General features: G+C 46.8%; 114 protein-coding genes and 8 tRNA genes (2 of these 122 running past the window's edge). 69 read left to right on the forward strand and 53 right to left on the reverse strand.

Features of this window, described 5'->3' with window-relative positions; translation table 11 throughout:
- The 5 genes in view from H6797_01060 to H6797_01080 are tightly spaced (at most 57 nt apart) and all read left to right on the forward strand, a layout consistent with a single transcriptional unit that may run on beyond the window.
- Positions 1-1,016, forward strand: partial view of an APC family permease gene (locus H6797_01060; protein USN96776.1) — the final stretch only. It extends 1,654 nt beyond the left edge of the window; 1,016 of the gene's 2,670 nt are visible here — the last part of the coding sequence; its start codon lies beyond the left edge, outside the window; the stop codon is at positions 1,014-1,016.
- A gap of 30 nt (positions 1,017-1,046) precedes the next feature.
- Positions 1,047-1,508, forward strand: coding sequence for an ATP-dependent zinc protease (locus H6797_01065; GenBank protein USN96777.1), 462 nt, complete (start codon positions 1,047-1,049; stop codon positions 1,506-1,508).
- A complete protein-coding gene (gene rimK, locus H6797_01070; GenBank protein USN96778.1) occupies positions 1,505-2,416 on the forward strand; it encodes a 30S ribosomal protein S6--L-glutamate ligase in 912 nt (303 codons plus the stop codon). Before H6797_01065 ends, rimK begins: the two co-directional genes overlap by 4 nt.
- 6 nt (positions 2,417-2,422) lie before the next feature.
- Positions 2,423-2,875 (forward strand): DUF192 domain-containing protein, encoded by a 453-nt coding sequence (locus tag H6797_01075; protein ID USN96779.1) that lies wholly within the window; start codon positions 2,423-2,425, stop codon positions 2,873-2,875.
- A 57-nt stretch (positions 2,876-2,932) separates the two neighbouring features.
- Positions 2,933-3,406 carry a hypothetical protein gene (locus H6797_01080; protein ID USN96780.1) on the forward strand — a complete coding sequence of 158 codons (474 nt, stop codon included), beginning with the start codon at positions 2,933-2,935 and terminating at the stop codon, positions 3,404-3,406.
- On the opposite strand, the gene pyrB is transcribed toward H6797_01080, so the two are convergent.
- The 4 genes from pyrB to pgl all read right to left on the reverse strand — a co-directional run bounded on the left by pyrB (position 3,403) and on the right by pgl (position 6,635).
- Positions 3,403-4,368, reverse strand: a complete 966-nt coding sequence (gene pyrB, locus H6797_01085) for an aspartate carbamoyltransferase (protein USN96781.1) — start codon at positions 4,366-4,368, stop codon at positions 3,403-3,405. The two genes, H6797_01080 and pyrB, sit on opposite strands and share 4 nt — an antisense overlap.
- A gap of 79 nt (positions 4,369-4,447) precedes the next feature.
- Positions 4,448-5,416 carry a serine hydrolase gene (locus H6797_01090; protein ID USN96782.1) on the reverse strand — a complete coding sequence of 323 codons (969 nt, stop codon included), beginning with the start codon at positions 5,414-5,416 and terminating at the stop codon, positions 4,448-4,450.
- Positions 5,417-5,670: 254 nt separating this feature from the next.
- A tRNA-Lys gene (locus H6797_01095) sits at positions 5,671-5,747 on the reverse strand.
- A gap of 174 nt (positions 5,748-5,921) precedes the next feature.
- On the reverse strand, positions 5,922-6,635 hold the full coding sequence (gene pgl, locus H6797_01100; protein USN96783.1) for a 6-phosphogluconolactonase: 714 nt from the start codon (positions 6,633-6,635) through the stop codon (positions 5,922-5,924).
- Between the two features lie 37 nt (positions 6,636-6,672).
- On the opposite strand from pgl, the gene H6797_01105 reads away from it, so the two are divergent.
- The 5 genes from H6797_01105 to H6797_01125 all read left to right on the forward strand — a co-directional run bounded on the left by H6797_01105 (position 6,673) and on the right by H6797_01125 (position 13,671).
- On the forward strand, positions 6,673-8,130 hold the full coding sequence (locus H6797_01105) for a ComEC/Rec2 family competence protein (protein USN96784.1): 1,458 nt from the start codon (positions 6,673-6,675) through the stop codon (positions 8,128-8,130).
- 60 nt (positions 8,131-8,190) lie between these two features.
- Positions 8,191-8,913: a YebC/PmpR family DNA-binding transcriptional regulator gene (locus H6797_01110; GenBank protein USN96785.1), complete on the forward strand. Its 723-nt coding sequence runs from the start codon at positions 8,191-8,193 to the stop codon at positions 8,911-8,913.
- A 107-nt stretch (positions 8,914-9,020) separates the two neighbouring features.
- Entirely contained in the window at positions 9,021-10,658 is a 1,638-nt protein-coding gene (locus tag H6797_01115) for a lamin tail domain-containing protein (protein ID USN96786.1), read from the forward strand.
- Between the two features lie 23 nt (positions 10,659-10,681).
- Entirely contained in the window at positions 10,682-11,158 is a 477-nt protein-coding gene (ruvC, locus tag H6797_01120; GenBank protein USN96787.1) for a crossover junction endodeoxyribonuclease RuvC, read from the forward strand.
- A 68-nt stretch (positions 11,159-11,226) separates the two neighbouring features.
- The gene (locus H6797_01125) at positions 11,227-13,671 is read left to right on the forward strand and encodes a transglycosylase domain-containing protein (protein ID USN96788.1); all 2,445 of its coding nucleotides are present in this window, start codon (positions 11,227-11,229) and stop codon (positions 13,669-13,671) included.
- 13 nt (positions 13,672-13,684) lie between these two features.
- On the opposite strand, the gene H6797_01130 is transcribed toward H6797_01125, so the two are convergent.
- A complete protein-coding gene (locus H6797_01130) occupies positions 13,685-14,011 on the reverse strand; it encodes a DUF4190 domain-containing protein (protein ID USN96789.1) in 327 nt (108 codons plus the stop codon).
- 75 nt (positions 14,012-14,086) lie between these two features.
- Between H6797_01130 and ruvA the strand changes: the two genes are divergently transcribed.
- Positions 14,087-14,665: a Holliday junction branch migration protein RuvA gene (gene ruvA / locus H6797_01135; protein ID USN96790.1), complete on the forward strand. Its 579-nt coding sequence runs from the start codon at positions 14,087-14,089 to the stop codon at positions 14,663-14,665.
- Between the two features lie 16 nt (positions 14,666-14,681).
- Complete coding sequence (gene ruvB, locus H6797_01140; GenBank protein USN96791.1) at positions 14,682-15,686, forward strand: Holliday junction branch migration DNA helicase RuvB; 1,005 nt, start codon at positions 14,682-14,684, stop codon at positions 15,684-15,686.
- Between the two features lie 11 nt (positions 15,687-15,697).
- Here ruvB and H6797_01145 read toward each other — a convergent pair whose 3' ends face one another.
- Positions 15,698-16,201 (reverse strand): type II secretion system protein, encoded by a 504-nt coding sequence (locus tag H6797_01145; protein USN96792.1) that lies wholly within the window; start codon positions 16,199-16,201, stop codon positions 15,698-15,700.
- A 153-nt stretch (positions 16,202-16,354) separates the two neighbouring features.
- On the opposite strand from H6797_01145, the gene recA reads away from it, so the two are divergent.
- The 3 genes from recA to H6797_01160 all read left to right on the forward strand — a co-directional run bounded on the left by recA (position 16,355) and on the right by H6797_01160 (position 18,381).
- A complete protein-coding gene (gene recA / locus H6797_01150; GenBank protein ID USN96793.1) occupies positions 16,355-17,395 on the forward strand; it encodes a recombinase RecA in 1,041 nt (346 codons plus the stop codon).
- Between the two features lie 123 nt (positions 17,396-17,518).
- Positions 17,519-17,728 (forward strand): hypothetical protein, encoded by a 210-nt coding sequence (locus H6797_01155; GenBank protein USN96794.1) that lies wholly within the window; start codon positions 17,519-17,521, stop codon positions 17,726-17,728.
- A gap of 2 nt (positions 17,729-17,730) precedes the next feature.
- Entirely contained in the window at positions 17,731-18,381 is a 651-nt protein-coding gene (locus H6797_01160) for a RecX family transcriptional regulator (GenBank protein ID USN96795.1), read from the forward strand.
- 3 nt (positions 18,382-18,384) lie between these two features.
- On the opposite strand, the gene H6797_01165 is transcribed toward H6797_01160, so the two are convergent.
- From H6797_01165 to H6797_01195, 7 genes are all read right to left on the reverse strand, one after another.
- The gene (locus H6797_01165) at positions 18,385-18,960 is read right to left on the reverse strand and encodes a PRC-barrel domain-containing protein (protein USN96796.1); all 576 of its coding nucleotides are present in this window, start codon (positions 18,958-18,960) and stop codon (positions 18,385-18,387) included.
- A 52-nt stretch (positions 18,961-19,012) separates the two neighbouring features.
- A complete protein-coding gene (locus H6797_01170; GenBank protein ID USN96797.1) occupies positions 19,013-19,294 on the reverse strand; it encodes a hypothetical protein in 282 nt (93 codons plus the stop codon).
- The gene (locus H6797_01175; protein ID USN96798.1) at positions 19,291-19,887 is read right to left on the reverse strand and encodes a hypothetical protein; all 597 of its coding nucleotides are present in this window, start codon (positions 19,885-19,887) and stop codon (positions 19,291-19,293) included. The genes H6797_01170 and H6797_01175 overlap by 4 nt, the downstream gene beginning before the upstream one ends.
- Positions 19,887-20,444, reverse strand: coding sequence for a PilN domain-containing protein (locus H6797_01180; protein ID USN96799.1), 558 nt, complete (start codon positions 20,442-20,444; stop codon positions 19,887-19,889). Before H6797_01180 ends, H6797_01175 begins: the two co-directional genes overlap by 1 nt.
- A complete protein-coding gene (gene pilM, locus H6797_01185) occupies positions 20,441-21,493 on the reverse strand; it encodes a pilus assembly protein PilM (GenBank protein ID USN96800.1) in 1,053 nt (350 codons plus the stop codon). Before pilM ends, H6797_01180 begins: the two co-directional genes overlap by 4 nt.
- Before the next feature lie 72 nt (positions 21,494-21,565).
- Positions 21,566-22,789: a type II secretion system F family protein gene (locus tag H6797_01190; protein ID USN96801.1), complete on the reverse strand. Its 1,224-nt coding sequence runs from the start codon at positions 22,787-22,789 to the stop codon at positions 21,566-21,568.
- Between the two features lie 2 nt (positions 22,790-22,791).
- On the reverse strand, positions 22,792-24,576 hold the full coding sequence (locus H6797_01195; protein ID USN96802.1) for a type II/IV secretion system protein: 1,785 nt from the start codon (positions 24,574-24,576) through the stop codon (positions 22,792-22,794).
- 95 nt (positions 24,577-24,671) lie between these two features.
- Here H6797_01195 and tsaE point away from each other — a divergent pair, with 95 nt between their 5' ends.
- From tsaE to rny, 3 genes are all read left to right on the forward strand, one after another.
- Positions 24,672-25,136, forward strand: a complete 465-nt coding sequence (tsaE, locus tag H6797_01200) for a tRNA (adenosine(37)-N6)-threonylcarbamoyltransferase complex ATPase subunit type 1 TsaE (protein ID USN96803.1) — start codon at positions 24,672-24,674, stop codon at positions 25,134-25,136.
- Positions 25,120-25,506 carry a tRNA (adenosine(37)-N6)-threonylcarbamoyltransferase complex dimerization subunit type 1 TsaB gene (gene tsaB, locus H6797_01205; protein ID USN96804.1) on the forward strand — a complete coding sequence of 129 codons (387 nt, stop codon included), beginning with the start codon at positions 25,120-25,122 and terminating at the stop codon, positions 25,504-25,506. The genes tsaE and tsaB overlap by 17 nt, the downstream gene beginning before the upstream one ends.
- Positions 25,507-25,659: 153 nt before the next feature.
- Positions 25,660-27,150, forward strand: coding sequence for a ribonuclease Y (gene rny, locus H6797_01210; GenBank protein USN96805.1), 1,491 nt, complete (start codon positions 25,660-25,662; stop codon positions 27,148-27,150).
- A gap of 56 nt (positions 27,151-27,206) precedes the next feature.
- On the opposite strand, the gene H6797_01215 is transcribed toward rny, so the two are convergent.
- Positions 27,207-28,196, reverse strand: a complete 990-nt coding sequence (locus tag H6797_01215) for a hypothetical protein (GenBank protein ID USN96806.1) — start codon at positions 28,194-28,196, stop codon at positions 27,207-27,209.
- A gap of 137 nt (positions 28,197-28,333) precedes the next feature.
- Between H6797_01215 and H6797_01220 the strand changes: the two genes are divergently transcribed.
- Positions 28,334-28,771, forward strand: a complete 438-nt coding sequence (locus tag H6797_01220) for a hypothetical protein (protein USN96807.1) — start codon at positions 28,334-28,336, stop codon at positions 28,769-28,771.
- A 33-nt stretch (positions 28,772-28,804) separates the two neighbouring features.
- Here the strand turns inward: H6797_01220 and H6797_01225 are convergent, their stop codons facing one another.
- A complete protein-coding gene (locus H6797_01225) occupies positions 28,805-29,776 on the reverse strand; it encodes a DUF3445 domain-containing protein (protein ID USN96808.1) in 972 nt (323 codons plus the stop codon).
- A 420-nt stretch (positions 29,777-30,196) separates the two neighbouring features.
- Here H6797_01225 and H6797_01230 point away from each other — a divergent pair, with 420 nt between their 5' ends.
- A complete protein-coding gene (locus tag H6797_01230; GenBank protein USN96809.1) occupies positions 30,197-30,367 on the forward strand; it encodes a hypothetical protein in 171 nt (56 codons plus the stop codon).
- A 235-nt stretch (positions 30,368-30,602) separates the two neighbouring features.
- A complete protein-coding gene (locus H6797_01235; protein USN96810.1) occupies positions 30,603-32,537 on the forward strand; it encodes an AAA family ATPase in 1,935 nt (644 codons plus the stop codon).
- A gap of 33 nt (positions 32,538-32,570) precedes the next feature.
- Here H6797_01235 and H6797_01240 read toward each other — a convergent pair whose 3' ends face one another.
- Entirely contained in the window at positions 32,571-32,798 is a 228-nt protein-coding gene (locus H6797_01240) for a hypothetical protein (protein ID USN96811.1), read from the reverse strand.
- A 295-nt stretch (positions 32,799-33,093) separates the two neighbouring features.
- Between H6797_01240 and H6797_01245 the strand changes: the two genes are divergently transcribed.
- From H6797_01245 to H6797_01255, 3 genes are all read left to right on the forward strand, one after another.
- The gene (locus tag H6797_01245) at positions 33,094-33,678 is read left to right on the forward strand and encodes a TIR domain-containing protein (protein ID USN96812.1); all 585 of its coding nucleotides are present in this window, start codon (positions 33,094-33,096) and stop codon (positions 33,676-33,678) included.
- Between the two features lie 9 nt (positions 33,679-33,687).
- Entirely contained in the window at positions 33,688-34,317 is a 630-nt protein-coding gene (locus tag H6797_01250) for a hypothetical protein (protein ID USN96813.1), read from the forward strand.
- A gap of 70 nt (positions 34,318-34,387) precedes the next feature.
- Positions 34,388-36,199, forward strand: coding sequence for a recombinase family protein (locus tag H6797_01255; protein USN96814.1), 1,812 nt, complete (start codon positions 34,388-34,390; stop codon positions 36,197-36,199).
- Here H6797_01255 and H6797_01260 read toward each other — a convergent pair.
- Positions 36,188-36,263, reverse strand: a tRNA-Pro gene (locus H6797_01260). The two genes, H6797_01255 and H6797_01260, sit on opposite strands and share 12 nt — an antisense overlap.
- A gap of 71 nt (positions 36,264-36,334) precedes the next feature.
- Here H6797_01260 and H6797_01265 point away from each other — a divergent pair.
- Positions 36,335-36,784: a GtrA family protein gene (locus H6797_01265; protein ID USN96815.1), complete on the forward strand. Its 450-nt coding sequence runs from the start codon at positions 36,335-36,337 to the stop codon at positions 36,782-36,784.
- A gap of 3 nt (positions 36,785-36,787) precedes the next feature.
- Here H6797_01265 and H6797_01270 read toward each other — a convergent pair whose 3' ends face one another.
- Positions 36,788-38,290: a hypothetical protein gene (locus H6797_01270; GenBank protein ID USN96816.1), complete on the reverse strand. Its 1,503-nt coding sequence runs from the start codon at positions 38,288-38,290 to the stop codon at positions 36,788-36,790.
- 153 nt (positions 38,291-38,443) lie between these two features.
- Between H6797_01270 and H6797_01275 the strand changes: the two genes are divergently transcribed.
- Positions 38,444-38,917: a peroxiredoxin gene (locus H6797_01275; GenBank protein ID USN96817.1), complete on the forward strand. Its 474-nt coding sequence runs from the start codon at positions 38,444-38,446 to the stop codon at positions 38,915-38,917.
- On the opposite strand, the gene nhaA is transcribed toward H6797_01275, so the two are convergent.
- From nhaA to H6797_01290, 3 genes are read right to left on the reverse strand one after another with little or no spacing between them, the layout of a single operon-like run.
- The gene (nhaA, locus tag H6797_01280) at positions 38,914-40,116 is read right to left on the reverse strand and encodes a Na+/H+ antiporter NhaA (GenBank protein USN96818.1); all 1,203 of its coding nucleotides are present in this window, start codon (positions 40,114-40,116) and stop codon (positions 38,914-38,916) included. The two genes, H6797_01275 and nhaA, sit on opposite strands and share 4 nt — an antisense overlap.
- A 2-nt stretch (positions 40,117-40,118) precedes the next feature.
- Positions 40,119-40,838, reverse strand: a complete 720-nt coding sequence (locus H6797_01285) for a glutamine amidotransferase (GenBank protein USN96819.1) — start codon at positions 40,836-40,838, stop codon at positions 40,119-40,121.
- On the reverse strand, positions 40,835-42,100 hold the full coding sequence (locus H6797_01290) for a DUF1727 domain-containing protein (GenBank protein USN96820.1): 1,266 nt from the start codon (positions 42,098-42,100) through the stop codon (positions 40,835-40,837). Before H6797_01290 ends, H6797_01285 begins: the two co-directional genes overlap by 4 nt.
- A 43-nt stretch (positions 42,101-42,143) precedes the next feature.
- Between H6797_01290 and H6797_01295 the strand changes: the two genes are divergently transcribed.
- The 3 genes from H6797_01295 (at position 42,144) to H6797_01305 (ending at position 45,426) form a co-directional block, all read left to right on the forward strand.
- Positions 42,144-42,521 carry a hypothetical protein gene (locus H6797_01295; GenBank protein USN96821.1) on the forward strand — a complete coding sequence of 126 codons (378 nt, stop codon included), beginning with the start codon at positions 42,144-42,146 and terminating at the stop codon, positions 42,519-42,521.
- Positions 42,521-44,911, forward strand: a complete 2,391-nt coding sequence (locus tag H6797_01300) for an ATP-dependent Clp protease ATP-binding subunit (protein USN96822.1) — start codon at positions 42,521-42,523, stop codon at positions 44,909-44,911. The genes H6797_01295 and H6797_01300 overlap by 1 nt, the downstream gene beginning before the upstream one ends.
- Before the next feature lie 137 nt (positions 44,912-45,048).
- Positions 45,049-45,426 carry a response regulator gene (locus H6797_01305; GenBank protein USN96823.1) on the forward strand — a complete coding sequence of 126 codons (378 nt, stop codon included), beginning with the start codon at positions 45,049-45,051 and terminating at the stop codon, positions 45,424-45,426.
- Between the two features lie 5 nt (positions 45,427-45,431).
- Here H6797_01305 and H6797_01310 read toward each other — a convergent pair whose 3' ends face one another.
- From H6797_01310 to H6797_01340, 7 genes are all read right to left on the reverse strand, one after another.
- Positions 45,432-46,574: a PAS domain-containing sensor histidine kinase gene (locus tag H6797_01310; protein ID USN96824.1), complete on the reverse strand. Its 1,143-nt coding sequence runs from the start codon at positions 46,572-46,574 to the stop codon at positions 45,432-45,434.
- 118 nt (positions 46,575-46,692) lie between these two features.
- Positions 46,693-47,286, reverse strand: coding sequence for a hypothetical protein (locus H6797_01315; GenBank protein ID USN96825.1), 594 nt, complete (start codon positions 47,284-47,286; stop codon positions 46,693-46,695).
- Between the two features lie 137 nt (positions 47,287-47,423).
- Entirely contained in the window at positions 47,424-47,675 is a 252-nt protein-coding gene (locus tag H6797_01320; protein ID USN96826.1) for a DUF2164 family protein, read from the reverse strand.
- Positions 47,676-47,890: 215 nt separating this feature from the next.
- Positions 47,891-47,967 (reverse strand) — tRNA-Arg (locus H6797_01325).
- Positions 47,968-48,025: 58 nt separating this feature from the next.
- Positions 48,026-48,487 (reverse strand): phosphoglycerate mutase family protein, encoded by a 462-nt coding sequence (locus H6797_01330; GenBank protein ID USN96827.1) that lies wholly within the window; start codon positions 48,485-48,487, stop codon positions 48,026-48,028.
- A gap of 30 nt (positions 48,488-48,517) precedes the next feature.
- A complete protein-coding gene (locus H6797_01335; GenBank protein USN97094.1) occupies positions 48,518-48,886 on the reverse strand; it encodes a DUF4260 domain-containing protein in 369 nt (122 codons plus the stop codon).
- Between the two features lie 248 nt (positions 48,887-49,134).
- A tRNA-Gly gene (locus H6797_01340) sits at positions 49,135-49,209 on the reverse strand.
- A 56-nt stretch (positions 49,210-49,265) separates the two neighbouring features.
- Here H6797_01340 and H6797_01345 point away from each other — a divergent pair.
- The 3 genes from H6797_01345 (at position 49,266) to H6797_01355 (ending at position 50,844) form a co-directional block, all read left to right on the forward strand.
- Positions 49,266-49,652, forward strand: coding sequence for a hypothetical protein (locus H6797_01345; protein USN96828.1), 387 nt, complete (start codon positions 49,266-49,268; stop codon positions 49,650-49,652).
- A gap of 139 nt (positions 49,653-49,791) precedes the next feature.
- On the forward strand, positions 49,792-50,163 hold the full coding sequence (locus H6797_01350; GenBank protein ID USN96829.1) for a hypothetical protein: 372 nt from the start codon (positions 49,792-49,794) through the stop codon (positions 50,161-50,163).
- Between the two features lie 159 nt (positions 50,164-50,322).
- Positions 50,323-50,844 carry a hypothetical protein gene (locus H6797_01355; protein ID USN96830.1) on the forward strand — a complete coding sequence of 174 codons (522 nt, stop codon included), beginning with the start codon at positions 50,323-50,325 and terminating at the stop codon, positions 50,842-50,844.
- A gap of 53 nt (positions 50,845-50,897) precedes the next feature.
- On the opposite strand, the gene H6797_01360 is transcribed toward H6797_01355, so the two are convergent.
- A tRNA-His gene (locus tag H6797_01360) sits at positions 50,898-50,974 on the reverse strand.
- A 66-nt stretch (positions 50,975-51,040) separates the two neighbouring features.
- Positions 51,041-52,570, reverse strand: coding sequence for a UDP-N-acetylglucosamine 1-carboxyvinyltransferase (locus tag H6797_01365; protein ID USN96831.1), 1,530 nt, complete (start codon positions 52,568-52,570; stop codon positions 51,041-51,043).
- A 208-nt stretch (positions 52,571-52,778) separates the two neighbouring features.
- Between H6797_01365 and H6797_01370 the strand changes: the two genes are divergently transcribed.
- Positions 52,779-54,056, forward strand: coding sequence for a serine hydroxymethyltransferase (locus H6797_01370; GenBank protein ID USN96832.1), 1,278 nt, complete (start codon positions 52,779-52,781; stop codon positions 54,054-54,056).
- 72 nt (positions 54,057-54,128) lie between these two features.
- Here the strand turns inward: H6797_01370 and H6797_01375 are convergent, their stop codons facing one another.
- Positions 54,129-54,614, reverse strand: coding sequence for a type II secretion system protein (locus H6797_01375; GenBank protein ID USN96833.1), 486 nt, complete (start codon positions 54,612-54,614; stop codon positions 54,129-54,131).
- Positions 54,615-54,699: 85 nt separating this feature from the next.
- Positions 54,700-55,770 carry a UDP-N-acetylmuramate dehydrogenase gene (gene murB / locus H6797_01380; GenBank protein USN96834.1) on the reverse strand — a complete coding sequence of 357 codons (1,071 nt, stop codon included), beginning with the start codon at positions 55,768-55,770 and terminating at the stop codon, positions 54,700-54,702.
- Between the two features lie 73 nt (positions 55,771-55,843).
- On the opposite strand from murB, the gene H6797_01385 reads away from it, so the two are divergent.
- Positions 55,844-55,920: transfer RNA gene (locus tag H6797_01385), tRNA-Arg, on the forward strand.
- Positions 55,921-56,125: 205 nt separating this feature from the next.
- On the opposite strand, the gene H6797_01390 is transcribed toward H6797_01385, so the two are convergent.
- From H6797_01390 to H6797_01405, 4 genes are all read right to left on the reverse strand, one after another.
- Positions 56,126-56,995, reverse strand: a complete 870-nt coding sequence (locus H6797_01390; protein USN96835.1) for a prepilin-type N-terminal cleavage/methylation domain-containing protein — start codon at positions 56,993-56,995, stop codon at positions 56,126-56,128.
- On the reverse strand, positions 56,976-57,479 hold the full coding sequence (locus tag H6797_01395) for a prepilin-type N-terminal cleavage/methylation domain-containing protein (GenBank protein ID USN96836.1): 504 nt from the start codon (positions 57,477-57,479) through the stop codon (positions 56,976-56,978). Before H6797_01395 ends, H6797_01390 begins: the two co-directional genes overlap by 20 nt.
- 8 nt (positions 57,480-57,487) lie before the next feature.
- On the reverse strand, positions 57,488-59,563 hold the full coding sequence (locus H6797_01400) for a hypothetical protein (protein ID USN96837.1): 2,076 nt from the start codon (positions 59,561-59,563) through the stop codon (positions 57,488-57,490).
- A 76-nt stretch (positions 59,564-59,639) separates the two neighbouring features.
- Entirely contained in the window at positions 59,640-60,008 is a 369-nt protein-coding gene (locus H6797_01405; protein USN96838.1) for a DUF2267 domain-containing protein, read from the reverse strand.
- Positions 60,009-60,140: 132 nt separating this feature from the next.
- Here H6797_01405 and H6797_01410 point away from each other — a divergent pair, with 132 nt between their 5' ends.
- The 3 genes from H6797_01410 (at position 60,141) to H6797_01420 (ending at position 62,769) form a co-directional block, all read left to right on the forward strand.
- A complete protein-coding gene (locus H6797_01410) occupies positions 60,141-61,331 on the forward strand; it encodes a permease (GenBank protein ID USN96839.1) in 1,191 nt (396 codons plus the stop codon).
- A gap of 125 nt (positions 61,332-61,456) precedes the next feature.
- Positions 61,457-61,533: transfer RNA gene (locus tag H6797_01415), tRNA-Lys, on the forward strand.
- A gap of 147 nt (positions 61,534-61,680) precedes the next feature.
- Positions 61,681-62,769, forward strand: a complete 1,089-nt coding sequence (locus tag H6797_01420) for a YHYH protein (protein ID USN96840.1) — start codon at positions 61,681-61,683, stop codon at positions 62,767-62,769.
- Between the two features lie 34 nt (positions 62,770-62,803).
- On the opposite strand, the gene H6797_01425 is transcribed toward H6797_01420, so the two are convergent.
- A complete protein-coding gene (locus tag H6797_01425; protein ID USN96841.1) occupies positions 62,804-63,685 on the reverse strand; it encodes a hypothetical protein in 882 nt (293 codons plus the stop codon).
- 144 nt (positions 63,686-63,829) lie between these two features.
- On the opposite strand from H6797_01425, the gene H6797_01430 reads away from it, so the two are divergent.
- Complete coding sequence (locus H6797_01430; GenBank protein ID USN97095.1) at positions 63,830-64,354, forward strand: prepilin-type N-terminal cleavage/methylation domain-containing protein; 525 nt, start codon at positions 63,830-63,832, stop codon at positions 64,352-64,354.
- Here the strand turns inward: H6797_01430 and H6797_01435 are convergent.
- The 4 genes from H6797_01435 to H6797_01450 form a co-directional block, all read right to left on the reverse strand.
- Positions 64,351-65,766 carry a hypothetical protein gene (locus H6797_01435; GenBank protein USN96842.1) on the reverse strand — a complete coding sequence of 472 codons (1,416 nt, stop codon included), beginning with the start codon at positions 65,764-65,766 and terminating at the stop codon, positions 64,351-64,353. The genes H6797_01430 and H6797_01435 overlap by 4 nt on opposite strands.
- Before the next feature lies 1 nt (position 65,767).
- Positions 65,768-66,430, reverse strand: a complete 663-nt coding sequence (locus tag H6797_01440) for a type II secretion system protein (GenBank protein USN96843.1) — start codon at positions 66,428-66,430, stop codon at positions 65,768-65,770.
- The gene (locus H6797_01445; protein ID USN96844.1) at positions 66,427-66,822 is read right to left on the reverse strand and encodes a prepilin-type N-terminal cleavage/methylation domain-containing protein; all 396 of its coding nucleotides are present in this window, start codon (positions 66,820-66,822) and stop codon (positions 66,427-66,429) included. The genes H6797_01440 and H6797_01445 overlap by 4 nt, the downstream gene beginning before the upstream one ends.
- A 71-nt stretch (positions 66,823-66,893) precedes the next feature.
- Positions 66,894-67,310, reverse strand: a complete 417-nt coding sequence (locus tag H6797_01450) for a hypothetical protein (GenBank protein ID USN96845.1) — start codon at positions 67,308-67,310, stop codon at positions 66,894-66,896.
- 68 nt (positions 67,311-67,378) lie between these two features.
- Between H6797_01450 and H6797_01455 the strand changes: the two genes are divergently transcribed.
- Positions 67,379-68,191 carry a bifunctional 5,10-methylenetetrahydrofolate dehydrogenase/5,10-methenyltetrahydrofolate cyclohydrolase gene (locus H6797_01455; GenBank protein ID USN96846.1) on the forward strand — a complete coding sequence of 271 codons (813 nt, stop codon included), beginning with the start codon at positions 67,379-67,381 and terminating at the stop codon, positions 68,189-68,191.
- 20 nt (positions 68,192-68,211) lie between these two features.
- On the opposite strand, the gene H6797_01460 is transcribed toward H6797_01455, so the two are convergent.
- From H6797_01460 to H6797_01470, 3 genes are read right to left on the reverse strand one after another with little or no spacing between them, the layout of a single operon-like run.
- Positions 68,212-68,580 carry a response regulator transcription factor gene (locus H6797_01460; protein ID USN96847.1) on the reverse strand — a complete coding sequence of 123 codons (369 nt, stop codon included), beginning with the start codon at positions 68,578-68,580 and terminating at the stop codon, positions 68,212-68,214.
- A 40-nt stretch (positions 68,581-68,620) separates the two neighbouring features.
- A complete protein-coding gene (locus tag H6797_01465) occupies positions 68,621-69,463 on the reverse strand; it encodes an ATP-binding cassette domain-containing protein (protein ID USN96848.1) in 843 nt (280 codons plus the stop codon).
- Positions 69,460-70,920 (reverse strand): hypothetical protein, encoded by a 1,461-nt coding sequence (locus H6797_01470; GenBank protein USN96849.1) that lies wholly within the window; start codon positions 70,918-70,920, stop codon positions 69,460-69,462. Before H6797_01470 ends, H6797_01465 begins: the two co-directional genes overlap by 4 nt.
- Before the next feature lie 175 nt (positions 70,921-71,095).
- Between H6797_01470 and H6797_01475 the strand changes: the two genes are divergently transcribed.
- The 4 genes from H6797_01475 (at position 71,096) to H6797_01490 (ending at position 75,300) form a co-directional block, all read left to right on the forward strand.
- On the forward strand, positions 71,096-71,263 hold the full coding sequence (locus tag H6797_01475) for a hypothetical protein (protein ID USN96850.1): 168 nt from the start codon (positions 71,096-71,098) through the stop codon (positions 71,261-71,263).
- Positions 71,260-71,412 (forward strand): hypothetical protein, encoded by a 153-nt coding sequence (locus H6797_01480; protein ID USN96851.1) that lies wholly within the window; start codon positions 71,260-71,262, stop codon positions 71,410-71,412. The genes H6797_01475 and H6797_01480 overlap by 4 nt, the downstream gene beginning before the upstream one ends.
- A gap of 168 nt (positions 71,413-71,580) precedes the next feature.
- Positions 71,581-73,020, forward strand: coding sequence for a hypothetical protein (locus H6797_01485; protein ID USN96852.1), 1,440 nt, complete (start codon positions 71,581-71,583; stop codon positions 73,018-73,020).
- Positions 73,021-73,062: 42 nt separating this feature from the next.
- Entirely contained in the window at positions 73,063-75,300 is a 2,238-nt protein-coding gene (locus tag H6797_01490) for a hypothetical protein (protein USN96853.1), read from the forward strand.
- Here the strand turns inward: H6797_01490 and H6797_01495 are convergent.
- The 3 genes from H6797_01495 to H6797_01505 form a co-directional block, all read right to left on the reverse strand.
- A complete protein-coding gene (locus H6797_01495) occupies positions 75,284-75,499 on the reverse strand; it encodes a hypothetical protein (protein ID USN96854.1) in 216 nt (71 codons plus the stop codon). The two genes, H6797_01490 and H6797_01495, sit on opposite strands and share 17 nt — an antisense overlap.
- Before the next feature lie 121 nt (positions 75,500-75,620).
- Complete coding sequence (locus H6797_01500; GenBank protein USN96855.1) at positions 75,621-76,835, reverse strand: DUF11 domain-containing protein; 1,215 nt, start codon at positions 76,833-76,835, stop codon at positions 75,621-75,623.
- A gap of 417 nt (positions 76,836-77,252) precedes the next feature.
- The gene (locus tag H6797_01505) at positions 77,253-78,446 is read right to left on the reverse strand and encodes a hypothetical protein (protein ID USN96856.1); all 1,194 of its coding nucleotides are present in this window, start codon (positions 78,444-78,446) and stop codon (positions 77,253-77,255) included.
- Between the two features lie 633 nt (positions 78,447-79,079).
- Between H6797_01505 and H6797_01510 the strand changes: the two genes are divergently transcribed.
- The 17 genes from H6797_01510 (at position 79,080) to mnmA (ending at position 95,354) form a co-directional block, all read left to right on the forward strand.
- Positions 79,080-79,154, forward strand: a tRNA-Glu gene (locus H6797_01510).
- Positions 79,155-79,508: 354 nt separating this feature from the next.
- Positions 79,509-80,231, forward strand: coding sequence for a hypothetical protein (locus H6797_01515; GenBank protein ID USN96857.1), 723 nt, complete (start codon positions 79,509-79,511; stop codon positions 80,229-80,231).
- Positions 80,232-80,333: 102 nt separating this feature from the next.
- On the forward strand, positions 80,334-81,755 hold the full coding sequence (pyk, locus tag H6797_01520; GenBank protein ID USN96858.1) for a pyruvate kinase: 1,422 nt from the start codon (positions 80,334-80,336) through the stop codon (positions 81,753-81,755).
- 27 nt (positions 81,756-81,782) lie between these two features.
- On the forward strand, positions 81,783-82,997 hold the full coding sequence (locus H6797_01525; GenBank protein ID USN96859.1) for a phosphoglycerate kinase: 1,215 nt from the start codon (positions 81,783-81,785) through the stop codon (positions 82,995-82,997).
- A gap of 40 nt (positions 82,998-83,037) precedes the next feature.
- Positions 83,038-83,814, forward strand: coding sequence for a triose-phosphate isomerase (locus H6797_01530; protein USN96860.1), 777 nt, complete (start codon positions 83,038-83,040; stop codon positions 83,812-83,814).
- Positions 83,811-84,809, forward strand: a complete 999-nt coding sequence (locus H6797_01535) for a hypothetical protein (GenBank protein USN96861.1) — start codon at positions 83,811-83,813, stop codon at positions 84,807-84,809. The genes H6797_01530 and H6797_01535 overlap by 4 nt, the downstream gene beginning before the upstream one ends.
- A gap of 24 nt (positions 84,810-84,833) precedes the next feature.
- Complete coding sequence (locus H6797_01540) at positions 84,834-86,957, forward strand: UvrD-helicase domain-containing protein (protein ID USN96862.1); 2,124 nt, start codon at positions 84,834-84,836, stop codon at positions 86,955-86,957.
- 23 nt (positions 86,958-86,980) lie between these two features.
- Positions 86,981-87,436 (forward strand): NUDIX hydrolase, encoded by a 456-nt coding sequence (locus H6797_01545; protein USN96863.1) that lies wholly within the window; start codon positions 86,981-86,983, stop codon positions 87,434-87,436.
- Between the two features lie 72 nt (positions 87,437-87,508).
- The gene (locus H6797_01550; protein USN96864.1) at positions 87,509-88,714 is read left to right on the forward strand and encodes a DUF348 domain-containing protein; all 1,206 of its coding nucleotides are present in this window, start codon (positions 87,509-87,511) and stop codon (positions 88,712-88,714) included.
- A gap of 10 nt (positions 88,715-88,724) precedes the next feature.
- Complete coding sequence (gene rsmA, locus H6797_01555) at positions 88,725-89,486, forward strand: ribosomal RNA small subunit methyltransferase A (protein ID USN96865.1); 762 nt, start codon at positions 88,725-88,727, stop codon at positions 89,484-89,486.
- A 23-nt stretch (positions 89,487-89,509) separates the two neighbouring features.
- On the forward strand, positions 89,510-90,997 hold the full coding sequence (locus tag H6797_01560; protein ID USN96866.1) for a methionine--tRNA ligase: 1,488 nt from the start codon (positions 89,510-89,512) through the stop codon (positions 90,995-90,997).
- A complete protein-coding gene (locus tag H6797_01565) occupies positions 90,998-91,741 on the forward strand; it encodes a TatD family hydrolase (protein ID USN96867.1) in 744 nt (247 codons plus the stop codon).
- Between the two features lie 57 nt (positions 91,742-91,798).
- Entirely contained in the window at positions 91,799-92,131 is a 333-nt protein-coding gene (locus tag H6797_01570) for a hypothetical protein (GenBank protein ID USN96868.1), read from the forward strand.
- The gene (locus H6797_01575; protein ID USN96869.1) at positions 92,115-92,540 is read left to right on the forward strand and encodes a hypothetical protein; all 426 of its coding nucleotides are present in this window, start codon (positions 92,115-92,117) and stop codon (positions 92,538-92,540) included. Before H6797_01570 ends, H6797_01575 begins: the two co-directional genes overlap by 17 nt.
- A 21-nt stretch (positions 92,541-92,561) precedes the next feature.
- Positions 92,562-93,719 carry a cysteine desulfurase gene (locus H6797_01580; protein ID USN96870.1) on the forward strand — a complete coding sequence of 386 codons (1,158 nt, stop codon included), beginning with the start codon at positions 92,562-92,564 and terminating at the stop codon, positions 93,717-93,719.
- 31 nt (positions 93,720-93,750) lie between these two features.
- A complete protein-coding gene (locus H6797_01585; protein USN97096.1) occupies positions 93,751-94,329 on the forward strand; it encodes a YdcF family protein in 579 nt (192 codons plus the stop codon).
- Positions 94,329-95,354 (forward strand): tRNA 2-thiouridine(34) synthase MnmA, encoded by a 1,026-nt coding sequence (gene mnmA, locus H6797_01590; GenBank protein USN96871.1) that lies wholly within the window; start codon positions 94,329-94,331, stop codon positions 95,352-95,354. The genes H6797_01585 and mnmA overlap by 1 nt, the downstream gene beginning before the upstream one ends.
- 5 nt (positions 95,355-95,359) lie before the next feature.
- Here the strand turns inward: mnmA and H6797_01595 are convergent, their stop codons facing one another.
- Positions 95,360-96,655, reverse strand: a complete 1,296-nt coding sequence (locus tag H6797_01595; protein USN96872.1) for a hypothetical protein — start codon at positions 96,653-96,655, stop codon at positions 95,360-95,362.
- An 82-nt stretch (positions 96,656-96,737) separates the two neighbouring features.
- Between H6797_01595 and H6797_01600 the strand changes: the two genes are divergently transcribed.
- The gene (locus tag H6797_01600) at positions 96,738-98,618 is read left to right on the forward strand and encodes an alanine--tRNA ligase (protein USN96873.1); all 1,881 of its coding nucleotides are present in this window, start codon (positions 96,738-96,740) and stop codon (positions 98,616-98,618) included.
- Here H6797_01600 and H6797_01605 read toward each other — a convergent pair.
- On the reverse strand, positions 98,615-99,598 hold the full coding sequence (locus H6797_01605) for a hypothetical protein (protein USN96874.1): 984 nt from the start codon (positions 99,596-99,598) through the stop codon (positions 98,615-98,617). The genes H6797_01600 and H6797_01605 overlap by 4 nt on opposite strands.
- A gap of 96 nt (positions 99,599-99,694) precedes the next feature.
- On the opposite strand from H6797_01605, the gene H6797_01610 reads away from it, so the two are divergent.
- The 7 genes from H6797_01610 (at position 99,695) to sbcB (ending at position 109,589) form a co-directional block, all read left to right on the forward strand.
- On the forward strand, positions 99,695-100,963 hold the full coding sequence (locus H6797_01610; GenBank protein ID USN96875.1) for a rod shape-determining protein: 1,269 nt from the start codon (positions 99,695-99,697) through the stop codon (positions 100,961-100,963).
- Between the two features lie 3 nt (positions 100,964-100,966).
- Positions 100,967-102,634 carry a hypothetical protein gene (locus H6797_01615; GenBank protein ID USN96876.1) on the forward strand — a complete coding sequence of 556 codons (1,668 nt, stop codon included), beginning with the start codon at positions 100,967-100,969 and terminating at the stop codon, positions 102,632-102,634.
- The gene (gene ruvX / locus H6797_01620) at positions 102,627-103,028 is read left to right on the forward strand and encodes a Holliday junction resolvase RuvX (GenBank protein USN96877.1); all 402 of its coding nucleotides are present in this window, start codon (positions 102,627-102,629) and stop codon (positions 103,026-103,028) included. Before H6797_01615 ends, ruvX begins: the two co-directional genes overlap by 8 nt.
- A complete protein-coding gene (gene mltG / locus H6797_01625; protein ID USN96878.1) occupies positions 103,018-104,223 on the forward strand; it encodes an endolytic transglycosylase MltG in 1,206 nt (401 codons plus the stop codon). Before ruvX ends, mltG begins: the two co-directional genes overlap by 11 nt.
- 393 nt (positions 104,224-104,616) lie before the next feature.
- Entirely contained in the window at positions 104,617-105,717 is a 1,101-nt protein-coding gene (locus H6797_01630; GenBank protein ID USN96879.1) for a LysM peptidoglycan-binding domain-containing protein, read from the forward strand.
- A gap of 67 nt (positions 105,718-105,784) precedes the next feature.
- Positions 105,785-107,083 carry a GTPase ObgE gene (gene obgE, locus H6797_01635; protein USN96880.1) on the forward strand — a complete coding sequence of 433 codons (1,299 nt, stop codon included), beginning with the start codon at positions 105,785-105,787 and terminating at the stop codon, positions 107,081-107,083.
- Between the two features lie 1,069 nt (positions 107,084-108,152).
- A complete protein-coding gene (gene sbcB / locus H6797_01640; protein USN96881.1) occupies positions 108,153-109,589 on the forward strand; it encodes an exodeoxyribonuclease I in 1,437 nt (478 codons plus the stop codon).
- Here the strand turns inward: sbcB and H6797_01645 are convergent.
- Positions 109,586-109,876 carry a hypothetical protein gene (locus H6797_01645; protein ID USN96882.1) on the reverse strand — a complete coding sequence of 97 codons (291 nt, stop codon included), beginning with the start codon at positions 109,874-109,876 and terminating at the stop codon, positions 109,586-109,588. The genes sbcB and H6797_01645 overlap by 4 nt on opposite strands.
- 145 nt (positions 109,877-110,021) lie before the next feature.
- Between H6797_01645 and H6797_01650 the strand changes: the two genes are divergently transcribed.
- Positions 110,022-110,234, forward strand: a complete 213-nt coding sequence (locus tag H6797_01650; protein ID USN96883.1) for a hypothetical protein — start codon at positions 110,022-110,024, stop codon at positions 110,232-110,234.
- A gap of 102 nt (positions 110,235-110,336) precedes the next feature.
- Here H6797_01650 and H6797_01655 read toward each other — a convergent pair whose 3' ends face one another.
- The 3 genes in view from H6797_01655 to H6797_01665 are tightly spaced (at most 46 nt apart) and all read right to left on the reverse strand, a layout consistent with a single transcriptional unit that may run on beyond the window.
- A complete protein-coding gene (locus tag H6797_01655; protein ID USN96884.1) occupies positions 110,337-112,499 on the reverse strand; it encodes a hypothetical protein in 2,163 nt (720 codons plus the stop codon).
- Between the two features lie 46 nt (positions 112,500-112,545).
- A complete protein-coding gene (locus H6797_01660; protein ID USN96885.1) occupies positions 112,546-115,170 on the reverse strand; it encodes a hypothetical protein in 2,625 nt (874 codons plus the stop codon).
- Between the two features lie 22 nt (positions 115,171-115,192).
- Positions 115,193-115,343, reverse strand: the 3' portion of a protein-coding gene (locus tag H6797_01665) for a hypothetical protein (GenBank protein USN96886.1). The gene runs 107 nt beyond the window's last position; 151 of the gene's 258 nt are visible here — the last part of the coding sequence; its start codon lies off the right edge, out of view — the gene reads right to left on this strand; its stop codon occupies positions 115,193-115,195.

Raw genomic sequence — 115,343 nt, forward strand, 5'->3', positions numbered from 1 at the left:
AACATGAGAAGGCGCACGATAGGCGACTACAGAAGTTTTCGGGAGTTAAGCGTTTGGAAGATTCTCGCGTTAAGCAATTGCAGGCTGCCGACAATGCTCGCTGGGAAGAAGCCGTTACTGGCAAAGTGAATCCGAACGATGCTTCTCAGCCATATGCAGCTTACTCTCAAGCAGCGCATACGGTATTTAGAGAACAGCGTATTGCCGACAGTAACGCCGCCCGAGCACAGGCCGTACAGCAGCGTGAGTACGCTAACGAACTAACTTCAAACGTTGCATTGCAGCAATTAGCCGGCGGCAGTATAGACAAACTTGGTGCAGTTAAGGTCAAGGCGCAAGCAATGAGTGAAGTAATTCAAGCCAGTCAGCAAAATGTCGAGTCCATCAAAACCGCGTCTCATGTGAAAGCTGGTGACATCAATGAAATGCGTAAAGAATTCGACAAGGCGGTTAGAAGGCAGGACGTCGACTCGCTACGTGCCTACGCCGACATGCTGGGTAATTCCAAGGATCCGGGTATTAGAGAGTTACGTAAAGCGCTTAATGATCATCATGCCGATATCAAATCATCAGATATGCACGAGACATTTATGCACTTCCTTAGCAATAACGGAAATATTAATAACTCCGCCAAGGATATCGGCGATTATAGCCGTGACGTTGCAGCGGGCTACCGCAAACTGAGCGAAGTCAGTTCTAGCGCGAAGACGTGGAAAAACATGGATGCCAATCAGTTTGCCGCCCAGAAGGCATCTTCACAGGTGGAGGCGCTTAAAGCGAGGGACGACAATGGTAACTGGGCAATTTCGCGCAGTACGGCTGTCGACCTGATGAAGTCTGTATCTTGGGAAAACATTAAGACAGACATGAAGCCGTTGATACGGGCGCGTGCCGAGGGGCGCTTGGCCGTTAATGTTCGTACGGGTGATCTTGATCCGCGTAGAATGGAACAGCGAGACGACACCATGAATCCGCCAGATCAACAAATTCCAGACTCTATGGTGCCACCAGAGTAGAGTTATAAGAAGAATTGACTTAGTAAAGCTATGAATATACACTCTGATGGTATGAAAAACGGTAGTCAGCAACTTGTGTTTGGCTCGTTTGAACCGGTGGTGCTACCGGGATTTTCGCCAGACACATTTATTGCCAAGATCGACACTGGTGCGTTCTCTGGCGCAATCCACTGCTCGCTACTTCGTGAAGTTAAAGTTGGTAGCCACACAGTTTTGCACTACCGTCCGTTAACATGCAAAAAGACATTAAAAACCGAAAACTACACTCGCAAATACGTACGTAGTTCGACTGGTCATCGAGTTAGCCGCTATCTGATAGAGACTGACATTGTGGTTCAGGGCAAGACATATAAAGTAAAAATCGGGTTATCGAATCGGGCCGACATGCAGTACGAAATACTTATAGGCCGACGCTTCTTGCGAGAAAACGGGATTATAGTAGACGTGCGTGAAAACAGAGAACTTGATAAAGAGGAACAGTCACAATTATGAAAATCGCAATTTTATCTAACGGAAACGGCAATTATTCGACCAAACGATTGGTTGAGGTTGCTCGCGCCCGTGGTCACGAAGTTAAAGTAATTAAATATCGTGATTGTTATGCTTCTATAGAAAAAAATAATCCTACTGTTAGTTATCGAGGTAATGACTTGGGTGGATTTGATGCAGTGATTCCACGGATTTCTGCCAGCATGACACGGTACGGCTCGGCAATTGTTCGTCAGCTCGAAATGCAGGGCGTATACAGCGTGTCGAGTTCAATCGCGATTGTTCGTGCGCGCGACAAATTACGTAGTTTGCAACTACTCGCCAAGGCCGGAGTGGGTATTCCGAAAACTGTCGTCTCACGAAACTCAACTGACATAGACGACTTGCTCGACAAACTTGGCGGTACGCCGGTAATCATCAAGCTTGCTCGTGGTACTCATGGCAACGGCGTGGTCTTAGCAGAAAGCAAGAAGGCAGCTAAGTCAGTATTGCAGGCATTTTATCTGACTAACGAAGACGGTACGAATATTTTGTTGCAAGAGTTTATCAAAGAATCGGCCGGTACGGACATTCGTGCTTTTGTAGTGGGTGGACGTGTCGTTGCAAGTATGCAGCGTCGCAGTTTGGACGATGATTTTCGTTCGAATCTTCACAAGGGCGGTGAGGGTACTCCGGTAAAATTGACGGATGAAGAACGCAAGACTGCTATAAAGGCGGCGAGAGCGCTCGGATTAAACGTTGCCGGTGTCGATTTAATGCGTAGTGAACGAGGACCGCTTGTACTTGAAGTAAATGCGAGCCCAGGCTTTGGCGTCGAAAAGGTAACTAGTCGCGACGTCGCGACGGCAATTATTGAATATGTAGAAATGAACGCCAAGCGCCGCAACAAAAAGGACAAAGTAGGGGCATAGATAGTTATGCGACGGTGGGTGAAGCCAGGTTTAATCACACTTGCCGTAATTGCTGGCGTGACTGCTCTTTGGTGGCAGATGTCAGTTGATCAGTCGACGTTACGACTAGACGGCGTCCTGTATCACATCAGTATTATGCGAACTAAGGCGGAGCTTGAAAAGGGATTGTCGGGTACGGACAGCCTAGCTCAGGGCGAAGCAATGTTGTTTGTTTTTCCGGAAAACACAGTGCCAAGGATGTGGATGAAAGACATGAAATATCCAATCGATATGGTGTGGTTGAACGATGCAACGCAAGTTGTCCATGCAGTAGAGAACGCCCAGCCTTCGAGTTATCCAAAGACTATTTTTGTGTCGCCCGTACCTGCACGTTACGTGATTGAGTTTCCGGCGGGTACTGTTGAAAAAGTCGGCATCAAAAATGGTGACCCCGTCGGTTTGCCTTCGGGCGTTAGATAAATTGCGAAACTTTGACTTGCATGCAACGACTTTGTCTCCTTGGAGTATAATGTAAGCATGAGCATCGTCTTAGTTCTCATTATAATCATCGCGATACTTTTTGCTTTTACATATGTGACACGTCGACGATTTGGCGTACTTGGTCTGGCGCTTTGTGCTGGCTATCTGCTTTCGACCATGTGGACGTCGCAGGTGACACCGTGGGTCGAAGGAGCTGGTTTTGATTTATTAACCCCTCCACTTTCAAGTGTAGTCGCCGCCACCCTTGTATTGCTGCCACCGGTAGTTTTGCTTTTGTTTGGCGGGCCTACATATAATGGTCCGTTTCTTCGGCTTATCGGCGCCGTGGCATTTTCTTTACTGGCAACGTCTTTCTTGCTCGGACCGCTCGGTAGCAGTTTGACGCTCGACGACACTGGCATGAAAATTTACATGTTTCTGGTTAGTAACAAGTCGATTATTATCACGGCAACAATTGGGTATGCGCTGTACGACATCGCAATTATGCGAACACCAAAGAAAAAGGGTTAGTTTGCCGGGTTGGCGTCGTTCATTAGTCGGTCAAGCATAGCCATGCGTATATAAAGACCATTGCCGGCTTGACGGAAATATTTTGCTCGTGGGTCATCGTCGACTTCGGTTGAGATTTCGTCAACACGGGGAAGTGGGTGCATGATTATGGCGTGTTCGGGCAATACGTCAAGCGCGGCTGCCCCTATGCGGAATTGCGCCTGCTTGAGACTAAGTTCTTGTTGGCTTAACTCGATGCCGCTACTCTTAAGGCGTTCTAGTTGCAAACGAGTCCAGTATACAACGTCAGCGTCTCTGAACGCGTCATACATTTCTGCTGTTTCTTGGTGCGCGACGCCAGCTTCGTCAAGCCTTGCCTTGATGTCTTTGCCTATCTGAAGTTCGGGTGTGGAAACGAATGTTATACGGTTTCCGTGATATTTCGAAAGTAAAACGGCAAGTGATCGTGCGGTTCGTCCTTGAAGTAAATCGCCGCCTATGACCACGTTGAGATTGTCCAGCTTGCCAAGTTCAGAGTTGATCGTGTACATGTCGAGTACTGCTTGGGTCGGGTGTTCACCTTTGCCGTCGCCACCGTTCAAGATGGGGACGTTGCTTACACTGGCAGCACGGTCGGCATGACCTTCTTCTTTGGTGCGCAGACTAATGGCATCTATGCCGTATTCGTTGAAAACACGTACCGTGTCTTCAATAGTTTCACCTTTTGCCGCCGAAGAAAACTCAGCTGCGTTTTCGGTTCCGATGACTTCCATGCCTAGTTTTTTGGCGGCGATTTCAAAACTAAATCGTGTACGAGTGGACGGTTCATAAAACATAGACAACATCATGCGGCCAAAATGACGGCGCATTGTATCTCGCTTTGTTTCGATACTGTTATCGTTTTGTCTGAAGTAGTCGGCTCCTTCAAACAGCTCGGATAACTGGGCCGTGTCAAATTGCTCGGCGCGTAAAATGTGTCGCATGTTTCCTCCGTGATTTTTGTCTATTTTAGTGGGTCAGAGGGCTGGGCGCAAGCTGCAAATACAAAAGCGTTACGCGCACTTAGCGGCTAACTATTAGTTCGGCAGGATTTTGCGTATCGTTCCATGTAATCGTCGACAAATCTTCGGTAGTTTTAATGCCATCCTGCATAGTCGGATTACCGCGGGTTAAAACGGCGATGGCGTACTTACCCTTGGTATAGCCGATACTGTTGATTGTCCAGTCGTCAGTATCGGAATATGCGTTTGCAGTAAAGGCGTCTGGAAACCAGCCGTTTTTAAGTTTGACCGGCATATCGCTTGGGACGCCGCCGCTCACACCCCAGCGTTGATCTGGTACGACATTGTCCATTAGCTCATTTGCCACTGTGCCGGACTCGACCGAGAGGGGTGATAATGGGGTGCCCGCATAGGCAACGGCGTTTACCACCTTTAGTTGATCGATGGCTGTTGTTTGCGTGTTTCCCCAGTTGCCACCTGTAGCTGCGGTAGTCGAAACCGCGCCGATTTGATGCCAGTAATCGTCCATAGCAGGTGCATCACCAACTTCGTTCCACAAAATCGAGGCGGCATCGTTGTCGCTATTTTCAATCATTTCGGCAGCGATTGCCTTTTGATTGGGCGTTATAGGCTGTCCACTTGTCTGACTTTGTAAAAGTAAATTCTCGAGAGTCGAAAGTTTAACGATACTTGCAGTATCAAATGTCGCACCGTCGGCCTCTTTTGGGTAATGGGTATGAGCAACTTGTCCTGTCGTAAAGTCATAGGCGGCGATGTCAACTTCGCCCACGTGATTGTTTAGGTAGGTGTCCCAATCTTTTTCAAGCAGGTTAGCGAAATCAGGACGCTGTAAGACAATATACGGTTGATTGTTTGTGTCCGCAGAAGCGACAGGCACGATAGAAAGGTGGAAATTTTTGTCCGGTTGATCGCCGCATGCTATTAACGCGGTACTAGCTAGGCTAATTATCGCAGCAGTGTATTTTAGTTTATTTACGTTGTAGTTGGAACGCTCTGCACCTGTGTTCATTAAGTAATACTTTAGCATAAAAGTGATTAATTTACAATGGTATCGAAGGTGTTAGAGCGTCTGTTGAGCAATAAACTAAATTAATCTTTGCAAAATAAAAAACACCGACTGGTAGCGATTCCTTGAGTCGATGTTTCTTAAGTTTTAATTTTAACATAAAATAAGTTATATGTAAATTATTAAGGCTATCGGCTAAAGTCTCCTTATTTTACTCGTTCAAGAAAAAACACCTACGCGAGGTAGGTGATTTTTCTTGGAGGGTCCAGTGAGGCTTGAACTCACGACACCCTGCTTAAAAGGCAGGTGCTCTAACCAGCTGAGCTATGGACCCGCGTCGGCGTTCACTCTGAGTTCTCGCTTCCAAGCAAGCTTGAAAGCTGTCACTCATTCGTTACGCCTCCTTTCAATTTTCCAAACAGCTAAAGCTTGGTTTGAAAAATTGTGGGCGAACAGGTTCGCCTGAGAGGCGACCTTGGAATAGGATAGCATTTTACAGGGGTATCTGTCAATTAGGTGAAGCGGCGGTGTCGACAAGCCAGTGCACTGAGCCTTCATGCGTCTCAACTATGGCGACGGCTAAGCCGATTGGCATTTGGCTGTTTAGCTGTGCCTCGGTGACGGCTCGCTTTTTGTCTGCGCCTGCGGCTAAAATAACGACCGTAGCGGCACCTTGAAGTGCGCGTAGCGACAAACTAATGCGATCGCGAGGTGGCTTGGGAGAATCGTGTACAGGTATAACTAAATCATTGGCCGGCAGCAAGCTGTTGTGTCCGGGAAAAAGAGACAACGTGTGACCGTCTTGGCCAACACCAAGCCACACTAAATCAAACCGTGGCAGACCGTTGTCAATTTTGGGTAGCGACGAAAGCTGGTTCGAATAATTTTTGGCTGCATTTTCGGCAGACTGGTCAGACAACGGGCGTAGTTTTACGGTAGGTAAGTCACCAATGATTTCGTTGATTGCATGCCAGTTGCTGTCTGGACCGTCGAGTCTACCCACGCGCTCGTCGCCTAGTATGACGGTGACCTTTGACCAATCTACGTCGTTCTCGTGATTCGCTGCAATGATTCTGTACGTCATAAGCGGCGTAGAGCCACCGGCTAGTACCCATACGGCACTACCATATGTTTCGATGGCACCTTTTAGTACGTCGACGGTCTGCTTGGCAGCCGCCTTCGCAAGGAGTGAAGGATCATCGAATACACGTATGTCGCTCATAGTTATAGTATGACACATCTTAAGGTATCCTTGAAACATGCAGTTATGGCAGTTGAGGCAGAAAGTCCATTCATCTTGGTTGATCGCAATGGCATGTGTGGCGATTGTTGTTGGTACGGCTTCCGCACCAATTATTAACCAAGCGATATTTAGTTCGGCGGCATGGTTATTCGTTGGGATTGCGTTGGCTACGGTCGTCCTGTGGCGCAAGTCGATTTATCTTGTTCCGTTGATAATTATCGCTGGCCTGATTGTTGGATTCTGGCGCGGCTCATTGTTGCAGTCACGGCTTGTTGTGTATCGCGGTCTTGTCGGTCACTCAGTAACTGTGCATGGAAAAGTGACGGACGATCCTGATTCTGGACGGAGCGGAGAAACCTTATTGCGACTAGGAGATGTCACTATTAACGGACATGAAGTTACAGGAAAAGTATGGGTTAGCACGACGAGAGCAGGTGATATAAAAAGGGGAGACATCGCGCGAGTAAAAGGAGTGTTGAGTAAGGGGTTTGGTAGTTTTGCTGCGGTGATGTACCGGGCGAATGTTGTTGGCTGGCAGCGACCGGAACCTGGCGATGTGGCGCGTCAGGTTCGTGATTGGTTCGCCGACAAGATTCGGCTTGGTATAAGCGAGCCGCAGGCTAGCCTGGGGCTGGGTTATTTATTAGGACAAAGGCGTGCACTGCCTACGGAGTTGCAGCAGGCTTTGGTTGTGACGGGGCTAACGCATGTGGTTGTGGCGAGTGGGTACAACCTTACAATTTTGGTCCGGCTAGCACGGCGATTGTTTGAAAAAATCTCGAAATATCTTTCAGCACTGTCCGCGACGGTGATGATTGCTGCATTCATGGCTGTGACGGGCGCGAGCCCGAGTATGTCGCGGGCAGGGTTGGTGTCGGGCATGAGCTTGGCAGCTTGGTATTACGGACGCAAATTCCACCCGCTTGTCATACTGCCATTTGCCGCCGCCATGACGGTACTTATAGACCCGACATATGCATGGAATGATCTTGGCTGGCAATTAAGTTTTACGGCATTTGCGGGCGTTATGATTTTAGCGCCGCTTATGCAGCGATACTTTTTTGGCGATAAAGATCCGGGTACGATTCGACAGATTTTGGGTGAAACGATAAGTGCGCACATCGTGACGCTACCTGTACTCGTACTAGCCTTTGGTCAGTTTAGTAACGTCGCTATTTTTTCAAATCTACTTATATTACCACTTGTACCCTTGGCGATGCTGCTTACTTTTATAGCCGGTATTGGCACTATCTTTGCTCCAGTTTGTGCGGCTGCCCTTGGATTTCCGGCGCAGGCTGTGCTGATATATATGACGGGCGTTGTTCATTATTTTGCCAGTTTGTCATGGGCGCAGACGATTATTGAGATTCAGCCGTGGGAGGTGTGGCTTTCGTACGCGTTCATTGTCTTCATTTGCGTTTATCTTTGGCGGGTTACGAAATACGATCTGAGAAACGCGAACATCGTCGAGTGAGTGGAATTTTGCGACAGTATAGTTTATAATATCTATCAAATCTAATCTTGGGAATTATGTATGTCTGGACACAGTAAATGGTCAACTATTAAACGAGAAAAGGGCGCAAAAGACGCTAAGCGCGGTGCGATCTTTACGAAAATCGGTAATCAAATTGCCATTGCTGCACGTTCTGGTACCGACCCTACCATGAATTCATCACTGGCGATGGCTATCGAAAAAGCCAAGCAGGCCAACATGCCCAACGCAAATATTCAGCGTGCTATAGACCGCGCGAATGACAAAAATGCTGCCGTTTTAGAAGAAACTGCCTATGAGGGAATGGGTCCTGGTGGCATAGGAATCATTATCGAGACCGCGACCGACAACAAGAACAGGACCTTTCCGGAAGTGCGAAATGCTCTGCAAAAAAACGGCGGTCGTATTGCCGACGCCGGTAGCGTGATGTTTCAATTTGACCGTAAGGGCGTTATCCGCGTAGAAGCTACAGGTGAGGACGCATTATTAGAGATTTTGGATGCCGGAGCAGAAGACGCAGTTGAAGAAGACGGCGAGATTATCGTCTATACGGACCAAAAAGAACTTGCAAAGGTGCGCACAGCGATTGCCGACGCCGGACTGAAAGTGCTAGATGCCGAATTGCAATACGTTGCGAAAAATATGATAGAAGTAGCAGAGTCTGAGGCAGCGCAAAAAGTACTGAAACTCCTCGACGCACTCGATGATTTAGATGACGTGGTAAACGTCCATACAAACGCAGATATTACAGCCGATATTCAATAAGCTTATAGTTTACACTCAGTTTAATACTCTGTATATTTTAAGGTAATATGCGAGTTGCGAGGGTTTTATTAAGTTTGTTGGTTGTGCTGGGACAGGTAGTCACCTATGTGCCAACAGCAAAAGCTGATATTGCGACAACTCCTAATTCTAGCGTCGTTATAGCCCAAATGTACCCAGGCGCTTCGGGAACGGCTACGCAGGAATTTGTTGAGCTTTACAATAATTTCACTTCTCCGATTGAAGTAACGAATTGGTGCGTTAACTATATTTCATCGACAGGCAATACGACGAAGAAGCTTGCTTGCCTAGACTCCCCAGACGTCAGTACCGGGCTGTGGCTTGGTGCAGGTGGCTATGCGGTGTTTGTTTCGAATGACCTAAGGGATGCTATGTCGGTAACGGCCGATGCGTACTTTAGTGGTGGGATAAGCGCCGATCATGGTCATATTGTGCTTGTTGATGCGAGTAATAATGAAATCGACAGGCTAGGCTGGGGTGACGCAATAAATCCGGAGACGACGGCTGTCGCGTCTCCAGCGAATGGCAAGGCATTGCAGCGAAAAACGGCAAGCTTTCACTTGCAGGACACCGATGACAATAGTGTTGATTTTATCGAATCAGATCCACTGCTACATGCATCCGGTGTGTATGAAGATACGTTAGCCACGGATGTCTGCCCGAACATAGTCGACGCGCAGACTACCATGCCGGATGGTTATTTAGCTGATGAAAATGGCGATTGTCAGCCGGATAGTTGCTTAAACCTTGATGGCCTACAAATTAGCGTGCCAGAAGGTTATGATAGCGACGGAGCGGGTGTGTGTACGCAGCATGACGAGTGCGAAAATGTTGATGGCGTGCAGACTGACATACCTACCGGCATGGTGCGTGACGGCGCAAATGATTGTAGCTGGAACGTGTTGCCAATCACGTTGACTGAACTTTACCCAAATGCGACGGGCAGCGATACGGGTAATGAATTTATCGAAGTGTACAATCCAACTGATACGATGGTTGATTTAAGCCTGTACACGATTCGTGTGGGTATCAATTTAGACAAGACGTTTACATTTCCGATTGGTGCGACGATCGCACCAGGTGAATACAAGTCGTTTGATAATAATACGATTAAATTCTCGCTCGTAAACTCAACGAGTCGTGTTCAACTGGTTGGGCTTGATAATGTCGTGTATGGTGACAGCACTAATTACGAAAATCCGAATGAAGGCGAGTCATGGGCACTTATAAAAGGAACCTGGCAATATACTAATCGTCCAACGCCAAGCGATGAAAATCTCGCATCGATTACTGTCGAGACGAACGATAATTCCAGTAGTGGCACTAGCCCGACTTTAAAACCATGCGCACCTAATCAGTATCGTAATCCTGACACGAATCGCTGTAAAAAAATTTCTACGACTTCGTTGGCACCATGTAACGATGGCCAAGTTAGAAATCCTGAAACGAATCGTTGCCGTAATGTCGTAACGACGGCGAGCGTCCGAAAGCCTTGTAGTGACAATCAGTATCGAAGTGAGGATACGAATCGATGCCGAAACTTGCCAGCCGCTACGGTACCTGACGCTAACTTTGCAGTTCAGCCCATCAAAGATACAGGTACGGCGTTCGTTGGCTGGTGGGCGCTTGGCGGAGTTGGCCTGCTTGCTGCAGGCTACGGCGCGTGGGAGTGGCGACGAGAGCTTGCGATGCTGTGGCAAAAAGGTCTTTATCGTTTCCATAAATAAAGACTCGCAAGTATACTCGTGATATGAGAATCATCGGCATAGATCCCGGCACCGGCATACTCGGCTTTGGCGTCATCGACGCGCAGGGAGGCAAGACCAAGCTGGTGACGGCGGGTGTCATAACGACACCGGCGCATACGCCGATTGACGAGCGGCTAGAGGAAATATTTGATGGTCTGACAGAGATTATCGCCGAAACGAAGCCCGAGGTTATGTCGATCGAGAAACTGTTTTTTTCGCAAAACGTCACAACGGCAATCAGCGTAGCGCAAGCGCGCGGCGTGGCTATGCTGACCGGCCGCAAGGCAAAGCTGCCAATCGCAGAATATACGCCACAGCAGATCAAACAGACACTGACTGGCTATGGCAAGGCCGACAAGAAGCAGATGCAAGAAATGGTGCGGATACAACTTGGCCTGACTGAAGTGCCAAAACCCGATGACTGCGCCGATGCGCTAGCGGCGGCGATTACTCACTACATGATGAGTCGAATCGTATAACATACTGACCTCTGTTTGCAAGGGGCATTTAAGGGTTGTAATTATAAAAATCTGATATAATAGGTGCGATGCAACGCCAAGGAAAATATACCAAGCGCGTGACGCCGACCCAACATGTTAAACGCCATTACCGACGAGGTTTTCGCTGGTGGCGCAAGGCGAGTTGGAAAAAGCGCATCATGCTAGTTGGTGGTCCAATCCTAGCACTTCTGATTCTGATACCCATTCTGACTTATCTGTATTTTGCCCGCGACATATCCAACATGGATCGCCTGATGAACCGGAACAATACCGGTGTTATTTTCTATGCCAAAGACAGTAAGACCGTGATTTACAGTAGCGGTAGCGCTATCCATCATGATTTAGTGCCGACCGACAAGATATCAAAGAGTATGCAGGATGCGTTGGTGGCCAGTGAAGACAAAGACTTTTATAAGCACAATGGCTTCTCTGTTTTGAGCACCTTGCGCGCCGTGTATGGCTATATAGCCGGAGGCGGTAAGTCTTACGGAGGCTCTACCATTACTCAGCAGCTGGCGAAGATTACGCTACTTGGCAGCAACCGTACGTTCCTTCGTGAATACCAGGCATTTTCTGTGGCGGTAGCAATTGAAAATACCTACACAAAGAATCAGATTTTAGGCATGTATTTAAACTCTGCATACTTTGGCGAGGGTGCGTTTGGCATAGAAGACGCGGCCAAGATATATTTCGGGACGACACCAGATAAGCTTGATTTGGCACAGTCGGCAATGTTAATCGGGTTGTTGCCGGCGCCAAGTGTTTATTCGCCTATCAGCGGTAACCCGGCATATGCAAAGGAGCGGCAGACGACGGTGCTTGGGCGCATGGTCACAAATGGTTACATTACTGACGCTCAAAAAACGGCTGCGCTTAAAGAGAAGCTGAAGTATCAGAAGGCGAAAGCTCCTATAAACGACAGTGTCGCGCCACACTTTGCACAGATGGTACTGGATGAGCTGTACCAGAAGTATGGAGAGGAAACGGTCACTCGTAGTGGTTATCAGGTGACAACCACGCTTGACCCAAGTGTACAGTCGAAGCTGCAGGCGGCGGTATCTGCCAATATGGCGACGATTAACTACAATCAAGGCCACAACGCTGCTGCTGTTGCCATAGACCCGACTGACGGCGAAGTGCGAGGATTGGTAGGTAGCTACGATTGGAATAATCCAAAGTTTGGCAAAGTAAACATTGCTACGTCGTTGCGTCAGCCGGGTTCGAGCTTTAAACCGATCTATTACGCGAATGCGCTCGCGGAAGGCGTCATAACGCCTGCCACCGTGCTCAAGGACGTTAAAACGGACTTTGGCGGAGGTTATGTGCCTCTCGACGCCGACAAGAAGTTTCGTGGCAATGTGACCGTACGACAAGCTCTGAATCAATCTCTAAATATACCGGCAGTAGAAGTTATGCAGAAATTCGGCATCAGTAATGCCGTAGATGCAGCACGGCGTATGGGTCTGACTTCTATAAAGTCAGATAATAACTACGGACTTTCGCTAGCACTTGGTTCTGCCGAAGTAACACCGCTTGCTCTGACGAATGCGTACGCTGCATTTGCAAACGGTGGCCAGCAATACGATACGACCATCATCAAGAGTATCCAAAGCAAGTATAACGAACAGGTCTTTAAGGCGGACGAAACTTCGAAGCAGGTAATTAGTCCGCAAGGGGCGTTTCTGATTTCTGACGTGTTGTCCGACAACGCAGCTAAAGCGCCAATTTTTGGCAATACTCTTACTACTTACGACGCCAAGACGGGCGCCGTGAAGAAAGTAGCCGTCAAGACAGGCACGACAAACGACGATCGTGACGCATGGACAGTGGGCTATACGCCAAAGATGGCTATAGGTGTGTGGGTGGGCAACAACGACAATGCGCCGATGCTCAACGGTAGCTCCATTATGGCGGGCCCAATCTTTACCAAGGCAATGGGCTCTATACTGGCCGGTGACAATACGAAGTTTCCTGAGCCATCTGGCGTTGTCCAGAAGAGCGTTTGTAACAGTAATCATGGCTTGGCGGATCAGGCTGTTAAAGGTCAGACGTACCTAGAGTGGTTCCTTTCAACGTATCTGCCGTCAGACAAATGTACAGTTATAAAGCCAACACCTACGCCAACTCCAACGCCAAGCCCGAGTACTTCTCCTATACCTAGCCAAGGAATTACACTGAGCGCAAATCCTGAGAGCGGCGCTACCGTAGGAACAACGGTGACGTTTATCGCGACACTTGCCGACAATAACTTATCAGGCGTAGTGACGTTCATGGACGGTGATCTAACGCTTGGACAAAGTCAGGTCTTTAACGGTACGGCGTCATACATAACACCTACAACGAACTGGTCAACCGGACAGCATACGATCATAGCTGAATTTACGCCTTTAGACGGTAGTTCTGGTGATACGATTACTACGTCGCTTAATTATCAGATTACAAATGGAAATAGTGGCAGCAACGGGCACGGCCACAACTTCCCCTTTAATTAGCTAGAACGACTTTTTATTGGTTTCGAAATTGATACGTGTGTACGTTGTACATGGGCGCGGTAGCTGGTGGCGTGTCGTTGAGTGAAGTCAAGGCAACCACGAGTACGCCAAATGAAACGAGCAGTGACACAATACCAAGCACTAGTCCTGCAACCGCTAAGTCATGATTTTGCTTGTTAAATAGTGCAACGACACCGAAAACAATTGCGATGACCGAAACAGGTAGTCCAAAGACCCCGGTCCAAGCTAGTAAAAAGCCAAAGACGCCGACGGTCAAAGACGCGACTGCCAGTCCGCTTGATACAGGTTGTTTTTCTTTCTTGTCTTTTACATCGGCCATAATATGCTCCTTATATTATGTTTAAGTTTATAACACAGTTAGCCCATAGCAGTCCAACTGTGTATAATTAAATATATGATTGCGCATGTCGAGGGAACGGTGACAGAAAAACTTATATCGTCCGTAATTGTGGACGTTCACGGAGTTGGTTATGAGGTGAATGTAGCAGCTGGCGACTACGAACGTGCCACGTTGAACGAAAAGGTGAAATTCTATACCTACCATCATATACGCGAACAGTCTCAGGAACTTTATGGGTTTAGCACACTTGCGGCCAAGAAATTATTTGAATTACTCATAACAGTGCAGGGCGTTGGGCCCAAGGCGGCGCTCTCTATACTATCGCTAGCTGATAGCGAAGTTGTGCGTGGTGCCATTGCTAGTAGTGATAGCGCATTCGTGTCTAAGGCTGCCGGAGTGGGTAAGCGTATAGCGGAACGCGTAGTGGTCGACTTAGCCGACAAGGTTGGATTGCCGCTACGTTATGACAACAACGTGTTCACGGGGGCGTCACAACGAGTTGGCCATACAGATGAAGCACTTGAGGCATTGATGGCACTTGGATATAACCTAGTCGATGCGACAAAGGCCTTAGAGGGAGTGCCGATGGATTTGTCGACGGCCGACAGGGTTACTCAAGCATTAAAGCAGTGATGGTATAATACGCCTAATGGCTATAGAACGAATCGTCGATACGTCCGCACATGATGACGATACCGACGAACAAGTAATCGAGACGACGCTGCGACCGCAGACGTTTGCTGATTATGTAGGGCAGGAACATCTAAAAAAGAATCTGCAACTTGCTATCGCCGCAGCAAAAAAGCGAGGCGAACCGGTCGACCACGTGTTGCTCTATGGGCCACCGGGGCTAGGTAAGACGACTATGGCGACAGTGATTGCTAATGAGATGGGCGCGAATATTCGCGTGACGGCCGGGCCAGCAATCGAACGAGCGGGTGATCTGGCGAGTATACTGACTAATTTGGCTGACGGTGACATATTGTTTATCGATGAGATTCATCGACTTGGACGTACCGTGGAAGAGGTGTTGTACTCGGCGATGGAAGATTTCAAGCTCGATATCGTCATAGGTAAGGGACCAGCGGCTCGAAGTGTGCGATTAGATTTGCCAAAGTTCACGGTTATCGGCGCGACGACTCGGGCGGGTGCGCTCGCAGGACCGTTACGTGATCGTTTCGGTATGCATCATCGTCTAGAATTTTACAAACCGGATGAAGTTCAGCAAATTATAACCCGAGCGGCAGGATTGCTTGGAAGCAAGATTGATCCGCAAGCAGCAGCGATGTTAGCGGAGCGTTCTCGCCTTACACCTCGAATCGCCAACCGCCTGCTGAAGCGCGTACGTGACTACGCGGACATCAATGGCGACGGAATTATTGACACATTGATTACGACAGAAGCACTCAATCTACTTGAAATTGACGATTTGGGACTTGATCCGGCGGATCGTCGGTTGCTTGGAAGCATGTTGGAACATTATGGACACAATCCTGTTGGCCTTACGACGATAGCGGCGTTAACCGGTGATGAAACGACGACAATTGAAGATTTTCATGAACCGTATCTCATGCAAATAGGCCTGATTGAGCGCACGCCGAGGGGCCGTCGCGTGACGTCAAAAGCCGCCAAGCATCTTGGCAAAAATGTTTAGTGAATTGTTAGTTAGTGTGAACGACTTTTTTTGACGTATTCAGCTTCGCTTTGTAGGTCGGCGCGCAGTGTATAGCTTTTGCAGCTGCCTTGCGTATCGCAATTAGTCGCAGTGTAATGGTAGTTCGGACTCTTGCCTGCATTGAGAGCATTGAGGCGCTTCTGAACATCAGTGCTGGCGTCACCTTTGTCTAGGAGTTTCTGCAATTCGTCCTTAGTCAGAATGTCTTTGCCAAGAGTAAAGCCGTCTGGGTCTGTAAATAAGTCTGGGTCAACTGACGGAAGCGTTGCTGAAGTTAATGTGGCTGGGTATGATGAATGTTCTTTGTAGTAGACTTCTTCCAGAGCGTAATACATGGCATTGATTGCTGTCTTGCGTACGGAATCTTGGCTGGCAATGTTTAATTTATTGACTTGTAAAAAAATAAGAAAGCCAGCTAGCGCAAATACGGTGGCGACAACGACTAGCTCGATAACAGTAAAGCCAGATTGTCGAGATGAAGCTGTTGTATTCATTAGCAATATTATAGCAGAAATGCGAGTAAACTTTCATTTCTTGTGCGCGTACGGCTGGAGCCCTGCTTCCTTCGGAATAAATGTGAACATTCATTTCTATCGCTACGTTGAGTTATAATAGAAAGCAGTTTAATAAACGAGGGAGATAGGCACGTGGCGAAAAAGACCGATAAAGCGGCCGTGGCAGATACTGGTACTGCAGCAAGCGAAGGTAAATTGAAAGCCCTAGGGTTGGCGATGGAGCAAATCACTAAGCAATTTGGTGATGGCTCAATCATGAAATTAGGCGAGGCCCATAAGGTTGACGTCGAGTTGATCCCATCTGGCGCATTAAGCTTGGATATAGCACTCGGCGGCGGCTATCCAAAGGGTCGTATCATCGAGGTTTATGGTCCGGAAAGTTCAGGCAAGACGACATTGACGCTACACGCGATTGCCGAAGTGCAGAGGGCGGGTGGTACAGCGGCATTTATAGATGCTGAGCACGCACTTGATCCTGCATACGCAAAAAGGCTAGGTGTCGATACCGACAACCTATTGGTTTCGCAACCTGACAATGGCGAACAGGCGCTAGAAATCGCTGAGACATTGGTTCGCTCAAATGCGGTAGACTTGGTCGTTGTCGACTCAGTTGCAGCTCTTGTGCCACAGGCAGAAATTGACGGTGAAATGGGTGATTCGCACATGGGTCTTCAGGCCCGACTTATGAGCCAGGCTCTCCGTAAGTTGACGGGAATCATTAACAAGTCAAAGACGACGGTTATATTTATCAATCAGATTCGCATGAAGATTGGTGTCATGTTTGGTAACCCTGAAACTACAACTGGCGGTAATGCATTGAAGTTCTACGCTTCTGTTCGTATCGACATTCGTCGAATCGGTCAGATTAAGAGCGGTGAGGAAATCATAGGTAACCGTACGAAAGCTAAGATCGTTAAGAACAAAATCGCGCCACCGTTCAGGAATGCTGAATTTGACATTATGTACAACGAAGGAATCAGCAAAACAGGTGACGTACTTGATCTAGCTGTTCAGCACGAAGTTGTAGGTAAGTCTGGTGCATGGTTTGACTACAATGGTGAAAAAATCGGCCAAGGCCGTGAGGCGGTAAAGACATTTCTGAAGGCAAACCCGAAGGTTTTGGATGAGATTGACAAGAAGGTTCGAGAAAAAGTAGCCCAAGCAGAGGCGTAGTAAAAGTGCATGGAAGCCAATAACAGTACAGAAACAGTATTCTGGGTTAATAGGTTTTCCGAGCACACAATACGGAAGGTTTTAGAGGGTTTTCGAATACTTGAGCCGTCTAAAAAGCAGTCGATGACGATATTGTCAGCAACTAAGATAGACGAACTAGAGGATCAGCAGCTGCGAGAATCTCTGAAGCGGCAACTACAAGATGTAAGAGAGGGGGCTCTGGTAATGGAACTTCCCGTAGCCCACATGCCTCATAAAAGGTTTAGCCATTCGTATTCGGTATCGACGAAATCATCGTCTGGTACTGTTCAAGAACGGATGACTTCAAGCTAGTCGTGAAAATAACAGGTATCTCCGCACAACAAAAAGACGTAAATCGCGTCAATATCATGGTGGACGGAAAATTCAGATTTAGTTTGGATATCACTCAGGTCGTTGATTTGAAAATCAGAGTCGGCAACGAGTACGATGAATCGGAAATTGCTGAACTGGAAGCGGAGAGTCAGTTTGGCAAATTGTACGCTAGAACTCTGGAGTACTGTTTCATTCGGCCGCACTCGTCACGAGAGATAAGGGATTACCTCTACCGAAAAACAACGCGTAACACCAAAGTAAGAAACCGTAGAACTGGCGAGTTGAGTGAGCGGCTGGGCGTGAGCAAAGAGATGACCGCACGAGTGTTTGATAGGTTGGTGGCGCGTGGTCATGTTGATGACGAGAAATTTACACGTTTTTGGGTTGAAAACCGTAATGTACGAAAAGGTACAAGTCGCCGTAAGATACAAGCAGAACTTGTCGCCAAAGGTGTGGACCGTACAATTATCGAGAACTGTATTAACGAATCGGATCGTAATGACCAAGACGAGCTTCAAAAGATTGTACTCAAAAAACGTTCAAAGTATCCTGATGAAGAGAAATTTATGCAGTATCTTGCCCGTCAGGGCTTTTCTTATGACGATATACGAGCAGCATTGACCGACAGTTAACAATTATTTCGTTTCAATGATTTCTGGCTGCGGTTTTGTTTGCCGGAAAGGATTAACATAGTGATGTCTTAGGTTCGCATGGGCTTTGCTTTTGCTGTCCCCTGATCTAACAATGATAGTAGTGTCGTTGACTTCAACGATTTGTCCCCTATGAATAAGAAGTTCGTCGTTATTAAAACTTTTTAATAGAGGCCGCTTTACGATTAATTGTTGAACAACAAAGCTATCGACGTCTACGACGTAATCGGCCACCTTGCCAAGCTTTCTCTTTTTTTCATCGATTACTTGTTTTCCTTCTAATGCATATTCCATTTCATAGATTGCTTTGTCTGTAATTATATCGTCAGGCTCTAGAAATTCTTCACTACTGTCGATGATCATGCCGAGACTACCGATTTCACGTATGTCCACTATTCTTAGATAAGATGGATCATGATCGAGATGAGGTCCTGTTATTTGGTAGGCGATAACTGACAGATTGTGTGGATTAATAACAGGTACGCTTGTACGAGCAAGTTCTTTGCCTGTTTGGAGCCCCATGATTGGCGTATCGATAAGCTGAGCGCTGCTTAGTAGCATATCTTTAGTATACCGTTACCGAAACAAAGTCCCAATACACTTTAGCAATTCGCTACTCTACAAACGGATTAGGCCGTGGTGAAGGAAGTTTTAAGGTGGTTTTATCATTACCACTGTCACGCAGTGCTTTGATCTTATTAACCGTGTCCTCGTCAAACTTGTCAATAGTACTTGTAGGTACGTTAGTGGGCTCAGGCTGTCCAAGTGTAATCTGGTAGAGCGTGAAGGTGGCATAAGAGAGAAGTAGTCCTATAGCCGAAACAACGATAACTGTGTGGTGTTGAACAAAGAAGGTTCGTATAGCTTTGGTTAATGTATAGAGTTGAGGCGTCATCGTGTATATACCTTTATGCTAATCGGATTAACTACCACTTGATTATTGGTTGCATTTTTTGACATCGATATACCCGTAAGTTGCATTTTTGTAAGATTTGACTCAATTGAATAGATAAAGTTCATAATAGCACTGTAAGAAACGGGGCTTTTTATACTAATTGATGCTTCTGTTGTTTTGAGGCCGGCTATCGAAGTTGCCGTACTTGCAGCGGATTGAGTTGAAGGCGTATCACTTGCCCCGAAAGAAAATCCTGTAATTGTGACGCCGGCTGCGGCCGCGTATGACGATATGTCGTCAATAATTTGATTTTGGTATTGGTAGTGTGTACTGTCGGCAACGATTTTCTCTGCTCTCGTTACGGCGACTTTGTTGATTTCAAGTTCATCTTTAAGTTTTTGGAGTTGAGTAACTTCATTGGAACTTACAGTGGCGGCCACATTGTCCGCACTTACTTGGTTTGAGTAATTGACTAAGAATAAGCGGAAATACCAGAATCCAGTACAAGCAACCAGTACGAGTAGCAGAATTGATGCCATGAGTATAACCTTTAATTTCGTTGCTGACAGTCCTTTTAGTTGATTGCTTATCATTACATATCCACCCTATTCAACTTAGCGCTTATCACAAATGAGACAGGATAATTTCCGTCTGGGCTACCGCCGCCATCCGTGAGTGCTTGGAAAAAAACGTTGCTGAAGAGTTTTGACGACTGAAAGTTTGCTTTAAGTTTGGTAGCATCTGCATAATTGCGCGCATGAGCAGAGAATGAACTTTGCTGCCCGAATGTAGAGTCGCTGAGGTTTAGGCTGTCTAAGACGACGCCGCTAGGTACGAGCTTAGTAATTGAGTTGACGATACTCGTATAGCTGACTGCATTTGAAAATATGGTTTTAGCAACCGCAAGATTATTTTTGTAATTTGTAGCTTGTTGACGAACGCTCGCATAATTTGAAGCTTTGCTACTATTGTCGGTGCTTGTACTGACGGCGCCCGACTGAGTGGCATGGAGGATGAAATAAAACATTGCACTGAAAAGTACCAAGACACCAATGGCTACAAGTACCATAAAGTTGTATCGAAGGAGGACGACGTTCATACGGCCGGCGCGGATGTTGCGTTTTTCTTCGTCTGGTAGTAGATTAATCATTTCCACATCGCTCCCTTAGGAATGTTGGCGAGCCCTGCTACGCTTATATAGCGTGATCGGAATTGTTTTGCTGGCTGTGGCAATTCACCAAAATCTAAATCTTGCCAAGGGTTTGCGGTACGTGCGGGCATTACGAGCTCGTCTGTAAAGAAATCGCCGATACCGGGAACATTACTACCGCTACCAACAACGAGCACTTGTTCAAGCCGCCTTTCGTTGCTAATACGCTCGTTATAATAGCGAATTACTTTACGTGTTTCAGTGATGATGTTTCGAAGAGATGGTCGCAGTGCGCTAGCTAATTTTGCTTGCTTTGGGCCTGAGGAGAGACCGTTAAGCACCTTTAGTTGGTGTGCATTTTCGAGTGTGACGCCTAACTTTTTCGAGATATCAAGCGTGAACGAGTTGCCTCCTGTCGGGACGCCACCGGTTATTCTAATGGAACCGTCTAGTACGGCTATGTCAGTGTTTGTCGCGCCTATATCAACGATGACTGTCGGCAAGTAACCTTCCTCGGTTGTTTTAAGGACTCGTGCTACGGCATTTATGGCTGGTTCGATCATTGTCGGCGTGAGACCAACGGCCTTGCAGGCGTCGAGTGTTGTGTCAACAAGCTTTCGAGGTACTGCACTCATTATGACCGTGAGTAGATCACCATTGCGCTCAATAATTTCATAATCAACATAAAGCAAGGGCATTGGAATCGGTATATACTGTCCAACTTCAAGTGATACGGCTTCCTTAAGTGTTCTTTCTGCATTTGCCGGTACGGTAAAGGTACGCGAAAATGTTCGAGCGGTCGGGATACCGACGACTATTTGATCACTGACAAGATTACCGACAAGCTTACGTTCAAGCAGCGTCTGTAGACTTTTTACAAGGTAACTTCCTTCACCGTCGAGAGCTTTTTTTATCTGGGCTGGATCAAGATCCATGACACCATAACCAGTTACGAACTGGCGTTTAATATCTATGGACATGATTTTCATGTCGGTACTGCCAATGTCAAGGCCGACAAGAGGTTTATCGTTAAAGAATAGCTTGTTCATTTCATGATGCCCACGTATATTTTTACAAAGTTTATTGTAGCATGGCCGTACTGCTTATGGCTAGTCATCTTATTACTGAATTTGGTTCGCTAAGTTGGCTATCGGGCCCATTACACTGGCGGCGATCAAACCGACTGCACCACCCATGATGACGATCATGATTGGTTCTATGATCGAGCTTAGGCTATTGATGGCCTCGTCAACTTCTTCCTCGTAAAATTCGGCAACCTTAATGAGAACCGTATCTGTCTGGCCGGTTTCTTCACCGACTGCGAGCATTTGTGAAACGATCGCCGGATACAGTCCGCCATCTTCGAGTACTCTTGATAGTTGTTGCCCGTTTTTAACTTTGTCGACTGCACTTAGGAGAGATTCTTCATATACGACATTTCCAAGTGCGTGAGCGGTAACCGTCATGGTTTCAAGTATGGTAACGCCTGCGCCACTAAGAGCCGAAAAAGTTCGTGCAAATCGTGCGACAACGACTTTACGAATAACTCCGTTAATTGCCGGTATTTTGAGGACGATAGTGTGGAATACTTTTCTACCGGCGGGTGTTTTGATGTATCGCAACAATAATGCGACACCGCCAACAGTGGCGGCGATGACAAATACACCATATTGCAACATAAATGAGCTGGTGCCAAGCATGAATAAAGTCAGGGCAGGTAGCTGTGCGCCAGGTCCTGCAAGTGAGCCGATAATCTCGCCGATTTTAGGGATGACGAAAAGCATTAAACCAAAGAACGCCAATACGGTAATAACGAGCAGGACCATAGGGTATGTCATTGCTCCCTTTACCTTTTTGCGTATGGTAGCATTTTTTTCTTGCTGTAACGCCAATCGTTTTAGGATTTCGTCAAGAATACCGGCAGTTTCGCCAGCTCGCACCATGTTGACATAGACATCGCTAAACGTTTTAGGGTGTTTTTCAAGAGCGCTACCGAGTGTCGATCCTTCCTCAACTTCGCGGATGACTTCGCTTAAAATTTCTTTTAAAGCAGGGCTTTCCGAATGTTGTTCAAGTGAATTAAGCGATCTTAGGAGGGGTACGCCAGCTCCAACCATGGCACTTAGTTGTCGAGTGAAGATAACGAGGTCGTCAGACTTAACCTTCGTAGAATGCGTAAGACTATTGAGAAATGGTGATGATTTTTTTTCTGGAGTTATGCTCAACGGTCGAAGATTTTGCTTTTTCAGGGATTCGATAACAGCGGCTTCATCTGCTGCGTCGATGCTGCCTTTTGTTGTCTTGTTCGACCTTTCCGTTGTTGCTACATATTGAAATACAGGCATGTTTATTCCTTTGTCACTCTTAAGACTTCTTCGATAGTTGTTTGCCCGCGCAATGCTTTTATCAGGCCGTCAATCTGCATTGTTAACATTCCTTCTGATATAGCTTGGTTTTGGATTTGCGCACTTGTAGCATTCGTAGTTATGAGTTTCTGCATTGCCGTAGTGTTGTTGAGTACTTCAAAAATACCAATACGGCCCGAAAATCCATCATGTTTACCATTTTCATCTTCATAATCGGTAGGCTTATAAAGCGTATGAATACCTTCGGGTGTGGTGCTCAGTGGCGTGTCGCCTCCGATGCCGGCGGCTGCGGCTCGTTTTTCCAGCTCATGTATGTAGCTCATGTCTCGGTCGGACTGCAGATTAAAGAGGTGGGTAATTGCTTGCTTCTCCTCGTCGGACGGCTGGTAGGCTGTTCGTGTTTGTTTTTCTAGTTTGCGTACAAGGCGCTGGCCGACTATAGTCCTGACGGTGCTGGCAATTAAGAATGGTTCAATGTCCATGTCGAGGAGACGCGGCAAGGCGGTTGCGGCGTTGTTGGTGTGTAGCGTACTAAAGACAAGGTGTCCTGTCAGCGCAGCCTGAACTGCTAGGTTTGCCGTTTCGGCGTCACGAATCTCACCGACCATTATGATGTTTGGATCTTGACGTAGTAGCGCGCGAAGGCCGCCTGCGAATGTAAGACCTGCTACTTCATTTGTCTGAGTTTGGTTGATCCCAGGTATTCGATATTCTACCGGGTCTTCGATTGTACTGATGTTGACGTCAATTTTATTGAGTTGGATGAGTGCTCCGAAAAGACTAGTAGATTTACCGCTTCCTGTTGGTCCGGTGATAAGCACCATGCCGTGTGGTTCGTTAATCGCATCAGTAATTGTTTCCATGGCATAGCCCCAGTAACCCAAGTCTTCTAGGCTAACCGCTTGATTTGATTCGTCTAAAATACGCATGACGACTTTTTCACCGTCTGCAATAGGCAGCGTGCTAACACGCAAGGCGTACTGTTTGCCAGTGATATTTACCTTAAAGCGGCCGTCTTGAGGTACGCGGCGTTCGTCGATTTTAAGATTTGACAAAATTTTGATACGACTAACTAATGCTGCGTGGACATTACGCGGCAATCGGTTCACTTCTTTAAGGATTCCGTCAATACGGTATCGGATTTCGACAAAGTCTTCACGGGGTTCTATGTGGATGTCGCTGGCGTTGCTGCGAATGGCGTATTCAAGCAAAAGGTTAATCGTTTGAGCGATGGGTGAGTCTTCGCTCACGTCTTCGTCTCTGACCGATTCTACTTTTGTCTGCTCCTCGACGCGCTGCGTGTCGATAACATCGGATAACTCCTGGTCAACGCTACCGCGATATTTCTCTAAAGCAGCCTCGATATTAGCGCGTGATGCTATGTAGGTCTTCGTATTTGCGCCTATTTGCTTTTCGATAAAGTCTACAGCTTGGACGTCGTCAGGGTCTTCCATGGCTAGGTGCATGAGACCGTTGCTGTCCACTTGGAACAAGACAGCGTTATATTGGCGAGCAATTCGTTCGGGGATTTTCTCTAATAGCTCAGGGGTGATTTCTTTGGGGTTTAGTTCTATGTAGGGTATGCCTGTGTACTCTGCAAACAACTTGGTGAGAGTTTTGTCGTCGACGACATTTTTTTCAATCGCCAATTGATACATTGGTTTATGTGTATTAGCGCTCTCTGTTTTGAGGGCTGCTATATCTGCGTCAGAGAAGCGTTTACTTTGTGTGAGAAGCTTCTCTAATGTCCCATCCGATATATGCATAATCATTTCCATTATAGGAAAGTTAATTTCAAATTGCTAGAGTCTTTTATAAGTAAGGTTTTGTGCCGGAACCGCTATGGGATATAATGAATAAAATGATAGAGGTATCGAGTGAAAAGCAAATGCAGATTTATGGCGAACGTCTTGGCCAGTTACTGGCGGGTGGCGAGGTTGTAGAACTAGTAGGTGACGTAGGAGCTGGTAAAACAACGTTTGTGCGGGGCGTAGCTCGCGGTATGTCTGTGGATGAAACAGTTCAAAGTCCGAGTTTTACGATTAGCCGTATTTACGAAGCATCCGATGGCCGTCGTCTTGTACACTACGATTTTTATCGACTCAGTGATCCCGGCATTATGGAAGATGAACTTGCCGAAACTGTTGGTACTGATAAAACTGCCGTTGTTATTGAATGGGCAAACTCGGTCGCCGATACTCTTCCCGAGGATAGATTAACTATCTCTATCACGGTAACCGGAGAAAATACTCGCCAGTTATCACTTTCTGGAAGTGGTGAGGTTGGCCAGCGATTGGCGGAGGCACTTGATGATCATTCTGCTTGATACTTCAACCGCGGTTTGTCGGCTGACGCTTGTAGAAAATGACGAGCGGAAAGAATTTGAATGGCAGGCGGATAGGCAACTTGCTAGGAGTCTACTGAAGTGGCTGAGTGACCAATTGGCAAGCCAAGGAAAGGCCTGGCGAGATATTACTGGAATTGGTGCATTTTTAGGCCCTGGTAGTTTTACGGGTCTTAGGATTGGACTAACGGTACTTAATACGCTCGCCGATAGTCTGTCTGTCCCCATTGTCGGGGCAACTGGCGATGCCTGGCAGGGCAAGGCACTGGAACGTTTAGTAAGTGATGAAAATGATCAGATCATCCTACCTTATTATGGTAGCGATGCAAAGATTACAACGCAACGTAAATAGCCTTGCTATTCATCATCGCTTGGCGCTACAATAAGTCAAGTTTGTAATAACGCAGACTCCGATAATTTACTGAATACATGGCGTTCGCCGACCGACTCAACGACTGATTTACCAGAACTCGACTCCGGCGAGACGGACGCAGGAAGGATACACATGATTGAAGCAATCATCGCCGCAGTGGTTGGTGCTCTTTGTGGTGTGAGCGGCACAGTCGTATACACCCGCAACCGAACGGAGGCGAGTAAAAATAAGGCCGAGCAAGCGCTTGCGAAGGCTCAGGAAAAGGCAAGTCAGATAGTACTTAAGGCTAAAGATGAAGCCATTGAACTAGAGAATGAACGTCGCAAAGAATTAAAGAAAACCGAAAATCGGTTAGCTGATCGCGAAACAACACTCGACAAGAAACTTGACGAACTTGACAAGCGGGCGGAAAAACTTCGAAGTCAAGAGAGCGAAGTTGAAAACCTCAAAGACGAGATTCGCGACATCAGAAAACGTCAACAAGAGAAGTTGGAAAAAATTGCCAAGTTGTCTAAGTCTGATGCTGCCGACAAGCTTATGCAGATGACTGAACATGACATCAAGAACGATCTGAGGGGGTTGATCTCTAAACTTCAGAAAGACGCAATGGATGACGCTGAGGAGCGTGCGCAGACCGTTATTTTGACCGCTATGGAGCGTATGAGCTCTGAAGTTACAGCTGAGCGTACGGTAACAGCTATTAAGCTGGTGGACGAAGAGATGAAGGGGCGAATCATTGGCAAGGAAGGCCGAAATATTCAGTCGCTGCAACGTGCGACAGGCGTAGATATTTTGGTTGACGATACGCCTGGTATGATCGTGCTTTCTAGCTTTGATCCAATTCGTCGTCAGGTTGCTCGCTTAAGTCTTGAGATGCTCATGAAAGATGGGCGTATTCACCCGGGCCGCATCGAAGAAGTCGTTGCTAAAGCTCAAAAGCAGATTGAAAAAGAAATTAAACAGGCTGGTGAGGACGCGGCGCGTGAAGTTGGCGTGACTGGTATTCCGCGTGAAATGCTGCAGTTGCTTGGCGAGCTAAAATTCCGCACATCGTACGGTCAAAACGTTCTTATGCATAGTACCGAAATGGCACATTTGGCCGGACTTATAGCTGAGGATATTGGTGCTGATGTCCGTACTGTTAAGATTGCTACTCTGTTGCACGATGTTGGCAAAGCAGTAACACATAAAGTTGAAGGCAAACACCATCACATCGGTGCTGAGATGGCTCGTAAATATGGCATGAAGGAAGAGATTGCTCATGCGATTGAAGCGCATCATGACGACGTTGAGGCTACGACACCTGAAGCGTTAGTCGTTCGTGTAGCAGATGCCTTGTCGGCTGCACGCCCGGGTGCGCGCAACATTAGTGCCGAGAACTTTGTCGAGCGTATGAAAGACCTAGAGAACATTGCAAATGGTTTCAAGGGAATCGACAAAGCATACGCCATAAGCGCAGGCCGTGAAGTTCGCGTTATCGTCAGGCCGGAGAATGTTGATGACCTTAGCGCCATCAAGCTCGCCCGAGACATCGCAACAAAGATTGAGTCGACCATGCAGTATCCAGGTACTATCAAGGTCAACGTTATTCGTGAAACTCGAGCAATAGAGTTTGCTAAATAAACGTAAAACAAAAAATAACCTCACATTTGTGAGGTTATTTTTTTGTCTCGAAAAAATTAATAGAAATAACTCACAGTAAGATGGTGTGGTTTAAGTGATGGGTCGCTTCGCATGTCCTGGCTAATTAGCCATAGTGATACGTCGATGTCAGCAATCGTCATGTCCGGTAATAGCTCGCTGAGATTCTTACATGCAGCGATGGTCGCGGCGCGGATCTCAACTTCTTCCGTTGAGCCGCTTGGGAGTAACTGCTTGCCTATGATTTTTTGACTAAGCGATTGCGAATATTGTAAAACGCCATAATGTTCGAGAATTTGAGGTAGGCGATAGTCGGCGAACACTGTCAATTTGTGAGTATTTTTTATAGCAAAATCAGGGTATTTTTGAGTAAGCTGCGACAAGTCGTTTGGTAAAATTTGAGCGCGTTTTAGTATCCAAATCCACTTACCCTCATACCATGCGCCATCGCGGTAGCTCGTCAGCGCGTGCGTTATCTCGCGAGCAATCGTAGGCGCATCAAAATCACATGCTTTTAAAAAAAGGTGCGCACTACCTTCATGTTTACGTAGCAAAAAATTAGCTGCATCGACGATATTGTTAACGCGCCATTCTAATAGAGGGATCTGAATATTGTCTTGTCCTCGGAATATGTTTGCGGCTTGCGACAGTGTCAGCTCTGACATAAATTGTGGATCATAAATAGGCACGCCATCGTCTAATGCTTTTGCAAATGCATTTCTCAGCCCATACCATCCACCGCTTGACTGGCTATTATGTTCGAACTTCCATTTGTCTTTATCATCTTGCGCCCAGAAGCAAAAGTTCGCGGCTGTTTCGAAATAGACAAGGTTAATGTCTTTGTCTAAATCATCAGTGCTGCCAAACGCATCCTCAACATTATCGAATCCTTTTAAAAAACGTTGTCGTACTGGTTCGGCAAGTGCTTTTAGCCCCGCGTCGTCAATCGTCACGTCGTGAGCATGTTCCACGACAAAGTTGGCCGAATCCCATACGTCTGAAGGGGTATTAAGTGTGTCTAGTTCCATGTGTTTAGTATAGCAGTAACCGCAGCGTATGGACTCGTGTGGCAAATTGACTTGGGTAGTAATATAGTATATAATTTTGGCTCATGGAAACGCCGAATCATGAGTAGGCGCTTCTCGTTCGTAAGGATAATAGTCTTGTGAGAAGTTACGACTACCGGAATACGCCTCCGCACGAGGTTGAGCCGAAGAAGTCAATTGACGCGGCGAACATTGAAGGTTCGGTGACGATTTTTACTTCGCGCGGTGTGGAGTTTACACTTCACCGTGTTTCTAGAAGTATGCCACCTCGTTTTTATCAGATGTTTTCCGACCGGACAGACATTCCGGTTATAAGTAGCGAGCTGAATTCAGCATATGGCGAGCCGTACGCAACTTTCATGATTTTAGGCAATGTATTGACTGAGCGAGCTGAGATGGTACTCATAACTGATGATGGTTATGAAGTGGAATATAGCGTGCGACGATTCAGCGTAAAAGAACCACCGGATTCACCTGAGCCATGGCGTAGAAACGGCAGGTGTGGATTTCAAAAAACTACGAGGAATCGGCATCTGGCTAATTCCATCCAATCCTAACCCATTGGGCCCTACAGCAATGTATGGGCCCTTTTAATTTCCGGAATCGAATGAGAGCAGGTAATCTAACGCTGTCAAAGCTAGAGCTTCATTTCTACGGAGTACTTTATTTGTTACTATCGCGTCGGCTAGGTCATGATGACGATTATTTGCTGCGACATCAGCAAGTCTATATACATGTGGTTTGATGGTAAAAACAATGAAACGCCGGTTTTCACTCGGTAGACGAGTAAGAGTTTCGCGTTCAGTTCGTAAATATATCTCATTGCCGGGATCACTTATAGTTGCTGGATCGAGTTGTGGTTTTGATGAAGGAAATATTGCGAGAGCAGAGTTTTGCTCTAGAAATATATTGTTCCTTGCAAACTGCCTTTCTGGAAACTCAGGCAGACTTATGAGTGATCGATCGACAGTTGCTTTTAGTCTGTCACTATAGCCTGCGACTTTTGCGTGCACCTGATCCATGCCTAGCCCTATGAATTTAGGCAGATCCCAATCGGTTGGAGATGCGACGAAGCCCGCGGCCATGATGTGTCGTTCGTCATCCTGCTGTTCGACCATACATATATCTTCTTGGCCAAGTAGGCCAGAAATTGCAAGTGCGTCCAAGCTGGAATTATCCGTATTTAGGCTGAATCTTTCGTCTGTGATTTTATTGATGACATGCGAATTTTCAAGCGTGTAGGCGTCTGGGTATTGATAGGCTAAGTAGTCGGCCTGCAAGACAAGTAGACGTGACGCGGCTGTTTGAACGGCCGTTTCGCCGATTCGTAAAACGCTGTCGGGATTTCGTATAAATTCTTTTCGTCTTAAATCTATCGACTCTGCAAGCTCGTTGTCTGGCCAGAACCACGGCAAAAACCGCTTGCTTTCATATTTTTGTTCTGCAATTGGTGACATCCTTCGCATGTTTGGCGCCGGGGAGGTTTTATTAATGAACATGTGGTTGTGTAAATATTCCACATTGGTTGAAATGACTGCATTACTTTCGGTTCTATGGTCCATTTGAAGATAGTTTAGGTGAGTGTGGGAGTGCGGGCAAGCTTGAGGGGGATGATGTGATGAAAGGACATCGGCTAAAGCCTTTTCCGTTCACTCGCTTAAGAAAATACCTTAGGTGCTTTCTTTCGCTTCGTTCACTACACCAAACCTTCGTTCATTTTTGCTGAAGCAAAAATCGAAGGTTTGAATCTCCGCCACGAACCATAGAAAAACGGCCATCTACAGACGGCCGTTTTTCTATGGTCGGCTCGAAGCGACAGTCGTCGAACCTACGATCAAGACAGTTTATATAAGATTTTGCGAAACTATCAGACTTTTAAAGACAGACTGGACAGATTGCATCACGTGCTCGATATTGTCGTAAAACCCGAAGGTTTAGATCTCATAAAGTTTACTCCGTAAAAGTAGTATAATATAGGTATTATGAGCGATACGGACGATACCAAAGAAAAAGCTATCATTGAACCGTCACAGGCGGTGGAGTTACCGCCACAACAGTCGGCAACCGATACAAGCAACTGGGATAATAAGGTTTCAACTGACCCAAGCGGTGAAAAGTACATACGTACAATAGACGAAGAAGATCTACTTTAAGTCTAGACGCCCCCCTACCTATCAAAGGTGTATTTTTAGAAAAGATAGTAAACGCACTACTAAGCTAAATTATTGCCGACGAGTAAAAACTGGTTTGTTTCCGTATGCCCAACAATAATGGGTGAGAACAGAGGTAAACTTGTTGGGAAGTCCCAACAACGATCAAACGAAGTTTAGAGAATTGACAAGTAACCATAACCATTTTGTAAATACTGAATTATGGTATACTTGGCCTATGAAATTAGCAGAAATAAAAATTAGAGGCTACAAGTCTATAGACGAGCTTGATTTCCCCATACAAAAGTACGGAAAGAGCTACGCCACCATCTTATTGGGTAAAAATGAAACAGGTAAAAGCAACGTTCTTGACGCAATTGCAATGACCAAACTGGCGGATAGCAAGGAGGGTGAAACCAGTTTCACGAAAATTAGGAACAGAAAAACCAAGCCAAGCAAAGTTTCTGTACTGTTTAACTTTTCCGTTGAGACTACCGATGACTATAAGACCGCTCTTATTGAGGCGCCTAATATAGAGTTACCCGATAGTCTCGTGAACAGCATCAAACTTACCAATATAGTAAAAGAGGCGTACATAAAAGACGGCGATGACAAGTATGGTGTTAGTTTTGATTTTCTCTACGATACAGTCCCTCGATTGAGCACTTACGGCGTCTTGTTTGCCACAGAACAGGTGCCAGCACAAGCCACAACACCACCTACTCCTGCAAAAACTGTTGAAAAAATCACGGTCAAAAAGCTGGCAAGTATCACAGAAAAAGAGGAGGCAGACAAGTACTTAGAATTGAGTGATGATTTACTAAAAGGAATAATTGAAAAAGCACTCGTAGGCTTCGCAACAAAAAACACCAAAGTGGTTGTAGACAGATGGGAATACGAGCCTAGGTATTTAATCCAAGACAAGATTAAACTAGACGATTTTGTCCAGAATGAAGATAATATACCACTTGAGAACATATTTTACCTTGCTGGTTATAAAACATACGATGAAATTGCAAAGGTAATCGAAGAGATAAAAAAAGATGACAATGAGAGACGTAGCTTAAGTACAAACTTAACCAAAAAAGCCACTGAGTATTTACATAAAAAGTGGAAAGAACACAAGGTTGATATAGACGTAGAGGTAAGTACGGATTACACCGTCAGGGTGACTGTTCAAGATGAAGCTGACACTGGTAACTATTATGATATGATCGACAGAAGCCAAGGCTTTCAGCAGTTTGCTTCACTTTTATTTAGTATCTCTATAGGCAGTGCTTCGGGTAGTGTTAAAAATCACGTGATCCTTATTGACGAGCCTGAAGTTCACTTACATCCGTCTGGAGTGAGACATATGAGAGATGAGCTATTGAAAATCGGCGAGAGTAATTATCTTTTCGTCTCTACCCATTCCAATTTTATGATAGACGGCAAGCAGAAAGAGCGCCACCACCTGCTTACAAAAGGTGACGATAATTCGACTGAAAAAAAGCAAATCAAGACAGAGGAGAACATCAACAATGATGAAGTTCTCGAAACTGCATTCGGGATAAACATTATTCTAGATTTTGTATCACCCCACCTATTGCTCGTAGAGGGTGACGACGACAAACAACTACTTGAAAAAGCTCTCAGTGTAGTCAAGCCAGATAATGATATAAAGATTAGCAACGGCACAGGTTCTAATATAGTAGCTGATGCTTCTCGGTTAGCCTTCCACGATGTTATACCATTGGTTGTGTCAGACGACGATGACGACGGAAGGCAGTATCAAACTGACATACAAAAAATCGGTAAGAATGACTTTAAAAACAAAGCCTTTACGCTCTATGGTTTAACCAGCGACATAGCAGAAAAGGGTACTATTGAAGATGCAATTCCAATTGGTTTTGTTCAAGACAAGTCTAACGAGGTTCTACACGATAACGGCTTTTCCGACATAGCGCTCGACCCCTCCTCTCCGTTTTGCGAGCAAATAAAGTTACACCTTCGAAAAGAGATAAAAGATGTCAGGGGCAAAGCTAAGACGGTTAAAGTTAATAACTTGACTGCTGTAATTAAAGGTAAGGCTACTGAGTATCCTATAAAAGATATATCGGCTACGACTTCACCTATATTGTTCAAACTAGCAGAAGCAATACTAGCTAAGTTTGAATTAGCTGACGTCAAATAATTACGTCACTTTGATATTGTATTTTACAGACGATTAACGGCCTTGTTCGTTGCGTATGTTCGTATTTGCAAAACCACGCTTTGCCATAGCTTCGTCAAAAGTCTTGTCCATATACAACATATCGCCAATCCAGCCGATGAAAAAGTAGTTTGCTGATACACTTCTCCAGAAGGCGCCCTTGGCGTTGCCTAGATACCAGCGGTTAATCGGCAGTATAAAACTACAGTAGGTTAATGTTTTGTAAGTTTTGCGGTCTTTCATATTAGACATTCCTGTTTAGTTACTATTAACCGTTAGAGTGTCTTAAATAAAAAGGGACACCGCCAACGGTGTCTAAACTGTTTTTTCCGCAATAAGCTTTCACCTACTGTTTCGGGCGATGCCCCTTTCTAAGGTGAAATGCCCCGAACGGAAAAACCGACGGTTTCTTATTGCGTATTTTACAGTTTAGACAAGGTCTATTATAGCACCGTGTTTGGTGAAGAAGAATTATTGTATAATATGTTATAATCTAGACTAGACCTTATCTGTAAAAACACAGATGGGAAGGATAAAAATGACGCAGTTTGATGAGCTATATAAGGCTTTATACGGAGCCAATCCACCCCAAAAGAAGCCTGTACCGTCGGCTAGCTTGTCTGCGTTTTTGCGTCCCGTACAGCCAGCGCCCCGAGTTAACACGGGGTTTTTAGGTTCACAACAAAAACCCCTTGTTAAGTTCAGAAAGCCAAAGGTTTTTGTTAGTTTTGACTATGAGCACGACCGTATATACAAACAAGCTCTTGATATGTGGGATGCAAATAAGCGTTTCGATTTTACGTTTCAAAGCCACACCCCAAATGAAATACAATCCTTCAACGTGGGTCGCATAAAAGCCGTTCTTACAACCAAAGTCAAAGAAGCTACCCACGTTATTGTGCTAGTCGGCAAATATGCCAATCAGGTGCACCCCGACACGAAGCTTATAGGTTTTCGAAACTGGATAAACTTTGAAGTTTATCAAGCCAGACTTTATAAGAAGAAGATCATCTGTGTAATGCTAGATAACAACAACACGTTACCCGAGTGGTTAGTGAACTCTGGTGCAACTCTGGTGAGGAGTTTCAATGAAAAAGACATAATAGAGGCACTTAAAAAATAACTTTTTATTATGACTAAATTATCAGAAGACACAAAGCTATCCGTACTAAGTGAACACTATAACAACACTGTTGATGGCTTTAAGAAACTTGGCAAGTCAAGAGAGTGGAACTTTACTGCAATACTTCTATTGCTCGTTGTAATGGCTTTCCAGTACGTATCACCAGATCAGTCGGAAAGCGTACTTACCCAACTTGTTCAGAAACAACTCGGCGTAGACGTAAGCATTAGCATTAGAGTGATTGGATCGCTTGTCTGGTTTGCTTTATTGTATGTTGCGATTAGGTACTTTCAGAGTGTTATTAACATTGAAAAACAGTATAACTATACCCACCAGTTAGAGAAAGAACTGGCGAAGAGTTATAAGGGTAAAGCGTTTACTCGTGAGGGTAAGGCATATCTCAATAACTATGCAATTTTCTCTGACTGGGTACATATTGTTTATTGGTATATTTTCCCAGCACTTTTCCTGCTAGCTATTACCGCAAAAATTGCAGGCGAATGGCTTGTTGACGCCTCTAACTTAACTTCCGTACTTCTAAATACGCTAATTTACGTATCTCTCTTTTTATCAACAATTTTGTACGTATACTCTTTACATAAAACAAAGAAGAACACTGAAAAGGACTTACGACAGTAGACTTTGACATAGGCTTCATCATATACCACAAAACAGTTGAACCTAGACACAAGGTATAATGGTAGAAAATATGGCTACAGATGATAAAAAAGCTAAACCCTACGCGAGACAAGAGCTCACACCTCTTAGTGATGAGCAATTAAAACAAGCGGAGCAAGTTGTTGCAGAGAGCCTTAAAGACAACCCTGAGCTATTTAACCTGCCTGATACCAAATACACCGTCGATAGCCTTGTAGACTTCTTTGTACAGTCCCTAGAAGGTAGTAGAAAGATATTACCCAAAGAAAAAAGACGATATGTTATTTACCTACGTAAATCTACAGACGATGAAAGAAAACAAGTGAGGTCTATCGAAGACCAACGGAAAGAGTGCTTAGATCTAGCAAAGAGGCTTGATATAAAAGTTAGACCAGAGGATATTTTCGATGAACGGTGGTCGGCTAAAACCTCTGGTAAACGTGACATTTTCAACGCTATGATGAACGGTTTTGAGATTGGCAAATACCACGGTTTAATCTCGTGGTCACCTGATCGTTTATCACGAAATATGTTAGAGGGTGGACAGATTATCGAACACGTCGACCACGAAAAGATACAGGATCTGCTGTTTTGCACCTACGCCTTCGATAACACCCCAAATGGCAAGATGATGCTAGGCATCTTGTTTGCCACATCGAAGCAATATAGCGATAAGCTAGCCGTAGATGTTGCACGAGGTATTACGGGTGCTATTCACGAGGGAAAGTATGTCGGACTTGTTAAAAAAGGCTACTATGCAGATATTGACACAGGTAGGTTTATGCCAGATGGCGTGCACTGGCAACTATTACGCCAAGCCGTTGCAATGAGGCTCAAAGACGGCAGAACAAACCAAGAGGTAGCGGATTTTCTCAATGCCTCAAACTTTAGTTTTCGTAAGAGCCAAGATGACACGTATAAAAAAGCAAAGATGGACAAGAAGACGGTCGCTACAATATTCACTGACCCGTTTTATACAGGTGCTTACAAGTACGGTGACAATATAACCAACCTGAACGATACTTACAACTTTCTACCCCTTATGACACCAGACGAGTTTATTGCTCTAAGTCGCAATATGTCCGACAGCTTTAACGCAAAGTTTGTTGGTCGCAATAATGTTTCCAAAAGGCTTGAGTTTGGCTTACTGAGAGAGAAAGTGATCTGTGACTATTGTAGTAAGATTATGACCTTTCAGCGTACCCAAATCAAACGTGGTAAAAATGCTGGTAGCTGGCAATTAACGTACTACTGTCGCAACAAAGATTGCGTACGTCATAATGACGAAGAGGCGATAAGAAAGTACGGCAAAAAACTAGCTAGAAGCGTTAGTGCTAGGTTTATTACGGCACATATCGAATGGACGCTACGCCATATGACCGCTAATATCCTTGAGGCTCATAAGCATTATATTAGCCGTATAGAAAAACAAGTGGCGATAGACAAAGAGATAGCAAAACGTAAACTATCAGAGGCTAGAGCAGAGTTAAAACGCCAAAAAGACAAGTACTCACAGTATCAGAGCTTTCAAGTTGAAGACCCAGAAACATATAAAAAGCACCACGCTGGCAAATTAGAGTTTCACCAAGCACAGATTAACGCTGTAAACGCTAGCCTCGCTTCTCTGCAAAAAGAGCTAGACGGCTTAAATAAAGCTTTGCCATCTCGTGAAGAGTTTGTTGAACTCATTAAGTCTTATCTTAAAACTATACTACAGACACGGGATTTGATTGAAGAAGACGCAGTGTATCGTGAGCTAGTGTTGAACCTACGTGCTGGCGACAACGCCGTATCTGTTATAAAGCTAAATCCACCATACGATATGATGGTGGATTTTAGCAAAAATACTTCTTGGTCGGGGTGAAAGGACTCAAACCTTCGACCTCTCGGTCCCAAACCGAGCGCGCTATCAACTGCGCCACACCCCGGAATACTCGTGGTATTATACCTTATTTTACGTCATGTGGAAATGGTTTGGCTGTGGTAAAGTAGGCATAATATGACAAAGAGCAAAACGTACCACTTGTTTCATGTTGTCACAAAGCGCCAACCAATACGCTTTGCACTCGTCGGTGTCGCCAATACGGCAGTCGATTTCGGAGTGTTATTTGGTTTGACAATTTTTTTGCACGTGCCAGTACTTGCTGCGAATATCGTGTCTACAAGCGTAGCTATGGCCGTCAGTTACCTACTTAACAAACGGGCAGTGTTCCGCGACACCGATATACACAATCGTCAGCAGGTAATGCTGTTCGTTGTCGTTACATTGACGAGTTTGTGGGTACTACAAGGATTTGTGCTAAGCGCTGTAACGGCGTTATTGTGGGTCGCGACAAATGTGAATCCTGAAATGACACTTTTGATTGCAAAATTGACAGCTACTGCTGTAAGCCTCATGTGGAATTACACATTGTACAGTCGTGTCGTATTTAAAAACGGTCGAAAGTAATATTTAGTTGGAGCTACCGACGACGGTGGGGGCCAAGGTATTTTTTAATGTCATATTGATTGACGGAGCTGGTCCGTTTTTCCAGTACCAATTCGCCTGTGAACGTAGCAGATGAGTTTCCATGCCGCCACCGTTTAGCGTCAGGCACAATACGATGATCGATAATGAGACGAGTGCGTTTCGTGTACGACCTTTGAAGTAGCGGATAAATAGCTCGCGATAAGCAAGTCCGATCCAGACGAATAATATCGGCATGATAAGAACAAGGTAGCGACCATTGGCAGCTACGATTGTATGCAGCTTCAGATACCCTGTGAAGTTTGTATAAAACAGTGCGCCAACGTAGAGCGCGATTACAAGAGCGAAAAGAAGTAAATAACGATTAATTCTTATAATAGACCTCCAAAACACAAGACAAAGCAAAAGCCCGAATATGCCGATAACGTATGCCGTAATATAAGGTATCGGCAGTGGATTTTGCGTATCGTAATCGTAGTTTATCGCAAAGTATAATCTAAATACGTAGTTACCAACCCACACGGGTGCGAAAAATTGCATTGGTGGATCGTGGGGCGGGTTTGTTGCTTTGACGGTTGCTTTCGTGTTGTAGTCACGACCCCATGGGCCAAATTGAGCACATTCGGACACGGACCTAATCTGATCGCAAGTTGGCTCGTAGCGATGGTATGTTATTAGGTTTACTCCATATCTTTCGACAAACAGACCGATGCTAAGGATTGCTACGGCTGCAAGTACTATCTTCATCAATCGTTGCTCAAGTATGAAAGAGCGCCAGATGCTTTTTAGGGTTTTTTGTTTTGCGCCGGTTTGTAGCCAAATGATAAACAGGTAGATGAGACCAGCCAAAAATATCGGTACGAAAGCGTACTTTACGAGGCTGCCGAATATACCCGCTGCGAGCATATATATAAATGTCTTCGCAGGTATGTTTCGGCGCTTAATTGCTTGGCTGCAGCTAATGGTGAGACTGATGAAAAGAGGAGCTATGACAAATGCTAGGTTATCGTAGTTGATTGTTGCTGCAAGGAAAGGGATGATTGGTATGAGTATAAGTATAAGAAACGAAAAGTTTATTAATGCTTCGGACGTACGAATATGCCGTAGTAAATTACGAAATAAGTACATGCCACCAATGAATAGTCCTATGTTGATAAAACGAAGAATGATGATTTGAGCGGTCTGGTTGCTGATGAATAGAGAGATCACCCGATAAGGGAAGCTCATTAGATAATGAAACATATACGAATCGTATCGGGTGAGATCACTGTAGGATTCTGATGCTGGTGGTTGTGTTGACATGAAGGGCAGCAATTGATGTGAATAGAGCTGTATGACCCCAAAGTGATAGTTCTCGTCGAATGCCAGTGGGTATTGGGCGGTAAGCGCAAACCAAGCCGCTTGTATAAACAACAGACCTACAATGACGGAAAAGATTTTTTTTGAGCTGATGATGCGGTAAGCGATTTGTAAGATTTTCTTTCCCATTTGTCCCCAGGTTAATCGGCTTTCCATTATTTAGAGTGTCTTGATTGGCGATTTCTCATATTCTTTCGAATCACAGACAGCAAAACTGTTCTCCATTATAGTAAATCTCCATAGTCAATTCAACCGAACATAGGAAGGGCGTATAATAAGAATATGACTACACCGACAACAACGCCCTACGAAGCACCAGACTTTATGCTACCCGACTCTGGTGGCAACCCCTACACGCTCAGAGAACACCATGGGAAATGGGTGGTACTCTATTTCTATCCAAAAGATGACACTCCTGGCTGTACGATTGAAGCGTGCAGCTTGCGTGATGCGCGTGATGATTTGGCGAAGCTTGGTGCGGATGTTATCGGCGTAAGCAAGGATGACGCATCGAGTCACGAAAAGTTTAAAGCTAAGCATTCTTTGAATTTTACGTTACTCACCGACGTTGATGGCAAGGCCATGGAAGCCTACGGCGCGTGGGGAAAAAAGATGTTCGGCAATGAAGGTGTCATTCGCAAAACGTTCATTATTGATCCTGAAGGCATGGTTCGTAAAGTTTATGGCCGCGTAACGCCGCTTGGTCACGGAGAGCAGGTCGTTGCCGAACTAAAGAAACTGCAGAACGAAGTCTAAGATTCTTGTCGACGACTACTAAGTATAAGCAGTCCTACAAGGGCGCTAATTGTTGAAGCTAGAAAGATGCCAATCTTGGCTGCGTCAAGTTGTGATGAGCTGTTTGGAAAAGCTAACTCAGCGATAAAGAGAGACATGGTGAATCCGACTCCGGCAATAAATCCAACTCCTATGATATGACGCCAATCAACTTCATCTGGCAGTTGCGCTATACGCAAACGCACCAACAGCCAGGACATAAGTGTGATGCCAGTCACCTTACCAAACAGCAATCCTGAGACGATTCCGACAATAATAAACGAACTTGTGGCAAACGGCTCGGGTGACATGACAAAGCCTGCGTTTGCTATTGCGAATAACGGTACAACAAAGAGGGTAGTGAGCGGTAGGAAAAACCGTTCAACTTTTTCAGGAGTAGATACCCCTTTGTCCTTTGATGAAATCGGCGCTAGCAGACCCATGACGACACCTACGATACTGGCATGGACACCGCTCAGGTGTGTCGTGAGCCACAGTAATATACCGAGACCTATCACCATCAGTAGTCGTGTTGAAAGGAAAGAGCGGAAAAGGTACGTCATTATAATGATAAAGATCGAGCAGCCAACGAAAAGCAGGTTAACTCCCCCTGTGTAGAACAGACTGATGACGAGTATGGCCAACATGTCATCTGCAACTGCGAGTGCGAGTAGGAAGATTTTTAACTGGATTGGAACTCGGTCCCCAAGTAGTGAGAGTATGGCGACAGCGATAGCGGTGTCTGTTGCGATGGGTATCCCCCACCCCTGCAGTGCGTTCGTGTGCGCCGTAAAATCTAAATACAAGATTGCAGGAAGTAGCACGCCGCCGATTGCAGCACCGATAGGCAGGATGGCGGTTTTGTGGTCACGCAACTCACCACGCATAAACTCTCGTTTAATTTCCAACCCGACGACTAGAAAGAACAATGCCATCAAGCCTTCGTTGAGCCATTCTTTGAGCGAAAGATCTAGTCTCCATGTGTCAAAACCGATTGAAAGTGACTGATGCCAGAAATCTAAAAAGAGGTTTTGCAGCGGAGAGTTGACGACGAGTAGCGACAATAGTGCAGCGACGATTACTAGTTTGCCGCCAATTGTTTCGTCGCGCAGGAAAAGGCTAAGCGATGCGCTCACTCTGAGCGGGTGCATTCTGTAAATAAGGTGTCGAACCGCTTCCATTGTTATCTTGGCCTCCTTAGAGCATGCTTACGGGCGAGTTTTGCTAAACGGTCATCTATGTCTGCCGCTACAAAGTCACCGAACTTTTTTATTGCCGCTTGTTCGATTAGCCAGTCAGCAATGGTTGGGTTTTTCGGAAGAAGTGAGCCGTGCATATATGAACCTATCACATTATACTGTCGAGCGCCTTCTATGCCGTCGCGGCTGTTGTTGCCGGCCCCCTGGATGACGGTGCCTAGGGGCTGAACTCCTTCGCCCAAAAAAGTCTGGCCACTATGATTTTCGTAGCCGATGATATCTCCAAATTGTTCACTGTGCGTCACGATGTTTCCGATTAAGCGTTCCGGGCCCGCGACGGTCGATATATCAAGTAGGCCTATGCCGTCGATTGTGTGTCCATCTTGTGTCTTGAAGTATTTTCCAAATAATTGATACAAACCACAAATCATGAGCATTGGCGTGCCGTCTTTGGCGAGTTCTCTGAGTTTACTGCCAATTTTCATCAGGTCGTCTTTGATTTTGTCTTGGCCGCTGTCTTGGCCGCCGCCCCCAACGATAATATCGACATCGTCCGGGAATGTGTCGCCAGGGTTGTAGTTGATTACTTTAGGTTCGTAACTATGCCATTTAATACGCTTTTCGAGTACGAGTGTATTGCCGTGGTCCCCGTATATATTCATGTCGCGCGGGTAAAGCTGTAGGATAACGAGCTGTTTTTTCATCGTATATCCTCCACGTGCGTTAGTTTGCCGAGCTCACGTCGCAGCGCTAGCATGGCGGTATATGTGCAATAGATTCGCTTGGGCGAAGATACGTTTTTAGAAAGGAAGTTTTTCAGTCCACCCGCTAAGTCGACGTCGATGCCGTCGACGGGAACTTCGTCGTATTGTAAACGCAACGCCATGTCATGGGCACGAATACCGCTAACTTGAGTGACACCGCCTTGACGCAAACTGTCGAAATTAACGTCCCAGAGCCAGCTCATGTCGCGACCGTCCGCATAATTATCATTGATTGCAATCATAGTTGCTACATTAGTAGGGTCAAATGAGCTTAGGCTTAGTCGGAAACCACTCGGGTTTTTTACAAGAATCAATTCGCACGGTTGGCCACCCACGATGAGACGTTCGCCACGGCCAAATGCTGGCGTAACTTCTGAAAGACGCTTAATAAGTTTGTCTTGTTTGACGCTATTTCCCATAACCGCTCGAGCAAGCGCTAGGGCCGCCGCGGCGTTATAGACGTTATAGACGCCCTGTAGTTTGAGCGGAGTTTTGATCGATGCGCCGTCAATGGTGAAGACTGCTTCTTCGTTCAGCTCAGTCAAGACCACATCGGCAACTGGTATTTCGGTTTGTTTGGTGGCGGGTCCGTGCATATCGTCATCGTTAGGAAAAGTGTGTCGGAGCGAGTCTGCTAATCCGAAAAAGTGGACATTAGTTTGTAGTGTTGAGGCGATTGCACGTAATCGTGGATCTTCACGATTTATGACAACTGTGTCTGTTGTTGCGTTCGCGATGTGCGCTAGCATGCTGGCAGTCGTGTCTATTTCGCCAAATCGGTCTAACTGGTCGCGCATGACATTGAGAAGAAGTGTGTATCGTGGAGGAATTTGATTAACGAAATGAACGGCATGCGCTTCGTCTAGTTCTAAAACGGCAATGTCGGCGTGTAGCCGACCTCGTCGATCTACGTCGCCAAGCAGGGCGGCTGCTACGCCGCGACTAAAATTGCTGCCAGTTCGGTTCGTAAAGACTTTCAAACCCTGACTTTCCAATAGCTCGACAACCATTTTTGTTGTCGTCGTTTTGCCGTTCGTACCACTGACGAGTACGACGCCGCGGGGTAGCTGCGCTAATGTATCGCTTACGAAATTACGATCAATCTTTTCGACAAACAATCCGGGCAGGGCAGAGCCACCGCCGCGCAGTCGGGCGATGTAACGGACGACCTTGCCGGCGAAAACACTATAGGGCTTTGTCATATCGTCTCTATTATAGCAGGGGCCCTGATGATATAATACGGTTATGCTTTTGGTTACAGAGCTGCTCCGCTGGTGGTATACAGCCGGCTGGCGTGGGCGGGCGAAACTCATCGCCGTACAACTCGATGGTACAATCGATTATTTTTCGATGGACCTTCTCATAAAAACGCTTTTTGCGCCGTATAGGCAAATATCCGCCGGAGGTGTCGATGGATCCCTCGAGGTAAAGATGCGAGCCCTCGTTGACAAGCTTTTTTCACGAATCATTGGCGCAGCTATACGACTTGTCATCCTTATCATCGGCGCGATTACTATTATGTTGCAGGCTTTGATGGGCGGACTGATTTTGCTGGTATGGGGTTTAGCACCGCTGTTTCCCGTAGTGGGATTCATACTGAGCGTGAAAGGGCCGGTGCTTTAATGCAGTCGACGTTTTACAAATACACCAGTATACGAGCGGCAAAGGCTCGATTAGGCGTAAGGCTTGGTAAACCATTGTTGGTGGTGTTATTGCTCCTGGCATTTTTGTTTGTGGCGGGCGGGGTGTTAGCTCTTTATGTGCATAGTACATGGGGGTGGTTGGCGATTGGTTTGGCCGCTTTTCCAATTATGTTATATATGTGGCATCGCGGCGATTTGGAACATCCGACCGCAACGACCAATTCAATAGACGGTTTACTCGATGGCGACATACTTGGCCGACTGAGCAAGGATCCGACACCTAAAGAAATAGCGAGTGTTGCAACTTCAGTGCGTGGCGGACAATTTTTTGCTGTTCGTTTCGGCATCACTGGCAGCTTCTTAAATGACATTACTAGCGAAAAGCCCGAAGATACTGAAACGGTTTGGCAACACGCTCTTGATGTTCGCCAACAATCTGGCAGTGAGTATATATCTGGCGCCGTATTGGCAGTGGCGCTTCTTCAAAGCTTCCCTGATCACGAAAAACTACTCGCTCACATGCATCTAGACATGGGAGACATGATTGCAGGTGTACGTTGGTATGAACATTTACGACTTCTCATTAGCAAAATCAAGGAACCACGACGGTCTGGTGGTATAGCTCGCGACTTTTCGTTTGGTTACACACCGTTATTGAAGCGTTTCGGGATTAATTTATCTGAACAAGCGAGCGGGCGCATAACGGTCGAAGTGGCGTCGCATATGAAAGCACTAGATCAGCTAATCGACACCTTTGGGAGTGGCGGTAGGCAAAATGCGGCACTCGTGGGCGCCGAGGGTACGGGCAAAACAACGATTGTTCATGCGTTTGCTGACAGGATTCTTGATGCAAAAGCAAAAATACCGTCGAGTCTAAAATTTCGCCAGGTATTCATGCTGGACTCTGCGGCACTTATTGCAGCTGCGCCCGGCAGAGGCGAGCTGGAGGGGCTGATTATGCAGGTGCTGGGCGAGGCCTATAGCGCCAAAAACATTATCATCTGCCTAGACAACGCCCAGCTGTTTTTTGAGGAGGGAATTGGATCAGTCGATCTCACGAACGTACTGTTGCCTATTTTAGAAGCAGGTAATCTTCGCGTTATTTTAACTATGGATGAGCAGCGATTGCTGCAGATCGGTCAGCGTAATCCTGCGCTCGTGAATGCTTTAAACCGCATTAGTGTCTCGCCGGCAAACCGCGAAGAAACGATAGCCGTCATGCAGGATCAGCTGATATATACCGAATATCAACGCAAAGTCACCTATATGTATCAATCGTTGGCCGAGGCGTATCGATTAAGCGAAAGGTACGTGCATGATCTTTCTATGCCTGGACGTGCAATGAAACTGCTTGAATCGGGTGCTAGTTATGCGGAGGGTGGATTAGTGACAGGCAACTCCATCCAACAAGCGATTGAGCAGACGATGGACATCAAGGTTGGAGTGGCTAGCGGTGAAGACGAGCGTGAAAAATTATTAAATCTTGAGGATTTGATTCACAAGCGCATGATAAATCAGACTCGTGCCGTGCAGGTGGTGAGCGATGCGCTGAGACGAGCGCGAGCGGGCGTGCGCAACGAGAACCGGCCAATTGGTACGTTTTTATTCTTGGGTCCAACTGGCGTCGGTAAGACAGAACTTGCTAAGGCCTTGGCTGACGTCTATTTCGGAGGAGAAGACCGCATGATTCGTCTTGATTTAAATGAATACGTACGCGATGAAGACGTGTCGCGTTTGATTGCCGATGGTGCCGACGATCCGACCAGCCTCACGGCGCAGGCTATGAAGCAGCCGTTTAGCGTAGTGTTGCTAGACGAAATCGAAAAAGCAAATCCGAAAGTACTGACGACGTTGCTTCAGCTACTCGACGAAGGCATCTTGCGCGATATTAAAAACCGTGAAGTTAGTTTCCGTGACGCCATCGTGATTGCAACGAGCAATGCCGGCGCCGATCGAATCCGCGAATATATTGAGCGTGGCTATAAGCTGCAAGATTTCGAGCAAAAATTTACGGACGAACTCATTAGTAGTAATCAATTCAAGCCGGAATTTTTGAACCGTTTTGACGAAATTGTCATATTCCGGCCGCTTGAAAAGCCGGAGCTCGTACAGGTTATCGATTTGATATTGGCTGGCGTTAACAAGCAAATGGCTTTACAAAAAGTCAGCGTTAATGTGGCTCAAGATGCCAAGGAGTTGCTGGTCGACAAGGGCTACGATCCACGACTTGGTGCGCGGCCAATGCGTCGTGTCGTTCAGCGGGCAGTAGAAAATCTCGTCGCCAAGCAAATGCTCACCGGCAGCGTGGAGCCGGGCACCGTTATAGAGATTACGCGCGACGAAGTACAAAAAATGCTTGAAAACCAATGAGATTTTGCCAGAGTGCACCTAACAGAAACAGTACTTAATACTTACGTTTTTTAGCTTTAGCTTAGTATAACCTGCTATAATTAAATGACACTCCCCTTGATTACTGAAGGGGTAAAAGGAATATAGGTGAGCGCATTATGTCAAATATACTACTTGTAGAAGATGAAAAGGTGTTGCGTGACGCATATACTATATTGCTTAATTCTCAGGGTGGTTATAATGTTCAAACTGCCAGTAACGGCAAAGAAGCGCTTGAGTATCTCGAGCACAACTCGTACGATTTGATATTGCTAGATATTATGATGCCTGTTTTGGACGGCATAGGATTTTTAAAGGAAGGAATGCTTTCCGAAAAATCACCGAATACTCGGGTAGTAGTGCTGAGCAATCTATCTGGTGGTCAGGAAGTCAAGGAAGCCATGAGACTCGGCGCCCATAGGAGCGCCGTAAAGTCCGATCTTGGTCCCGGCGACGTGATGACAATTGTCCAAGAAGAACTTGCTAAATTGAAATAACTAAGTTATCGGGCTGCCATGCCTTTTTGTGGAATTTGTACGTAAAACGTCGTACCTTTGTGTTCGGTACTTTCAAACCAGATTTTACAACTTGAAGCATCGAGCATCATTTTTATGAGGTAAAGTCCGATTCCTGTACCTACCTCGCCACTTTTGACTGCGTTATTTGCACGAAAGAAGCGATTAAAAACATATTCTTTAGCTTCTTCTGGTACGCCGATTCCGTTGTCTTTTACAGCCAGTAAGTAGCCTTTGTTGTTTTTAATAAATGCCACATCGATGACTCCTTCATCGTGTTTTGTATATCGTATGGCGTTTGTGAGTAGATTGTGAATGACCTGATCAAAAATAGTAACATCTACCGGCACGTCTTCTATAAGCGCATCGGGCGTGAACTTTATTGTGATGTTTTTTTCTTTTGCAAGCGGGCTAATTTCATTTATATGTTTTGCCAAAAGATCATTGATGTTCATCGGCGTAGGTTTAGTGGCGAAATTTCCAAGCTCAACCTTAGAAATATTGAGGATGTCGTCTACGAGTTTGATTAATCGAATACTGGAATCCGTTATCTGATTCATGGGAGCCGACTGCTTTTGCTTAACAGGACCGAACGTGCCGCCTGTGAGCATTTCGCTATAGACTCGTATAGCAGTCAGAGGAGTGCGTAATTGATGCGATACGAGCGATATAAATTCATCTTTTGCGTTGATTAGTTGTATCTGTTTGGTGACATCTTGAAGGGAACCTATGACCCTTTGCGGCGTGCCGTCGTGCGCGCGCTGTATGATTGATCGGCTGTGGACGAATATGTAATTTCCGTCAGCTTTTCGGAATCTATAGTCTGATTCCCATGTATTTTGCCTACTCTCTAGCCATTTACTGATTTCAATTTCGAAAAGCAAAGAGTCTTCGGGGTGGACGCGACTTATCCACCAGTCTAGTGTGTTTACACGCTTAGTTCTGCGGTAGCCGCAGTGTTTATATAGTGCATCGTTCCATGAGACGGTTCCATGCTGCAGGTCGATGTCGTACAGTACGTCATTAGTTGCCTCGAAAAGTAGTCGGTATCGATGGACTGTCTCACGAAGTTGTTTCTCAAGTTCGTTCGCACGCTTTTTGTGCTTCGGGCGGATTGAACTTAAATCCATATGAAAATGATACCATAAATACAACTTTCTGTAAAAAAATTATTATGATATGGAATTGGTAGAAGATACGTATTAAGGTGTCGGGTGGCTACTGTGGTTACTCGAAATAAGTACAAAGTTAACTAGCTGCATCAAATTTGATTGCTTGTAGTGCCGTGACGGTAGCCAGCATGTTTTTAGTTGCATCGCAGTATCCCTGGGCCTTTACGTAGCCGTCCGTCAGTTGGATGTAGCCGAATTCATGAGCTATATATAACTTCCCGCCGCTTCCGTTGCCGGACACGGTGTACTGGTGTAGCTCGAATTGTTTCTTGCCAGTACTAGTCTGTAACGTAGCTGACACGACAGCACCTGGTTTGCTTGTGTAGCCGTCACTTGATAGTCCGTTTTGATCCTTTTGAAGTTCAGTCGCCACGTTTAGAGTTCCGGCTTTGTGTTCAACTGATATAAAACAGTCGGAAGGGCTATAGAATGCCGCGAGTGACACTTTGTCTGCCGGCCCTTGGCGCCAGTCTGATGCGGCCGTAGTATCAAAGGAGAATTGTGATTTGCCAGGAGTTTTTTGGGGTAGGTTAGATGTTGACGAGGCACTAGTTGATGCTTTGATATGATCGAGGTTCATTACTACGGCGACGGACGCCACTCCTAGAGCAATAAGAACAACGAGCGGAATTATTACACGACGTTTTGATCTTTGGCGAGGTAGTATCATGTAGGCAGGTTAGCATAGGCATGAGCAAAATGATAGCAAAGTCGTCTTAGATTGCTTAGCTAAACGACATGGTGATAATTTCTCTTTAAATTCGTGGATAGCACCGTCGACAAAGTCGTAATCAAACTGATATCAGTTTAGCCAATTTGTTGCTCAAGCGAATTGAGGTCAACTTCTATGTCGGCTAGCTTTGCGCTAATTATTTTTTTTGCGTCTGTTAGCCCTTTGTTGTATATCTCTGGCGCGAGATTTTCGGTGACAATATCGATTATGTCTTGTGCGGCGATGACGCCAACGCCAATATCCGTCGACTCGTCTATGCGCGTAATAATTTCGTTTACACACTTTCTTTGAAGCGCCTCATCTTCTGAGTCCCATTTTCTTTTCATAGTATTATAGTAGCAATTTTGATGGCGAACTTAAATTGGCATATCGATAAGATTATCGGCTAAAGTCTCCTTCGTTCATTCGCTCAGAAAAATACTTCGTGCTTTTCTTCGCTTCATTCACTACGCGACTCTTGCGGCCTTAGGCTTTGCAAAAGCGCAGGTTCAAGTCAGCGCCGAGACCAAATAAATAAGGCCACGCTGTGACCATATTTATTTGGTACCCCGAGCAGGATTTGAACCTGCGACCTTAGGCTTAGAAGTCCTCTGCTCTATCCAGCTGAGCTATCGGGGCGTAATTTTGATTTGAATATTCGGGTAACAACAAGAGTTACAAGAGTGATTATACTTTATTAATTACCAGATTGACCAATCGGTATTTCACGGATTTCGCAAAAACTCATAATGAACGGGTCGTCTGCGTCTTGATATATGTCGAGAATTTTAAATATACACGCAGCTCTGAGGCCGTGTGTATGCCATATTTTTTCTTGTGGCGGATTATTAAGCAGGGCTTCTGTTTGTTGCAGACTTTCTAGGGGTAGCCGATGTGAGTACTTGGCCGCCATCTTTTCTGCTGGAGTTAGGTCGAGCTCGTTAAGCAGTCGGTAAGGTTTTAATATGTGAAACCCGGCAGCTAGTGCAGTTTGCTGACTGCGCTTCATGTACGAAACTGCGACGGGAGTTTCAGGACGGTCAAATCCTAGATGCTCAAATTTTTCACCCATAGAAACGGCCTGATCAACACCTGCTTTTAAAAGATCTGCGTTGGGAGTGCCAAATGCCGGATCGTTGTGATCGTTTGCTCTGGACACCCCGTGTCGTGCTATGTAGAGAGGCATGCGTTATCGCTTTTTTGAAGATTTGCCAATCGAGCCTAGATGTGTGTGATGAAATCCGTTTGCATGTTTGAGACCGAAGCCCAGCGCGCGATCAACGAAAACGTGAAATAGCCATAGCGTAGCGATAAATAGTGCGATTTCGTTGCTCGTGAGGATGTAGCTTGTGATGAGCACACCCGGGCCAGCAAGACTATGACCAATGTTATAGGTGATTGCTCCGACTCCGTTATTAATCAGGTAGCCGACCATGGAGACGTCAAATAGTAAAAACCCGACGAGTAGCCACCACCAGTCGAACCGGCCTATTACAACGAAAAATAATGCTGTAAGCACGGCAGCAAAAAGGTACTCGAAACTGATGATTGCTTTCATGGTTTTGGAATGCATAAGAAGTATTATAGCAGATGGCGGCGAGACGATTAGAGGTTGGGGCGGCGAGACAGCGCTCTATCCGCTTGATAGCGTATTTCACTTCTCCGTTCATTCGTTCAGAAAAATACTTCGTGCTTTTCTTCACTTCATTCACTGCGCCGAACTCCTTTTGCTTTGCAAAAGCCGAGTTCGATCTCGTCCGGCCAAACCAAAGAAAAAATCCATGAATTGATCATGGATTTTTTCTTTGGTGCGGGCGGCGAGAATCGAACTCGCATCGTTTGCTTGGAAGGCAGACATATTAGCCATTATACGACGCCCGCAGGACTCATATGATTATAGCAAAATTTGCTATACTACTAAGCATAACGATAATTATATGGCAGATTTAAACCAATTTCTCAACAAAGACCTGACGGCAGGTGACGTCATGCACAGTAGTGGCATGGGCTCTGTAGCGGGTGGTGGCGGTGCTGGCGGTTTGTCTATGGATCAACGTCGTAAACTATTAAACCAGCCACGGGTTGTCAGCGCATATCATTATTCCAGACTCGGCCGCCAAGGTTCGGCCTCCAAAGCCCGCACTGCCGATCAAGAAGGCACCAGGGTGTATGATGCCAGCGCTGATACCTTTAATGACAAGGCTTCGTACAGTAATCGTCAGCAGGGAAGTATCAAAAATAAACGCCAAATCGACACTAAATCAGTCGAGCGTCGTCAGCATTATATGGAACCAACACCGCGCAACTACGACAAATTTTCATAGCATCTGTGTAATCACGCATTTATGTAAACAATCTCACCGCAATCGTTGCGGATGTTTTGCATAATAATGATTGAAAAGTGTGCTCGGTGCGCACGGGCATACCAAACATAAGAGCATAAGTTTAAGGAGGGTAAAAACTATGGGCTATTATTATGGTCACTTTAATAACTACAACCACTATCCACACTACGGTGGCTACAACAACTACAGGTATTACGGAAACTACAATCGCTACGCTTGGGGCAACCCTTATACGGCGTATTCGTATGCGAATCGGTGGTACCCAGGCTGGAATGCTTACAACTACGGTTTCTACAATAACTGCTACTACGTCTATATGAGGAGTGGCTACAATTACCGTACGGTTGTGATTGGACCAAACTACGGCCTACGCAACTACTACAACGGTTATTACGCAACACCATATAACTACGGCTATGGTAATGGGTACTATGGAAACGCCAGTTACAACGCCAACTACAATCTTAACGCCAATTATAACTACAATTAGTGAGTAGGCTATAGCATATTCTAGCTAGCGACATTAGAAGTTGCACCAAGTAGTCTAGATGGCAGATAAATACGAGAGTTTTAAACAAAATATACAAGTAAAACCCTGCGTTCGTGGGGTTTTACTTGTCAGGAAGCTATATATAGCCAGGAGGGCATCATGATCGATCATAATCAGTTAAATTCATATCCACAGTATTCGCATAACAACTATGCGCAATATGCACAGGCGCCAAATCACGGCAACAATCCGAACGGAAATCACAACAACGGTCAGAATTGGAACCAGGGACATAACCAAAACGGCAACCACAACAACGGTCAGAATTGGAACCAGGGACATAACCAAAACGGCAACCACAACAATGGCCAGAATTGGAACCGCGGACACAATCAAAACAGGAACCATGGATATTGGCCGGGGTGGCATGGGCCACACGGCTGGCGTAACCCGGGTGGCTATCATGGCGGTGGTTACTATCATGGCGGTTGGCAGACTGGCAACAATACCGTTGTGGTTTGGGTTAATCGTTGGTATCCGGGCTGGCAGGTCTACAGATGGCGCTGGGACGGTTACAACAACCGCTGGGTAGTCTGGATCAGGAACGGACCGGTATATAGGACTGTGTATGTCGGTAACAATTACGGTTGGCATAACTATCGTAGTGGGTATGTCTGGTAATTACTCTCTGCAGTAAAAAGAATAGAACCGGCACAAGACCGGTTCTATTTTTTTGGGGCGAATGATGGGGATCGAACCCACTACCTTCGGAACCACAACCCGACGCTCTAACCAAATGAGCTACATTCGCCGCATTAACGTGCATAGTCACCCGTAGGGTGAACGTAACAACTATACCACAAATAACAGAGATAATCTATATCTCGCGGATGGTTTCTATGTGCGCACCAAGACTGTTGAGCCGGTTGGCAAAATCCTCATATCCACGGTTGATCGAGTAAACGTCGCGTAATATAGAATCTCCAGGAGCCGCTAGCATGGCTAGCAATACAACGACAGACGGTCGTAATGCTGGAGGTGCCGTGACATCCGCAGGCTTCCATTTGGTAGGTCCGGTTACATACACGCGGTGCGGGTCGAGAAGTTCCACGGAGGCATTGAGCTTTGTCAGTTCGGTAAAGTAAATTGCGCGATTTTCGTAAGACCAGTCGTGAATCATCGTACGGCCATTCGCGGTTGTGGCAATAAGGCCCATGAAGGGCAGGTTGTCCATATTGATACCCGGAAAGGGCAGGGCGTGCAACTTGTCCTTGGCGGCTTTCAGTTTAGAGTGTTTCAAGTGAATGTCTACTAAGCGGGTGTGGCTGTTTTTTGCTAGGTACTCATCACTCAGCTCGTACTGCAGCCCCATTTCAGCTAGTGTTGCCAGTTCAATTTCCAGGAATTCAATCGGTGAACGCTCTATGGTGATTTCACTTCCAGTAACTACACCGGCGGCGATGAAGCTCATAGCTTCAATAGGGTCTTCGCTTGGGTAATATTCGACATCTTTGTTTATGTATGATACGCCGGTGATGTGGAGCGTTGTCGTGCCGATGCCTTCAATTTTGACGCCAAGTTTTTTCAGAAATACGCACAGGTCCTGAACTGCATAGTTAGCGCTGGCGTTTCTAATTGTCACGGTACCTTCGTGAAGCGATGCTGCCATGATGACGTTTTCGGTCACGGTGTCACCGCGTTCTGTGAGAACGATTGTGTGATCAACTTTTTTCGGCGAAGACGTTGCGCTGTAGTAATTAGTGGTCGCTTCTACCTCTAGACCGAAAGGACGCAAGCCAGTCATGTGCGGCTCTACCGTACGAGTGCCTAAGTTGCAGCCACCGGCAAAGGGTAGGTGAAAGTTGCGGTATTGGTGCAGAAGTGGGCCCAGGAACATGATAATCGTTCGTGTGCGTTTTGCAGCAGCGACGTCCATGTCTTCAAGCTTTAGTTTCTTAGGCGGGATGATTTCTAGGTCGCCGTCATCGTTGAGCCAGCGGACTTTGACGCCGATACTTTGTAGCACTTCGACGATGCGGTTTACTTCTTCTATTTTGGCAACGTGGCGTAGTACTGTTTTGCCATGGTTAAGGAGGCTGGCGCAAAGCAGAGCAACTGCGGCGTTTTTGCTAGTCTTAACCGTGATGTTCCCCGACAGCTTAGAGCCGCCATGCACGCGAAAGTTAATCTTGCCCGTTTGATTGAGTGTCATGATATCGTGAGACAACACATCGCTGATGCGGGCAATCATCTCAAGACTAATGTTTTGGCCGCCTTTTTCGATACGGTTAATTGCGCTCTGGCTAGTACCAAGCGCCTCTGCTAATTGTGCTTGTGTAAAGCCACGATTCTGTCGACTTTCTTGAATGAGATTGCCGATTTTAAGTTTGTAATCTTGAGGGGTCATTGCTTAGATTTTATATCATTTATGATATATATACAATATGAATGGGTCGGACGGCGTATCGCGTTGTTGTCAGCTGTAGTACTCATTCACCGTACCTAATTGTACGGCTCATTCCGTGCTTCGCTGTCGCCTAGCGCTACATCCGTCGGCCACATTCATGGTTCAAATAAGCGGATTCTGAAGGGCGATGGTATAATAATCATCAGTTATGAATGATACACAGGTTGCTGATTTGATTGCAGGAGAAGAGCGTCGCGAACGAGACGGACTCGAGCTTATTCCTAGTGAGAACTATGTATCTGCTGACGTGCTGAAGGCGCTTGGTAGTGTGTTTACGAACAAATATTCCGAAGGCTACCCAGGTAAGCGGTATTACGGGGGTCAGGAATTTACTGATCAAATTGAACAATTGGCGATTGACCGTGCAAAACAGCTTTTTGGTTCCGATCACGCAAATGTACAGCCGCATTCCGGTGCTCAGGCGAACGAAGCGGTTTATCATGCCTGGTGCGAACCAGGCGACACGATTTTGGCCATGGATCTTAGTCATGGCGGTCATCTGACACACGGCGCACCTGTGACGGTATTGGCTCGTAGCTTCAACTTTGTCCGCTATAAGATGAAAGACCCGTCAACCGGTGAAATCGACTACGACGAACTACGTCGTCTTGCGCTGGAGCACAAACCGAAGATTATACTGGCCGGCTTTAGCGCGTATCCACGTGAACTAGACTATGCTAAATTTGCCGAAATCGGTAATGAGATTGGCGCGTTGCTCGTAGCGGATATGGCACATATTGCCGGGCTTATTGCCGGCGGCGTAGCAAAGAATCCGTTTGACTATGGTTTCCATGTCGTTACGACTACTACGCACAAAACATTACGTGGTCCGCGTGGTGGTTTGATCTTGAGCAAGGGCGTGGTGAGTAATCCTCTGAAGGCCCCGGAGAAGACAATAGAAAACATCCCCACGCTGATTGACCGTACAGTGTTTCCTGGAGTACAGGGTGGCCCGCATATGCATGCTGTTGCGGCAAAGGCTGTGGCATTCGGCGAAGCACTCAAGCCAGAGTTTAAGGCGTATGCTGAACAAATCGTCAAAAACGCCGCTGTACTAGCCGACGAGTTGCAAAAACACGGTTTCCAACTCGTTACCGGCGGCACGAGCAATCACCTTATACTTGCTGACGTGCAGAAATCATTTGGCATCGATGGTAAGGTAGTCGAGCAGGCACTCGACAAGATCGGTCTGACGCTCAATGCCAACGCAGTGCCAGACGATACGCTGCCTCCGTTTAGGCCAAGCGGTATACGATTGGGCACGCCAGCCATCACTACTCGTGGCTTGCGCGAGCAGCATATGGTTCAGCTGGCGGAGTGGATGAAACGGGCGGTTGACGCACATGATGACGACATTACGCTGGCGAATCTTGGCGAAGAAGTCAAAGAATTTGTACAGACGTTTCCTTTGCCCAGCGATAAGTGATCGTAAAATATGAACAGTATTTAATACGAGCCCCCTTTCGGAGGCTCGTATCTATTTGCTAGGTAAGAGGTTCTAATTACAACCTGTACCGGCTTTGATGACCTGTACTGAGCTGTCAGATCGCTTCGGGTAGTAGACGTTAAGTCCGGTGCTGTTTGGTGCCGCAGCTGAACAAACCTTGACGTAGTAGTTTTTGCTGGCTGCTGCAGTATTTGCGCTGGCGTAAGAAGGTGCTGCTCCAGTTGATGCAATGTAAATAACGCCAAGACCCTGAGGAATTGATGTTGTTGTGGAGTCAGCGTTAAACGCAGTTTTTAGTGTTGCGTCTGAGTTGCCCCATGGGTAACCAGTTGAGAGGTCAGCATTGACCGCTTCGGCAACTTTGTCGAGAGATTGTGCGTTTGCAGCGTCGGCGCTGTCGTTTGCTTTGGTGGTGACACCGTTGTAGGCCACAATCACGATTGCTGCCAAGATGCCGATGACGACGATGACAATCAAGAGCTCAACGATAGTGAAACCGCCTTGCGCTCGCTTGGTTTTAAGATTTGCTAAATTCATATTAATTGATGCCCCTTATTAATATATTATGTTCCTATGGTGTATAGTGTACTATAAGCAAAAGCGCTATGCAAGGGTTTTTGCCTTAATTATCAACAGTATTTTCTATGATTGCCGACGATTGTTCCAGAGGAAGCAGCTCAAGGGGTTCTTGCTCAAGTATGATGTTAAATCTTCCGTTGACGGTTTCGATGATTTCCTTTTTTGCTTCTTGAAGGTCTGAGTAACCTGTAGCAGACTCGTTTATTAGTACGACGGCGTTTTTGTCGTGGATTTTCATGCCATGTAACACCTCGCCCTTGAGGTCGCTTTGGTCTATGAGCCATCCGGCGGGAATTTTTTGATACGTCTCGTCGACGGCGTATGTTGGCAGGTCGGAGTAGCCGTTGTTTTTTAGTTCTTCCGCTTTCCAAGATTCCACAACAGCATTTTTGAAAAACGAACCAGCGTTAGGCATAACTGCTGGATCGGGCAATTTTTCAGCGCGTATGGCGAGTACGTTGTCGCGGATGATTTGCGGTGAATACTGGGTGATACCCGCAGTCTCTAAACGTTTTTGCAGACTGTCATATAGCGGCGGTTGCAACGGGATTTTAGGTAGCTGCAGAGTGACGCTGTAAATAGCGTAATGCCCCACTTCGGAAGTACGAAATATGCTACTGCGGTACGAAAAATTGCAATCCGTATGATCGAGGACGACGAATTTGTCTTGAAGGATGTCGTAAGCTTCAAGCGATACGAACGTGCTAGAGAGTTCTTGGCCGTAGGCTCCGATGTTTTGTACTGGGGCGGCTCCGACAGTTCCGGGTATGCCAGACATGCACGCTATGCTATATAGGCCGTGCTCGACGGTCAGTTTGACCAGATCGTCCCATAATATCCCACTACCGACTTTGATGACGGTTGACTGTTGATCGTCAGTTATGACTTCTATACCGCCGATTTTGTTGTGGATGATGACACCCTGGAAGCCTTCATCATGGGCAATCAAGTTGCTACCGCCACCGATGATATACGTTGGTAATGTAAGTTTTTTGGCATTGAGGTATGCTTGGCGCAACTCGTCGGGAGACGTAACGTCTACTACATAATCAGCGTTGCCGCCGATTTTCATGGTAGTTAGTGTGCTTAGTGGTATGTTTGTTTGTACATTCATGATTGGCAATAGTATAGCTTAAAAGGCATAAGAATGGTACAATAACAGATACGCAGTGTACTGCGCCAAGTGCGCACCCGTAGCTCAGTGGATTAGAGCATCTGTCTTCGGAACAGAGGGTCGTAGGTTCGAATCCTTCCGGGTGTACCAAGTAAATCGCCTCACGTCAGTGGGGCGTTTTACTTGGTAGATTCGCGTAGCGAATCTGAACCGTTAAGGTTCGGCGTAGTGAGAAAAGGAAACGAAAAGTTCTTTTCGTCCCTTTTTGAGCGGAGGAGCGGAACGAAGTGGAGCGATATCCATCCGAGTTTACCGGTAATTTTGCAAGATGCGGCTTTGGTGCTTTACTGCTTTTTTAATTACCTAGACTGATACGGATAGTCGCCGTATTTAGTACGTGCTTGCCGTTGATAAAATCGTCTGTACCTACGGTTATTTTGATTGCTTTGGCCGCTTTTATGAGGTTTTTTGTTGCCGTAGTGCCGTTGTATTCATTGACGATGGGGGTAGAGGTTTCCGGAGACGTATAGTAATCAACCGTGAACGAGTCGATGTCTCTCAGTAGGTCGGCGTCAGCGAGTTTGCAGGTTCCGGAGTATGTTCCCGATTTCAAAGCTGCGTTGGAACAAGTCTCGCTTTGGTAGGGTGTTTTGCACCCCGAGGGATTTGGATTGAGGGTGGCGCAATTACATAAAGTGCCGCCAGTGTAATTAGTGATTGTGCGTCGGTACAGGTCGTACTTTCCGGTAGTGGTGTTTTTGGCAACGAAATAAACCAGGAGATTCTGGGCAATCGGGCTTACGGAAAAGTCGCATCCACTACCGCTGTCGATAAAGACAGGTAAGCGTTTGTCGTCCGTGGCGGCTTTATCGGTAGCCGTTGTGGTTGCCATGAGTACGCGATTTGTTTTTTGTCCAGCGTCATAACCTGGCAGTGACGGATCGTTACCTCGGTATGACCACGATGTGCCGTCGTCTCTACCGAGTGGTTTTGCTACAGCCGCGTCAGTTACAAACCCGCCTGAGTCCATGATTTCTTTTTCGATAGACCTTAGCACGCCTCTGGTATTGGTGTCTTGTGATGTTTTGCCTAAGGAGATGACATTGTCGTTATAAAAACCACCAAGTGTTTGCAGCACTACGCCCGTCAATAGACTGATTACTGTAACGACGACGGCAATTTCGACAATCGTGAAGCCGCTCGATTTATCGTATGAAGTTTGCATGAGTGATGAATTCTCCATTTCCAAAATTAACGGTTGATACTAATTTGACAATGCCGTCTGTAAAGCTTGTACCTGTGCAGCCATTTGGCGCAAAAGCCGTGACAGTTTGCACCAGTGAGCTACCCATATTAGCTATAGTACTTCCACTTTCGGCAGCATATCCGTAGTGACCAAATACAGCAGGGTCTGAAGTGTCGATAATATTTTCCCCCCTTTTCGAGCTTGCATTATTGGCAGTGAGGTCCATCTTGCCAGGGTTGCATAGTAAGTTCGATGGAGGAGATGGGAATTTTGCCAGGTTGGAAAAGGCTATATCGCTTGCGCGTGCTCGTCTGGCGACGTCGACGCGCTGAGACTCAAGCAGAAGATATGATTGAAAAACGCCAAGGAGAAAGATTGCCAACACAATAATGGTTATGATCATCTCGATAACCGTGAAACCTTCTGTGTTGGGTGTGGCAGGGAAAAAATGTCGTTTGTTCATATGTGTTCCTAGAATGATAGCGGGTAGTTAAACCCCGTCTCCGATGTTACGGTGCTGCCTATGTCGCTCGAATTCGTCACGTCGACAGGTGCAGGTACGTTCGTAGCGGTCGTGTTTCCGGTACCGAGCTGACCGACGGTATTTTCTCCCCAGCAACCTGTGGCATTATCTGCCACTACGCAAGTTACGTTACCTGCGCTGTCGATGTCAGTAATCGTTTTTCCGCTGAGCCAACCAATTGTGGTCGAGTCTTTTACGAATACAGGCACTGGACTAGACGGTGTTGTGCAGAGTTGATTACAGCCAATTCCCTGATAGGAACTATGTTTGCTGTGGCCGTCGCAATATGTGACTCCTCCGGTGAGGGCGCAAAACAAATCATCGTGCGCATTTCCTGAGGCGAGTGTATACGGATTTCCAAGACTTGTTCCTCCATAAAGCGGGCCAGCAGGAGGATTCGAAGTATAAGTTGTCGTTGTATCTGTCGACAATACACGGCACCATTGGTTAGGGTGGCCATTTGATCGACAGTGAATTACCGTACATGTCCGTTTTGTGTTTATCGTTGCCGTTCCTCCGCCCCACCAAAAAGCACGACTTGCTGGGCTGGCATTAGTAGCACTGATTGCCGTGACGCTGTCTTTGAAAGTGGTTATGGATTGGTAGTATAAAGCACTCGAAACTGCCGCGGGGCGAACGCTCCACAATGCACCCGTCGTGCTAGTCGGCGTAGTGTTATTTGTGTTCGGGTAGCTGTTGCACGCTGTTGTACGTTGTCCACCCCCTATGGTTTGTTCAACTGTTGAATTGGTCGTGCCGCCTAGTGCGTGAGAATTGTTGCCTATCTGACCGACGGTGTTGTCGCCCCAGCAGTATGCTTTGTGATTGTCGCCGATGGCGCACATTGTATCGCTATCTCGTATCTGTGCTAACTTTTCTACTTTTCTACCCATAAGCGCGCTTGAAGAATCGTATGCGATGGATACAGGAACATTTTTGTCAAAGGTGAAGCCATTACCTAGCTGTCCGTGATTGCCTTGGCCCCAGCAAGAAACCAGCCCGTCGGTCGTCAGTGCACAGGTGAAATTATTGCCGGCAACTATATCAGTAACGGTTTTATTGTAGAGTGAGCTTCTTGGTATGCTGGGAGAGCTTTGGCCCGGGCCGTTATAGACTTGCCGCGGTATAGCCGTGGAGCCGGTATTTCCTATGCCTAGCTGTCCGTGACTATTGTCCCCCCAACAGTAGGCTTTTCGTGTGGCACCAGTTGCGTCGCTGGCGCTGTCTTTTGCAACGGCACAGACGTGAGTCGAACCTACGCTAACCTTTAGGACGACTTTCTGGGTACCATCTGAATTTACAAGATACCCAGAGAACGGCAAGAGATTGTAAGACGCCGAATTTTTATGTGCTGTATCGATTGCCTTCGGAAAAACACTCTTGTTACCGGGGACGGCGCCGTTTCCTTGGCCTAGCTGTTTATTACTATTGCTTCCCCAGCAGTAGACCCAACCTTCGGCGACGGCACAAGTTGTCGATCCATTAGTCGATACTTGAGTGACGTTTTTGCTTACTCGTCCTGTCGTGGTAGTTGAAGTCCTGATAATCGTTCTGATGGTTTTACTTACGGATTTAAATGAAATGCCGTTGGTGCTTATACTGACCGACCCGATTGACGTGATAACGGGTGTACTTGCATTGAGCATCTGAAGCCCCTTAACTTCATAGGTACTTGAAAACGTCGAATCGTCCGCAACGTTCGACAATTTTTTTACGGATTGGCCCGCGCAGTTTGTCTTTGGTGTGAGCGGCGAGGTGTTTGACCATGATTTTTGATTCGCTTTGATACAAGCCTTTGCAGCCGCAACGCCTGCTTGTGCCGCCTCGCGTGCCAGTACGTCAAAGTATTGGTTATTAAGTATCGTACTGCTGTTCGTAACAGTTTGTAGTGCAACGATACTGACGGTTGAAATAGCCATACCAAGTGTAATGACAATCGGTAGCAAAAAACCGGTACTAGAGTTGCCGTTCTTGTCAGTTGATTCGGTATGTCGCTTATAGTATGCAATTAACACCTTAAACATAACTAGTTTAAGTATAACTCATTACAAGTGTTTTGCATGCTATTAATTATGAAAATTGAAAAAAATGAAAAACCGGTTACTGAAGCGATGCGGCTGCTTTGCTTGGTAGCTGTGCTTTAAGACGCTGTATGTCGACATCTGTGATGATTGATTTAAGTGTTTCCCATGCGGTGATTACTTGTTTTGACGCCTCAATCTCTTCTATACCTTCTTTGTCCATGAATTCATGCACGAAATCCTGTTCTAGCTCCTCTGTTGTCGAAGTTTCGGCACTATAAACGGCCTCCTGAAGTTCGATGGGCAGCAGTCTGGCAAAATCTTCTCGTTCGTATTCACCTAGGCGTTCAGAGATACTTTCAACCATGAGATCGAGCACCTCTTCTGCTTCCGTGTACGTAAAACCAGCTTTACGTTGCATAAAATCAATTAATTCTTGGTAGCCCATAGGCACCTCCTTTTACAATTGCGTGTATTCTTATCGTAATCCGGTCGTGGTTTTGTAGCAGTCACATATTTAACATCTTGCGTGGCGATTAAGGCGCGTAACGTAATGTCGCGAATTGAATGCTTGTGACAGATGCCAGATTTGTTTTATCATAGAGATGTGATTATCGATGCGCTAACACGCGCCCTTACGACTTCTTTTGCTATGGGCTGGATGATATTGTGGCCACTCATACTTGGTTTTACTATATCTGGTGCTATTCAGGCGGTTGTTAGCAAGCGGCAGATGAGTCAGTTGTTGCCTGACGATAAGCCAAAAACGTTGGCGCTCGCAAGCTTGCTCGGTGCTGCGTCGTCGTCTTGTTCATACGCTGCGGTCGCTCTGGCCCGTTCACTTGTCAAAAAAGGCGCCAATTTTACGGCGGCCATGGCTTTTGAAATCGCAAGTACGAATTTGGTTATCGAACTGGGTATAATTTTGGCAGTTTTATTAGGCTGGCAGTTTACCGCGGCCGAGTTCGTAGGTGGACCAATCATGATTATTATATTGGCGCTGTTGTTCCGTCGTTTTCTGACACCTAAATTGCTTGATGCGGCGACCAGGCAAGCGCAAAAAGGTCTTGCCGGTAAGATGGAGGGGCATGCTGGCATGGGTGACATGTCCGTCACTGGTAGTAAGTCTGTGATGCAAAAACTCTTATCAAGCCAAGGTCGGACCGCGACCAGCCACTACTTTGTAATGGATTGGGCCAGTGTATGGACAGACATTGTGCTTGGGTTATTGATCGCAGGCACTGTAGCCGCATGGGTGCCGATGTCATTTTTCCAGAGCTTTTTCATTACATCAGATCCAGTTTTGTCGTTCATCTGGGGGCCACTAGTGGGTCCACTGATAGCGGTTGTTTCGTTTGTTTGTAGTGTAGGCAACGTGCCACTTGCAGCTGTTTTATGGAATGGCGGCATTAGTTTCGGTGGCTTGGTTAGTTTTATTTTTGCCGACTTGATTGTCTATCCAATTTTACGAATATACAAAAAGTATTACGGTATGAAAATGGCAGCTTTTCTATTTGCGACATTTTACCTAGCTATGGTTGCAGCGGGATATTTGGTTGAAATTATATTCTGGCTATTGAACTTAACTCCGACGGTACGCGCTGCTATCGTGCCTGAATCAGGAATTACATTTAATTATACGACCGTTCTTAATATCTTTTTCCTTGTTATTGGCGCTGCACTTGTATGGCGATTTCTACGTACGGGTGGTCCGGCTATGCTTAAAATGATGGACGGTAAAACTTCCATGCAGCACAAACACGACATGTGATTGCAAATGAACGTCAGTTAAGATTGAAATAAAATGAGTAGCATTAAGAGAGGAAGAAAGATTCGAGCAGCTAAGACTTGAGTTTTTCTCTGTTATTCAGTATAATTTGTGTCTGTAGCAGACATGGGCCAGTAGCTCAGTTGGTTAGAGCACCTGCCTCTTAAGCAGGGTGTCGTGGGTTCAAGCCCCACCTGGCCCTCCAAGAAAATAGACCCCGCTGGGGTCTATTTTCTTGGAGAACCGGCGGGACTCGAAATCACGACTTTTTGCGAAGCAAAAATAGTCGTGGGGTCGCGCAGTGAACGAAGAGAAAGAAAGCACGAAGTATTTTTTTGCTATCATATAGCTTATGGATCCGATACAAAACATACCACAACCAGACAAAGACGAAAGGCCGCAGGCCGACCTAAGCGAAGGATTTTGGCAAAAATATCGCCCAGTTATCATCACTGCCGCACTTGTACTCGTGGCTATGATAGGGGGCGCATTAACGCTGTTTGTTTTGGGAAGTCAGCCGAGTGCTCGGAAAAACTCGTACACTTCTACTCCGCGGACGTCTATCAGCCCGACCAACACGACAAGTCCGTCTGTAGCCCCACAACAAACTGTCGCGGCTAGTGATAGCTGGAAATCATCTGTTAATTCCAAGGCATTACCATTAGGAGACGGTAAAGTTTCGTCTGTGCCGAAAGCTGGTTATGTAGATTCATGTATGACCAACTTTCGTGGTGGCGGCGCTCGTCATGCTGGGAGTTGGATCAATGATGCTGCCGGTACATGGAACTCCGATTCGAAAGTTGCCGTACAGGGTAGTATAGATTGGCCTTCTGCCCAATACTCTGTGGTGACGTCTGGCGCGAGTCGAATTATTACGACAGATGACCTACCGCAAAATGATCCAACTGGAACATTTCCTATTTCGTATAGCGACCCAGCGTATCAGTACGATACCAACCCGAATCGAATCCAGGGGCAGACAGTAACGCTCACTTTGCCACTTGCTCCAACCGCCGCTACTACGCCGTATTGCGTTGACTTGGGCTACATCGGCGTGATGAACAACGGCGTCTTGCTTTTCAATGCGCTTGACGATGCCGGTCGTGATGCCGTTGCTCATGAAACTCAGGACAAATGCGATGGTCATCCGGACGGCAAAGAGCGGTATCACTATCATGACGTTGCGTCTTGTGTGCGAAATCGCGCGACGGGTAGTTCAACATTAGTAGGCTATGCACTAGACGGCTACGGTATATACGTAGAGCGTGACAGCGAGGGTAATCTTCCGACGAATGCTGATCTCGACGTGTGTCATGGGCGTACAAGCGAGGTACTTTGGAATGGCAAAAAGACGTCTATATATCACTACGACGCAACACTTGAGTATCCATATACTATTGGCTGCTTTCATGGCAAGCCAGTTTCAATCCATCGCCCTTAGGCGAATCAATGCAACATCAACATAGAACTGGCCATTATTGCACGGGTTGAGTATTTGGTGCCGGCGTGGTCAGAGGCTGTTGTGTGTGCGAGCCGGACATATTATTTATAGTTCTTCCTGACAAAAACTGATAATCGCTGTCGACTGGTTGCGCATTGAAATCGCATGCGTGGTTGTCTCGATACTGTTTACTGATTGTCATGTTGTCTAGATTGAAGCCCGCGGCTTTATACTCGGCAGCTACTTTAGGTGACAGGAAATTCGTAAATGGCATTAAATAATCGTATTTCGGCAGGGGCAGGAACGGCATTCCAAATAGTCCGCCGATATCCTGTACTAGCACGCCGCTGTCTAGGCGATGAAAAGCTATGTCAAAATCAGCAGCCCCACGCACATGAGCATAGGCGAGTAGCTGTCCGGCGTTTACCTTATTGCCAATTTTGGTGCCAGGTAGCGGATCCGTGTGAAAGAAGTTTAGAGCGTAGTCGGGCTGTTTAGCAGATTGTACATAAATCTGGTAAGAAGGCTGTCTGTCGGCGCCACCTTCTTGAAACATAAAAGCAATTTTTCCATCGAATGGTGCATAGATTTTGATTACATGCAGCTTATCTTTTAGGCTATCATCAGGAATTACATACATTTTCATCGATCGTCCGCTTTCGATAATGCCCTGATCGTTTTTACCAGAAAAATCATGTCCACTGCAACTACGAAATTTACTGAAACCAATGATTTGACTGAGATCGACGGGATTTGCGGTGATGATTTTGGGTGGTTTTGGAAGAGCGGGTGAGTTTACGTAATATAGTTTTACAAACGATTCTGCAATTACGATGAGCAATAAAATGATAAGTACGAGAAGTGATTTTAAAATAAATTTTCGTTTGCGATGTCGCTGTTCGATTCGTTTAGCCATGTTGCAAGTAGTATACTATTTATGCTTTGAGAAGTACTAGTATGGTGGCCTTCGCAGGTAAATTATATACGGTATGACTTCTCTATTTGCCCGCTCCGTCTTACTAGATAAAATCTCTCTTTTGTATTAATCTGGCTGTAGAGTATAAACATAAACGAAAAGGCGTGTCTCATAACTAAAAAATTTCTACATTATACGGGTCGATCAGGCTTTAGTATTTTAGAGCTCATTATTGTGGTGACAGTTATAGGCGTACTCGCCGGAATTTTTATAGTTTCATATAGCGGCATCCAAGAACGCGGGCGTGATACACAACGTGAATCAGACATGCTTGCCGTAAAGAGCCAACTTGAAGTGTATTTTAATGAAAACGGATCGTACCCTACTGCTCAAACAATGACAAGTTCTAACGGGTCTACGATAGCAGGCGGAAGTGGCATATTAAAGGGACTCAGTGCCGATGCGCTTGTAAACCCACTGGCATCAAGCGGGACGACAAATTCATTGATGGCAATATCAACGGGCAATCCTCCGAATGATGTCTATTGGTATCAGTCGTACGATAGCGACGGTTATACTATTTGCGGAACAGCACCGTGTGCAAAATTCAAACTTATGTATACAAAAGAAACTGACGGATCGACCGTTACGTTGTCGAGCATCAATTAATAGGAACGCTTGTACGAACTAACTGTCCATGAGAGAGTGCCGGGTTGGCTTGGGTCAATTTCGACACCCGAATGGATTTCGGCTGTACCGGTTAATTCCACAGTCTGCCCAATAAGAGCTCCGACATCGGCGGAGTTGTCGAGATTAACCTTTGTCCAGCGAGCGTAATATTGGGTTTTTAGCGAAGAAGTCGAACCATTTATCAATATAGTACGAAGCGACTTACTGTTGAAGAGGGCTGAGCCTGAAACATCACAACCACTGGCAGTCACCGAGCAGGGGTCGGTACTGTAATAGGTAATGACCCTGAAACCAGTTCCGCTTGCATTGGGCGTCAGCTGACCGCTATTGAGAATTTGAAAACCTGTGCTGCCATCGATGAGAATATGCGGAGGTGTTGTCAGGCCGGCCTGTACGCGTAAGTGTGTCGCTCCAGAGACCGTCAGGTTACCGGTAATCCATACATCTCCTGATACTGTGATAGAGCAACTGTTTTGAAGCGTTACATTGCCGATAATTTTTAAATCCGCAGGCCATGTTTTTGTAGTGGAGCCACTACAACTAGCCGTGGCGCCTGTTTGGATTTGCCCTGGATTATTGATTGTTTGAGTTCTTGTGGCGCGGTCATCGGTCGGCAGGCTAGACGCTGCGACGGTCCCGGGGACAAGACCTGGGTTGGCCATGCCGGTGCCGCTTACTTGGTTATTAGCCTTCACCTGACCATAAATGTGTGTGCCCCACGAAGGAATATTAATTGGGTTTTCATTTTCTCCTGAGTTGCATATGCGCGGGAAGTCACTTCCGCCACTGACGGGGCAGGCTAAATTTGAAACATACGTATCAACGGGATTGCTGGCAGAGCCTATTTGTGACGTACCTGTCATGGTGATGGGACCATTCGAAAACGCGACTCCGCCACTAACTTTTGATGATCCAGACATATTAAGGCCGCCAACGCCAATATATGCAGAAATTGTACCGTCGACTACCGAAGCGCCACTGCCTTTCATGCCGACTTGTACTTTGCTTGTTGATTTAGCGGTCGTACTTGTTGCCGGAACGTATGTTCGTCCGTATGCTGTGATTGTTTTTGTCTGGCCGTCAACAGGCGTGGTGACGTCGATTTCATACGTCGTACGGGTTGTCGTGTCGTTGCTTAGCTCAACTTCACCCACTGGGGCCGTCCAGTCACTATTTGCAATCAGTTGCGTTACTGCGTAGTCCGCGCCTGAGTCGGCGGCTAGTTGTGACTGCAGTTTGTATGTATTGTGTTGCGTTAGGTTATTGTTTTGAACGACAATCTGCATAGTTGCCACCATGAGAAGTATGATAAACACCGAAGCAATCATCAGTGATAAAACCAAAAAGCCCGATTCAGCAGAACGATAAGTAGAGCGTATGTGCCGGTTCACGTCAGGTGTTCCTCATCGATACACGAATGAAGTTAGAGATAACAGTGGGTTTGACGACGGAAGTGTCAGTCATGCTAAGTACGATTTTAACAGACCGAACTTTCGCAATGTCGGCGGTTTGGGTGCCGGTGTTGTCATAAAAAGTATATGACACGGAATTGAAGTTATCGGTCAGTTTAACGTCGGCAGGACAATCGGGCGTTGTCGCCGCAGAGGGGCAACTTTGAACTATTACATTGCCTGGCGCTGATGTGTTCTTTAAAGTTCGTCTGTAAAGCTGCTGGCCGCTACTGTAGTAGATAATCTCATTTCTATAAGGTTCCCCGCTATTTGGATCAATGATGAAGTCACCGCTGCTATCTTGAGCGGGGATTGATAGTATCAAAACGTTTTCGGAGCCACCGCTTGTCCAGCCACTGGGCTGACTGGAGTCGTTAATGAGGTTGATTGGATCAAGGCCGGACGCCATGCGGATATCTTCGGTGTATTTAGCAAGAGCTGCTTGAGAATCTAAGGACAAAGTAGCCTTGTGGTTATTTGAAGAAACATCGACGTAAAATCGTAATGAACTAAATACTACAGGCGCAACTAATATACCGATTAGTGTGATGGTAATGACTAATTCGACGACGGTGAAGCCTCGCTCTGAAAAAGGTGCTATCATTGCTGGCCAAGCCCATTTTTACTAATTAATGTAGTGTAATGAAATGTTTTTTGTTGCCCTTGCAGTGTATAGGCTATACTCACGACAACTTTTTTTATGTCGGTACTCTCTGGGGTTATCGTTATGTCTGCTGAGCTTGGGGTCGATAACGTACTGGGAAGTTCATTAGAAAAATCAGTAGTGCCGTCTGAAAGGCTGGCGAAACCTTTGCTGCGTAAACTTTCTATTTTTTCCTCAGCGATGTTGTTTATAAGGGTGTGGTCAATGCTGGTTTTATTGACAAATCCGGCCGTTGAAATCATGCCGACAATCGAAGGAATGATAATGGCAAATAGAGTAATCGCAATGACTATTTCTACAATCGTAAATCCTGTTTGTTGTTTTTTTGACATAGCACTATAGCAATAAGTTCTACTTATGCTTATATTGTACCATTTTTTATGAGGTAATTACTTGGAAGCTTTTATTTTTTTGCTCGCCATTTGGAATTGTCAAGCGCAAGCCATAGTAGCCACACGACAGGGACGAAAATAGCGAGTAGAACAAACCAGTCTTCCTTGCCAAGTTTTTTGCCTATGCGGTATGCGGCTATGTATATAAAGACAGTCGAAACGATGTTAATAAACGGTAGTAGCCCAAGAATTGCCCAGAGTCCCCGCTGGTCTCCGATGACTAGAAATTTCCATAGATTGTACATCGGCACCCACGCCGCCCATTGTGGTACTTTGGCTTTTTTGAAAATCTGACCAAGAAGGATTGAGGTTAGTATATAGCCCGCCGCGAAAATCATGAGCAGAAACAGAAACAGGACGCCCGTAAGTGCGACGGCTGCTGTCGTTTCGTATGACGTATGGATGTGATATTGATCTATGTTATGCATGAATTCTCTATATTTTCCTTAAATTGCTTCGCTTTATTGTAGCATGTGCTTTATGGTACGCTAGACGCATGGCAAGATCACTTAATGGACGCGAACTCGCAGAATACGTACAAGAGCGTCAGGCACGTCAAGTACGTGCGCTGCGTCAGGCGCATAATATATTTCCGAAACTAGCGATTGCTCAAACAATTGATGACCCGGTAATTGATTCTTATGTGCGTTTAAAACAGAATTATGGAACCGAGATTTTGATTGACGTAGAAGTCTACAAAGTTGACCAGTCGCAGCTTGCAGGAGTGATTGATCGATTAAACAATGATCCATCCGTTCACGGCATTATCATCCAGCTACCACTCGCCGATCCATCGGCAACCCAAGAAGCTGTCGATTCGATTGTGCCCGAAAAGGACGTCGACGGCCTGGGCTCCAATGCGACACTGGACCCAGCCACGCCGACAGCGATCACATGGCTGCTAGCTGGGTACAATGTTGATTTGGCGAATAAAAAAATCGCCATAGTCGGCAATGGTCGTCTAGTTGGAAAGCCACTTAACAAGATGTGGCAAACAAGCGGTTACGACGTAACGGTTTTTGACGAAAATAGTGAAAACATGAATGAGCAGTTACCAGAGTTCGACGTGATAGTTACGGCGACGGGAGTGCCTGGACTTATCAAATCTGGCGTCATCAAACACGGCGCTGTCGTAGTTGACGCTGGTACGGCGAGCGAACACGGCAAGATTGTCGGTGATGTTGCGGCTGACGTACGAGAACGCGACGACGTGTCGATTACACCCATAAAGGGCGGTGTCGGTCCGTTAACCGTCACGGCATTGTTCGACAATGTCATCCGAGCTGCACAGGCTACGGAAGATTCATAAAGTAAGCAACTTTTCGACTGCTATAGTTCGAGTGCTTCTTTGACGCGAGCAACGACCTGGCTAGGCGTTAGCTCGGCTTTCACGATATAGCTATGAATTCCTAGCTCTTTGAGTTCTTTTGGAGACTCCTCGATACCGAGGTTTGTCAAAATGATGACGGGGATTTTAGCGCCCCAAGGCTGCGCACGTATATGGGCGAGTGCTTCATTGCCGGTCATTTCTGGCATCTGCAAATCAAGCAATACCATATCTGGCATAAATGATTTCACTAAGTCGACTCCAGACCTGCCGTTGTCGGCAAGTGAGACGTCGAAGCCGTCAGCCTCGAACTTCATACGGTACATTTGGCTGATTACAGGGTCGTCTTCAATGATTGCAATTTTGGTCATGACCTAATTGTATCATCAATCTAACGTGTCGTCGCTAGTCTTATTGCTGAGGGTATCGGTCGAGTCTGTCGGTGTAATCCGTGTCGGCTACGATGCGCCCTTGATCCATCTCTATGATACGGGTTGCCAAAGAGTCTTCGTGTGTAACAGATATAACGGTCATACCGAAACGACGATTCAGTCGTTCAAGCATCTGGTTGGTTTCGTCTTTGAGTTTAGGGTTCAGGTTAGCAGTTGGCTCGTCGAGTACGACTGCATTTGGAATGCCGGTCAGAGCGCGAGCTATAGAAACGCGTTGTTTTTGCCCGCCAGATAGATCGCCAGTCTTTTTGTCTAGCATCATGTCGTCTAAACCGATTTGATAGTACACTTCATCAAGTGTTTCAAAATCAATCGGGATTTGTTTGAGTCGGGCAGGGATAAGGATGTTGTCTCGAGCTGTCATTTTGCCGTCGAGAAGCGGTTCTTGTGGCACGAATCCGATGTGCTGACGGAGGATATTATAGTCGTGGGGCAAAGAGACGCCGCCGTCACCGCCTAGTTGCGGAGACAAGCTATAACTGACGTCACCGGTGTATCGAACTGGATTTTTCTTTTCAGAGAAGTGAAGACCTACGAGTGCTGCAGCCCCTGCGATTTTGTCGCGAATCGATTTTTCTAGGCGTCGCGGTTCGCGCTTTTCTTGAAAACGTATGCCACAAAGTGCCGTAGCTAGTAGTGATTTACCTGCGCCTGACTGCCCGTGGATGGCGACGAATTCACCTTGTCGGATGTTCAGAGTGATGTCGTCGAGCAAAGTTTCGCCCGCAGTTGTCGTTACTGATAGGTTTTTGGCATGTATGCCTAGTTTGTGAGTATTAGGGCTGTAGTCGGGATTTGTCATACGCCACTCCTCAGTTCTGCGGCACGGTCAATCTTGTCAATCATGCGATTTCTAAACACCGACGTTGCGGCAGTAGAAAGTGCAAGTGCGAAATAGCCGGCACCGACCGCCGAAACGTTGACCGCTTCAGCGATGCCAAACTGTGACGAGTTGTACACTTCTGCCAAAACGGCAGCGGCCGCGAGCGAAGGACCTGTTGCTACGAGAGTGTCTTTGTGAGCGGCGATGTTGTAGGATCGCTTGATTTGCTTTTTATCTACACCCTGACTTAGGAGCATGCCTATGTTTTTACGTCGCATCAAAATTTCAGACGTCTGCATGCCGGCGATTGCCGATGAGCCAAGTGCGAGACTGGATAGGATGAGAATCATTTGAGGCGGCTTTACGCTATGATCCCAGAAATCTTTATAACGTTGCTCAAAACCAGCAAATGAATCGGCTTTGTAGACGGGGCTAATCTGCTCACGAACTTGAGCTTGTAGCTCAGCTTGCTTGCCGTCTAGACCGAGGGCCAACGCGCCAGAAATAGGTAGGCCAGGGTATAGGCATTTTTCAACCTGTTCGAGCGAACTGATTACCCCGACGCGATCAAGTCCTGGCTTTTGGTTAACCGTGCCAACGACGGTTGCTGAACGGTCATTTATTAGTGCTTTGTTTCCAACTTTGACGCCAAGCTGATCACCAACGATGATCGACATGTCGTCGCAGTTTTCAATTGCTGGCATAGAGACGCCAAGACTTTTCTCTATGACTGCGTTCGGAACGGCGATAATTGGTGCGCTTGATGGATTGCTTTTTGCGTCAGGATTCTTAATGTCGCCAAGCGCAGCGATGAAAGGAACTGGAGTGCCACCGTCTTTTATGATGATGTCACTTACGGCTGCGTAATCGATAGTTGTCGTATTAAGAGGAAGAACTTCCGAACCCATTATTAATGGCGTGTTGTTCATGTCGGCGCCCATCATTTCGGCCATACCTTTAATAGGCTCATTTGCGCCTTCGCTGGCCGCAAAGCCCAGCCCAGAAGCGCCCACGACGAGGCCCATTACACCGGCAGTAAAGAGTCTTCGTCCGCGGCGACTTGTCTGATGAGTGATGTCGTGCATGGCTGCCAGTTGGCCGTCAGGATTGCGACGACGATTTAACCAAAGTGCACCACCGCCTACTAGACCGAGAGCGAGAACTGACGGACCATAATCACGTAGATCATCGGTCGCCGTAATAAGGGCTTCGGTGCCAGCTGAACTGACACTTGGAGTCGGCGTGAAACCGGTGTCATTAAAGAAATCATGCGCTTGATGCGTATTTGCGCCTGCTAATACTCCTCCAGCTATCGCTACTCCGGCCATGATTTTGGCCGTACGCGAAAAGCGGTGCTTTTCATTATTACGAGACTGCGTAGAATTTGCTTCAACTTTCGGAGCACGCTTCTCGGTAGATATTACTGCTTTTGACATAATTAATAAGCTCCTAATTAAAGTAAATTATAATACTATATACACAAAAAAGCAAGCACTTTAAATACATATAACTATTGATTTTGTAAGTAAAAGTTGTATAATAATTAAAGTAAGCCTTTGCTTGCAAAGCAGATTGGGCGGTTTGCCCATGTACTTTGAAAGGACTCCACCTATGGTACCGCATGTAGGTCTAGAAGCGTACCTCGTAGAGCGCTATATGGCGTTTTTGCGAATCGTTGGCAATGTCAGCGAAGCGATTACGACCGTTCAGATTCGAATGGATGAGCGACCACGTGCAGCGAAGTCACTGATGAAGCGAATCACAAGGAGGAACAAATGAGAAAGTGTGCAGGATTCATGTTCAATGGCGTGATGATCATCGGGTCGATTACGACACTTGTTGCCCGAGGCTTCGTCGAGCACCCTGTCGAAGAGTACAGGCATCAGCGTAAGCACGGCTTCCTGAACGCCAGCTTCTGGAAATCCTAACCACCTCGACGGCGGGGAAGTGTAAATTTATTTTGCACCTCCCCGCCACTTTTTTTAATGACCCGGAAGGGTCTTTTATATTGCAATTTTTTATTATTTATGTTAAAATAAATAAAAGTGATAAACAAATGATATTTGAAAGAGAATATAATAATAACTAGGTGAGATATGGCTGAAATTACGACGAATAACAGCGGAAACGAATACAGGACCTCTGAAGAGAGGGATGCTGTTAATGGGCGCCTAAAGGCAGAAGGTGGTGAATGGACGTCGATGCCGCCGGACTACACTACGTTTTCTCGTGATCTGATGTTTCGTAAGCTCGATGAAGTTCATAAAGTTGTCAACGAAGAGACCGATGCCGACAAGGCAGAGATTGACGAAGCCTACGAACAAAGCGCTCGCTTTTTAGATAAATCATTTGACATGTATCTCGGTGAAAAGGCGCTCGATCTTTCAATAGCGCGAGCGTTTGTTGTGCCTATGCGGTCAGATCGAGCGAATGAAAGTTATGCTAGCGAATCGATCCCATTCATGCCGTTATTGGATCCGAACAGGTTTGCAGTTGGCTCAGAGATTCGCATGCGAGCCATCTACGGGCTACCTCCAACCGTACTAGACACGTATACCAAGAGTGATCGTAAAGGTGAGGCAGGTGCGCTGGTACTTGCGCCACTGTACAACGACATGGAGCATGACATCCGACAGGATAAATATAATTATGAGCAACGGATACGTCTACTAGAAGTTGGCGGTCATGTTTTGCGTCATACGGTTGATTTCGCACACAAGCAGCTAGGCGCACGAGTAATCGGACTTGGCGCAACCTTACCTAAGATTACAGGTTTTGGCAATGTGCTACGTAGCATGGAAGGTATGGGCAATTTGATTACGACGACAGGGCACGGCGGAACCGTCTATATGATCGTAGAAACTGCTCGCAAAATCATGGAGGAGACATCGATTGTCTCTGAAGGCAAGATCGGCGTCATCGGCGGCGCGGGTTCTATAGGCTGGGCAAGTACTATAGCCACTTTGGAAATGATTAAAGATCACAAAATTTATAGTTTCGATACAAGAGACACGCGGCTACACGGCATGGTGGCAAAATCACATAAGGAAAATGAAATTAGCGTCCTTGGCAGCATAGCTGATGTTTTGTGCGATACGAATATCATCATAACTGCTGTGACGGGCCGTATTGACTTGGATGACCCGCAATTCGACGGTATTGATTTGACTGGCAAAGTCATCATTGACGACAGTCAGCCTGGTTGTTTTGACATGGCTCAAGTTGAGGCGCGAGGTGGCAAGTTAGTATGGGTCGTTGGAGAAGATGGCAGCGACACTGGTTTCATGACTCGCGATGGTTATCATACTAACGGCATACCATACAATTACGGAGATCGATCTGGTCTTTGGGGCTCGGCATCTGAGTTTGCATGTGGGCAGGAAGCGGCTGTCATCGCAAAGTATGCCGCGTACGACAGGGCAATACACGACCCCGTCACGCCAAACAATGTACGTGAGGTTGGTAAGTACCTTCAAAGGTCAGGTGCACGCGTAGCGCCGTTCCAGGCTTTCGGACAACGTGTACATATCGACTAGAATCTGATTAAATGGTCATAAGCGTAAGCGGCTTATGATCATATGTATTCACTGCGTATAGCTATCCTCTCAATTGTAGTCATCATTAACTTGGTGGTGGTTTGGATTGTCGCGTCACAAAGTTGGCGCTTAAAGATTAATCGCTACTTTGTATTCGGTGTTGTATGTGTCATATTATGGGCTCTTGGGGCGATATTACTGATAGCCGGCACGACGACAGATTTAGTTTCCATAGGTCGAGTGCTGTTTTTAATCGCACCGATGTATACGATATTTTTCTTATCGATGTTCGCGGCGGTCTTTCCCGCCGACAAGGGCGTGTCGCTTACGGTAGTTAATCTATTTCTGGGTATTTTGACCGCCGTATTTTCCATCTATATTCTGATAGATCCAACGCAATTAGTCCCTACGTCGTTGCTCCGCGCTGGTAATAATCATTTTGTTGTTAACCCGTACTGGTATACGGTCTATACGGTTTATTTTAATCTCGCGTTTCTTATAACATTCGGTGAATTTTTCCGTAATATGCGGAGATCGAAGCGACATTATCTGCGACAACAGGCGCTCTACGTATTTACAGGTACGTTCGTGTCTGCGGTTCTTGCGCTTGTGACAAACTTGATGCTGCCAGTATTTGGTATTGGCGACTTCATATGGCTAGGTCCATCGTGGACATTGTTTTACGTTTTGACCGTTAGTATTTCTATAGTCAAGCATCAATTGTTTGACATTAAGTTAGCGGCTGTTCGCAGTATTGCGTACGTTAGCGTCTTGCTAACGCTGTCGTTGGTGTATTACGTTATCGCGTATGTCACCTCAGTTTTTGTCATTGGTGCTCAAACGACAAACGCCATTAGTTTGAGCCCTGTCAATATCATGCTGGCATTAGTACTGGCCTTTTTGTTCCAGCCCGTTAAGCACTTTTTTGACAAGCTGACAGACAACATATTTTATCGTGACAACTATAGGAGCGAGGAGTTTTTTGCATCGCTGAGCTTGCTGCTAACGTCGACGACCGAGTTGAGAGGTCTACTTGAGAGAGCGTCAAGGCAATTGGTGACGACATTTAAGGCCGATCAGGCGTTGTTTTCCCTCACTTACAAAAATGAGATTGAGCATCACATGTCTGCCGGTACGCACGGTCACGCACAACTGCCCGTACATGACACTAAATTGCTTGACGAGTACGTAAGCACGACCAATGAAAGCATCTTTTTGACTGGATTGCTCGATGACGAGTCGAAACTAAGACGCATGCTTGTGAGCCACAAGGTTGCGCTTGTCATGCCGCTGCGTCAGGCGGAAAAAATTATTGGGTATGTTTTGCTTGGCGAACGTTTAAGCGGTAACTACACTCGGCGAGACCTGAACGTGCTATTGGCGATTAGTAATGAATTAGTCATTGCTATCCAAAACGCCCTGTCGCTTCACGAAGTGAAGGAGCTAAACGCGACATTGCAACAGCGTATTAATGTGGCAACCAAGGAGCTTCGCTCGAGCAACGCACAGTTGAAGCACATAGATGAAGTAAAAGATGAATTCATGAGCATGGCATCGCATCAGCTGCGAACGCCACTTACTAGCGTTAAGGGCTACTTGAGTATGGTGATTGAAGGTGACGCTGGTAATATAACTTTGCAGCAACAAAAATTGCTCATGGAGGCGTTTAAAAGTAGTGAACGTATGGTGGGGTTGATTAATGACTTTTTGAACGTGTCTCGTCTGCAGACTGGTCGATTTATCATCGATAAAGTTGGCTTTGACTTAGGCACGGTCGTTAAGCAAGAAGTATTCGACCTGAATCTGATTGCAAGAACTCATGGTATAAAGCTACGACTTAACTCAACGAAACAGCCGTTGCCGATCGTGGCCGACGAGTCGAAGGTTCGTCAGGTTATCATGAACTATATCGACAATGCAATCTATTATTCACATATAAATAGCACAGTGGTCATTAACCTGGAAAAGGTGGGTGAAACTGCAGCGTTGACGGTTGTCGACACGGGAATTGGTGTACCAAAGGACGAGCAGGAGCGATTGTTTAACAAGTTTTTCCGCGCCAAAAATGCCCGCAAGGCACGCCCGGATGGTACGGGAGTAGGTCTCTACCTTGCTAGGCGTGTCATATCTGCACATGGCGGTGAGATTATCTTTAGCTCTCAAGAAGGCAAGGGGAGTACGTTTGGCTTCCGTATACCTTTAAGCAAAACGCCTATAAAGAACGCGCAAACTGAAACCAAGCTCGAAACGGAGCAGGCGGCTCTTACCGAGGCCAAATAATACTGATAAGTCCGATAACAACGAGTAGGGCGGCAAGCACTATACCGATAATTGGTAATAGTGGCTTGATTGATTGGCGATGATCAACCCACCACTGGTGAGCGGGATGTCGTTTAACGGCGCTAACTTTTAAAATCGTTGGACGAGTTTCAGCAGTACTACCTTTGTATTTCTTGTTGCGTTTCTTTTTATTGCTCATATCTTACTTTAGTATAATACGAATAATTCATTACAAACAAATAACCCCCGTATTAATACGGGGGTTATTTGGGAGATTTTCGAGAGCCCACACTACTCGATTGGGAGCGGTCAGGCTTGTACTAGCGTCGTAGCAGATTTCGTACACGCGCGCTGGTAGCGGCGTATGCGAGGCCGGCAGTCGTGGCGCCAAGACCGATAAAGGTCATGATGCCAGCGCTTGGGCCGGTTTGTGGTAGTACGGTTGGAACGTCTTGGCAAGGTTTAGTAACTACTACGTCAGCAGTTGCTTCCTTGTACAAGTCGTTGTTTACCGTTACGCGAACCTTGTTGGTATACGTTTTTGTACCACAGACGAGTGAGCCGCTATCGACTTTCGCCTTGAATTTAACATATGCGTTAGCATTGTCAGCATAGTTGCCAACATTTACGCCAGTGCCGTTTGTCAGGTTATTTGACAGAGTCAACGGGCTTGTGTTTGCAGCATTTGTCAACTGAGTCGAACCTGGTACGTAGGTGATGCCTTTTGGCAACGTATCTTGGAACCAGACGTTGTCTTGCTCTTCACCGCTAGTATTTTGGTATCCGAGCAAATAGTCGACTGTGTCGCCAGGTTTAACATTAACTGAACTGTGCCAGCCAGTTGTGCCATCTTTGCGGACTTGCTTGGTAACGTTGAAGTTCGCAGCGAACTGTGGCGTTACGTTGAAGCTCAGATAGCCGGCATATTGCATACAACCAGGGATGTTGCCATCAAGTTTGTCATAGCCGAGCAGGGCGCCAGCACTAGTGAAGACGCTTTCTGAAATTGGTGTACCGTTGGCGCCGAAGTAGTTGTTTTCATACTTTAGCGAGTTTGGTACGTATGCCAAGTTGAAGTTCTGGCTATTGCTAAAAGTAGCGTCATCATAAACTTCGGTTGGCGTAGCGTTGCTTGAATCAATGAAACCATCGACTCGAATTGATTTGCCGGTGGTAGTTGGCAAGTTGAACTTTGCGGTTACGTTCTGGGCAACCAAGTTGAGGTTGCTTGCTGCGTTGTTGTGGACATACATACGAACTGTGTATGTTTTGCCCGGCTGAACTGTCATGTTGTCAGTCCAGGTGTTGGTAGTACCCGCTTCGCGGATACCAACGAAATCTCGCTCGTCACCGATATTTGGGTTGTCGGTGATAGAGTTGAACGTCACGTGGTCAGAAGGGTTCTGAATTGTGAACGTTGGGCGGCTTGGCCCCCATGCTAAAAGCACGGCAGGTACCAAAACGACACCAGCAACTGTTGCTACAAGAGCGACGAGTCGTGGTGAACGCTTAATGGCGTTAAAAACTGCTTTCATACATTCTCCTATCTAGCACCCACCTGCCAGAATTAATAATTAAAAAAATTGTAATGCTACGAAGCTAATTGTTAAGGCGCTACAGAGCTACCTTGATATCTATCAGTCGAAGCGAATTTCAAGCAGCTGCCATGATTTGTTGTATGTTTTTTCGTGACAAGGTGGATCTGAATGATCCATCGCGAAGCGAAAAACAGACAACAAGTGGCAGACCTTGGGATTGAGCCGATTGATAGATGTTAAGTAGCTCTAAAATCAGATCATTACAAACTATGTAGGGGATAACTCCGAGGAGCTATCTGTCACCGTGAGCAAAGCTCGAACAGGAGATAGCTCCCCGGTGAAGTATGAAAAAAGTGAGTGACCCAGCCCAGGCGGGCGCATTGACCGAAGTCGTTGCGCCCGCCTGGACATGGGTTAACTGGGCGGGGCTACTGTGCCGGTTATCACTGTTGAAGTGGTAACCGTACCTGACGAATTAACGTGAGGAACAGTAGTTGTTCCCGCTCCCGTACCATTGACGCCCGGTTCCGGCGGCGGTGCCTGTACCGGAGTACTGACATGTGTCGGCGCGGAAGGACCTGGCGCTACCGTTGGTGGCGGCGGGTTTACCCGTGGTGTTGACGGCGGATGAGTCATCTGCTCGGGTGGCACATACGTGCCGGGCCCGGGCTGATCATTCGGACCGCCGCCTTGGGGCGCGTTGCCTTGCGGGTACGGATCCAGTGATGGAACCTTTGGTGCGAGCGTCGGAGGCGGTGTCGTCGTCGGCGGCGGTGTCGTCGTCGGAGGCGGTGTCGTCGTCGGCGGCGGCGTTGTCTCCGTTGTCGGAGGCGGTGTCGTCGGTGGTACCGTCGTCGGCGGCGGTGCCACAGGCGGTGGAACCGTCGTTACCGGCGGCATGCTTGGAATCGGTGCTCCGGGTGTGACGATGTTGCCACATTCCAGACGAACCCAATGCTCTCCGATGGGATTACCAGCTGCGTCTTGGTAGGTAACGCGCACGCCCGTGCCCGCCGGAATAGCGCCGTTTTGTGTAAACGCCGCACCGTTTGCAACGGCTCCGGTGTTTACGCCGCTTGCCGGAAGGCTGTCATGCGTGAGCGTTGTCACGTTCCACAGCACAATCCACTTGTTGTACGCTGCCACTCCGTCGGGCGTGAAGCACTTCCCATTTTCGATTGGCGCAATTTGCGTCACGTCATCGATGGGTGTTGCTTTGCCTAACGGCGAGGCGTTGTAGTACAGCTGGAAAATGCGAGGATCCTGCTTTGCTCCTTGTGCCACTTGCTGGCGCATCTCCTCCGTTTTAGGCGAAAGGCCATTGGAAAAGACGTTGTTGGAGAAGTTCGGATCCAGTTGCACGGTAAAACCACCGCACGCGGCATCTTGCACGACCGTTGTGGGGCCGGTGTTTGTCGACGTGGATAGATTATCGTTGTTGCTTCGAACGAGTACGCTGATTGCGAACACAAACAGCAACACAGCGACAAGCGCTGCGACTGCAGGCCACATCCAGCTTCGTTGCTGGACTTCAGGCGTCTCGTCATCGAGGAAATTAGGCTCGACGCCATCGTTTTCGACGACTTCGTCGCTTTCGTTTTCACTCATGTTCTTGCTCCTACCTCCCTCTCCGAGGGCTCAGAGTGGCGGAATTGCCAGTTGTGATACCCCCGGGTTTGGGACACCGTTTTGATGACGATAATTATCATCAAAACGGTGCCCCAAAAGGTAAGTGAGCAAGATTCATACTTCATGCTGCCGTGGCAGCGCTACCGATACAACGCATTGCGTCGGTGGCGCTGCCAAGCAGCACCCTACCCCTGTTAGAGGTAGGTGTAAACATAAACTGTAATGATCTGATTTGTTAAGCGTCCACCTCTGCAGAGTGAGTCTCCAGCTCATCGCAGTTGTCTCTGTTAGATTATCACAAAACTTAAAAAAAGTCAATGTCTATGAAATAAAATTGCCATAAACACAATTATAAAATACAGAGATTAAATTGAGAGATTGCATAACAGGGGTGGACAAAACGTTTTAGCTCTGGTATAGTGGGCGAAGTTGAGGTTTTAAAAAGCCATAATAGGTGTTAAAAATCTCACAAGACGAGAGAAGTCGGATATCCGATGTACTTTACAAGAAAAGAATATGGTCTCCATTTGATCTAAAGATCAAATTGCGCCCAAATTCCTCGGGAAATGGTCGAAAATGCAAGTCATTTTCGCTTCATTTCACTCAGAATTTGGTCTCATCGTCTAACGGTTAGGACACCAGGTTTTCATCCTGGCAATCCGGGTTCGATTCCCGGTGAGATCACCAGAGAAAATACCCCACTTCGGTGGGGTATTTTCTCTGGTGCCTCCCGCGGGGCCGAACCCGGATTGGAAGCCGTGTAACGGCGCAATCCGGAGTTCGACCACTGTCACAATCTATTGATTTGACAGGGGTTAGCCGATGTTCGCCGCTAGAATAGTGAGAACATCGAAGCGTCGTCCCGGTGAGATTATTAAAGCGCGAAGCATTTTCTTGAGCGAATGAACGAAGGAGCGGAGTGAAACGGAGCGATGTCCCGGCATACGTTAAAAACCACACTGTATTCCACTTATGCTTTTTATACCACCTCACTACGGTTATACTCCTCATATCCGACTCCAACAACATAAAAGGTGGAATATGACAAGGAAAAGGATGTACTTTGCAGGTTTTGGTGCGCTATCGCTGCTTCTCGTTGGATGCGGCGGCGGCGCCAGTACCCCGCCCATGGGAACGATTGGTGCGCCGACTCTTACATCGATAGCACCGACGACACCAACAATAACCGTGCTGGTCCCGAAGCCACCTCCGTTTGTACCAAAGTTTTATCCGCCAGCCACCACTGCTAACACGATGGTTCCACGGCCGACACACTGCGTACAAGACGGCGTGGGCACGCAAGGCTGGAATACTGAACCCGATGACAGTGGCGATATACATCCGACGTTTCTCGGTCCGTTGGCTCCGCCGTCGGCAAGCACTGGTTCTTGTTTCGACAAGCTGGCATTTACTGTTAGCACGGGCGCTGGCGTTGAGTTTAGTGCCGAATACGTGCCCGTCGTGCATGCTGATGGATCAGGTTTACCTGTAACGGACATCAAGGGCGTTGTGTTTATCCAGTTGGTCATCAAGGCACATATGCTAAGGGACGAGCAGGGTAATCCGCTGTATGATTCGGCCGACTATAACATGCCGAATGTCCAAGGTTATGGGAATCTTCGGGAATTGAGATTGGTAACGCCAGACTACGAAGGCTACACCACTTTTGGTATCGGTTTAGACGCCAAAACGCCCTTCGCAGTCGAGTCGCACACAGTCGGAGGTGAAAAGACCGAAATCGACGCGTATATCACCCGCCCGTAGTGGTAGCGGAGTAATACACGAAGGCCCCTGTCTGAACGGTAGCATCGTTCAGACAGGGGCCGCTTCTATTTAACAGATAAGATTATGGTATAATGGCCCCATATGACAGTACAGTTTAAAAGAACAAAAATATTAGCATCGGTCGGTCCACCGATTAATAGCCCAGAAATGATAGAAAAAATGATATCTGCCGGCGTGAACGGTTTCCGATTGAATTTTAGTCACGCCAAATATGAAGAGTGTGACACGATCATCCCTACCATAAGAGAAGTAAGTGCAAGAAAAGGTAAGCCTGTTGCTATTTTGCAGGATCTTCAGGGACCAAAAATTCGCTTGGGTAATTTACAGCAGAATGTAGAAGTAAAAACAGGCGACGAACTGACGTTGCGACATGGCGCCGAGCACGACGGCGACCACTTGATACCAGTTCAATATAACTTGGCCGAAAAGGTAAAAGAAGGTGAGCCGCTCTATATTTTTGACGGCAAGATCCGAACTACTGTAACGAGCGTAGCGGATGAAAATACGATTGTAGTGAGAGTCGAGAACGACGGCGTGTTGATGAGTCGTAAAGGCATCAATTTACCCGACACTGACTTTGCCGGAGACATTTTGACTCACAAAGACTTAGAAGATATCGAATACGGTGCCGCCAAAGACATTGATTACGTGGCATTGAGCTTCGTGCAGTCGGCAGAAGATATACATAATTTGCGTCAAATATTATTAAGTCACGGCTCGACGGCACAAATCATTGCCAAGATTGAGACTAAGGCGGCCGTTCGAGAAGGCGTGCTCGAAGATATAGTCAAAGCAAGTGATGGCGTTATGGTCGCACGTGGTGATTTAGCCGTAGAAGCGGGTACGGAAGTAGTGCCAATCGTTCAGCGTCGAATCATTGCCCTCTGCCGCAAGTATGACAAATTATCAATCGTCGCGACGCAGATGCTTGCTAGCATGGTTGACTCCCCTGAGCCAACCCGCGCCGAAGTGAGCGACGTGGCAACCGCGGTTATATTGGGTGCCGACACGGTGATGCTCAGCGATGAAACTGCCAATGGCCGCTACCCTGTTGAATCCGTAGCAGCTATGAAAAAAGTGATTCTGTACACCCAAGACAATGCCTTGGTGGCGCCTATTGTAGACGTACTGAAGGGTAAAAAGTCTGCCCGTGATGCAATCAGTGTGGCCGCAGTAAGTTTGGCAGATCAGCTTGGTGCGTCTGTGATTGTTGCTGAAACAAAATCTGGAGCGACAGCGGCACACATCGCGGCAAATCGTCCAAATTTGCCGATTTTTAGCGTTACGAGTGAGCCTCGAGCCGCTCAGCAATTGGCACTGAGTTATGCAAACAAATCTTTTATTCGTCCTGACGGCGAAAGGGCCGGTTTTAAGCTAGTCAAAGAACTGAAAGATGAAGGCTTTTTCGGTGACGAATCACCAATAACGGTCGTTATCGTGAGTGGGCGACAGCCAGGACTTATTGGTGGAACGGACACAATTAGAGTTCGTGTGCTAGAATAGACCTAATTAATAGAAAGGGTGGCGAAGGTGGGATTCTTCAAAAAGACGATTCGTGACGTACCGCTGGAGGGTAAGCGGGTGTTGGTGCGTGTAGACTATAATGTTCCTCTTAAAGACGGCAAGGTGAGTGATGACTTGCGAATCCGAGCCAGCCTACCCACGCTGCAATATTTGTTAGACCAAGGCTGCTCTTTGGTTCTGATGAGTCATCTAGGCCGACCCGAGGGGCACGATATGCAGTTTAGTATGGAGCCAGCAGCGGTACGACTAAGCGAACTTATAGGGCAAGAAGTGTTGTTTGTCGACGATATCGTCGGCGACGCCGCCTACCAGAAGGTGAATAAGGCGCCGGCTAAGAGCATTGTCATGTTGCAAAATCTTCGTTTTGACCCCCGAGAAGAGGAAGACGACGACGACTTTGCAAAGGGGATTGCTCATGTGGCACAGGCGGATTATTTTGTGCAAGATGGTTTTGGCGTTGTTCACAGGGCGCACGCTAGTACGCATGCGATCACATTGCAGCTTCCGAGCGTGTCCGGACTGCTACTCGAAAGGGAATACGTCACAATTACTCAGGCTATGGAAAATCCTAAACGACCGTTTGTATCCGTTCTTGGTGGCGCCAAGGTAAGCGACAAGGTTCAAGTAGTTGAACGATTTGTTAAACTTGCCGATTCTGTGCTGATCGGCGGGGCGATGGCGAATACTTTTTTGGCGTATAAAGGCGTTGATATGGGAGCTAGCAAAGTTGAGGCCGACCAAAAGGAAACTCTTGACGGCGTGTATACTGCCGTACGCGAAAAAGCCGGTGAAAAAGCAGACGACTTTCTGATATTGCCAACTGATGTTGCCGTGGCAACAGAGATAAATGACACAGTTCCTCGAAAGGAGTGTGAAGTTAGTCAGATAAAGCCAGAAGAAAAAGCGTTTGACATCGGACCACAGACAATCGAGAGATTCTGTAGCGTAGTAGAAAACGCTGGTACGGTAATTTGGAACGGACCGCTCGGTATGTCAGAGTTTTCTAATTTTGCACATGGTTCAGCCCGGCTTGCTTTGTCGCTAGCGACGCACCCTAACGTCACTTCAATCGTTGGAGGTGGAGATACGGCCGATTTCGTATTGAAGTGGGATAGCAAAAAAGGCGGTAGTTTTACCCACGTTTCAACCGGTGGAGGCGCGAGCCTTGATCTGATGGCTGGCAAAAAATTACCTGGCGTCGAATGCCTACTCGACGCATAAAAGAAAATAGAGTAAACTAATTGCAGAAAGCGTAAGCGGTATGTCAACCACCAAAAAACTTATCGTCGGTAACTGGAAAATGAACATGAACGTTCATGATGCCAGCATGTTCGTACACAAGCTCTCGCAGAGAGTATCTGTTCATCGTGACGTAGAAGTGGTCATAGCTCCTACGTTCCTTGCTTTGCAGCCGCTTAGCCTACAGGTTGATCGTCGGCAGTTCAAACTGGCGGCTCAGAATTTTTATTGGCGCGATAGTGGAGCGTTTACAGGTGAAGTGTCTGCGGTGCAGCTTCGAGGGCTAGTCGACTACGCTATCGTCGGTCACAGTGAGCGTCGCCATATATTTCATGAACACGACAAAGATATTCGCAGCAAGGTTCAATCTGCAATTAGAAACGGCATCAAGCCGATCCTTTGTGTCGGTGAAACTGCGCATCAAAGAACTGTTGGCGAAACGGCCGATGTCATCCACGACCAATTACTGGGCGGCTTGGCAAATGTTACCAGTGAGGAATTTAGTCACATTACAGTCGCATACGAACCAGTCTGGGCCATTGGCACAGGAGTTAATGCTTTGCCTGAAGATGCTAAAAAAGCCGCGCGTGCCATACGACGTCAAATTACTCATCTGTACGGTGAAAAGGCGGCAAGCGAATTGCGTGTACTTTATGGCGGTAGTGTGAAATCAAATAATGCGTCGGCATACCTCAAAACAGACGGTGTGGACGGATTACTTGTGGGCGGCGCTAGTTTGTTGGTAGAGGAATTTGAAGCAATCGTCGCTGCTGCGCACGGAATAGAGGACGAGCAATGAGCGATATTGATTTTGACGAGCTAGACAAAGCTGTTAATTCTTTGATGGGTAAAGCACCTGTACAAAAGGACGACGTAAATCCGCAAAATACGTTGTCTATCAGTTCTACGCTGCAGTCAGATCAAAAGCCAGCATACGACGCTCTTAATAAAGTAGTCGAAGAAATCGGCAGTGAATCGCTTGAAACTAATAGCGGACAATCCGCTGCTGGTAATTTGAGTGTTGATGGCGATACGGCACGCGTCATTAAGCTAGACCAAGAGAAGCTAGATGCGGCCGAAAAAGCAGGTGTGATTCCTTCTATAATGGACAAACCCGCGGCGCCTGTTGCTAAACGACCTAGCAGTGGACGATTCATGGATGTTGTGCATCCGTCTGCAGATATGCGATCAGCTCCACCGACATCAGAGTCTACACCGCCGCGACTTGTTGGTCCGGTACCGCCAGCACCGACTACCCCGGCTACACCAGCACCGACCGCTCCAGTAACCACTGTGCCATCGGCAGCCCAAGAACTTGTATCGGCATCTCCTTTTCTGACGGACGCGAAAGTAGAAAAGCGTCCACTTGGTGGTGAACCACCGACGGGCGGCCCAGTCGTTGCTGATAGCGCTACTACTAGTGAACAGGGTGGTTTGGTTGATGCTGGAGACGAAAATTCTCCTGAGAATACAGGCGCAGATCAGCAACAGACGCTAAACGCCGAGGATTTTAGTTCCGAGACTGATAATCAAGATCTGCAACTACAGAATATTGAGTCAGCTTTTGATACATCATCACATCAAGCACTTCAGTCTTTGGAGTCTGGAGATGCTGGAGACGTACCGGACGATACACTTACTTCGACTAAAGCTGCGCCAGTAGCTGCAACTCAGTCACTTTCACATCCGCCGAAACAGAAATCAGGCTGGGGCATTGTCATTATCATTGCAGTCATTATTGTTCTCTCAATAGCAGTTGCCGGTGCTGCTTACTTTTTCGTCATCAAGCCTTAGCGGCATCCTGTATACTAGATAGGAATGAAAAATATCCTTGAGGGTCTTAATGAGGCACAGACTGCCGCTGTGCGTCAAACGTCTGGACCGTTGTTGATTTTGGCAGGCGCTGGCAGTGGCAAGACAAAGACCGTGGCACATAGGATTGCGTATCTTATGCAGCATGAGTCGGTTTGGCAAAATGAAATTTTGGCGGTTACGTTTACCAACAAGGCGGCTCGTGAGTTGCGCGAGAGGGTATGGAAGTTAACTGATGGCAAAAGCGGAGAAGTTCCACGTTCCTATATGCCATGGATGGGGACGTTCCATGGTATATGTGTACGGTTATTGCGGCAGGATGGCGCGGCAATTAAGGTTGCGCCGAATTATGTTATATATGACGAAGATGATCGCCAGGGTTTGATTAAACAAGCCATGAAACAGCTGTCTATAGATGCACAACAAATCAAGCCGAGAGCAGTTAGTAGTATCATCTCAAACGCAAAGAATGAGCTCAAGACTCCCGAAGACATGGAGTCGTCGGCAAATTATCCGAATGCCCGTAATATAGCTAAGATATATGCAAGTTACGAACGGTTGCGAAAAGCTGCCGGAGCACTCGATTTTGATGATTTACTTATAGAAACAGTTCGACTTTTGCGTGATTACCCAGACATTCGCAAGAAATGGCAGCAGCAATTCAAATACATTTTTATCGACGAATATCAGGATACAAATGCTGCGCAGTACGCCATCGTTAAATATTTAGTGGGTAAAGACCAAAATATTTGTGTCGTAGGTGACGACTGGCAATCAATCTACAGTTGGCGTGGTGCTGATTTTACAAATATTTTGAATTTTGAGCGAGATTATCCATCGACGACGGTTATTAAACTAGAACAAAACTATCGTTCAACTAGCGCGATACTCAGTGCCGCTCAAACTGTCATTAGTAAAAACAAGGTTCGAACCGACAAGGAGCTATGGACGGACAAGGGCGAAGGTGCGCCGGTTGAGGTGCACGCGACGTACGATGAAACCGAGGAGGCGAGTCTAGTTGCTGGACGGATTGCGACGCATGTGAGCATGGGTGCGCGCCGATACAACGACTTCGCAGTACTGTATCGCATGAACGCACAATCAGCGGCGCTAGAAAGGGCGTTTCGCTTGCAACGTATTCCCTATCAACTGATAGGCGGCGTGCGATTTTATGACCGCAAAGAGATTAAAGATATCATCGCTTATCTACGTATCATTTATCAGTCAAATGATCGTTTGAGTTTCAGTAGGATCGTCAATGTACCGACACGTGGCATCGGTGCGACGAGTCTCGAGCGGTTTCTGATATGGCAGAGCAAGACAGGTATGGACATCATTGATGCGCTTTATCACGTCCATGAGGCCGACGGGCTGACGCCAAGAGCCAAGACTGCGCTTGGAGTACTTGGTTCACGCCTGCGTGAATTGCAGTTGATGGTACAGGAAGAAGCGGCGCCAGCCGACATCATCGAGCGTCTTATCAAGGTCACAAACTATCGTGATTATTTGCAAGATGGTACTCCGCAGGCCGAGGAACGCGAAGAAAACATAGGTTCATTAATCTCGGACGTAAAAGTGTTTGCAAGTTTGTCTGAATTTCTAGAAGAAGCAGCGTTGATTTCAAGTGCAGATAGTGCCGCAGATGGAGATAAAGTAACACTAATGACACTTCACGCGGCTAAGGGTTTGGAATTTCCAGTCGTGTTTATGGTGGGCATGGAGGAAGGAATCTTTCCTCATAGCAGAGTTTACGATGCTGGTCCTGCCGAGCTCGAAGAAGAGCGCCGATTGTGTTACGTGGGTATGACGCGAGCTCGCGAGGAATTGCATTTAACGTATGCTCGTGCGCGACTACAGTTTGGTCAACGTACTTATAATGATGTCTCGCGTTTTATAGGTGATATGGGCGACCAAGTGGCAGCGATTGAACAACCAGTGTTTGGCATAGACCGCGAGTACGACGAATTTATGAGTGACGCACTACCGTTTGAAGTTGGCGATCGTGTACGTGCAGCGGCGTTCGGAGACGGTGAGATCATTGATGTTGACGGCTTGGCGGTGACGATTCGTTTTGATCGCGGCGGCACAAAAAAGCTAAATGCCGAGTATGCACGGTTAGAAAAGTTGTGAAGCATCGACGTCGCGTATATTTGATGGCCGGTCTAGTTGTTAGTCCGTTTGCAGTTATCGGTTTACGGCTTTACACCAAAGTGACAAGACGCCCGCGCGTTCGTGTGTTGGTGACGAATGAAAAAGACGAAGTTTTGTTGCTTCGTGGTGTCATCGCGAAGGGGAGACGGTGGAGCCTTCCGGGTGGTGGAGTGAATCGCAGGGAGTCATTGCCGGCTGCGGCTCAGCGTGAATTATACGAAGAGACAGGTATAGACGTAGCGACGTCTAAGTTGCGTCACCTCAGGACGGTGCCTAGGGCTGAGCTCAATCTTCCGTTTGACGCGCCAGTTTTTCATGTAAAGGTTAAACGAGCTGATTTACCCGACACACCCCATAACCCAAGAGAAATAGCACATGTTGCGTGGTTTCGCACAGACGACCTGCCTAAACACGTGTCTGCTCTTGCCCTTGAGATTATTGCTAAATATCATACATAACTAGTGTAAAAAATTGCTCATTTTTGCCTGCTCCAGTACAATGGAGTGAGCCCGTTGCGTGGGTTTTTATACATGAACATGCATTTAATCACTCTAAAACGCCGGCTCTTCTTGGTAGGGGCATGCTTTATTGTAGCTGGAGGATTTTTTGCCAGCCACGCAAACGCAGCGACAACTGATTCTGCTCAGAACGGTCGTTTGATTACTATCCATGATCGCGGTGAAACGAGAGTTATTTTGACGCATGCGCAAACTGTTCGTGATGCACTTGCCGACGCGCATATACCGGTTGTTAGCCAAGACACCGTTGAGCCGAATCTTGGTGATCGGCTTGTCGCGACTGACTATACGGTCAATATCTATCGTGCTCGACCGGTCATCGTCGTCGATGGAGCAGTTCGCGCAAAAATTATGACAGCCGCACAGACACCTGAGGGAATTACGGGTGCGGCCGGTATTATCCTTAACGACGAAGATCGTACTACGCTAACTTCAAGTAACGACATTGTTTCTGACGGCGCTGGTGATGTACTGACAATAGATCGTGCTACCATGTTTACTCTAAAGCTCTACGGCACTGAAATTACAGCGTATAGCCACGAGGCGACCGTAGGAGAGATGCTAAAGCAAAAAGGAATTGAGCTAGCGCCAAGTGATGATATGTCTGTGCCTCAAGATGCACCTTTGGTCAGTGGAATGAAAATAGAAATTTGGCGAGATGGTATACAGACAGCTACAGCTAAAGAGGTGATTGCTTTCCCTGTGCGAGAGGTGCAAGATTTTGATCATCCATTGGGCTATCACCAAGTCAAGACTCAAGGGGTCGACGGCCTAAGAAACGTGACATACGAAATCAACATGCGTGATGGAAAAGAGATAGGTCGTAAAGAAATTCAAAGCATCATATTAAAGCAGCCAAAAGAACAAATTGAGATTGTCGGTGCAGCTCCGCCTCCTGGTTCTCACCAAGATTGGATGGCTGCTGCCGGTATAGCTTCGAGTGATTATGGATTTGTTAGCTATATCGTTGATCACGAAAATCGCAGCTGGAACCCATGCAAGATACAGGGCGGAGCGGTCGACTGCTCATTTAGCGGTGAGATTATGGTAGGGTACGGGTTAGTACAAGCAACACCTGGCAATAAAATGTCGAGTGCTGGAAGTGATTGGCAAACCAACCCTGTAACGCAGTTAAAGTGGGCATCGAGTTATGCGGTCGGACGATATGGTAGTTGGAAGAATGCATATATATTCTGGCTTGAGAACAACCACTGGTAAAATAATAATTATGACAGCTCCGAATAAATCTCTTGGGCAGCATTGGCTACATGATCGCGATGTACTCGCGCATATTGCTGATTGCGCAAACCTGACTCCTGATGATACCGTGCTCGAAATCGGTCCCGGCTTAGGTACGTTGACATCTGAACTGTTGCGACGAGCTGGCAAAGTCATTGCCGTTGAATTTGATGCGGAGTTGGCACGTAAACTCCCCGGCCAGTTTCCAGGCAAGAACTTAGAGGTCGTTCATTCCGACATCTTGTCATTTGATCTGAGCAAGCTACCTGCCGGATACAAGGTAGTGGCTAACGTGCCCTATTACATTACGAGCAAAATCGTACAGCTACTTATGACGGCAGACAATAAGCCTGCCAATGCGGTGTTGCTCGTACAAAAAGAAGTCGCCGAGCGGCTGGCGGCCAAGCAGGGAGATATGAGTATTCTGGCAATTAGCGCACAGGTTTTTGCCGAGGTGAGTTTGGGTGATGTCGTTCCAGCGGCGCTGTTCACCCCGCCGCCGAAAGTCGACAGCCGAGTCGTGGTACTGGAGACGCACTCGCAGCCACTCGTTAATTCCGAAGATGAAAAAGCGTTTTTCCGCGTGGTTAAAGCTGGCTTTTCCGCAAAGCGCAAAAAACTTCGCTCGTCGCTGTCCGGTGGGCTTGGTATTTCAAAGCAAGAAGTCGAGGAGATGCTTACAAAAGCTGACATATCGCCTGATGCTCGTGCCGAAGATTTATCAATTAGTGACTGGCTCAAGCTTTTGTAAGTCTATCTGTTATAATTACCCCAATGGGAAAAAACTTATACATCACCACAGCTATACCGTACGTCAATGCAAAGCCGCATATTGGCAATGCACTTGATTATCTGATTGCCGACATCTGGGCAAGATACCAGACGCAAAACGGCAAAAAAGTTCGATTTCAGGTGGGCACCGATGAGCATGGTAATAAAATTGCCGCTAAGGCAGCGGAAGCTGGGCTCGAGCCAAAAGCCTACACCGATCAAATGGTCGTGAACTTCCAGGCGCTCATGCAAAAGGTTGGAGCACAGTATACCGACTTTGTTCGCACGACCGACGACCACCATGTGGCCGCCGTGCAGTGGATCTGGCAAAAGCTCGCACCATACATCTACAAAGGTAAGTACGAAGGCTGGTATTGCGTTGGCCACGAAGCCTTTTTTACGGACAAAGAAGTTCAGGCAAACAGCGGTACTTGCCCAGACCACCAGAAGCCGTACGAACGAGTAAGCGAAGAAAATTACTATCTAAAAACGAGTGCATTTACTGATAAGATTCGTGAAGCCATTGAAAAGGATAAATTGAAAATCGTTCCTGAATTTCGCAAACGAGAATTTTTGGAATTGATGAAAGACGGTCTGAAAGACGTAAGTATTAGTCGACCAAAAGGTAACCTGACATGGGGAATACCCGTACCGAACGATCCTAACCAAGTAATGTACGTATGGCTTGATGCGCTTGCAAATTACATCACGGTGCTTGGGTACCCCGACCAAGCAGAATGGGCAGAATACTGGCCAGCTGACGTACAAGTAATCGGCAAAGACATCTTGCGTTTCCATGCGGGTATTTGGCCGGCGATGTTGCTTGGTCTTGAAGTGCCGCTGCCAAAGTCACTGCTAGTGCACGGTTTCGTCAATGTTGGCGGAGCCAAGATGAGCAAGACGGTAGGCAACGTCGTAGATCCGATTGAAATTATCGATGGTTACGGTGTCGATGCTTTCCGCTACTTCTTTGCTCGTCACATACCTACGCAGGACGATGGCGATTTCACCTGGGAGAAATTTGAAACGGCTTATAATACAGAGCTTGGCAACGACCTCGGTAATTTAGTTCAACGTGTGGCAGCTATGATTACGCGTTATCAGGCTGGTGTCATCGGTGACGCGCCACAGGCTGAGCACGACATGTTGCCATACCGTGATGCTATGGACAGCTTGAATTTCAACGTAGCGCTCGATCACGTGTGGGAGAATGTCCGCAATCTTAATCAGTACCTTGAGAGAGTTAAGCCTTGGGAAGTTGCAAAAGACCGCGAAAAAGACAAGGATGTTGCAGAGCATCTTAGCGAAATTCTCTCTACTGCCGTCGGTACGTTGCTACAGATTGCCGATTTACTCGTGCCATTTATGCCGAACACTGCTAACTACATACACAAAACGTTTGAAACTGGCGTTGTTGTGCAACAAGAGGGTGTGCTTTATCCGAAAATCTACAAACACACACCAGATCCACACGCCCCAAAAGGAGCTTAAGTGTTGATTGATACTCATTGCCATATTCATGAGGCGGATTATCCACTTTCGGTTGACGATGTTTTAAAACGCGCAGCAGCGCAAGGCGTCGAAAAGATGATTTGCGTCGGTACGAGCGAGCAAAGTTCCGAGGACGCAATAAAGTTTGCCGCCGAACACGATAGTGTTTATGCGGCAGTCGGCGTGCACCCTCACGACTCCAAGGATGGTTGTACCAAAATTTCTGAGTTTGCCAAGCAAGGAGTTGTTGCTGTCGGTGAAATAGGTCTAGATTATTTTTATAATCATAGTTCGCGCGATGTTCAGATTGCGGCGCTTGAATCGCAGATACAGACAGCACTCGATAACAATCTACCAATCATTTTCCATGTGCGTGAAGCGTTTGATGATTTCTGGCCTGTATTTGACAATTTCCATGGTATTCGTGGCGAACTACACAGTTTTACTGACATACAGACCAATCTAGACAAGGCATTTGAACGTGGTCTTTTCGTTGGTGTTAACGGCATCAGTACGTTCACAAAAGACCCGGCGCAGCAAAAACTCTATGCAACCGTTCCTCTCGACAAAATGCTGCTCGAAACGGATGCGCCGTTCTTGACGCCTACCCCTTATCGTGGTACTATAAACGAGCCTGCATATGTGAGTGAAGTGGCGAAACACCATTCTGCGATTCGCGGAATTTCTGTCGAAGACGTGGCTGCCGCAACAACCGCAAATGCGACCGCGCTGTTTAAACTATAGCGTTTCTAAAAAAATCCAATACAAACACGCGAAACATCACATTAATTGGATTTATCGATGCAATCATCACCAAACGACGTCTACCGACCACCAGCTACGAACGAAACTCCTGCCACTCAGCCTATTGAAGGTAGGAGCTATGACCCATTGGAAGCAGCGCGTCAAAAAAGAATTAACGAAGCCAAAGCTGATTTGGAACGATATTATTTTGCAAAAACAGCACTTGCTGACGGAGCGGAGACTAGTCAAGCCTCGCGACAGGTGGCCGGACGTACTCAGACTGAACAGCAAGTTGACTATGCGCATGAGATTCTGCCGTACGTTAAGCATTTAGGCGAGTTTATTGAATATCAACGCGAGGAGGTAATCAAAAATGGCTGGTCTGTTTAAAAAATCTCTGAAGTTACTTACCGGTAGTGACGACGTGAAGTTTACTGGTTTTACGCGTCGTACCAAACCGACGCGTCGCGAGCTCATTCAGCGCGAGAGCGAAATTGGTGGTCACTTATTTGGCCCGATTCCAGTCGGGCATCATCGGCAGTTCTTCAATATTGATCCGACGACATGGGTATGGTACGAGGAGTGGGTGGACTCAAAAGGTCAACAGCAGCAGGCGACAACTCGTTATGAGATTCATGAAAACGGCATACTGAAAGTGCAAGAGGGTGCTCGATACTATTACATTGAAGGCAGCGAGCTGACTAACTTAGTAACTGCGATGCGACTCTACTTCGAGAAAGTCACCCGTGATGTTTATCACCGCGACCCAGTGTCCGGTAAACGACTCGCCTCGGCATAACCGCATTGGCGATACGTTATAATGGATACGATGACTGTCTATCTTGATCACGCGGCCGCAACGCCACTCGACTCAGATGTACTGGCTGCCATGCAGCCTTATTTTGCTGAAAAGTTTTACAATCCGTCTAGCCCCTACGCGCCAGCCGTTGCCGTACGGCGTGAATACGAGGCTGCCAAAGCGACGATAGCGTCTATCATTGGTGCACGTTCTGGTGAATTGACTATGACAGCCGGCGCGACCGAGTCAATCAATTTGGCGTTTGGCTCTGGTAGCGGCCACGTGGTGACGACTATAGCCGAGCATCAAGCGGTTTTAGCAGCAGCGAAGCAACATGACTGCACGCTAGTTCCCGTCGACCATAACGGACGTGTTGACGTTAACGAAATTATAAAAGCAATCCGAGAGGATACGTGGTTAGTGAGCGTAGGTTTGGCTAATAGCGAAATCGGTACGATTCAGCCCATAAGTAAAATTGCCGAGGGCGTAGCTCGTGTGCGTAACGACAGGCTTTCCCAGGGCAGCACGACTCCGCTGTATTTGCATTGCGACGCGTCACAGGGCGCAGGCCAGCTTGACCTACATGTTGCGCGGCTAGGAGTAGACATGTTGACGCTTAACGCGGCGAAAATTTACGGTCCGAAGCAAGTCGGACTGCTTTATGCGGCACGTTCGGTAAAACTGCAGCCACAGATTGTTGGCGGCGGCCAAGAACAAGGTCTCCGAAGCGGTACCGAAAATGTCGCTGGAACCATTGGTATGGCGGTTGCCATGCGACAGGCCGACAAGCGTCGTCACCAGGAAGTTTTTCGGTTATCTGGACTACGAAATGAACTTCAAAAAAAATTATGCGATGCATTTCCCGAAGCCGCAGTATCTGGTCACCAAAAGCACCGTTTGGCCGGGCACTTGCATATTTCATTTCCAGGACTCGATGCCGAACGATTAGTGTTCGGGCTTGAGTCGCGAGACGTTTTGGTAGCGACGGGTAGTGCTTGCGCTGCTAACAAAGGTACGCGGTCGCATGTATTGACTGCTATCGGGCTGGACGACGCGACAGCGGACGGTAGCCTGCGGCTGACCTTGGGTAAGGACACTGATCAAGTCGCAATTGATTTTGCGGCGGAAGCAATTATAGCCGAGGTTAATCGTGAAAAGGCGAGGATTAACCGTGTTTAAATTACCAGTTACTTTCGTGGCATTTATTATCATGGCATTAGTTGTGGTGAACGGCGTTAGTGCCTACTTAGGCCCCGATGGTCTGAGCAAATGTAAAGATTATCCGACACCTGCACCTGTTGATTGTCAGACTGTCGACGCAGTCGTGGCAATTAGCGGTGGCGACACTCGCGCTCGTACGGCGCAGGCAATTGATATGTACAAACTCGGATGGGCGCCACTGTTAGTATTTTCGGGCGCAGCCGCGGACAAGTCGGGCCCGAGCAATGCTGAGGCTATGAGAACTCAAGCGTTGGCGGCGGGTGTTCCAGCAGGTAGAATATTGCTCGACGAAACCAGTGAGACGACCAAGCAAAATGCTGACCATGCCATTAATATATTCGAGCAACATCATATCAATTCGGTGATTTTAGTGACGTCTGCGTATCACCAACGACGAGCCGGTTTGGAGTTTGGTAAGCGAGCGGGTATGGCAATTAAAATAGTAAACCACCCGGTTAAGACTGACGATCAGTGGTCACAATGGTGGTGGCTTTCGGCAACTGGTTGGTATTTGGCTGTTAGTGAAATGGTTAAAATTATTGTGTTCTTTGCTGGGGGCAGCTACTGATGACGAAAGTATTCGTCGGTATGAGCGGTGGCGTTGATAGTAGTCTTACTGCCGCACTTTTGGTCGAGCAGGGCTACGACGTAACTGGTGTTTACATGAAAAACTGGACGCAAGACCTACCGGGGCTTAGGTGTCCGTGGGCTGACGATTTGGCGGACGCTAAGCGAGTCGCGGTGCACTTAGGTATTGATTTTGAAGTGTTTGATTTTGAAAACGAATACAAACACAAGGTTGTCGACTATATGATTGAAGAATATAAAATTGGTCGTACTCCAAACCCAGATATCATGTGCAATCAAGAGGTAAAATTTCGCTTGTTTTTGGATGCAGCGCTGGAACGTGGTGCCGATATGATAGCAACTGGTCATTATGCGAGCGTTGAAGATGGTGTACTCAAGCTTGCTAAAGACAGCAATAAGGATCAGACGTATTTTCTTTATCGAGTCACAGGCGAAGCGCTAAAAAAGACATTGTTTCCTCTTGGTGAATTTACGAAACCAGAAGTTCGTAAGATGGCCGAAGAGCGCGGACTGACAACGGCTGCAAAACCCGATAGTCAGGGAATTTGTTTTGTAGGGCAAATAGGAATTCGCGATTTTTTGAGCCAATACGTAGAGCAAAAACCAGGTGCGATTGTAGATAAGCAAACCGGTGAAAAGGTTGGCGTACATGACGGCGCGATTTTTTACACGCTTGGCCAGCGCCATGGTTTAGACGTCGGCGGCGGTTTGCCGTACTATGTCGTCGGAAAAGACATGGATAAAAATGAAGTCTATGTGTCGCGTGATTTGAGCAATGAATCTTTGTGGCGTCACGACATACGACTTGATAGTGTTCATTGGATTAACAACACGCCGGCAGATGGCGAATACCAAATACGCGTGCGTCATCGTGCGCCGCTAGTCACCGCACACTTAAAGGGCGACATGCTATATATCGATGAACCGCAGCGCGCCGTAGCGACAGGTCAGTCCATTGTCATATATGACGACAGTCGCTGTCTTGGCGGCGGTATCGTCGCGTAGAGTAATTACGTCGGTATTAAAACTGACGGCACTCGTCCGCTGTGTACTTCTTTGACCATTGAACTAATGACAAAAGTCTCATCGACATAGCGCGCTAATTCACCGGTATTATCTAGCCGCTCAAGTATGGCTACGGCAAGATTTTTTTGCTTTGTCATCCTTGCGGGAAAATCTAAATACCCTACGCCACGTTGATAATCGATGATAATTTGATCGAAAAATGATAAAAAGATGTCGCTAAGTGTGTTTTTAATTAGATTTTTTGCCCGTGCCGGAGTGATGTCGCCTGGTAGATTTTCAGTGCGGCAGTCATCGTTGGCGCCAAAAGTTTCGTTACTCCATACTGAATTGACAGCTACGGAAGGAAGGCGCGATGTGAATCGTCGAGCCGATGTTTTGTGGTGAGTTCCCGGAATTTTTGCAGCAAGCCCCCGTGCTGTCATGGTGCGAGTTTCATACGTTTGCGACTCTTCCGCAAAGCCATTATTTTTTGCATAAGTGCTAAATGGTACGACGAGGCCGGCTTCATATGTAGAGTAGGGAGTCCGGTGTTTATGTATATAGTCATACCAAAAAACAACCTTTGAAATGTTTGGTCGTTCTGAGTCGTAGGCGTGACTTAGTTGGGTGCCGGCAGGTTTTAAATAATTATTTAGTCCAGCTGCGTTATTTTGTGAGCGATATGACGCATAGTATTTCTGTACATTGTGCATGAAGTTGCGCCGCATCCATTCCGTATCGATGTCGTGATTCAATCCAACGACATCGCCTGATTCCTCGAATAGCCCTTCGCAATGACTAAGTAACATGGTTGCGTCCCATAGTCTCTTGCGGATGGCGCCTATAACGGGATTTTTGTATTCATGTGTTTTAGACGCGCGTAAATCAAGGTGTGGGAATTCTCGTTTCGCACGAGCAACGGCAAGTTCGGCTTTCCGAATTTCGGCATAGCTAGCGGTCGTCGGGGCGTTTAAGTAGAGTACTACGCTAAAGGGGTCATCTGTTTCTTGTTTGGCATATTCTGCCATAGTGGGCACTATGCGTTCGCTTTCCTGATGGGCGGCGACAGGAATCAATACGCATGTTGGCGCGAGCGGCGTATCTTCGCGTTTAAATTCTGACGCAAGGTAAGATATGTTTTCTTGATGAGCTGTACCCTGGTCACCAAGATACGTCTCGATATATTTGCTAGGATCAGGACTTAGCTCTTTCTGCCAATACGAATTACTTACCAGCTGTTTAGGTGGTAAGTGTACGATAAACTCGCCAGAGTCATTTGAAATCTCTTTCTTTTCTCCCATTTTGCTCCGTTATATCATTTGCTTGCTCTTATATCAAATACACGGGTGGACGCGCATGCCGAGGATTGGTACAATAACAGGGATGAATACCGAGACAATCCGAAACGAATATTTGAAATTCTTTGAAGAGCGCGGGCACAAAGTAATTCGCCGCGCGCCGTTGGTCCTACATGATGACCCTACGACGCTCTTTACTGGTAGCGGCATGCAGCCGATTATTCCGTATTTGCTGGGCGAGCCACACCCAGACGGCGTGCGCGTTGCAGACAGCCAGACGTGCCTTCGTGCACAAGACATAGATGACATTGGCGACAACCGTCATACGACGTTTTTCGAGATGCTTGGCAACTGGAGCTTTGGCGACTACTTTAAGGAGCAGCAGGTCGAATGGATGTTCGAATTTCTAGACACTGTCGTAGAGCTCGATATGAGCAAGCTGTATGTGACGTGTTTCATCGGCGCGCCAGAGTATGGCATTGTCAAAGATACTGAGGCTGCGCAGGTTTGGAAGAAGTTGTTTGAATCAAAAGGGCTGAGTAGTGGCGAAGCTGACATCGGTAGCGAGGAGGATGGTTACCGACGCGGCATTCACGAAGGTGAACGCATATTTTACTACGACGGCAGCAAGAACTGGTGGAGCCGCAATGGCGATCCAGAGCATACGCCAGTTGGCGATCCGTGCGGTCCAGACAGCGAGATGTTCTACGATTTCGGCACTCCGCACAATCCAGAGTATGGCGAATTTTGTCACCCGAACTGTGACTGTGGCCGTTTTATGGAAATCGGCAACAACGTATTTATGGCGTATCGCAAGGTTGCCGAAGGTACGTTTGAGCCACTCGAACATCCGAACATCGACCACGGCTCAGGTCTTGAGCGAATTGCCGCCGCTAAGCTGAACGACCCAGACGTGTATAAGATCAGCCTCATGTGGCCGATCATCGAGAAGCTCGAAAAACTGAGCGGTAAAAAGTACGATAGTCATCAGGAAAGCATGCGAGTGATTGCTGATCATCTACGTGCCGCGACATTTTTGGCGGTTGACGGCTGCGTACCGAGCAACAAGCAGCAGGGCTATGTGATGCGCCGACTTGTTCGACGTGCTGTACGCTTCGCATTTGATTTGGGCGTCGAGCAAAACTTTATGCAAGAAGTCGTGCCGGTCATTGCAGACTTGTACCACAATGACTTCCCTGAAGTTGCCGAAAATCGCGAAAACGTCATCGCTGTTCTTATCAAGGAAGAGAAAGCATTTCGCCAGACACTTCGCAAAGGATTGCAGCAATTACAAAAATTCGCTGGTGACGGCCTGACGGGTGCGGAATTATTCACACTTTATGATACGTACGGTTTTCCTGTTGAACTGTCGATGGAAGAAGTCTACAAGCAAGAGATCAAAGTTTCAGACACCTGGCGCCAAGAATTCGACGCCAAGATGGAAGAACAGCGCCAGCGTTCGCAGACAGCCGCAAAAGGCGACTTCAAGGGCGGCCTGGGCGGACACACGATGCAACACAAAAAATACCACACCGCGACTCACCTGCTTCAGTCTGCACTTCGCGAAATTTTTGGCACTGAGCTTCGCCAACACGGTAGCAACATTACCGAAGAGCGTTTACGATTTGATTTTAATCTCGACCGTAAAATGACTGACGAAGAAAAAACAAGAGCCGAAGAACTAGTGAATGGTTGGATTGCCGAAGATCTGCCAGTTAGTTTCAAGCTTTATCCAACGCAAGAGGCGCTAGACATGGGAGCCATCGGTCCGTTTGGCGAGCGCTACGATGCTCAGGTGAAGGTTTATCAAATGGGAGAAGGCGACAAGGTCGCAAGTCTTGAAATTTGCGGTGGTCCGCATGTTGATCATACCGGCCAGTTGGCAGAAGGTGGCAAGAAGTTCAAGATTACCAAAGAAGAAGCGTCTTCCGCTGGTATTCGTCGTATTAAAGCCGTCCTAGTCTAATCTTCTGGTGGTTGCGTACTGTCGTCGTCAAATGCTTCAATCTGGGTTGGTTCGACTGCTTGAATTTGCTTATCAATAAAATCAAACATTGCCACAAAGTCGGATGCGTTCGGATTGAACATTTCTTGCGAATACTGTTCGTTTACACGGCTGTGCTTACAAAAAGTCATTCTATGTGAATTAATCGGTGCGATTGTCGTTTCAATGGCATCTTCAAATAAGCGAATGTCATCAGGTCCTGCGTCTATATGCTGTCGGTCGAGCCTATAAAGTTGCAGACTTGCCATAGTGTCGTTGAATGTTTCGTAGCTAAATGAACCCGCTAGACCACCTTGCTCGTCGTCGAGCAGGTATTCATAGCTACTTGTCGTATAGTCGGCAACACTCATGAAGTTATCGGCCATGGTGTCGAAATCTTCGTTGTGCCAGTCGAAACTGTCAAACAGTGACAGCTTAATGTTCGGGCCGCTGTATACCAGGCTCGCAAGGCATCGGTTGAACTGTTTAAAGTTGAAAGGGCGAATAGTATCCGTCTCTATGGGCCTTCCATTTTCGTCTTCCAGAGTGGTAGAAACGATATCTTGATGCTCTGATTGTGTCAGATTGTAATTGTAGGGTCGTTCCACGGTGATTCGAGTTATATTGTTTTGATCATCGCAAAATTCAAACTGCAAACTAAACGTCGTGCCACCACTTCCTTTTAGGAAGGAGCATTCTAAATCGACAGAGTCGAGTCGGCCGAATTGCTTAGCGGCTTTCCGGATATGGGGTGGAACAAAAATTTTGTATGGCAATTCTGCATTGCGGAAATTAAAGGTATGGAGGATGACATCGGCTTGCCTGTCTGAGTCGAGTGTTTGTTTGAACAGTTCTAATTTATCGGCAAGATCAACTTCATAGGCCGCTAGTAAGTTCTCTGGAGTAGTAGTTTCTGCTTCAGTTGGGCTTGTATTGAAATCGGGAATCTCCGAGCCGCTCATATTAGCCGCATGTTACCATGTTTTTTACATTAAAGAAACCATAGGTGTTATTAGACTAGCCACCATAAGCGCGACTAGTATATAATAGGTGCAATCATGGTTCTCAATAAATTACGTACCGTGCGACAACATATGTCTTCTGACCAAGACTATATAGTTGGTCTTGATATTGGTACCGAGTTCGTCAAGGCACTGATTGCTAAGGTCAAGGGTGAAGAACTTGAGATTGTTGGCGTTGGGCGTGCTCGTCAGAATGTTAGCGACATGCATAGTGGCGCAATCGCTGATATCGCCGGCGTTGTTCGCAATTGCGAAGACGCACTTGCACAGGCAGAAGACCAAGCTGGCATGCAGGCTAAAAAGGCGGTTATAGGTATAGCAGGCGAGTTGGTTAAAGGTTTAACTAATACAATTAAGTATCGCAGGCCACAGCCCGACAAGCCACTCGACGTCAATGAAATGCAGTTCATCATAGAAAAGGTACAAGAGCGGTCGCAGGTAAAGGCGCAGCGGCAGATTGCCCTCGAAACAGGCAATGAAGACGTCGAAGTTAAGTTGGTCAACAGTGCGCTCGTTAGTATCCATATAGATGGCTACAAGGTGTCTAATCCAATCGGATTTCAAGGCAAGGACGTTTCGGTGCAGATTTACACGGCCTTTGCGCCAATGGTGCACATTGGAGCGCTCGAACGAGTAGCGGAAGATTTGGCGTTGGAGCTGGTCGCGGTGGCAGCCGAGCCGTTTGCAGTCAGTCGTAGTGTGCTCGGTACAGATGCCAACAGTACGTTTACGGCAATTCTGGCCGACGTCGGCGGTGGTACTACAGACATAGCTGTAGTAAACGATGGCGGAGTTGAAGGCACCGAAATGTTTGGTATAGGGGGCCGCAGCTTTACGCGGACAATCATGACCGACATGGATCTTAGTTATAATGACGCCGAAAAATTAAAAATACACCTAGGCAACGAACAAGTGAAAGAAAGTGTCAAAAAGCAGGCAATGGCCGCTGTCGACAAAACGTTGGACGTTTGGCTTTCCGGCGTTGAACTAGCGCTCAGCGAATTTGACTCCGTTGATCATTTGCCGAGTCGCATTTTACTCTGCGGCGGTGGCGCTAGCCTGGAACCACTCATGGAAGCCCTGAGTAAGCGCGATTGGTACAAAGATTTACCATTTACCAAGCGACCGACAGTTCATCGCATTAAGCCGTCGGAAGTCGTAGGCATTACCGACACGACGGGTACTGTAACTGATCATACATTCATAACCGCAATGGGGCTTTTGCGGGTTGGCTATGATACAATTATGGGCAGCAGCGACGGCGATAGCCTCAAGGAAAAAGTTAATCGCATACTGAGAATTTAAATTATGCAAAAGAAGGCAGTCATATACATCGATGTCGAAGACGACATCACGGCAATTATCGGCAAAGTTAAAGATGCCAAGGAAAAAATTGTTGCTCTCGTACCGCCGAAACGGACGGGCATGCTTCAGAGTGCCGTCAACTTACGGCTGCTTGCGCGGACTGCCGACAATGCAGGTAAGCGCCTAGTACTCATAACAAGTAGCAGCGCTCTCGCTAGTTTGGCTGCAAGTGCTAAAATACCTGTCGCTAAAACCTTACAGTCTCCACCCAGGCTTGCAGATGCGCAAGACTCAAGCAGCAGCAAAAGCGATAGCGATGACGACGTAATTGACGGCGGCGATTTGCCAGTTGGTGATCATGCCGGTATCAAAGACGAAGAAGAGGAGGAAATCATCGTCCCCGAAGATCTTGAAAGTCTCGACATGAACAGTGACGTTAAGCCCAAAAAGGCTGACGTTGACGACAAGAAGAAATCACGCGTGAAGGTGCCTGATTTTGGCATGTTTCGCAAAAAAATGGCCTTTGGTGCCGTCGGTGGCGTACTGCTTATTGCGTTTTTGGTTTGGGCGAACGTAGTCGCTCCGCATGCAACGGTCATTGTCAGTGCTAAAACGTCGGCCGTCGACATCAAAACTACTCTTTCAATCGGCGATTCATTGTCTAACGATGCAACCAAGAATACGCTTTCGTCAATCACTCAGACAGACAAGCAAACGCAGAGCGTTAGTTTCGATGCGACAGGCAAGAAAGACGTTGGTACGAAAGCGAGTGGAACGGTTGTATTCGAAAACTGCCAGTCTGCAAATGATGTCACTGTCAACTCAGGTACATACCTTAGTGTTAACGGGCTAAACTACATAGCGCAATCGACAGTTGTTGTGCCTGGCGGTAAAGACACTAACTCAGATTTTAAATGTGATACGCCTGGTGAGTCAGCGCCAGTTAATGTTGTCGCAGAAGATGTTGGCGACACGTATAATACGACCGCAGGAACAACTTTTGCTGTGGCTGGTTATGACAGCACTATGTCGGCTACTTCGACAGACGGTATTGCAGGGGGCGAGAAACACCAGGCAACAGTTGTCAGTGCCAGCGATGTTCAGTCGGCACTCGAGCAGCTTAAACAGCAAAATACTGATGATGAGAAAAAGAAATTACAGGCTAAATTTAGTAACGACATCGTGTTGATTGACGATAGCCTCTCTACTGTAGATGGCACTCCTAAATTAACTCCGGGTATTGGTGAAGAAGTGAAGTCTGGCCAAGCTAAATTAACTGCCGACATTACTTATTCCTTGATGGGCGTTTCTAAGAGCTCTCTCGAAAGCTACTTGAGCACCGCCATTGGACAGCAGCTTAACGGCGACAAGTCAAAGCGCATTTATGATACCGGCGTCTCGACAGTTAAGTTCTCTAATTTCCAGGCTGCATCTGGTAAAAAGCCTGCTACTATCGACATGACTGGCACGGGTCAGGTCGGGTTAAAGATTGACGATGGCGAGATTAAAAGTCAGGTCGGAGGCAAACTTTCTGGCGAAGCTATCGATAGTCTCAAAAAAATCGACGGCGTTAACGATGTTAGTGTCAATCTGTCACCGTTCTGGGTGCAATCCATACCGAACGATCCTAATAAAATAACGATTCAATTTAGACTTATAAAGAATGGTTAGCCTCATCTCCCTGGACGTCGGTACCAAACGAATAGGGGTGGCAGTGGCAGACACTATCGTGCCTATTGCGTCACCGCTTACTACGGTCGTTGTTGATGGTACTGAACTTGAAGTTATAAAAAATATTATTAAAGAGAGAGCAGTTGAAAAAGTTGTTGTTGGCTATCCACGCAATCAATCGGGTGATCCTACTGAGCAGACTACAGTCAGCGAGGCGTTTGGCAATAAACTGCAAGACGTCGTTGAGGTTGTGTACCAGGATGAATCCGTCACCAGTGTCGCTGCCGAAAATTTACTAAAGACAAGCGGTAAACCATACGGCAAAGGCGATATAGACGCGCTGGCGGCTTCAATCATCTTGCAAGACTACTTGGAGGCTAACCATGCAGCCTAATGGCAGACGTTCAATTGATGGGTTTCAGCGACAGCGCCCAGCTCAAAACCCTGAGAGTAAAACTACGCAAAAGCGTCAACCGGAATATAGGCCTGACCATGAATTACCTGCGCCTAAGCCGACGCCAACCCTGCCTAAGTACGATACTCTTTCGCTTCCGAAACCGTCCAAATCGCATCGTATACGAAGATGGATACTTGCCGGTGTTGCAGTGCTCATTGCAGCTCTCGTCGTCATTTTCATCATGGCATTTGCGTGGTATAGGCAAGAGCTTACTCCTGTTTCGACAGACACGACAAAGCGTGTTAGAGTGACGATTCCCGTCGGTGCGAGTCCGACCGCTATAGGTCAGGAGCTTAAAAAGGACGGCATTATTAGAAATGAGATTGCGTTTTCCATTTACATTAAACTTTCGGGAACTGAAAACAAGCTAAAAGCAGGTGTATATAGCCTCCAGCCTAGCCTTTCTACGCCGGCGACAGTCGATCACTTGGTTTCTGGCAAGACCGATACATTTAACGTGACGTTTCTACCCGGTGACACATTAGCGAATAATCGAAAACTCCTACTGGGACTGGGGTATAGTACACAGCAAGTCGATTCGGCGCTGAGCAAGACGTACGATAGCCCGCTCTTTGCTACAAAGCCGGCGAACGCTGATCTAGAGGGGTATTTCTACGGTGAGACGATTCAATTTGACTACTCGGCATCAGTAGACGTTATCCTTGAGAGATTCTTTAGTGAGTTCGAAAATTATGTTTCAACCAATAAGCTTGTTCCTGCTTTCAAAAAACAAGGTCTGACGCTTTACCAGGGGATTACACTCGCATCAATCGTACAGCGAGAAGTGGCGATAAAAGACATGCCGGCCGTCGCTAGAGTGTTCCTAAATCGTTTGAAAGCCGGTATGACGCTTGGTTCGGACGTGACGTATCAATACGCCGCCAAAAAACTTGGCGTTGCGCCTAGCCCTAGCCTCGACTCCCCGTACAATACTCGCAAATACGCAGGCTTGCCACCCGGTCCGATTGCTACACCTGGCAATAGCGCCTTGCTTGCCGTGGCTCACCCAGCTAACAACGATTACTTGTTTTTCTTAAGCGGAGACGACGGCGTAACGTACTTTTCTAAAACAGAAGAAGGCCACCAGCAAAACGTGACGCAACACTGTCAAAAAAAGTGCTTAATACCTTAATTTTTCACAATTTGTGACATATTTGACATGAAATCTATACAAAATCATTTATTGACATAATTTGCAACAAAGCGTAAACTGGTTTCAGCACATTTATTCCTTCAATACCTAACGTACCAATGATACGAATGACAGCGTATCGGGTATATGCGAGAGTAATTGTAAGGTGTAAATGAGCCTACCGACAAATGTCGTACGGGTGCGTCAACAAACTTTCAAATAATATTAATTAATATGAAATTGGTCGACACGCGCCCCTTTCCCACCGTCCAATTGCGAGATGGCGAGAAGAAAGACAGAGTAAGGTAGAGCCCTTGTAGTAATACAGGCGGCAGGAGAACGATAATTCGTAATCAATCAGTTACGGATGGCGAGATATCGTCAGTCGCCCGCATGAAGAGTAAGATTCTTCCTAGTGGAAAGCGTCGAAAGACAAGCAGACCTAAATTAAGTGTATTTGCAGCCTATGGCGGCGTTTTTGTGCTTATCATTACCGTAGTCACTATTGGCTACCAGTCTCCACAGCCGTCTGCAGCTGGTGCTACCGTTGCGAACGCGGCGGTCCAGGTACAGTCACCGGTCGCTACTCCTGAATCAGGCACGCCATCGGTCGACCAGTTAGTTGCCACTAATGTCGCTGCTGGCCTTGCCGAACAGACAAATATGCCTGTTTCTGCCTATGTCGCCAACATGTCACAGTCTCTTGCTGCCAAGGATGAGCTCGCCCAGACGAGCGACAGCGCCATTGTAAAGCCACAGATAGTCCAGCCAACGGTTGGTAGCCGTGGTATAACCACTTACGTCGTCAAACAGGGCGACAGTCTATTGTCGATTGCTTCTAATTTCGGTTTAACGACTCAAACGATTCGCTGGGCTAACAACATGACAAGCGATTCCGTGGCTGTAGGCAAGAAACTCGTTATTCCACCTGTGAACGGAGTCATTTATAGCGTGCGATCTGGCGATACGATTGCAGGCGTTGCTGCGACTTATAGCGCGAACAAAAATCGAGTTGTTTCATATAATAACCTGGAGCTTGGTGGTTTGAAGCCTGGTATTAAAATCGTAATTCCAGACGGAACTCTCCCTGTTGAACTACGTCCTGGCTATGTGGCGCCTGTGAGCGCGCCAGTGCTAGCACCCTCGACCTTCTATTCGGGTGGTAACGGCTACGCGTTTGGTAACTGTACTTGGTATGCGTATGCGCGACGTACACAACTTGGACTTCCTGTCGGCAGTAACTGGGGTAATGCCAATACTTGGGATGATTACGCTAGAGCGGCAGGCTTCTTGGTCAACTCTCGGCCGACTAAGGGTGCGATTCTTGTCGATAACAGTGGCTGGTATGGTCACGTTGCCGTTGTCGAAAGTGTTGCGGCGAACGGTAACATTGTCGTCAGTGAGATGAACAACTACGCTTACGGCGGGTTCAATATCGTGGATCGCAGGACTATCACAGCCGGTCAGGCAGCAGCTTACATCTATATTCACTAGTAGTCGTTTGATCTTGTTCGGCGCAAAGACTATAAAATAATAATTTTTATGGTATAATTATGTTTATATGTTCGTAGATACAGCGACCGTTACAATTCAGGCAGGCAAAGGTGGCGACGGTGTCGTTAGTTTTCGTCATGAGATTTATGTCGACAAGGGCGGTCCGGACGGTGGTGACGGAGGTAAAGGCGGAGATGTCATATTTGAGGCAACCACTAATCTCAATACACTGTTGGATTTTCGCTATCGACCAGAACTTAAGGCTGAAAACGGGAGTAACGGCAGTAAACAAAAATGCCGAGGCAAATCAGGTGAAGATTTTATTGTCAAAGTACCAATGGGTACTCTGGTCAAACGCGACGGAAAGGTGATTGCCGATTTAACAGAAGATGGTCAACAGGTGGTCATTGCCCGCGGGGGCGACGGCGGTTTTGGTAATGCCCACTTTAAGTCCTCTGTCCGTCAGACGCCACGTCTTGCAGAAAAAGGCGAATTGGGCGATGCATTCGAAGCAGAGCTGGAGTTGAAATTGCTTGCAGACGTCGGGCTGGTGGGTCTGCCAAATGCCGGTAAATCGACATTTTTAAGTGTCGTCACTAACGCTCGTCCAGAAATTGCCAACTACGCTTTTACTACTTTGACGCCAAATTTGGGCGTTGCAACTATTGATAAATCGAATCTGTTGATAGCGGATATTCCAGGACTCATAGAGGGTGCAGCCGAAGGTAAAGGCCTGGGCGATCAGTTCCTGCGTCACGTTGAGCGAACGGCTGTACTTTTGCATTTGATCGACGCCTACGGTAACGACATCGCCAATGACTACAAGACTGTTAGAAGTGAATTAACTAAATATTCAGATGATTTGACTAATCGACCGGAAGTTGTTGCACTTACGAAAGTAGACGGTTTAGACGACGAAATGATAGATATGCAAACTGAAGCACTTAAAGAAGTCGCGCCTGAAGGCACCTCGATTATTGCCATATCTTCTACAGCTCACAAGGGACTTGAAGACTTGCTCCGGCTGTTGAGGCAAAAGGTTGAAGAAGTTCGTGCCGTAGTTGTCGAAGAAGAGCAGCCAGACGATGAACTTCCGGTGATATCTCTTAGCACGAGGGCGGCATCAGACGCTTGGACGGTGACTAAAGAAGATGACGTGTACGTTGTGCGTGGTGATAAGATTGAGAAATTCGCGCGTCGCACAAACTTCGATCAGTTCCAGGGTGTTAATCGTCTACGCGATATTATGAAAAAGATGGGTATTAATCACGAACTAATCCGACAAGGTGCTGTTGGCGACAGCGTTATTCGCATAGGGGTGGACGAGCTAACGCTTCTTGAACAAGAAGTTGACAATAGTCTATAAGAGTGTTAGTATAATAAAACTGATATGTGGGGTATTTAAACCGGTACCATATTCAGTGGCTGTTGGTTCGTTGCATGAAATGTGACGGATGAAAATCGTTGACTAACAGCCTATAAACTTCCCGGAGGTTGTCGACCGCTGAGCTAATCGCGAGAATCGACGATCATGAGGGAGAACCCCCGCAGGGTTACGAGAAAACAGTTGCTACGAGGGTAGACGAGTAGGTAAGGAAACTTACCGATAAGGAATACTCGTCTGCTCACACTGCTTTCCGTACCCTGCGGGGCAAACTACTTCTCAAGCTCAATGCTTGAAATGGGCGACCAAATGGTCGCCCTTATTTTATAGCAAAATATATTGACAAAGTAATACTATAGTGATATAGTAATAATGAAAATCAGTTGAGATATGTAATAGATCCTGATTGGAACATTGAAAAACTGAACATGTTTTACTCGTATCGAGGATCGCTTTTTGTGCATAGTTCGTGCACAGTAAGCGACCCTCGAAAGTGAGTGGGTTGCATGAAGATGGAAAACCCTCGAAAGGAGCAGGATGCTTCGATTGATCGTTTACGATAGTAGTTGCTCTACGTAGCAACCTGACTGGTTGATCGGAACTTCCTCGTAGTGAAGTTTCGTCGTAATAATAGGGTTTTGGCGGTTGGAAAGCATTTCCGCGCCATTGGTGTAGACCCCCTGGCTGACTTCTGAGCCTCTAGAACCGGTACTAAGATTTCCGGGGATACGTTCGAAGCAGTATTGCAAAATGCAACCATTCACGGAGTACAACTTCATACAGTACAACTTAATATAGTTGGGGGCTGCGGTACGGTATTGCCTTGCCGCCCCCCATAAACTTCTGCCTCGGCCAGCCTAGGGCTCGCCTTGAGGACGCAGCAAGAGGATGTGCTATGCCAGTTGAAGGAGCGCCCATTTCGTATGGTGTAGAAGTCGGATTACCGACGGAATCTCCTTTCTCGCGTAGTGCATATGTATGTTCAGCTTTTTTACCCCGCCCTCGTGGCGGGGTTTTCGCTTTCTCGAACTAATCCGTTATTATAGGAGGAATGGCGACGACTTTTTTCTTTTATGACCTAGAGACGAGCGGGCTGTCTGGCCGCGATGACCGCATTATGCAGTTCGCCGGCCAGCGGACAGACATGAATCTCAAACCGATCGGTGAGCCTGTTAACGTGCTCGTAGCGCTGAATGACGACACGCTCCCAAGTCCTGATGCCTTGATGGTTACTGGTATTACGCCGCAACAGACGGTTGCTGACGGCTACACGGAAGCGCAGTTCGCAGACATTATCCTCAAAGAGATATTTACCGAGGGAACGATTGCTGTTGGCTACAATAATATTCGTTTTGATGATGAATTTGTTCGTCATTTATTGTGGCGAAATTTTCGTGATCCGTACGAATGGAGCTGGCGAGAAGGTCGTTCTCGTTGGGATTTACTCGACGTCGTGCGTATGACGCGAGCTTTACGTCCAGACGGAATAAAATGGCCGGTTGTTGATGGCAAGCCAACGAATCGCTTAGAGCTTGTCACAAAGGAGAATGGCATCGACCACTTTAAGGCGCATGATGCCTTAAGCGATGTCGAGGCATTGATTGCCGTTACGCAGCTAATCAAGGAAAAACAGCCGCAACTATATGATTATTTACTCAAAATGCGCGACAAGAAAGAGGTAAAAAAGCTCGTCAATTTAGACGACAAGCAACCGTTTGTATATACGAGTGGCCGCTTCGACGTCGAGTTCCACAAAACGACAGTAGCATTTCCGCTTACTGCCGGAAAGAATGGAAATGTGGTCACGTATGATCTTCGTTACGATCCAGAGCCGTTTATAAATCTTGACAGCAAGGAGTTGGCAAAGAAATTGTATGCATCGTGGGAAGAACGCAAGACAGAAGGTTTCGTGCCGTTACCCGTCAAGGAGATGCAATATAATCGAGCACCGTCGGTGGCGCCTCTTGGGGTACTAGAACAGGGCGATGGTTGGGCTCGAGTTGGGTTAGACAAAGAGACTATAGAAAGACATCGTAATGCGCTATTAGCAGCACCGCATTTTGCTGAAAACATACGTACTTTGTTTGAAAATAAACCTGAATATAAAAAATCATCAGAACCTGAGGCGCAGTTATACGATGGCTTTTTAAGTGATGCAGATCGTCTTCGTACTCAGGCGGTTGCCGTGGCGGACGAAAAAACACTCGCCGATATGCATCCTGAATTTCAAGATGAACGCTTGGTTCCACTCTTGTTGCATTACAAGGCACGAAGCTTTCCTCGTAGTTTGAGTGTGGATGAATCTGTAGCTTGGGAGCAATGGAGGGTGCAGCGCATACAATCGCAGCTGCCTTCATTTGTTAAATCTATAGAGCGACTAAGCAAGCAGGGACTAACAAATCAACAGCAGTTCGTGTTGCAGGAAATACAGCTATGGCTAGCAAATGTCGCTCCGAGTGATTCAGGAGACGAAACAGAATCTAACTAGGTTCGATTGGTGGTTCGTTTCACCAGCCAGTCACGTTTGGTAATAAGACCGATGATGTAGTCGCGCCTTTGGCGGATAATCGTAATTCTGCGTGCGAGCAACTCGAATAGTACGGCGGATGTTGCTACCGACATGATGGCAATCATCATGCTAGGTGACAGCGCCGTGCGTGTCAGGGGGATTTCTCCTGCTAGCAAAAAATTCAGTAGCATGTCTTGCACGCGCAACGTATCTAGTACGAGCCAGACAAAGACTAGAAGAGCGGTTGTGTTGATTATCCTGTGCATTGCTACCTCACCTCATACAAGTAATTTATTATTAATTTAGCATATATGTCAAATATATGCAATTATAAGCATGATGAGGTTGCGTAAATACTAAAATTATGAAATAATAACTTCACGTCTATACAACGAGTGGAAGGTGACCGCAGTGGTCTCGAAACAAGAACAGCATCAGTCTGTTTCTCCGAAAGGACGTATGCCAACCTGGACAGGGCTGTTGATAGTCGGCTTAATAATCGCTGCTGTAGTCATAGGAAGTTACTGTGTCAGCAAATACGGTAGTCCAGCGACGACACCCGACACATCGTGCGATTCATTCGGTATGTGCAGCGGATATCTTTGGTCTCAATCCGTAGGATAGATCGTTCCGTACTGGGCTAGGCGCAAGCGCCATCTAACCTTTGTGGTAGATGGCGCTTTTTCATATGTGCACTTGATATGCTTTTTAAACGAGAGTATTTGTTTATAGAATTGGCCTGCTGTCAGGGGAGTCGCCTGTGTCGTTCTGAGTTGGCGCCTGAGTTGGTGTTGGAGTCGGAACGGGGGTTGGGTTAGCAATAGGTTCAGTAGGTTCAGTAGGTTCAGTAGGTTCGACGGTAGGTGGGGTTGTAGGCTGAGTGCAAGGTACTTTCTTTTCAACGGTGGTGGTAGTGCTACAGTTTGAGAGGACGCCACAGACGTTAATAACGCTCGTAACTGTACTATTGCTACAGTTTGACAGAGTGCCGCAGAGGCTTATGAAACCACTGTTGGTGCTACCGCTACAGTTTGATCCTACGCCACAGACTACGAATGCGCCATTGTTGGTGCTACCGCTACAGTTTGATCCTACGCCACATTTTACAATGCCTGCGTCATTAGTGCTGTTGTTGCAGTTTGATCCTACGCCACAACTAACGACTGCGGCTTTGTTCGTGCTACCGCTACAGTTTGATCCGACTCCGCAGCTGACGACGCCTCCCTTGTTGGTGCTGTTGCTACAGTTTGAGCCTACGCCGCAAGTCACGACACCACCTTTATTAGTGCTACCGCTACAATTGGCTGCTACTCCACAGTCGACGAAAAGGCCGGCATTTGTGCTGTTGCTACAGTTGGCGCCAAGTGTACAGGTGTTCACAACACCGGTATTTGTACTGTTGCTGCAATTACCAGCTACACAGCCGTTTAGGATGGCGGTATTTGTACTGCCGCTGCTATTACCGCCTACATTGCTGTTTACTGCACCTACATTCTTGCTGCCGCTACTGTTGTTGCCAATGTTGCTGTTTACCGCTCCTACGTTTGTACTGCCGCTGCTATTACCGCCAATGTTGCTGTTTACCGCTCCTACGTTTGTACTGCCGCTAGTATTGGATCCGGCGTTACCGTTTACTACGCCAACATTCGTACTACCGCTACAGTTGGAGCCCAGACAGACGTTTGCTAGAGCGACATTTGTCTGATCGCTACAGTTTGCACCGTTTGCGCAAATGTTTAGCCATCCAACGTTAGTTTGGTTGCTACAATCTTGTCCGGCTAGGCAGGTGTTGACGCCCACCACGCCCAGAGCTCCCTGGGCTACCTGAGTAACTCCAGCTGCTGCAGTGGTTAAGCCGCTTTGTACGGCGGCAGAATTACCTGTTACCGCACCGACTACAGCTGTGCCTAATCCGGAGATACTATTAGCAATACCTTTACCAATCTTTAAAAGGTTAGAGAAGAAGCCGACGAGTTTTACGTCAGATGATCCTGACGCAAGCGCAACATTGATGTCTGGTGCTCCTGAGGCGACAGCTACGCTCACATTGGCAGAAGCTGAAGTGGCTGAAACTGTGTCGCCACTTGCTGTTGAAGCGACTGTCGAAGATTTGCTGAGTGCGTTCTTAAGTATGGCTATCTGAGATTTCGACATTGCCGATATAGCAGCTAGGTTTTGCTTAAGATGATCTAAGTCGTACTGGATGCTTTTTAACGAAACGAAGCCAGCGGAACCGAGGTTGATGTGTGTGGCGCCGTTTGATTTGGCGGCTTTCATTGTTTGCTGAAGTGTGTCAATCGTGCTCGCGAGTTTTTTGCTGAATTTAACCTGATGTTGTTGATCAGCAAGTAGCTGAGCTAATTCATTGGCAGGTTTGTATTGTTTAAATTCGAGGTCAATATAATATACGACGGCGTTTATTTGCGCAGGGTCTGAACCGGCGTCATCGAGTGCGTTCTTGAGGGCGGTAAGTGACTGTTTTGTTTGGCTCAGAGCTGAATCTATCTTGTTTTTGACAGTTGTAGCGTCTGACGAGACATTCTTAATGATCTTTTGATCAGCCTCAATAAAAGCAAGCCTTCGGTTGATTTCGGCGGTTGCCTTGGCTTTCAAAGAGGTGGGGCTAGCTGATTTATCAGATGCTAACACCACTTGTTGCTCATCGACAGCTTGAAAGGAGCTTCGATGTAATTGGAAGTTTACGATATTGGCATCGTTTGCGTCCTTTAAGCTTTGTTTAATGGCTACCGGAGAGACCATTTTGAGTTTTGCAACGCCAGGTTTGGGTACCAGGTATGTCCATGAAACATAGGCTACACCCACCACTAACAGTAATCCGACAATGATACTGACAAGTACTAATGGGCTTTTGAGTTTGGCTGGAAGCATCTTATATTACCTTTTATTAATTTGTATACATTATGTTGTTAAGCTATTAATTCATCTCGTGCCGTACGCTAAAGGAAGAAGAAGCAGTGGTAAAGCTTGCAAGCAACGGCAACGTATTACGGCTGTCAGGAACGTAGGCTACTGAAGTGTCCACTAGGCACTGATTGACGACGACAGTTTTGATTGTAGTACTACAATTGGACAACAGGCCGCAGCTATATATAGGGTTATTAGTCGTAGTGTTACTACAGTTTGATCCCAGTCCGCAGAGGCTTAAGAAGCTATTGGTAGTCTCACCGGTGCAGTTCGAGGCAACACCGCAAATCGAGAGTGCGCCATTGTTCGTCTTGCCGGAGCAGTTAGAGGCAAGACCGCAAACCATAACACCCTCGTTATTTGTAGAATTTGAGCAGTCTGATAGTGTGCCACAGAGACTCGCAACACCACTATTGATAGCATTTGAGCAGTTAGACAACGTACCACACCTTTGAACTAGGCCGTTATTGATAGCATTTGAGCAGTTAGACAACGTACCACACTTTTGGTAGACGCCGTTGTTCGAAATATTGTAGCAGTCGGACAGTACGCCACACTTTAGTATGAAGCCGTTGTTTGTGCTGTCGGTGCAGTTTGAACCTATGCCACATTTTTGCACGATACCGTTGTTGACTGCATTCGTACAGTTAGACAGTAGTCCACATACCTGTACTTTGCCATTATTAATCGCGTCAGTGCAGTTAGACAGCGTACCGCATCTCTGGTAAACCCCGTTGTTTGTGATGTTAGAGCAGTCAGACAGGGTGCCACACCTCATCACAACGCCGCTATTCATGGCATTCGTACAGTTAGACAACGTGCCGCATGTCTGTACAACACCGCTATTAATTGCATTTGAGCAGTTCGATAGCGTGCCACATGCTTGGTAGACGCCGTTGTTCGTAATGTTCGTACAGTTAGACAGCGTTCCGCACCTTAGTATGAAGCCGTTATTTGAACCGTCCGTGCAGTTAGAGCCGACACCACATTTCTGTATGAGGCCATTGTTGACTGCATTCGTACAATTAGACAACGTACCGCATACCTGCACGACACCGTTGTTAATCGCATTGGCACAGTTAGACAGCGTACCGCATCTCTGGTAAACCCCGTTGTTTGTGATGTTAGAGCAGTCAGATAATGTTCCGCATCTTAATAACACACCGTTATTCGTATCGTCAGTACAGCTTGATCCGATGCCGCATGTCTGTACGCCACCATTGTTTGTATTTCCGCTACAAATCGATGCCACGCCGCAGTTTACAAATACACCATTGTTAGTATTATTAGCGCATTCAGACAAAAGACCGCACGATAATGTACCGCCGTTGTTAATGGCATTAGAACACTTAGATAATGCGCCGCATACTTGTATGAGGCCTTTGTTGATATCGTCAGAACATTTAGACAATGTGCCGCATGATTGGTAGACACCGTTGTTCGTAATATTAGAGCAGCTAGACAATGATCCGCATTTCAATATAAATCCATTATTTGTATTGTCCTTGCAGGTTGACAGTGTTCCGCACTTCAGTATGACACCATAATTTATAGCATCGGTACAATGAGATGCTGATCCGCATAATTCTACTATGCCTTTGTTGACAGCATTAGAGCAGTTAGACAACGTGCCGCACTTTTGGTAAGCGCCGTTATTTGTGATATTCGAGCAGTTAGACAAACTGCCGCATCTTAGAACAAATCCGTCGTTCGTGTTATTTTTACAGTTCGATCCTAGGCCGCACGTCTCTGAGACGCCGCTATTTGAGTTGTCTGTACAATTAGCTCCTATGCCACAAGCTGTTATATAGCCATAATTTGTATTACCGTTGCAGTTTGATCCCAGTCCGCAGATGCTGACCCCGTATCTGTTTCCTGTCACCAGGTTGCTCAATTGACTAAGGCCAAGTCCTGTATTTGTGAGAGTGTTTTGAGCAACGGATAGTTGATTGAAAACAAGTGCCGCCTGGTCGGTTGATGGGTTGGTCAGCTCGTCCCTAATCAATATAGATAATGAAGACGATATGCTTTGTTCAACGGTTGTGCTTGTTTCGAGTCCTTGCCTCAGCGCGTTTAATTGAGTCTGAATGGTCTGAAGTGGGACAAAGCCTGCGACACCTCCGTTGACGTGAGTCGCTCCATTCGCCTTTGCTGCGTCAATGGATTTTTGAACTGAAGCTGCAGAATCCTTTAGCTTAGTAATAAGCTGATTCTGTAAGTGCAAATCATTAAGTAACGTAGACGACTGATTGACTGCTGCGTATTTATTAAAATTAGAATCAACCTTTGAAGCTATGTCCTTGAGTACTTTTGTATTACTGGCATCAGTGTTGTCTACTTTGCTTAGCAGATCGGTCAGATCTTTTTTGACTGAATTTAGGTCAGACTTTAGTTTCTCTAGAGTGGCATTTGGAACGTCGTGTTCGGAATCAACGAGTTTTAAATCGGCGTTAATGGTGTTTAGCCGACGTCCTATTTCCGTAGTGATTGAAACTGACAAATTTACGTCAACGGCTGTCGACGGAGCGACGGCCAGAGCGGGTACTACGCTTTGACCTGCTATGACGACTGCAGAAAACAAGGCGAATGCCGATTGAATAAACTTGCGATTAATGTGAAGGATTGATTGTTGCATAGTCATTACCTTATTTATCATTTCATTCAGCTAACTTAACTTGTTTTTCGTCAATTGCATCCGTGGCTTTGATGTGAGCATCAGATTCTTTTTTTGCCGTGTCGTTTGCATTAACTAGGCTTTTTTGGATGACTTTGGGAGCTACCAGTTTGGTACTCGTTGGTTTATTGGCA

The organism is Candidatus Nomurabacteria bacterium (assembly GCA_023898645.1).
In the GTDB taxonomy this organism is placed as follows: domain Bacteria; phylum Patescibacteriota; class Saccharimonadia; order Saccharimonadales; family Saccharimonadaceae; genus UBA2112.

Excerpts from the sequence above, each read along its gene's own strand:
- H6797_01065 (USN96777.1), top strand. The coding sequence starts at position 1,047 with ATGAATATACACTCTGATGGTATGAAAAACGGTAGTCAGCAACTTGTG.
- rimK (USN96778.1), top strand. The coding sequence starts at position 1,505 with ATGAAAATCGCAATTTTATCTAACGGAAACGGCAATTATTCGACCAAA.
- H6797_01075 (USN96779.1), top strand. The coding sequence starts at position 2,423 with ATGCGACGGTGGGTGAAGCCAGGTTTAATCACACTTGCCGTAATTGCT.
- H6797_01080 (USN96780.1), top strand. The coding sequence starts at position 2,933 with ATGAGCATCGTCTTAGTTCTCATTATAATCATCGCGATACTTTTTGCT.
- pyrB (USN96781.1), bottom strand. The coding sequence starts at position 4,368 with ATGCGACACATTTTACGCGCCGAGCAATTTGACACGGCCCAGTTATCC.
- H6797_01090 (USN96782.1), bottom strand. The coding sequence starts at position 5,416 with ATGAACACAGGTGCAGAGCGTTCCAACTACAACGTAAATAAACTAAAA.
- pgl (USN96783.1), bottom strand. The coding sequence starts at position 6,635 with ATGAGCGACATACGTGTATTCGATGATCCTTCACTCCTTGCGAAGGCG.
- H6797_01105 (USN96784.1), top strand. The coding sequence starts at position 6,673 with ATGCAGTTATGGCAGTTGAGGCAGAAAGTCCATTCATCTTGGTTGATC.
- H6797_01110 (USN96785.1), top strand. The coding sequence starts at position 8,191 with ATGTCTGGACACAGTAAATGGTCAACTATTAAACGAGAAAAGGGCGCA.
- ruvC (USN96787.1), top strand. The coding sequence starts at position 10,682 with ATGAGAATCATCGGCATAGATCCCGGCACCGGCATACTCGGCTTTGGC.
- H6797_01125 (USN96788.1), top strand. The coding sequence starts at position 11,227 with ATGCAACGCCAAGGAAAATATACCAAGCGCGTGACGCCGACCCAACAT.
- H6797_01130 (USN96789.1), bottom strand. The coding sequence starts at position 14,011 with ATGGCCGATGTAAAAGACAAGAAAGAAAAACAACCTGTATCAAGCGGA.
- ruvA (USN96790.1), top strand. The coding sequence starts at position 14,087 with ATGATTGCGCATGTCGAGGGAACGGTGACAGAAAAACTTATATCGTCC.
- ruvB (USN96791.1), top strand. The coding sequence starts at position 14,682 with ATGGCTATAGAACGAATCGTCGATACGTCCGCACATGATGACGATACC.
- H6797_01145 (USN96792.1), bottom strand. The coding sequence starts at position 16,201 with ATGAATACAACAGCTTCATCTCGACAATCTGGCTTTACTGTTATCGAG.
- H6797_01155 (USN96794.1), top strand. The coding sequence starts at position 17,519 with ATGACGATATTGTCAGCAACTAAGATAGACGAACTAGAGGATCAGCAG.
- H6797_01165 (USN96796.1), bottom strand. The coding sequence starts at position 18,960 with ATGCTACTAAGCAGCGCTCAGCTTATCGATACGCCAATCATGGGGCTC.
- H6797_01170 (USN96797.1), bottom strand. The coding sequence starts at position 19,294 with ATGACGCCTCAACTCTATACATTAACCAAAGCTATACGAACCTTCTTT.
- H6797_01175 (USN96798.1), bottom strand. The coding sequence starts at position 19,887 with ATGATAAGCAATCAACTAAAAGGACTGTCAGCAACGAAATTAAAGGTT.
- H6797_01180 (USN96799.1), bottom strand. The coding sequence starts at position 20,444 with ATGATTAATCTACTACCAGACGAAGAAAAACGCAACATCCGCGCCGGC.
- pilM (USN96800.1), bottom strand. The coding sequence starts at position 21,493 with ATGAACAAGCTATTCTTTAACGATAAACCTCTTGTCGGCCTTGACATT.
- H6797_01190 (USN96801.1), bottom strand. The coding sequence starts at position 22,789 with ATGCCTGTATTTCAATATGTAGCAACAACGGAAAGGTCGAACAAGACA.
- H6797_01195 (USN96802.1), bottom strand. The coding sequence starts at position 24,576 with ATGCATATATCGGATGGGACATTAGAGAAGCTTCTCACACAAAGTAAA.
- tsaE (USN96803.1), top strand. The coding sequence starts at position 24,672 with ATGATAGAGGTATCGAGTGAAAAGCAAATGCAGATTTATGGCGAACGT.
- tsaB (USN96804.1), top strand. The coding sequence starts at position 25,120 with ATGATCATTCTGCTTGATACTTCAACCGCGGTTTGTCGGCTGACGCTT.
- rny (USN96805.1), top strand. The coding sequence starts at position 25,660 with ATGATTGAAGCAATCATCGCCGCAGTGGTTGGTGCTCTTTGTGGTGTG.
- H6797_01215 (USN96806.1), bottom strand. The coding sequence starts at position 28,196 with ATGGAACTAGACACACTTAATACCCCTTCAGACGTATGGGATTCGGCC.
- H6797_01225 (USN96808.1), bottom strand. The coding sequence starts at position 29,776 with ATGGACCATAGAACCGAAAGTAATGCAGTCATTTCAACCAATGTGGAA.
- H6797_01230 (USN96809.1), top strand. The coding sequence starts at position 30,197 with ATGAGCGATACGGACGATACCAAAGAAAAAGCTATCATTGAACCGTCA.
- H6797_01235 (USN96810.1), top strand. The coding sequence starts at position 30,603 with ATGAAATTAGCAGAAATAAAAATTAGAGGCTACAAGTCTATAGACGAG.
- H6797_01240 (USN96811.1), bottom strand. The coding sequence starts at position 32,798 with ATGAAAGACCGCAAAACTTACAAAACATTAACCTACTGTAGTTTTATA.
- H6797_01245 (USN96812.1), top strand. The coding sequence starts at position 33,094 with ATGACGCAGTTTGATGAGCTATATAAGGCTTTATACGGAGCCAATCCA.
- H6797_01250 (USN96813.1), top strand. The coding sequence starts at position 33,688 with ATGACTAAATTATCAGAAGACACAAAGCTATCCGTACTAAGTGAACAC.
- H6797_01255 (USN96814.1), top strand. The coding sequence starts at position 34,388 with ATGGCTACAGATGATAAAAAAGCTAAACCCTACGCGAGACAAGAGCTC.
- H6797_01265 (USN96815.1), top strand. The coding sequence starts at position 36,335 with ATGACAAAGAGCAAAACGTACCACTTGTTTCATGTTGTCACAAAGCGC.
- H6797_01270 (USN96816.1), bottom strand. The coding sequence starts at position 38,290 with ATGGGAAAGAAAATCTTACAAATCGCTTACCGCATCATCAGCTCAAAA.
- H6797_01275 (USN96817.1), top strand. The coding sequence starts at position 38,444 with ATGACTACACCGACAACAACGCCCTACGAAGCACCAGACTTTATGCTA.
- nhaA (USN96818.1), bottom strand. The coding sequence starts at position 40,116 with ATGGAAGCGGTTCGACACCTTATTTACAGAATGCACCCGCTCAGAGTG.
- H6797_01285 (USN96819.1), bottom strand. The coding sequence starts at position 40,838 with ATGAAAAAACAGCTCGTTATCCTACAGCTTTACCCGCGCGACATGAAT.
- H6797_01290 (USN96820.1), bottom strand. The coding sequence starts at position 42,100 with ATGACAAAGCCCTATAGTGTTTTCGCCGGCAAGGTCGTCCGTTACATC.
- H6797_01295 (USN96821.1), top strand. The coding sequence starts at position 42,144 with ATGCTTTTGGTTACAGAGCTGCTCCGCTGGTGGTATACAGCCGGCTGG.
- H6797_01300 (USN96822.1), top strand. The coding sequence starts at position 42,521 with ATGCAGTCGACGTTTTACAAATACACCAGTATACGAGCGGCAAAGGCT.
- H6797_01305 (USN96823.1), top strand. The coding sequence starts at position 45,049 with ATGTCAAATATACTACTTGTAGAAGATGAAAAGGTGTTGCGTGACGCA.
- H6797_01310 (USN96824.1), bottom strand. The coding sequence starts at position 46,574 with ATGGATTTAAGTTCAATCCGCCCGAAGCACAAAAAGCGTGCGAACGAA.
- H6797_01315 (USN96825.1), bottom strand. The coding sequence starts at position 47,286 with ATGATACTACCTCGCCAAAGATCAAAACGTCGTGTAATAATTCCGCTC.
- H6797_01320 (USN96826.1), bottom strand. The coding sequence starts at position 47,675 with ATGAAAAGAAAATGGGACTCAGAAGATGAGGCGCTTCAAAGAAAGTGT.
- H6797_01335 (USN97094.1), bottom strand. The coding sequence starts at position 48,886 with ATGAAAGCAATCATCAGTTTCGAGTACCTTTTTGCTGCCGTGCTTACA.
- H6797_01345 (USN96828.1), top strand. The coding sequence starts at position 49,266 with ATGGCAGATTTAAACCAATTTCTCAACAAAGACCTGACGGCAGGTGAC.
- H6797_01350 (USN96829.1), top strand. The coding sequence starts at position 49,792 with ATGGGCTATTATTATGGTCACTTTAATAACTACAACCACTATCCACAC.
- H6797_01355 (USN96830.1), top strand. The coding sequence starts at position 50,323 with ATGATCGATCATAATCAGTTAAATTCATATCCACAGTATTCGCATAAC.
- H6797_01365 (USN96831.1), bottom strand. The coding sequence starts at position 52,570 with ATGACCCCTCAAGATTACAAACTTAAAATCGGCAATCTCATTCAAGAA.
- H6797_01370 (USN96832.1), top strand. The coding sequence starts at position 52,779 with ATGAATGATACACAGGTTGCTGATTTGATTGCAGGAGAAGAGCGTCGC.
- H6797_01375 (USN96833.1), bottom strand. The coding sequence starts at position 54,614 with ATGAATTTAGCAAATCTTAAAACCAAGCGAGCGCAAGGCGGTTTCACT.
- murB (USN96834.1), bottom strand. The coding sequence starts at position 55,770 with ATGAATGTACAAACAAACATACCACTAAGCACACTAACTACCATGAAA.
- H6797_01390 (USN96835.1), bottom strand. The coding sequence starts at position 56,995 with ATGCAAACTTCATACGATAAATCGAGCGGCTTCACGATTGTCGAAATT.
- H6797_01395 (USN96836.1), bottom strand. The coding sequence starts at position 57,479 with ATGAACAAACGACATTTTTTCCCTGCCACACCCAACACAGAAGGTTTC.
- H6797_01400 (USN96837.1), bottom strand. The coding sequence starts at position 59,563 with ATGTTTAAGGTGTTAATTGCATACTATAAGCGACATACCGAATCAACT.
- H6797_01405 (USN96838.1), bottom strand. The coding sequence starts at position 60,008 with ATGGGCTACCAAGAATTAATTGATTTTATGCAACGTAAAGCTGGTTTT.
- H6797_01410 (USN96839.1), top strand. The coding sequence starts at position 60,141 with ATGCCAGATTTGTTTTATCATAGAGATGTGATTATCGATGCGCTAACA.
- H6797_01420 (USN96840.1), top strand. The coding sequence starts at position 61,681 with ATGGATCCGATACAAAACATACCACAACCAGACAAAGACGAAAGGCCG.
- H6797_01425 (USN96841.1), bottom strand. The coding sequence starts at position 63,685 with ATGGCTAAACGAATCGAACAGCGACATCGCAAACGAAAATTTATTTTA.
- H6797_01440 (USN96843.1), bottom strand. The coding sequence starts at position 66,430 with ATGATAGCACCTTTTTCAGAGCGAGGCTTCACCGTCGTCGAATTAGTC.
- H6797_01445 (USN96844.1), bottom strand. The coding sequence starts at position 66,822 with ATGTCAAAAAAACAACAAACAGGATTTACGATTGTAGAAATAGTCATT.
- H6797_01450 (USN96845.1), bottom strand. The coding sequence starts at position 67,310 with ATGCATAACATAGATCAATATCACATCCATACGTCATACGAAACGACA.
- H6797_01455 (USN96846.1), top strand. The coding sequence starts at position 67,379 with ATGGCAAGATCACTTAATGGACGCGAACTCGCAGAATACGTACAAGAG.
- H6797_01460 (USN96847.1), bottom strand. The coding sequence starts at position 68,580 with ATGACCAAAATTGCAATCATTGAAGACGACCCTGTAATCAGCCAAATG.
- H6797_01465 (USN96848.1), bottom strand. The coding sequence starts at position 69,463 with ATGACAAATCCCGACTACAGCCCTAATACTCACAAACTAGGCATACAT.
- H6797_01470 (USN96849.1), bottom strand. The coding sequence starts at position 70,920 with ATGTCAAAAGCAGTAATATCTACCGAGAAGCGTGCTCCGAAAGTTGAA.
- H6797_01475 (USN96850.1), top strand. The coding sequence starts at position 71,096 with ATGGTACCGCATGTAGGTCTAGAAGCGTACCTCGTAGAGCGCTATATG.
- H6797_01480 (USN96851.1), top strand. The coding sequence starts at position 71,260 with ATGAGAAAGTGTGCAGGATTCATGTTCAATGGCGTGATGATCATCGGG.
- H6797_01485 (USN96852.1), top strand. The coding sequence starts at position 71,581 with ATGGCTGAAATTACGACGAATAACAGCGGAAACGAATACAGGACCTCT.
- H6797_01490 (USN96853.1), top strand. The coding sequence starts at position 73,063 with ATGTATTCACTGCGTATAGCTATCCTCTCAATTGTAGTCATCATTAAC.
- H6797_01495 (USN96854.1), bottom strand. The coding sequence starts at position 75,499 with ATGAGCAATAAAAAGAAACGCAACAAGAAATACAAAGGTAGTACTGCT.
- H6797_01500 (USN96855.1), bottom strand. The coding sequence starts at position 76,835 with ATGAAAGCAGTTTTTAACGCCATTAAGCGTTCACCACGACTCGTCGCT.
- H6797_01505 (USN96856.1), bottom strand. The coding sequence starts at position 78,446 with ATGAGTGAAAACGAAAGCGACGAAGTCGTCGAAAACGATGGCGTCGAG.
- H6797_01515 (USN96857.1), top strand. The coding sequence starts at position 79,509 with ATGACAAGGAAAAGGATGTACTTTGCAGGTTTTGGTGCGCTATCGCTG.
- pyk (USN96858.1), top strand. The coding sequence starts at position 80,334 with ATGACAGTACAGTTTAAAAGAACAAAAATATTAGCATCGGTCGGTCCA.
- H6797_01530 (USN96860.1), top strand. The coding sequence starts at position 83,038 with ATGTCAACCACCAAAAAACTTATCGTCGGTAACTGGAAAATGAACATG.
- H6797_01535 (USN96861.1), top strand. The coding sequence starts at position 83,811 with ATGAGCGATATTGATTTTGACGAGCTAGACAAAGCTGTTAATTCTTTG.
- H6797_01540 (USN96862.1), top strand. The coding sequence starts at position 84,834 with ATGAAAAATATCCTTGAGGGTCTTAATGAGGCACAGACTGCCGCTGTG.
- H6797_01545 (USN96863.1), top strand. The coding sequence starts at position 86,981 with ATGGCCGGTCTAGTTGTTAGTCCGTTTGCAGTTATCGGTTTACGGCTT.
- H6797_01550 (USN96864.1), top strand. The coding sequence starts at position 87,509 with ATGAACATGCATTTAATCACTCTAAAACGCCGGCTCTTCTTGGTAGGG.
- rsmA (USN96865.1), top strand. The coding sequence starts at position 88,725 with ATGACAGCTCCGAATAAATCTCTTGGGCAGCATTGGCTACATGATCGC.
- H6797_01560 (USN96866.1), top strand. The coding sequence starts at position 89,510 with ATGGGAAAAAACTTATACATCACCACAGCTATACCGTACGTCAATGCA.
- H6797_01570 (USN96868.1), top strand. The coding sequence starts at position 91,799 with ATGCAATCATCACCAAACGACGTCTACCGACCACCAGCTACGAACGAA.
- H6797_01575 (USN96869.1), top strand. The coding sequence starts at position 92,115 with ATGGCTGGTCTGTTTAAAAAATCTCTGAAGTTACTTACCGGTAGTGAC.
- H6797_01580 (USN96870.1), top strand. The coding sequence starts at position 92,562 with ATGGATACGATGACTGTCTATCTTGATCACGCGGCCGCAACGCCACTC.
- H6797_01585 (USN97096.1), top strand. The coding sequence starts at position 93,751 with ATGGCATTAGTTGTGGTGAACGGCGTTAGTGCCTACTTAGGCCCCGAT.
- mnmA (USN96871.1), top strand. The coding sequence starts at position 94,329 with ATGACGAAAGTATTCGTCGGTATGAGCGGTGGCGTTGATAGTAGTCTT.
- H6797_01595 (USN96872.1), bottom strand. The coding sequence starts at position 96,655 with ATGGGAGAAAAGAAAGAGATTTCAAATGACTCTGGCGAGTTTATCGTA.
- H6797_01600 (USN96873.1), top strand. The coding sequence starts at position 96,738 with ATGAATACCGAGACAATCCGAAACGAATATTTGAAATTCTTTGAAGAG.
- H6797_01605 (USN96874.1), bottom strand. The coding sequence starts at position 99,598 with ATGAGCGGCTCGGAGATTCCCGATTTCAATACAAGCCCAACTGAAGCA.
- H6797_01610 (USN96875.1), top strand. The coding sequence starts at position 99,695 with ATGGTTCTCAATAAATTACGTACCGTGCGACAACATATGTCTTCTGAC.
- H6797_01615 (USN96876.1), top strand. The coding sequence starts at position 100,967 with ATGCAAAAGAAGGCAGTCATATACATCGATGTCGAAGACGACATCACG.
- ruvX (USN96877.1), top strand. The coding sequence starts at position 102,627 with ATGGTTAGCCTCATCTCCCTGGACGTCGGTACCAAACGAATAGGGGTG.
- mltG (USN96878.1), top strand. The coding sequence starts at position 103,018 with ATGCAGCCTAATGGCAGACGTTCAATTGATGGGTTTCAGCGACAGCGC.
- H6797_01630 (USN96879.1), top strand. The coding sequence starts at position 104,617 with ATGAAGAGTAAGATTCTTCCTAGTGGAAAGCGTCGAAAGACAAGCAGA.
- obgE (USN96880.1), top strand. The coding sequence starts at position 105,785 with ATGTTCGTAGATACAGCGACCGTTACAATTCAGGCAGGCAAAGGTGGC.
- sbcB (USN96881.1), top strand. The coding sequence starts at position 108,153 with ATGGCGACGACTTTTTTCTTTTATGACCTAGAGACGAGCGGGCTGTCT.
- H6797_01645 (USN96882.1), bottom strand. The coding sequence starts at position 109,876 with ATGCACAGGATAATCAACACAACCGCTCTTCTAGTCTTTGTCTGGCTC.
- H6797_01655 (USN96884.1), bottom strand. The coding sequence starts at position 112,499 with ATGCTTCCAGCCAAACTCAAAAGCCCATTAGTACTTGTCAGTATCATT.
- H6797_01660 (USN96885.1), bottom strand. The coding sequence starts at position 115,170 with ATGCAACAATCAATCCTTCACATTAATCGCAAGTTTATTCAATCGGCA.